At 72.3% G+C, this 113,849-nt stretch carries 105 protein-coding genes, 1 pseudogene and 1 riboswitch (2 of these 107 cut by a window edge); of the genes and pseudogenes, 52 read left to right on the top strand and 54 right to left on the bottom strand.

Going from position 1 to position 113,849, the window contains the following annotated elements:
* Positions 1–1,849, bottom strand: the 5' portion of a protein-coding gene (locus IOD16_RS31670) for a S8 family serine peptidase (protein ID WP_201437451.1). 1,397 nt of this gene lie to the left of the window's left edge; only the first 1,849 of its 3,246 coding nucleotides appear in the window; the start codon lies at positions 1,847–1,849; its stop codon lies off the left edge, out of view.
* Between the two features lie 256 nt (positions 1,850–2,105).
* Here IOD16_RS31670 and IOD16_RS31675 point away from each other — a divergent pair, with 256 nt between their 5' ends.
* Positions 2,106–2,936, top strand: coding sequence for a hypothetical protein (locus IOD16_RS31675; protein WP_201437452.1), 831 nt, complete (start codon positions 2,106–2,108; stop codon positions 2,934–2,936).
* 284 nt (positions 2,937–3,220) lie between these two features.
* On the opposite strand, the gene IOD16_RS31680 is transcribed toward IOD16_RS31675, so the two are convergent.
* A complete protein-coding gene (locus IOD16_RS31680) occupies positions 3,221–3,694 on the bottom strand; it encodes a cupin domain-containing protein (RefSeq protein WP_123748343.1) in 474 nt (157 codons plus the stop codon).
* Positions 3,695–3,764: 70 nt separating this feature from the next.
* Between IOD16_RS31680 and IOD16_RS31685 the strand changes: the two genes are divergently transcribed.
* Complete coding sequence (locus tag IOD16_RS31685; RefSeq protein WP_201437454.1) at positions 3,765–5,420, top strand: FAD-binding dehydrogenase; 1,656 nt, start codon at positions 3,765–3,767, stop codon at positions 5,418–5,420.
* Positions 5,421–5,571: 151 nt separating this feature from the next.
* On the opposite strand, the gene IOD16_RS31690 is transcribed toward IOD16_RS31685, so the two are convergent.
* On the bottom strand, positions 5,572–8,274 hold the full coding sequence (locus IOD16_RS31690) for an AfsR/SARP family transcriptional regulator (protein WP_236594502.1): 2,703 nt from the start codon (positions 8,272–8,274) through the stop codon (positions 5,572–5,574).
* A gap of 180 nt (positions 8,275–8,454) precedes the next feature.
* Between IOD16_RS31690 and IOD16_RS31695 the strand changes: the two genes are divergently transcribed.
* The 5 genes from IOD16_RS31695 to IOD16_RS31715 all read left to right on the top strand — a co-directional run bounded on the left by IOD16_RS31695 (position 8,455) and on the right by IOD16_RS31715 (position 14,863).
* A complete protein-coding gene (locus tag IOD16_RS31695) occupies positions 8,455–8,871 on the top strand; it encodes a hypothetical protein (protein WP_123745631.1) in 417 nt (138 codons plus the stop codon).
* A 13-nt stretch (positions 8,872–8,884) separates the two neighbouring features.
* Entirely contained in the window at positions 8,885–10,525 is a 1,641-nt protein-coding gene (locus tag IOD16_RS31700) for a PPE domain-containing protein (RefSeq protein ID WP_201437456.1), read from the top strand.
* Positions 10,522–11,286 (top strand): ESX secretion-associated protein EspG, encoded by a 765-nt coding sequence (locus IOD16_RS31705; protein ID WP_201437457.1) that lies wholly within the window; start codon positions 10,522–10,524, stop codon positions 11,284–11,286. The genes IOD16_RS31700 and IOD16_RS31705 overlap by 4 nt, the downstream gene beginning before the upstream one ends.
* A gap of 553 nt (positions 11,287–11,839) precedes the next feature.
* A complete protein-coding gene (locus IOD16_RS31710) occupies positions 11,840–13,978 on the top strand; it encodes a putative bifunctional diguanylate cyclase/phosphodiesterase (protein WP_201437458.1) in 2,139 nt (712 codons plus the stop codon).
* A gap of 45 nt (positions 13,979–14,023) precedes the next feature.
* On the top strand, positions 14,024–14,863 hold the full coding sequence (locus IOD16_RS31715) for a S1C family serine protease (protein WP_201437459.1): 840 nt from the start codon (positions 14,024–14,026) through the stop codon (positions 14,861–14,863).
* 172 nt (positions 14,864–15,035) lie between these two features.
* Here the strand turns inward: IOD16_RS31715 and IOD16_RS31720 are convergent, their stop codons facing one another.
* Positions 15,036–16,271, bottom strand: coding sequence for an SAM-dependent methyltransferase (locus tag IOD16_RS31720; RefSeq protein ID WP_123745626.1), 1,236 nt, complete (start codon positions 16,269–16,271; stop codon positions 15,036–15,038).
* Between the two features lie 16 nt (positions 16,272–16,287).
* Positions 16,288–17,658, bottom strand: a complete 1,371-nt coding sequence (locus IOD16_RS31725) for an FAD-binding oxidoreductase (RefSeq protein WP_170185218.1) — start codon at positions 17,656–17,658, stop codon at positions 16,288–16,290.
* A gap of 88 nt (positions 17,659–17,746) precedes the next feature.
* Here IOD16_RS31725 and IOD16_RS31730 point away from each other — a divergent pair, with 88 nt between their 5' ends.
* On the top strand, positions 17,747–19,339 hold the full coding sequence (locus IOD16_RS31730) for an acyl-CoA dehydrogenase family protein (protein ID WP_201437460.1): 1,593 nt from the start codon (positions 17,747–17,749) through the stop codon (positions 19,337–19,339).
* Complete coding sequence (locus IOD16_RS31735; protein WP_201437461.1) at positions 19,336–20,097, top strand: crotonase/enoyl-CoA hydratase family protein; 762 nt, start codon at positions 19,336–19,338, stop codon at positions 20,095–20,097. The genes IOD16_RS31730 and IOD16_RS31735 overlap by 4 nt, the downstream gene beginning before the upstream one ends.
* Before the next feature lie 172 nt (positions 20,098–20,269).
* Here the strand turns inward: IOD16_RS31735 and IOD16_RS31740 are convergent, their stop codons facing one another.
* The 4 genes from IOD16_RS31740 to IOD16_RS31755 all read right to left on the bottom strand — a co-directional run bounded on the left by IOD16_RS31740 (position 20,270) and on the right by IOD16_RS31755 (position 25,878).
* Positions 20,270–21,424 carry an acyl-CoA dehydrogenase family protein gene (locus tag IOD16_RS31740; RefSeq protein WP_123745622.1) on the bottom strand — a complete coding sequence of 385 codons (1,155 nt, stop codon included), beginning with the start codon at positions 21,422–21,424 and terminating at the stop codon, positions 20,270–20,272.
* 3 nt (positions 21,425–21,427) lie between these two features.
* On the bottom strand, positions 21,428–23,347 hold the full coding sequence (locus IOD16_RS31745) for an acetyl-CoA carboxylase biotin carboxylase subunit (protein WP_201437462.1): 1,920 nt from the start codon (positions 23,345–23,347) through the stop codon (positions 21,428–21,430).
* Between the two features lie 20 nt (positions 23,348–23,367).
* Positions 23,368–24,972 (bottom strand): carboxyl transferase domain-containing protein, encoded by a 1,605-nt coding sequence (locus IOD16_RS31750; RefSeq protein ID WP_123745621.1) that lies wholly within the window; start codon positions 24,970–24,972, stop codon positions 23,368–23,370.
* A 117-nt stretch (positions 24,973–25,089) separates the two neighbouring features.
* Positions 25,090–25,878: an SGNH/GDSL hydrolase family protein gene (locus tag IOD16_RS31755; protein WP_201437463.1), complete on the bottom strand. Its 789-nt coding sequence runs from the start codon at positions 25,876–25,878 to the stop codon at positions 25,090–25,092.
* A 191-nt stretch (positions 25,879–26,069) separates the two neighbouring features.
* Here IOD16_RS31755 and IOD16_RS31760 point away from each other — a divergent pair, with 191 nt between their 5' ends.
* Both IOD16_RS31760 and IOD16_RS31765 read left to right on the top strand, forming a co-directional pair.
* Positions 26,070–26,654, top strand: coding sequence for an SACE_7040 family transcriptional regulator (locus tag IOD16_RS31760; RefSeq protein ID WP_236594503.1), 585 nt, complete (start codon positions 26,070–26,072; stop codon positions 26,652–26,654).
* Between the two features lie 151 nt (positions 26,655–26,805).
* A complete protein-coding gene (locus tag IOD16_RS31765; RefSeq protein WP_201437464.1) occupies positions 26,806–28,977 on the top strand; it encodes a phospholipase A2 in 2,172 nt (723 codons plus the stop codon).
* Between the two features lie 3 nt (positions 28,978–28,980).
* On the opposite strand, the pseudogene IOD16_RS41595 reads toward IOD16_RS31765, so the two are convergent.
* The 4 genes and pseudogenes from IOD16_RS41595 to IOD16_RS31785 form a co-directional block, all read right to left on the bottom strand.
* Positions 28,981–29,868: pseudogene (locus tag IOD16_RS41595) on the bottom strand (acyltransferase family protein); the annotation flags it as partial.
* Positions 29,865–30,539: an alpha/beta hydrolase gene (locus IOD16_RS31775; protein WP_123745617.1), complete on the bottom strand. Its 675-nt coding sequence runs from the start codon at positions 30,537–30,539 to the stop codon at positions 29,865–29,867. The pseudogene IOD16_RS41595 and the gene IOD16_RS31775, both read right to left, overlap by 4 nt.
* A gap of 63 nt (positions 30,540–30,602) precedes the next feature.
* A complete protein-coding gene (locus IOD16_RS31780) occupies positions 30,603–31,250 on the bottom strand; it encodes a response regulator (protein WP_201437466.1) in 648 nt (215 codons plus the stop codon).
* A complete protein-coding gene (locus tag IOD16_RS31785; protein WP_201437467.1) occupies positions 31,247–32,362 on the bottom strand; it encodes a sensor histidine kinase in 1,116 nt (371 codons plus the stop codon). The genes IOD16_RS31780 and IOD16_RS31785 overlap by 4 nt, the downstream gene beginning before the upstream one ends.
* 189 nt (positions 32,363–32,551) lie before the next feature.
* Between IOD16_RS31785 and IOD16_RS31790 the strand changes: the two genes are divergently transcribed.
* Together IOD16_RS31790 and IOD16_RS31795 are read left to right on the top strand one after the other, a co-directional pair.
* Complete coding sequence (locus tag IOD16_RS31790; protein ID WP_201437468.1) at positions 32,552–33,052, top strand: hypothetical protein; 501 nt, start codon at positions 32,552–32,554, stop codon at positions 33,050–33,052.
* Positions 33,053–33,184: 132 nt separating this feature from the next.
* Positions 33,185–34,759: a cellulose binding domain-containing protein gene (locus IOD16_RS31795; RefSeq protein WP_201437469.1), complete on the top strand. Its 1,575-nt coding sequence runs from the start codon at positions 33,185–33,187 to the stop codon at positions 34,757–34,759.
* Here the strand turns inward: IOD16_RS31795 and metX are convergent.
* Both metX and IOD16_RS31805 read right to left on the bottom strand, forming a co-directional pair.
* Positions 34,756–35,823 carry a homoserine O-acetyltransferase MetX gene (gene metX, locus IOD16_RS31800; protein ID WP_201437470.1) on the bottom strand — a complete coding sequence of 356 codons (1,068 nt, stop codon included), beginning with the start codon at positions 35,821–35,823 and terminating at the stop codon, positions 34,756–34,758. The genes IOD16_RS31795 and metX overlap by 4 nt on opposite strands.
* Complete coding sequence (locus IOD16_RS31805) at positions 35,820–37,109, bottom strand: bifunctional o-acetylhomoserine/o-acetylserine sulfhydrylase (RefSeq protein WP_123745611.1); 1,290 nt, start codon at positions 37,107–37,109, stop codon at positions 35,820–35,822. Before IOD16_RS31805 ends, metX begins: the two co-directional genes overlap by 4 nt.
* A 219-nt stretch (positions 37,110–37,328) precedes the next feature.
* Between IOD16_RS31805 and IOD16_RS31810 the strand changes: the two genes are divergently transcribed.
* Positions 37,329–38,345, top strand: coding sequence for a Gfo/Idh/MocA family protein (locus tag IOD16_RS31810; RefSeq protein WP_201437471.1), 1,017 nt, complete (start codon positions 37,329–37,331; stop codon positions 38,343–38,345).
* Positions 38,346–38,388: 43 nt separating this feature from the next.
* Positions 38,389–39,927: an aklavinone 12-hydroxylase RdmE gene (gene rdmE, locus IOD16_RS31815; protein WP_201437472.1), complete on the top strand. Its 1,539-nt coding sequence runs from the start codon at positions 38,389–38,391 to the stop codon at positions 39,925–39,927.
* Positions 39,928–40,121: 194 nt separating this feature from the next.
* Here the strand turns inward: rdmE and IOD16_RS31820 are convergent, their stop codons facing one another.
* The gene (locus IOD16_RS31820; protein WP_201437473.1) at positions 40,122–41,390 is read right to left on the bottom strand and encodes an MFS transporter; all 1,269 of its coding nucleotides are present in this window, start codon (positions 41,388–41,390) and stop codon (positions 40,122–40,124) included.
* Between the two features lie 187 nt (positions 41,391–41,577).
* Between IOD16_RS31820 and IOD16_RS31825 the strand changes: the two genes are divergently transcribed.
* The 5 genes from IOD16_RS31825 to IOD16_RS31845 all read left to right on the top strand — a co-directional run bounded on the left by IOD16_RS31825 (position 41,578) and on the right by IOD16_RS31845 (position 45,675).
* Positions 41,578–41,931, top strand: coding sequence for an SSI family serine proteinase inhibitor (locus IOD16_RS31825; protein WP_201437474.1), 354 nt, complete (start codon positions 41,578–41,580; stop codon positions 41,929–41,931).
* 302 nt (positions 41,932–42,233) lie between these two features.
* Positions 42,234–44,147, top strand: coding sequence for an ABC1 kinase family protein (locus IOD16_RS31830; RefSeq protein ID WP_201437475.1), 1,914 nt, complete (start codon positions 42,234–42,236; stop codon positions 44,145–44,147).
* Between the two features lie 31 nt (positions 44,148–44,178).
* The gene (locus tag IOD16_RS31835; protein WP_201437476.1) at positions 44,179–44,886 is read left to right on the top strand and encodes a hypothetical protein; all 708 of its coding nucleotides are present in this window, start codon (positions 44,179–44,181) and stop codon (positions 44,884–44,886) included.
* Positions 44,879–45,193: a transcriptional regulator gene (locus IOD16_RS31840; RefSeq protein ID WP_201437477.1), complete on the top strand. Its 315-nt coding sequence runs from the start codon at positions 44,879–44,881 to the stop codon at positions 45,191–45,193. The genes IOD16_RS31835 and IOD16_RS31840 overlap by 8 nt, the downstream gene beginning before the upstream one ends.
* A complete protein-coding gene (locus IOD16_RS31845) occupies positions 45,190–45,675 on the top strand; it encodes a glutathione peroxidase (RefSeq protein WP_123745603.1) in 486 nt (161 codons plus the stop codon). Before IOD16_RS31840 ends, IOD16_RS31845 begins: the two co-directional genes overlap by 4 nt.
* 47 nt (positions 45,676–45,722) lie before the next feature.
* On the opposite strand, the gene IOD16_RS31850 is transcribed toward IOD16_RS31845, so the two are convergent.
* Entirely contained in the window at positions 45,723–47,087 is a 1,365-nt protein-coding gene (locus IOD16_RS31850) for an L-serine ammonia-lyase (protein WP_201437478.1), read from the bottom strand.
* 4 nt (positions 47,088–47,091) lie between these two features.
* Complete coding sequence (gene gcvH, locus IOD16_RS31855) at positions 47,092–47,472, bottom strand: glycine cleavage system protein GcvH (RefSeq protein ID WP_201437479.1); 381 nt, start codon at positions 47,470–47,472, stop codon at positions 47,092–47,094.
* A gap of 147 nt (positions 47,473–47,619) precedes the next feature.
* Positions 47,620–47,714, bottom strand: a riboswitch (glycine riboswitch).
* A gap of 195 nt (positions 47,715–47,909) precedes the next feature.
* On the opposite strand from gcvH, the gene ald reads away from it, so the two are divergent.
* From ald to IOD16_RS31895, 8 genes are all read left to right on the top strand, one after another.
* Positions 47,910–49,016, top strand: a complete 1,107-nt coding sequence (gene ald / locus IOD16_RS31860) for an alanine dehydrogenase (RefSeq protein ID WP_123745592.1) — start codon at positions 47,910–47,912, stop codon at positions 49,014–49,016.
* Between the two features lie 343 nt (positions 49,017–49,359).
* Positions 49,360–49,542, top strand: coding sequence for a hypothetical protein (locus tag IOD16_RS31865; RefSeq protein ID WP_123745591.1), 183 nt, complete (start codon positions 49,360–49,362; stop codon positions 49,540–49,542).
* 5 nt (positions 49,543–49,547) lie between these two features.
* Positions 49,548–49,922: a hypothetical protein gene (locus IOD16_RS31870; RefSeq protein WP_123748339.1), complete on the top strand. Its 375-nt coding sequence runs from the start codon at positions 49,548–49,550 to the stop codon at positions 49,920–49,922.
* A gap of 48 nt (positions 49,923–49,970) precedes the next feature.
* Positions 49,971–51,155: an ABC transporter ATP-binding protein gene (locus tag IOD16_RS31875; RefSeq protein ID WP_201437480.1), complete on the top strand. Its 1,185-nt coding sequence runs from the start codon at positions 49,971–49,973 to the stop codon at positions 51,153–51,155.
* The gene (locus IOD16_RS31880; protein WP_170185216.1) at positions 51,155–52,027 is read left to right on the top strand and encodes an ABC transporter permease subunit; all 873 of its coding nucleotides are present in this window, start codon (positions 51,155–51,157) and stop codon (positions 52,025–52,027) included. The genes IOD16_RS31875 and IOD16_RS31880 overlap by 1 nt, the downstream gene beginning before the upstream one ends.
* A 94-nt stretch (positions 52,028–52,121) precedes the next feature.
* Positions 52,122–55,874 carry an ABC transporter ATP-binding protein gene (locus tag IOD16_RS31885; protein WP_201437481.1) on the top strand — a complete coding sequence of 1,251 codons (3,753 nt, stop codon included), beginning with the start codon at positions 52,122–52,124 and terminating at the stop codon, positions 55,872–55,874.
* Positions 55,875–56,002: 128 nt separating this feature from the next.
* The gene (locus tag IOD16_RS31890) at positions 56,003–56,638 is read left to right on the top strand and encodes a TetR/AcrR family transcriptional regulator (RefSeq protein WP_123745587.1); all 636 of its coding nucleotides are present in this window, start codon (positions 56,003–56,005) and stop codon (positions 56,636–56,638) included.
* A gap of 116 nt (positions 56,639–56,754) precedes the next feature.
* Complete coding sequence (locus tag IOD16_RS31895; RefSeq protein ID WP_201437482.1) at positions 56,755–58,251, top strand: FAD-dependent monooxygenase; 1,497 nt, start codon at positions 56,755–56,757, stop codon at positions 58,249–58,251.
* Between the two features lie 96 nt (positions 58,252–58,347).
* Here IOD16_RS31895 and IOD16_RS31900 read toward each other — a convergent pair whose 3' ends face one another.
* Both IOD16_RS31900 and IOD16_RS31905 read right to left on the bottom strand, forming a co-directional pair.
* Positions 58,348–58,833 (bottom strand): SRPBCC family protein, encoded by a 486-nt coding sequence (locus IOD16_RS31900; RefSeq protein WP_123745585.1) that lies wholly within the window; start codon positions 58,831–58,833, stop codon positions 58,348–58,350.
* Positions 58,830–59,192 carry an ArsR/SmtB family transcription factor gene (locus IOD16_RS31905; protein WP_123748338.1) on the bottom strand — a complete coding sequence of 121 codons (363 nt, stop codon included), beginning with the start codon at positions 59,190–59,192 and terminating at the stop codon, positions 58,830–58,832. Before IOD16_RS31905 ends, IOD16_RS31900 begins: the two co-directional genes overlap by 4 nt.
* Positions 59,193–59,562: 370 nt before the next feature.
* Here IOD16_RS31905 and IOD16_RS31910 point away from each other — a divergent pair, with 370 nt between their 5' ends.
* Together IOD16_RS31910 and IOD16_RS31915 are read left to right on the top strand one after the other, a co-directional pair.
* On the top strand, positions 59,563–63,294 hold the full coding sequence (locus IOD16_RS31910; protein WP_201437484.1) for a multifunctional oxoglutarate decarboxylase/oxoglutarate dehydrogenase thiamine pyrophosphate-binding subunit/dihydrolipoyllysine-residue succinyltransferase subunit: 3,732 nt from the start codon (positions 59,563–59,565) through the stop codon (positions 63,292–63,294).
* 72 nt (positions 63,295–63,366) lie between these two features.
* Positions 63,367–63,546, top strand: a complete 180-nt coding sequence (locus IOD16_RS31915; RefSeq protein ID WP_123745583.1) for a DUF6104 family protein — start codon at positions 63,367–63,369, stop codon at positions 63,544–63,546.
* 60 nt (positions 63,547–63,606) lie between these two features.
* Here the strand turns inward: IOD16_RS31915 and IOD16_RS31920 are convergent, their stop codons facing one another.
* Genes IOD16_RS31920 through IOD16_RS31930 form a run of 3 tightly spaced genes read right to left on the bottom strand, consistent with a single transcriptional unit; the run spans position 63,607 to position 65,785 of the window.
* Positions 63,607–64,599 (bottom strand): aldo/keto reductase, encoded by a 993-nt coding sequence (locus tag IOD16_RS31920; protein ID WP_201437485.1) that lies wholly within the window; start codon positions 64,597–64,599, stop codon positions 63,607–63,609.
* A 26-nt stretch (positions 64,600–64,625) separates the two neighbouring features.
* Complete coding sequence (locus tag IOD16_RS31925; RefSeq protein WP_201437486.1) at positions 64,626–64,784, bottom strand: hypothetical protein; 159 nt, start codon at positions 64,782–64,784, stop codon at positions 64,626–64,628.
* Positions 64,781–65,785: a LysR family transcriptional regulator gene (locus IOD16_RS31930; protein ID WP_201437487.1), complete on the bottom strand. Its 1,005-nt coding sequence runs from the start codon at positions 65,783–65,785 to the stop codon at positions 64,781–64,783. The genes IOD16_RS31925 and IOD16_RS31930 overlap by 4 nt, the downstream gene beginning before the upstream one ends.
* A gap of 71 nt (positions 65,786–65,856) precedes the next feature.
* Between IOD16_RS31930 and IOD16_RS31935 the strand changes: the two genes are divergently transcribed.
* On the top strand, positions 65,857–66,747 hold the full coding sequence (locus tag IOD16_RS31935) for a dihydrodipicolinate synthase family protein (protein ID WP_201437488.1): 891 nt from the start codon (positions 65,857–65,859) through the stop codon (positions 66,745–66,747).
* Between the two features lie 33 nt (positions 66,748–66,780).
* On the opposite strand, the gene hutI is transcribed toward IOD16_RS31935, so the two are convergent.
* The 5 genes from hutI to hutH are packed head-to-tail and all read right to left on the bottom strand — an operon-like array spanning position 66,781 to position 73,535.
* Entirely contained in the window at positions 66,781–67,926 is a 1,146-nt protein-coding gene (hutI, locus tag IOD16_RS31940) for an imidazolonepropionase (protein ID WP_201437489.1), read from the bottom strand.
* A complete protein-coding gene (locus IOD16_RS31945; RefSeq protein WP_123745578.1) occupies positions 67,923–69,218 on the bottom strand; it encodes a formimidoylglutamate deiminase in 1,296 nt (431 codons plus the stop codon). Before IOD16_RS31945 ends, hutI begins: the two co-directional genes overlap by 4 nt.
* Positions 69,215–70,393: an allantoate amidohydrolase gene (locus IOD16_RS31950; RefSeq protein ID WP_201437490.1), complete on the bottom strand. Its 1,179-nt coding sequence runs from the start codon at positions 70,391–70,393 to the stop codon at positions 69,215–69,217. The genes IOD16_RS31945 and IOD16_RS31950 overlap by 4 nt, the downstream gene beginning before the upstream one ends.
* Positions 70,390–72,030: a urocanate hydratase gene (hutU, locus tag IOD16_RS31955; RefSeq protein ID WP_201437491.1), complete on the bottom strand. Its 1,641-nt coding sequence runs from the start codon at positions 72,028–72,030 to the stop codon at positions 70,390–70,392. The genes IOD16_RS31950 and hutU overlap by 4 nt, the downstream gene beginning before the upstream one ends.
* Complete coding sequence (gene hutH / locus IOD16_RS31960; RefSeq protein WP_201437492.1) at positions 72,030–73,535, bottom strand: histidine ammonia-lyase; 1,506 nt, start codon at positions 73,533–73,535, stop codon at positions 72,030–72,032. The genes hutU and hutH overlap by 1 nt, the downstream gene beginning before the upstream one ends.
* Positions 73,536–73,686: 151 nt before the next feature.
* On the opposite strand from hutH, the gene IOD16_RS31965 reads away from it, so the two are divergent.
* The 3 genes from IOD16_RS31965 to IOD16_RS31975 are packed head-to-tail and all read left to right on the top strand — an operon-like array spanning position 73,687 to position 76,183.
* Complete coding sequence (locus IOD16_RS31965; RefSeq protein WP_201441649.1) at positions 73,687–74,625, top strand: ABC transporter ATP-binding protein; 939 nt, start codon at positions 73,687–73,689, stop codon at positions 74,623–74,625.
* A 3-nt stretch (positions 74,626–74,628) separates the two neighbouring features.
* Positions 74,629–75,396 carry an ABC transporter permease gene (locus IOD16_RS31970; protein WP_123745574.1) on the top strand — a complete coding sequence of 256 codons (768 nt, stop codon included), beginning with the start codon at positions 74,629–74,631 and terminating at the stop codon, positions 75,394–75,396.
* Positions 75,389–76,183 (top strand): ABC transporter permease, encoded by a 795-nt coding sequence (locus tag IOD16_RS31975; protein WP_201437493.1) that lies wholly within the window; start codon positions 75,389–75,391, stop codon positions 76,181–76,183. The genes IOD16_RS31970 and IOD16_RS31975 overlap by 8 nt, the downstream gene beginning before the upstream one ends.
* A gap of 67 nt (positions 76,184–76,250) precedes the next feature.
* Here the strand turns inward: IOD16_RS31975 and IOD16_RS31980 are convergent, their stop codons facing one another.
* Both IOD16_RS31980 and IOD16_RS31985 read right to left on the bottom strand, forming a co-directional pair.
* Positions 76,251–77,294 (bottom strand): hypothetical protein, encoded by a 1,044-nt coding sequence (locus IOD16_RS31980; RefSeq protein ID WP_201437494.1) that lies wholly within the window; start codon positions 77,292–77,294, stop codon positions 76,251–76,253.
* Complete coding sequence (locus IOD16_RS31985; protein ID WP_201437495.1) at positions 77,291–77,770, bottom strand: SigE family RNA polymerase sigma factor; 480 nt, start codon at positions 77,768–77,770, stop codon at positions 77,291–77,293. Before IOD16_RS31985 ends, IOD16_RS31980 begins: the two co-directional genes overlap by 4 nt.
* A gap of 45 nt (positions 77,771–77,815) precedes the next feature.
* Between IOD16_RS31985 and IOD16_RS31990 the strand changes: the two genes are divergently transcribed.
* Positions 77,816–78,586, top strand: a complete 771-nt coding sequence (locus tag IOD16_RS31990) for an IclR family transcriptional regulator (RefSeq protein ID WP_123748336.1) — start codon at positions 77,816–77,818, stop codon at positions 78,584–78,586.
* A gap of 296 nt (positions 78,587–78,882) precedes the next feature.
* On the opposite strand, the gene IOD16_RS31995 is transcribed toward IOD16_RS31990, so the two are convergent.
* Genes IOD16_RS31995 through IOD16_RS32010 form a run of 4 tightly spaced genes read right to left on the bottom strand, consistent with a single transcriptional unit; the run spans position 78,883 to position 82,229 of the window.
* The gene (locus IOD16_RS31995; RefSeq protein ID WP_201437496.1) at positions 78,883–79,767 is read right to left on the bottom strand and encodes an ABC transporter substrate-binding protein; all 885 of its coding nucleotides are present in this window, start codon (positions 79,765–79,767) and stop codon (positions 78,883–78,885) included.
* Positions 79,764–80,525, bottom strand: coding sequence for an ABC transporter permease (locus IOD16_RS32000; protein ID WP_442978137.1), 762 nt, complete (start codon positions 80,523–80,525; stop codon positions 79,764–79,766). The genes IOD16_RS31995 and IOD16_RS32000 overlap by 4 nt, the downstream gene beginning before the upstream one ends.
* Positions 80,525–81,130, bottom strand: coding sequence for an ABC transporter permease (locus IOD16_RS32005; RefSeq protein WP_201441650.1), 606 nt, complete (start codon positions 81,128–81,130; stop codon positions 80,525–80,527). The genes IOD16_RS32000 and IOD16_RS32005 overlap by 1 nt, the downstream gene beginning before the upstream one ends.
* A 49-nt stretch (positions 81,131–81,179) precedes the next feature.
* Positions 81,180–82,229, bottom strand: coding sequence for an ABC transporter ATP-binding protein (locus IOD16_RS32010; RefSeq protein ID WP_123745568.1), 1,050 nt, complete (start codon positions 82,227–82,229; stop codon positions 81,180–81,182).
* Between the two features lie 116 nt (positions 82,230–82,345).
* Here IOD16_RS32010 and IOD16_RS32015 point away from each other — a divergent pair, with 116 nt between their 5' ends.
* Positions 82,346–83,887 carry a bis-aminopropyl spermidine synthase family protein gene (locus IOD16_RS32015; protein WP_201441651.1) on the top strand — a complete coding sequence of 514 codons (1,542 nt, stop codon included), beginning with the start codon at positions 82,346–82,348 and terminating at the stop codon, positions 83,885–83,887.
* A gap of 78 nt (positions 83,888–83,965) precedes the next feature.
* Positions 83,966–84,667, top strand: a complete 702-nt coding sequence (locus IOD16_RS32020; protein ID WP_201437498.1) for a hypothetical protein — start codon at positions 83,966–83,968, stop codon at positions 84,665–84,667.
* Between the two features lie 9 nt (positions 84,668–84,676).
* Here the strand turns inward: IOD16_RS32020 and IOD16_RS32025 are convergent, their stop codons facing one another.
* The 4 genes from IOD16_RS32025 to IOD16_RS32040 all read right to left on the bottom strand — a co-directional run bounded on the left by IOD16_RS32025 (position 84,677) and on the right by IOD16_RS32040 (position 90,344).
* Positions 84,677–85,300, bottom strand: a complete 624-nt coding sequence (locus tag IOD16_RS32025; RefSeq protein ID WP_201437499.1) for a hypothetical protein — start codon at positions 85,298–85,300, stop codon at positions 84,677–84,679.
* Positions 85,297–85,719: a YbaB/EbfC family nucleoid-associated protein gene (locus tag IOD16_RS32030; RefSeq protein ID WP_123745565.1), complete on the bottom strand. Its 423-nt coding sequence runs from the start codon at positions 85,717–85,719 to the stop codon at positions 85,297–85,299. The genes IOD16_RS32025 and IOD16_RS32030 overlap by 4 nt, the downstream gene beginning before the upstream one ends.
* A 49-nt stretch (positions 85,720–85,768) precedes the next feature.
* Positions 85,769–88,933, bottom strand: a complete 3,165-nt coding sequence (locus tag IOD16_RS32035; protein WP_201437500.1) for a bifunctional diguanylate cyclase/phosphodiesterase — start codon at positions 88,931–88,933, stop codon at positions 85,769–85,771.
* Positions 88,934–89,156: 223 nt separating this feature from the next.
* Entirely contained in the window at positions 89,157–90,344 is a 1,188-nt protein-coding gene (locus IOD16_RS32040) for an NAD(P)-dependent malic enzyme (RefSeq protein ID WP_201437501.1), read from the bottom strand.
* A gap of 286 nt (positions 90,345–90,630) precedes the next feature.
* Here IOD16_RS32040 and IOD16_RS32045 point away from each other — a divergent pair, with 286 nt between their 5' ends.
* The gene (locus IOD16_RS32045; RefSeq protein ID WP_123748334.1) at positions 90,631–91,224 is read left to right on the top strand and encodes a dTDP-4-dehydrorhamnose 3,5-epimerase family protein; all 594 of its coding nucleotides are present in this window, start codon (positions 90,631–90,633) and stop codon (positions 91,222–91,224) included.
* 90 nt (positions 91,225–91,314) lie between these two features.
* Here IOD16_RS32045 and IOD16_RS32050 read toward each other — a convergent pair whose 3' ends face one another.
* On the bottom strand, positions 91,315–91,650 hold the full coding sequence (locus IOD16_RS32050; RefSeq protein WP_268957652.1) for a S24/S26 family peptidase: 336 nt from the start codon (positions 91,648–91,650) through the stop codon (positions 91,315–91,317).
* 78 nt (positions 91,651–91,728) lie between these two features.
* Between IOD16_RS32050 and sodN the strand changes: the two genes are divergently transcribed.
* The 3 genes from sodN to IOD16_RS32065 all read left to right on the top strand — a co-directional run bounded on the left by sodN (position 91,729) and on the right by IOD16_RS32065 (position 93,401).
* Positions 91,729–92,148 carry a superoxide dismutase, Ni gene (gene sodN / locus IOD16_RS32055; protein WP_123745562.1) on the top strand — a complete coding sequence of 140 codons (420 nt, stop codon included), beginning with the start codon at positions 91,729–91,731 and terminating at the stop codon, positions 92,146–92,148.
* Positions 92,149–92,317: 169 nt separating this feature from the next.
* Entirely contained in the window at positions 92,318–92,923 is a 606-nt protein-coding gene (locus IOD16_RS32060) for a histidine phosphatase family protein (RefSeq protein ID WP_123745544.1), read from the top strand.
* The gene (locus IOD16_RS32065; RefSeq protein ID WP_123745543.1) at positions 92,916–93,401 is read left to right on the top strand and encodes a GNAT family N-acetyltransferase; all 486 of its coding nucleotides are present in this window, start codon (positions 92,916–92,918) and stop codon (positions 93,399–93,401) included. Before IOD16_RS32060 ends, IOD16_RS32065 begins: the two co-directional genes overlap by 8 nt.
* Here IOD16_RS32065 and IOD16_RS32070 read toward each other — a convergent pair.
* Positions 93,376–93,873: a hypothetical protein gene (locus tag IOD16_RS32070; RefSeq protein ID WP_201437503.1), complete on the bottom strand. Its 498-nt coding sequence runs from the start codon at positions 93,871–93,873 to the stop codon at positions 93,376–93,378. The two genes, IOD16_RS32065 and IOD16_RS32070, sit on opposite strands and share 26 nt — an antisense overlap.
* Before the next feature lie 68 nt (positions 93,874–93,941).
* Here IOD16_RS32070 and IOD16_RS32075 point away from each other — a divergent pair, with 68 nt between their 5' ends.
* The gene (locus tag IOD16_RS32075) at positions 93,942–94,391 is read left to right on the top strand and encodes a MarR family transcriptional regulator (protein WP_123745541.1); all 450 of its coding nucleotides are present in this window, start codon (positions 93,942–93,944) and stop codon (positions 94,389–94,391) included.
* Between the two features lie 187 nt (positions 94,392–94,578).
* Here IOD16_RS32075 and IOD16_RS32080 read toward each other — a convergent pair whose 3' ends face one another.
* The 3 genes from IOD16_RS32080 to IOD16_RS32090 form a co-directional block, all read right to left on the bottom strand.
* Positions 94,579–95,388, bottom strand: a complete 810-nt coding sequence (locus tag IOD16_RS32080; RefSeq protein WP_236594505.1) for an SAM-dependent methyltransferase — start codon at positions 95,386–95,388, stop codon at positions 94,579–94,581.
* A 201-nt stretch (positions 95,389–95,589) separates the two neighbouring features.
* On the bottom strand, positions 95,590–96,339 hold the full coding sequence (locus IOD16_RS32085) for a S1 family peptidase (protein ID WP_201437505.1): 750 nt from the start codon (positions 96,337–96,339) through the stop codon (positions 95,590–95,592).
* 145 nt (positions 96,340–96,484) lie between these two features.
* Positions 96,485–96,889: a hypothetical protein gene (locus IOD16_RS32090; protein ID WP_201437506.1), complete on the bottom strand. Its 405-nt coding sequence runs from the start codon at positions 96,887–96,889 to the stop codon at positions 96,485–96,487.
* A gap of 293 nt (positions 96,890–97,182) precedes the next feature.
* On the opposite strand from IOD16_RS32090, the gene IOD16_RS32095 reads away from it, so the two are divergent.
* Together IOD16_RS32095 and IOD16_RS32100 are read left to right on the top strand one after the other, a co-directional pair.
* Positions 97,183–98,127: a diacylglycerol/lipid kinase family protein gene (locus IOD16_RS32095; RefSeq protein WP_201437507.1), complete on the top strand. Its 945-nt coding sequence runs from the start codon at positions 97,183–97,185 to the stop codon at positions 98,125–98,127.
* A 226-nt stretch (positions 98,128–98,353) separates the two neighbouring features.
* Positions 98,354–98,608, top strand: coding sequence for a WhiB family transcriptional regulator (locus IOD16_RS32100; protein WP_053719541.1), 255 nt, complete (start codon positions 98,354–98,356; stop codon positions 98,606–98,608).
* Positions 98,609–98,739: 131 nt separating this feature from the next.
* On the opposite strand, the gene IOD16_RS32105 is transcribed toward IOD16_RS32100, so the two are convergent.
* Together IOD16_RS32105 and IOD16_RS32110 are read right to left on the bottom strand one after the other, a co-directional pair.
* Positions 98,740–100,218, bottom strand: coding sequence for a sensor histidine kinase (locus IOD16_RS32105; RefSeq protein ID WP_123745536.1), 1,479 nt, complete (start codon positions 100,216–100,218; stop codon positions 98,740–98,742).
* Entirely contained in the window at positions 100,219–100,434 is a 216-nt protein-coding gene (locus IOD16_RS32110; RefSeq protein WP_123745535.1) for a biotin/lipoyl-binding carrier protein, read from the bottom strand.
* A gap of 105 nt (positions 100,435–100,539) precedes the next feature.
* Here IOD16_RS32110 and IOD16_RS41600 point away from each other — a divergent pair, with 105 nt between their 5' ends.
* On the top strand, positions 100,540–100,614 hold the full coding sequence (locus IOD16_RS41600) for a 50S ribosomal protein bL37 (protein ID WP_096498094.1): 75 nt from the start codon (positions 100,540–100,542) through the stop codon (positions 100,612–100,614).
* 103 nt (positions 100,615–100,717) lie between these two features.
* On the opposite strand, the gene rsrA is transcribed toward IOD16_RS41600, so the two are convergent.
* Both rsrA and IOD16_RS32120 read right to left on the bottom strand, forming a co-directional pair.
* On the bottom strand, positions 100,718–101,032 hold the full coding sequence (rsrA, locus tag IOD16_RS32115; RefSeq protein ID WP_123745534.1) for a mycothiol system anti-sigma-R factor: 315 nt from the start codon (positions 101,030–101,032) through the stop codon (positions 100,718–100,720).
* Complete coding sequence (locus IOD16_RS32120) at positions 101,029–101,655, bottom strand: sigma-70 family RNA polymerase sigma factor (protein ID WP_123745533.1); 627 nt, start codon at positions 101,653–101,655, stop codon at positions 101,029–101,031. The genes rsrA and IOD16_RS32120 overlap by 4 nt, the downstream gene beginning before the upstream one ends.
* A 214-nt stretch (positions 101,656–101,869) precedes the next feature.
* On the opposite strand from IOD16_RS32120, the gene ybaK reads away from it, so the two are divergent.
* Positions 101,870–102,346: a Cys-tRNA(Pro) deacylase gene (ybaK, locus tag IOD16_RS32125; protein WP_123745532.1), complete on the top strand. Its 477-nt coding sequence runs from the start codon at positions 101,870–101,872 to the stop codon at positions 102,344–102,346.
* A gap of 19 nt (positions 102,347–102,365) precedes the next feature.
* Here ybaK and IOD16_RS32130 read toward each other — a convergent pair whose 3' ends face one another.
* A complete protein-coding gene (locus IOD16_RS32130) occupies positions 102,366–102,980 on the bottom strand; it encodes an alpha/beta hydrolase family protein (RefSeq protein WP_123745531.1) in 615 nt (204 codons plus the stop codon).
* Positions 102,977–103,738: an SOS response-associated peptidase gene (locus IOD16_RS32135; RefSeq protein WP_123748330.1), complete on the bottom strand. Its 762-nt coding sequence runs from the start codon at positions 103,736–103,738 to the stop codon at positions 102,977–102,979. Before IOD16_RS32135 ends, IOD16_RS32130 begins: the two co-directional genes overlap by 4 nt.
* A gap of 100 nt (positions 103,739–103,838) precedes the next feature.
* On the opposite strand from IOD16_RS32135, the gene aroA reads away from it, so the two are divergent.
* The 4 genes from aroA to IOD16_RS32155 all read left to right on the top strand — a co-directional run bounded on the left by aroA (position 103,839) and on the right by IOD16_RS32155 (position 108,328).
* Complete coding sequence (aroA, locus tag IOD16_RS32140) at positions 103,839–105,128, top strand: 3-phosphoshikimate 1-carboxyvinyltransferase (RefSeq protein ID WP_201437508.1); 1,290 nt, start codon at positions 103,839–103,841, stop codon at positions 105,126–105,128.
* A gap of 1 nt (position 105,129) precedes the next feature.
* Entirely contained in the window at positions 105,130–106,140 is a 1,011-nt protein-coding gene (gene rsgA / locus IOD16_RS32145; protein ID WP_201437509.1) for a ribosome small subunit-dependent GTPase A, read from the top strand.
* A gap of 200 nt (positions 106,141–106,340) precedes the next feature.
* Complete coding sequence (locus IOD16_RS32150; RefSeq protein ID WP_236594506.1) at positions 106,341–107,777, top strand: non-reducing end alpha-L-arabinofuranosidase family hydrolase; 1,437 nt, start codon at positions 106,341–106,343, stop codon at positions 107,775–107,777.
* Between the two features lie 182 nt (positions 107,778–107,959).
* Positions 107,960–108,328: a VOC family protein gene (locus IOD16_RS32155; protein WP_236594507.1), complete on the top strand. Its 369-nt coding sequence runs from the start codon at positions 107,960–107,962 to the stop codon at positions 108,326–108,328.
* Positions 108,329–108,389: 61 nt separating this feature from the next.
* Here IOD16_RS32155 and IOD16_RS32160 read toward each other — a convergent pair whose 3' ends face one another.
* From IOD16_RS32160 to IOD16_RS32170, 3 genes are read right to left on the bottom strand one after another with little or no spacing between them, the layout of a single operon-like run.
* Positions 108,390–108,881, bottom strand: coding sequence for a DUF6912 family protein (locus tag IOD16_RS32160; protein ID WP_123745526.1), 492 nt, complete (start codon positions 108,879–108,881; stop codon positions 108,390–108,392).
* Positions 108,878–110,254: a WS/DGAT/MGAT family O-acyltransferase gene (locus IOD16_RS32165; protein ID WP_201437511.1), complete on the bottom strand. Its 1,377-nt coding sequence runs from the start codon at positions 110,252–110,254 to the stop codon at positions 108,878–108,880. Before IOD16_RS32165 ends, IOD16_RS32160 begins: the two co-directional genes overlap by 4 nt.
* A gap of 10 nt (positions 110,255–110,264) precedes the next feature.
* Positions 110,265–110,933 (bottom strand): phosphotransferase, encoded by a 669-nt coding sequence (locus IOD16_RS32170; protein ID WP_201437512.1) that lies wholly within the window; start codon positions 110,931–110,933, stop codon positions 110,265–110,267.
* A gap of 63 nt (positions 110,934–110,996) precedes the next feature.
* Here IOD16_RS32170 and IOD16_RS32175 point away from each other — a divergent pair, with 63 nt between their 5' ends.
* A complete protein-coding gene (locus tag IOD16_RS32175; protein WP_442978069.1) occupies positions 110,997–111,740 on the top strand; it encodes a TrmH family RNA methyltransferase in 744 nt (247 codons plus the stop codon).
* A 303-nt stretch (positions 111,741–112,043) separates the two neighbouring features.
* Here IOD16_RS32175 and IOD16_RS32180 read toward each other — a convergent pair whose 3' ends face one another.
* On the bottom strand, positions 112,044–112,454 hold the full coding sequence (locus tag IOD16_RS32180; RefSeq protein WP_201437514.1) for an HAD-IA family hydrolase: 411 nt from the start codon (positions 112,452–112,454) through the stop codon (positions 112,044–112,046).
* Positions 112,455–112,619: 165 nt separating this feature from the next.
* On the opposite strand from IOD16_RS32180, the gene IOD16_RS32185 reads away from it, so the two are divergent.
* Positions 112,620–112,904 (top strand): Rv3235 family protein, encoded by a 285-nt coding sequence (locus tag IOD16_RS32185; RefSeq protein ID WP_201437515.1) that lies wholly within the window; start codon positions 112,620–112,622, stop codon positions 112,902–112,904.
* Positions 112,905–113,444: 540 nt separating this feature from the next.
* Here the strand turns inward: IOD16_RS32185 and secA are convergent.
* Positions 113,445–113,849: the final stretch of a preprotein translocase subunit SecA gene (gene secA / locus IOD16_RS32190; RefSeq protein WP_201437516.1), read on the bottom strand. Its footprint extends 2,466 nt past the window's final position; only the last 405 of its 2,871 coding nucleotides appear in the window; its start codon lies beyond the right edge, outside the window; its stop codon occupies positions 113,445–113,447.

The raw sequence follows: 113,849 nt of genomic DNA on the forward strand, positions 1-113,849 counted from the left end.
GCTTGGTGTCGAACAGACCCGCGCCCTGCTCGTACGCCTGGAGGGTGGAGACCCACTTGGCGCCGGACTGGATCGCGTTGCGCAGCGCCGCGACGGGCGGGCGCTCGCCGTTGTGCTCGGCCTTGTACGCGCTGATCAGCAGCGCGGCGGCGCCGGTCGCCTGCGGCGAGGCCATCGACGTGCCGTTGAACATGGCGTAGCCGGCGGGCAGCTCGTAGGTGCCGGCCACCGGGCCGGGCGTCTGCCACTGCGGCACGGTGGAGATCGCCGAGCCGGGCGCGACGATGTTCGGCTTGAAGCCGCCGTCCTCACGCGGACCGCGCGACGAGAAGCCGTGCAGGCTCTCCTTCTGCGAGGTCTTCGAGCCGTAGTTGGACAGCCAGGTGTCCGCCGTGATGTACGAGCCGACGCTCACCGCGTCCGTGGACACCGACGGGTCGCCGACGGTGTTCGCGCCCGCGCCGCTGTTGCCCGCGGAGATGAACACCTGCACGTTGTACTCGGCGATGGTGCGGTTGTAGAGCTCCGCACGCGCGTTGTTGCCGTCGTTGAGCGCCGGCAGGCCGCCGATGGAGATGTTGACGACGTCCGCGCCGTTGCGCGCCGCGTACAGCAGGCCGTCGATCAGACCGCTGTTGGTGCACGACGGGGTGGACAGGCAGACCTTGACGGCCATCAGCTTCGCGCCGGGCGCGGCGCCGGTCATCTTGCCGCCGAACATCTTGTTCGCCGAGGTGATGCCCGCGACGTGCGAGCCGTGCGCGGCGGCGGAGATGCCGAGGTTGACCCACGCCGTGCCGGCCGCGTCGTAGTTCGACTTGTCCGTCTGCACCACGAACGCCACGGTGTCCAGCACCGGCGTGGCCGGGTTGTCCGCGCCGAAGTGGCCGACGTCCTTCTTGTACTTGTAGTCGATCATCGCGGTCTGGTCGGTGAAGTCACCGTCGCCGTCGGTGTCGACCCGGACTTCCTTGGTCGTGATGTCCTGCAGCACGCCGAAGGCGTCCACGCGGTCGCCGTCGCGGTTGATGTCGCCGCCGGTCTCGCTGTTGGCCGCGGCCAGGTCGCCCGCGGTCTCGCGGAACAGGCCGAAGCTGAACGGACCGCCGGTCGCGGGCGCCTTGTAGGACGCCCCGCCCGCGGTGAACGCGCCGTTGTAGCGGCCCGAGACCTGCAACCAGGTGCCGTCGCCGGAGTTCGTGGCGTTGGCGTTGTACCAGTCGACGATCTTGCGCTCACCGGTCGTGGTGGTCGCCAGCGCCGGGTGGTCCAGGTCGATGCCGGAGTCCATGATGGCGATCGTCGTGCCGCGGCCGTCCCACTTGGGGTGCTCGTCGGTGAACTGCGCCGCCTTGGTGTCCTGCGTCGGCATGTACGGGTTCTTCTTGGCCGTCGACTTGCCCGGCGCCGGCTGCGGCAGCGGGGCCGTCGCGCCGTCCGGGCGCGGGTTGTCCAGGACGACCAGGCCGTCGACGTCCACCGAGTTCACGGACGCGAGCTCGGCGGCCTTCTCGGCCTTGTCCCGGGGCACCGAGACCTTGAGGTAGTCGACGTCGCGCTCGGTGGACTCGACCACGCCACCGAGGGCCTTGAGGTCGTTGGCGGCGGTGTCCAGCTTGCCCTCTTCGGCGGCGACCAGGAGCGTGACGTTCGCCTGACCGGCCTGCTCGGCCTCGGCGACGCGCTCCCGGTCCTGCTTGTCGAGCTGCTTGTCGGCGGGCGCGGGCGCGGATGGCGCCTCTTGCGCGACGGCCGACCCGGCGGCGAAGCCGAACCCAGTGGTGCCCAGCACGGCGGCCAGCAAGGCCGCACTGGTGCGGTGTCTCCACCGACTTCCTGAGTTGATCACGGCGCAAACCCTTCGTGGGGAAAGATTGGCGCAAGCACATCTCCCCGACCCCCGGGTAACAATCGGACGTTCAGCCCAATAGAAAAGTCCACATTGGACTGAACGGTCTATTGCGCGAACGCGCGAAGAGTGCCGCAGAACACCGGAACGGGCGCGACCCTTCCAGTCAAGAGCCGACCGGCCGGAATGTCAAACTCTGTCAACGGTGAACCATCCGGAAGCGTGGGAAATCCGTAACAAATCGCACATCAACGCGATGGCGAGCACACTGGTCGGCATCGTGGACACCGCGCCGATCGACCGGATAGCCGACGAGCTCTACGCACTGCCGCCGGCGGAGTTCGTCGCGGCCAGGGACGCCCACGCCCGCCTGGCCGCCGACCGCGGCGACAAGGCGTTGGCCAAGCAGGTCACGGCCCTGCGCAAGCCCACCTCGTCGGCGTGGGCGCTGAACCTGCTGGCCCGCGAGGACGCCGCCGACCTGGCCGAGGCGCTCGCTCTGGGTGACGAGCTGCGTGCCGCGCAGGAGGAGCTGCGCGGAAGCGCGCTGCGGCAGTTGAGCGCGCGCCGGCGGGCCGTGCTGAGCGCGCTCGTGCGCCGGGTGGAGGTGCTGGCCGGCCACGCGGGCCAGCCGCTCGGGCCGGACGCCGTGCAGCAGGTGCGGACCACGTTGACCGCGGCGCTCGCCGACGCCGTGCTCGGCGCGCGGATCCGGGCAGGCCGGCTGGTCAAGCCGGTGGAGCAGTCCGGCTTCGGCCCGTTGAGCGAGACCGCGACCCCGGTGCGCGACGACCTGGCTCCGCGCCGTGAGCAGCGACGGGAACGCGACCTCGCGCGGGCGCGGGACGACATCAGCGCGGCGCAGGCGGACGTGCGCAAGGCCGACGCGGCCGTCACCGAGGCCGAGCAGACCCTGACCGAGCGCGAGGAGCACACCGCCACGCTGCGCGCCGAGCTGCGCCGTGCCCAGCAGGCGGAGCAGGAGGCGGCGAACCGGCTGGCGAAGGCGAAACGCCGGGCCGAGACCGCGCGGGACAAGCTGACGGGCGCGGAGACCCGGATGACCGAGCTGCGCGGCGACGCCTGAGACACCGGCCCGCGACGCCCTCGCCACCCGCTCCGCCGACACTCCCCGTGACCCCCGACACCCCCGGGCCGTCCGGGGAACACCCGCAGGTCACCACCCGTTCTACTGCTGGTCGGCACGTGGACGCCGCACCGGACGTCAGGCCCGCGGGGCCACCTCCCCCAGGCCCGCGCGGCACCTCTCCCCGAGACGTTGCAGGTGCGCCCACGCACGCCCGACCGCCGTCGGCCGAACGGTTCCCCCACCGCACGGCCGACGGCCTTTTACCTCCCGGTAGCCGCAGCTCAGACCATGTACTGGTCGTGCCGGGCGTACAGTTCGGTCCACTCGTCCGGGCTCAACCGCCGCCCCGATTCCGCGATCTCGGCGAGTTCCCGGAAGTACTCCTCGCGCGGTGGCGCCGGGGCGAAGAGGATCAACATGGACGCGGGCTCGTCGGCGTCGTTGCGGAAAGCGTGCACGCCACCCTCGGGCACGTAGAGGAAATCACCCGCGACCGCGTTCACCCACGTCTCGCCGTCGAACAACCGGACCGTTCCGGAGACCACGTAGAACGACTCCGAGAACGTCTTGTGGAAGTGCGCCGCCGGGCCGCCCGCGTGCGGCTGCATCCGCCACTCGAACAGGCCGAACTGCCCGCGCGTGACGTCGCCGGTGCCGACCAGCCTGGCCTGGGTCAGCGGCCGGTCGATGGTCGGCGCCTCGGCCACCGGCCGCCACACCGCGCTGACCTCGCCGACGTCACCCGTGTACGACACCGTCACCACTCCTTAAAGTGAATCTTCTTCAGCTCTCGTCCGCCGTCGAGGTTCGATCTAGACTCGCCCGATGCCCCATGACGCTGATGTCATCGTCGTCGGCGCCGGCCTGGCGGGCCTGGTCGCCACCGCCGAGCTGGTCGACGCCGGCCGCAAGGTCATCCTGCTCGACCAGGAGCCGGAGGCCTCGTTCGGAGGTCAGGCGTTCTGGTCGTTCGGCGGGCTGTTCCTGGTGGACAGCCCGGAGCAGCGGCGGCTGAAGGTCAAGGACTCGGCGGAGCTCGCCCTTCAGGACTGGCTCGGCTCGGCCGCGTTCGACCGGGACGCCGACCACTGGCCGCGCCGGTGGGCCGAGGCGTACGTGGACTTCGCGGCCGGCGAGAAGCGGTCGTGGCTGCACGCGATGGGCGTGCGCTGGTTCCCGCTCGTGCAGTGGGCGGAGCGCGGCGGGTACCTGGCCGACGGGCACGGCAACTCCGTGCCGCGCTTCCACGTGACGTGGGGCACCGGGCCGGGCATCGTGGCGCCGTTCGAGCGGCGGGTGCGCGAGGGCGTGGCGCGCGGGCTCGTGCAGCTGAAGTTCCGGCACCGCGTGACCGGGCTGACCACCACCGGCGGCGCGGTGGACGGCGTGCGCGGCGAGGTGCTGGAGGTCAGCACCGCCGGTCGGGGCGAGCCCAGCTCCCGGGTGGTGTCCGGCGAGTTCGACCTGCGCGCGCAGGCCGTGGTCGTGACGTCCGGCGGGATCGGCGCGAACCACGAGATGGTGCGCCGCAACTGGCCGGCCCGGATGGGCACGCCGCCGGAGCACATGCTGTCGGGCGTGCCGGACCACGTGGACGGCGAGATGCTGCGCGTGGTGCGCGACTCCGGCGGCGAGATCATCAACGAAGACCGGATGTGGCACTACCCCGAGGGGATCGCCAACTACGCCCCGGTGTGGAACAGGCACGGCATCCGCATCCTGCCCGGACCGTCGTCGCTGTGGTTGGACGCGACCGGCTCGCGACTGCCGATCCCGCTGTTCCCGGGGTTCGACGCCCTGGGCGCGTTGGAGCACATCGTCAAGACCGGGCACGGCTACTCGTGGTTCGTGCTCAACCAGAAGATCATCGGCAAGGAGTTCGCGCTGTCCGGGTCGGAGCAGAACCCCGACCTGACCGGCAAGGACGTCAAGGCGGTGCTGAAGCGGGCGATGCCGGGCGCCGTCGCCCCGGTGGAGGAGTTCGCGAAGCGGTCGGAGGAGTTCATCTTCGGCCGCACCCCGGAGGAGCTGGCGGCGGGCATGAACAAGCTGACCGGCACGTCGTTGATCGACGCGGCCGCGCTGCGGCGGACCATCGTGTGGCGCGACCGGCAGGTGATCTCGGGGCTGGGCAAGGACATGCAGATCAACGCCATGCGCGAGGCGCGGAAGTTCATCACGGACAAGCTGATCCGGGTGGTCGAGCCGCACCCGCTGCTGGACCCGAAGGCCGGGCCGCTGATCGCCGTGCGGCTGTCCGTGCTGACCCGCAAGACCCTCGGCGGCCTGCACACCGACCTGTCGGCCCGGGTGCTGAAGGCCGACGGCACCACCCTCGACGGCGTCTACGCGGCCGGCGAGGCGTCCGGCTTCGGCGGGGGCGGCGTCCACGGCTACCGGGCCCTGGAGGGCACGTTCCTGGGCGGCTGCATCTTCTCCGGCCGGGTAGCCGGCCGCGCCGCCGCCGAGGCCACCGCCTGACCCGAACGTTCAACTCGGGGTCCCGGAACGTAGGACTCTCGCGCCCTGAACGTAGGACTCTCGCGAGAGTCCTACGTTCGGAACGCGCGTGTCCTACGTTCGGAACGCGCGTGTCCTACGTTCCGGATGCGCGAGTTGACCGCTCAGGCGGTCAGCGAGTGGTCAGGTCCAGCTTGCGGGCCAGGTCGTCGGCGTCGGCCAGGCGCAGGTCGCGGTACAGGTGCAGGGCGGCCAGCCAGTGCGGGCGGGCGGCGGCGGGACCTTCCGACTGCTCCAGCACGTCCCCGATCGCACGGTGGCACAAGGCCTCCTGGTAGCGGTCGCCCAGGCGGGCCGCCAGCGCCAACCCCGCGCGGTAGGACTCCAGGGCCTCGTCGGCACGGCCCAGCTGCTGGGACGCGGCGCCCACGGTGTGCAGCGTCGCCGTGTGGGCCTTCGACGGCGCCGACGGGAACAGGCCCAACGCCTCCGTCGCGTGCCGCAGCGCCTCCTCCGGCTGGTGCTTGCGCAGCAGCACGTTGGCCAGGTTGTTCTGGATGCTCGCCTGCGACCGGTTGTCGCCGACCTCCCGCGCCACCTCCAGCGCCTCCAGGATCGTCTCCTGCGCCCGGTCCAGCTGGTCGTCCGCCATCAGGCAGTACCCGAGGTTCGCCAGCGCCGCCAGCTCCAGGTGCCGGTCGCCGTCCGCCAACGCCGCCGCACGCGTGCACGCCTGGATCGCCTCGTCGATCCGCTCCAGGTCGGCCAACGTCGAACCCAACCGCAGCAGGAACGTCGCCTCGGCGTGCCGGTCGCCCAACGACCGCGCCGCCGCCAACCCGATCCGGCACAGCGCCAACCGGTCCAGCCGGTTGCCGCGCCGGAAGTGGAACGCGTCCAGGCACAGCGCGAGCTGCCACGTCCGCTCCCGCTGCCCGCCGTTCACCGCGATGTCCAGCGCGAGCCCGAGGTTCGCCTCCTCCAGCGTGAACCAGTCCAGCGCCGCCGCGTGCGACGACAGCTCCGGGAACGACGCCGGCCGGTGCTCGGCCGGTCCGAACGGCCGCACGTGGTCGGACAGGTGCGCCCGCGCCCGGTCGGCCACGTGCAGGTAGTAGTCCAGCAGCCGGCTGGTCGACACCTGGTTGTCCACTTCGGACTCGGTGGCGGCCAGGTGGTGGGTGAACAGCCGCACCAGGTCGTGCCGCGAGTAGCGGTCGGGCGTCGACTCGTGCAGCAGGTTCGCGTACGCCAGCGTCCGCAGGTGGGTGCGCGCGCTGACCACGTTGATGTCCAGCAACGCCGCCGCCGTGTAGCTGTCCAGGTCCGTGCCGGGGTGCAGGCCCAGCCGCCGGAACAGCCGCGCCGCGCCCTCCGGCAGCTCCCGGTAGCTCACCGCCAGCGCCGCGTGCACGCCGCGCCCCGCCTCCGGCAGCGACAACGCCGACAGCCGGCCCTGCTCGTCGCGCAGCTCGTCGACCAGCGACTGGATCGTCCACCGCGGCCGGGACGCCAACCGCGCGCCCGCGATCCGCAGCGCCAGCGGCAGCCGGTCGCACAGCTCGACCAGCTCCGCCACCGCGTCCGGCTCCTGCTCGATGCGCGGCCGGCCCAGCACCGCGGCCAGCAGGTCCTCGGCGCTGGACTCCGGCAACGTCGGCACGTGCAGCGACGACGCGCCCTCCGTCACCACCAGGTCGTCCAGCCGGTGCCTGCTCGTCACCAGCACCAGGCACCGCGCCGAGCCGGGCAGCAGCGGCCGGACCTGCTCGGCGGACCGGGCGTTGTCCAGGAACACCAGCACCCGCCGCCCGGCCAGCAGCGACCGGTACTGCGCGGCCTGGCCCTCCAGGTCCACCGCGATCTGCGAGTCGGTCAACCCCAGCGACCGCAGGAACCCCACCAGCGCCGTGCGCGGGTCCAGCGGCTCGGTCTCGTCGAACCCGCGCAGGTTCACGAACAGCTGCCCGTCCGGGAAGTCGCCCGCCACCCGGTGCGCCCAGCGCAGCGCCAACGCCGTCTTGCCGACCCCCGCCGGACCCACCAGCAGCCCGATGGCCGAGTCCTGCCCGATCAGGGTCGCCCCGAGGTCCGACAGCTCCTCCTCGCGCCCGACGAACCCCCGGTGCTCGCGGGGCAGCTGCGCGGGCGCCCGGTCCACCGGCGCCGACGGCGCGGTGTCGCCCGCCAGCACGGTCTGGTAGGCCTCGCGCAGCTCCGGACCCGGGTCGACGCCGAGCTCGTCGGCCAGCCGCTCCCGCGTCCGGTGGAACAGCGCCAACGCCTCGGCCTGCCGCCCGGTCCAGTGCAGCGCCAGCACCAACCGGGACACCAGCGCCTCGCGCAACGGGTTCGCGTCCACCGCGTCGCGCAGCCCCGACACCGCCTCGGCCGCCCGGTCCAGCCGCGACAGCCGGGTCGCCAGCTCCTGCACGGCCACCAGCCGCAGCTCCTCCAGCCGCGCCGACACCGCCTCCCGCAGCTGGTCGCCCGGCACGTCGGCCAGCACCGGGCCGCGCCACAGCGCCAACGCCTCCCGCAGCAGGCGCACGGCGTCGTCGTCGGCCGCCTCGCGCGCGCTCACCAGCAGGTCCTCGAAGCGGAACACGTCGACGGCCGCGCGGTCGCCGGTCAGCGCGTAGCCGGGCGCGCGGGTGACGAGCGCGACACCCCCGGAGAGGACCTTGCGGAGTTGGGCGATATGTCCTTGAAGGGCGGCTTTCGCCTGCGGCGGGGGTGAGCCGTCCCACACCAGCTCCAGCAGCCGGTCGCCGGACACCACGCGGTTCAGCTCGAGCGCGAGCGCCGCCAAGACCGTCCGCCGCTTGGCCGCACCCAGCCGGACGGCCTCTCCACCTGCGGAAACCAGCTCCACGGGGCCAAGCAGGTTCACCCGCATCCGCAAGCCCTTTCGGCGTTGTCACCGTGTAGTCGAAGAGTTTCCCACAGTCGTCACGGCACTTCGGCGGGCCGCGTTGGGCGCGCGTTGGCCGGGCGTTGGAGGACCGGGGGATGGTGGGTTTCGTCCAGCAGGCTGCCTTCGCGAGGGATACCGATGTACATCGCCGAAAACGGGGATGAAGTGGCCCCGCCCCAGGAGGTCCCGACCGTCAACGGTCAGGTCGTGGCGCTCCAGGAGACCGTGAACTCCGGCCGGGTGTCACTCGATCCCGCCACCGGCGAGGAACTGCGCAAGATGCTCCTGGAGCAGATGGACCAGGTCGACTCGTGGCTGGAGCGCGCCGGCCGGCTGGCCCGTCCCGCGCCGATCGGCCGCAACCCCGTCGGCGACCGGCTGGCGATGAAGTTCGAGGCGCGCGCCGACGGCGACCCGCGGTCGTTCGTGGCCGTCATGACGGCCTACCGCGAGGTGCTCCAGCAGACGCACGACTCGGTGCAGAACGCGATCCGCAACTTCACCGAGGTCGACGACGAGAGCAGCGTCGAGCTGCGCAGGCTGAGCGGGAACTAGGGGGCTGGCGACGATGGCGACGGAGCGCGTGGAACTGCGGGTCGACCAGGCGAAGCGCCTGGCCCGGGAAGAGCGGGAGATCGACCTGGTGCTGACCGACACCCAGAACTGGGCGTCCCGGTCGCACCGCGAGCTGTACGAGTCCGTGCACAACAACAACGACCCCGGTCAGACGGGCGAGATCGGCGCGGAGTGGGGCCAGTTCGGCACCGAGCTGACCGAGGCCGCCCGGCTGATCAACGAGCGGGTCGCGGTCAGCGAGTCCGGCTGGACGGGCGACGCGGCGGACGCGGCGCGGCTCGCGATCAAGGGCCTGGCCGACTGGGTCACGCACACCGCCGAGACCGCGGTCGAGGTCGGCAAGCGGGTGCAGGACGAGAGCCAGATCATGGAGAACGCCCGGGCCAGCATGCCCGAGCCGGTCGAGTTCAACTGGGACCAGGCCACCGGCGTGTTCACCGCGGGCGGCATCCAGGGCCTGGCCAGCTCCGCCGCCGACGTGCAGGCGGCCAACGACCACGCGCGGGCGCTGCACGAGCACGCCGTGACGGTCATGAGCACGATGGAGCGCGAGTCGCAGGCGGTCGACCAGACCACGCCGCAGTTCAGCGCGCCGTTCAACCCGGTCACCGGCCGCACCGAGGAGCCGCAGCTCGCGATGCTGCGGTCCGCGTCGACCGCCACGGTGGCGGGTGCGGGCGCGGACGCCCTGGGCGTCTCGGGCGGCTCCACGGCGCCCTCGGCGTACACCGCGTCGCAGCCGGCCCAGCAGATGCAGGCCCTGCGGCCGGTGGAGCCGGCGCAGACCTACCAGCCGTCGCAGTCGACGCCCGCCACGCAGCCGTCCGGGTACACGCCCGCCGCGGCGTCGTACACGTCGCCCCCCGGGTCCTACGGCAGCGGCACGTACGCCAGCGGCGCGACGGCGCCCTCGGCGCCGCCGCCGATGTACCGGCCCGAGGGCACGACGGCGGCCGCGGCGGCGGCCCAGGTGCCGGTCACGAACCCGTACACCCCGCCGTCCGGTGGCGGCGGCGGTGGCTACAACTACACGCCCCCGTCCAACAGCGGCTACACCCCGCCCGGCGGCAGCGGCTACGTCCCGCCGTACCAGCCGGCCAACCCGAACACGGTGCCCCGCCAGGGCGGCGGCACCCTGCCGCCCGGCGTGAAGCCGCCGAGCTACATCCCGGCCGGCAGCCCCGGCACGCCCCCGCTCCCCGGCACGCCCGGTGGCGGTGGCGGCGCCGGTGGTGGCGGTGGCGCGCCCGGTGGGCGGATGCCCGGCGGCGGCATGCCCCCCGGCGGTTTCGGCGGCGGCGCCGGCGGCTTCGGCCCGACCGGGTCCGGTGGCGCGGGTGGCGGCGGCGGTTCGCTGGCCGCGGGCGGTTCGACCGGCGCGGTCGGCGGTCCGGGCGCGCGCGGCCCGATGCCCGGCGGCGGCTTCGGCCCCGGCGGCGCGGCGGCGGCGTCCCCGATGGCGGGCGGCGCCCCGATGGGTGGCGCGCCGGCCGGCGGCCAGCAGGGCGAGGACAAGGAGCACCGCGCCGCGGCGTACATCCGCGGTGAGGACATCTTCGAGGTGCCGGGCGAGAACCTGCCCCCGTCGGTGATCGGCGGCGCGAAGCCCAAGAAGAAGGGCGACCAGCCGTGATCGAGCCCGAGTTCGTGCTCACACCGCGCGAGCTGGACGTGCTGTGGAGCCACCTCGACCTCGGCCGGCTGCCCTACCCGCTGGACGTCCCGAGCGTCGGCGACTCCGAGGAGGAGCGCAAGCGGTTGCGGGAGGAGGTGCTCGCCGCGTACGGCGAGCCCGACCCCCGCCTGGTGGCGCTGCTCCGGCTGCTCGGCAACCACGAGGTGGCCGTGGACGCGGTCGCCCACGTGGACCGGTCGGTGCGCGCGGTGGCCGTGTCCGACGGCGGCCGGGCCGCGTTGGCGGTGATCGACAGCGGCTCGATCGGCGTGCTGGAGATCCGGCCGACGGCGTTGGCCAGGTCGATCGTCGAGGTGCTGCCGGACGGGTCCGCGGGGCCGGGCAGCGCGTTGTCGCTGCGGCTGGAGACGTTGAACGCGGCCGTCGCGCTGCAGAACGAGCAGCCGGACGACGAGGACGACGACCCGTGGGGCAGCGGCGAGCTGGACGAGCGGGAGGCGTTGCAGAAGGCCGGGCTGTCGCGCGAGGACGCGAGCGTGATCAGCGAACTGGCCACGAGCCGGGTCGCGGGCGGCCAGTTCGGGGTCAGCGTGGGCGGCGGCTACCGCCGGGCCCGGGCCGGCGCCCTGATCACGTGGTTCGACACGCCCCAGGGCCGCTACCTGATGGTCCACGAGGACGGCTGGCTCAGCCTCGCCCCGACCGACAACGACCGCATCGCCACCCGGATCGCTTCCGTCCTGTCTTCCGTCTCCTGACCACTCCCGGCCCGTGAACGTAGGACTCTCGCGAGAGTCCTACGTTCACGCCGCGCGTGTCCTACCTCCAGAACGCGCGTGTCCTACGTTCAGAACACCCGAGTTGAACGCTCAGGACACCGTCCACCCGGCCGTCCCGAACAACGCCGGCACACTCCCGTCGCCATCCGGGAATTTCTCACCACCGCCTACCGAGACAACACTTCGCGGTGTCATCGGAAAGCGCTCTCACCACCGCTGTGGAACGCCGCTGAATCCGGGTGCCGGCACCGCTACAAGATCACCTATGAAACAGCCGTCGCCGTCGCCGCACCTCGTCGAGCCTCGCGACCAGCGCATCCGCCGTCGCCCTTGGGAGCGGTTCCACGCGGCAGAGAACCGATGATCGAGCCACTGTGAAGATCACGGCACGCTGAAGCCGGCACCCATAGTCTTGCCGAATGGCGACCGGTGGTCGGTAAGCTGACCGGGACCAACGGTCCGCATTACCCCATTCGAGTGACAATGGCGAGGAAATGCGCACGTCGGAGCGACGAATGGCACCCAGAGCCACATGAAAACGGCAGGCGCGGCGAGACTCGGTGACGACCCCGGGCAATCCCGGGTCGCCTTCGCACGTGAATGGGCTGCGGCCATCGGGCCGCCGCCGACGCCGTCCGACCCGCCCTCCGACCCACCGCCCGCCACGTCCGGCGACGCCCCCGACGACCGACTGTCGGACCTGCTCACCGGGCTCACCGCCACCCTGCACGCCGCCGTCCGCGACGACGGGTCGACGGCACGGGCGCGCGAGGTCGGCCGCGGCCTGGTCGAGCACGGGCTGGCCGCCTCCGAGACGCTGGAGCGGACGCTCGCGTTCGTCGGCGAGCACCTGGCCGCCGACGTCGAACCCGGCCGCCTGATGGCCGCACTGGGCGCGTTGGCCGCCGGGTTCACCGACGCGCTGTGCCAGCGCTCGCTGGACGAGCAGGAACAGCACCACGAGCTGAGAACCACTCGATCGGCCGAATCCGCGGTGCGGGCGGGTGAAGCGAAGTTCCGCGCCGTGTTCCAGACCTCGGCGTTGGCCATCACGGTCTCCGACGCCAACGGCGTGATCCTCGACTGCAACGACGCCATGCTCGCCCTGCTGGACCGCACCGCCGACGAGCTGATCGGGACGCGCGGCCGCGACCTGCTCCACCCGGACGAGCGCCAAGTGATCTCGCACGCCGCCCAGCGCCTGCACAACGGCCAGGAGCACGTGCGCGCCGAGACCCGGCTGATCCGCGCCGACGGCGAACTCGTCAACGTGCTCATCGCCCTCGCCCTGCTGCGCGACGACGACGGCGCGCCCGCCTTCTACGTCACCATGATGGAGAGCCTGGACGAGGTCCGCGCGCTGCAGACGCAGCTGGTGCGCCAGAGCCTGCACGACATGCAGACCGGCCTGGCCAACCGGTCCCAGTTCGTGGGCTGGCTGGAGAGCGCGGTCGGCTCCCGCGGTCCCGCCACCCTCGCGCTGGTCGTGTTCGACCTCGACGGGTTCCGGGTGGTCAACGACGCGTACGGGCACGAGGTCGGCAACCGGATCCTGACCGCGGTCGCCGGGCACCTGCGGTCGGTGTTCGACGAGGTCGGGAAGCTGGCCCGGATCGGGCCGGACGAGTTCGCCGTGCTGATCCACGACCCGGCGGACGTGGCGACGGTGGTGTCGCTCGCCGAGTCCGCCGTCGAGCAGCTCGCCGAACCCGTGTGGGTGGAGGACGACGGCATCGGCGTGACCGCCAGCGTCGGCATCGTGGTGCGGCCCGCGCGCGGTGCGGACGCGGCCGAGCTGCTGCGCTGCGTCGACCTGACCGTGCGGTGGGCCAAGGACGACGGCAAGGCGCAGTGGGCGCTCTACGACAAGGAGCGCGACCAGCGGGAACGCGCCCGGATGCGGTTGGCCGCGTCCATCGCGGGCGGGTTGGAGCAGGGCGAGTTCCGGGTCGACTACGAGCCGGTGCACTCGCTGGTGGACGGCGCGCTGCTGGCCGTCGAGGCGCGGCTGCGCTGGGACCACCCGACGGAGGGCGTGCTCGACCCGCAGGAGCTGGTGTCGCTGTCGACGTGCACCGGGATGGCCGCACGCCTGGGCAAGTGGTCCATCGCGCAGGCCTGCGCCGACGCGGGCCGCTGGCACGCCGAGTTCGGTGACGCGGCGCCCGTGCTGAGCATGGACCTGACCGCCCGGGAGTGCCAGGAGCCGGAGCTGGTGGCGACCGTGCGGCAGGCGTTGCGCGAGTGCGGGCTGCCGGCGCGGCTGTTGCAGTTCGAGCTGGGCGAGCAGCTGCCCGCGTTGATCAACGAGGACCAGGTGGAGGAGCTGACCTACCTGGCCGGGCACGGCGTGCGGCTGGTGCTCGACCAGGTCGGCGGCGGCAACGTGCCGCTCGACCGGTTACGGCGGTTACCGCTGACCGCGGTGAAGTTCCAGGGCTCCCCGGTGCACGGCCTGGCCGAGGGCGCGGACCCGGTCGAGGAGAGCGCGGCCGTGGCGCTGCTCACGTGGTCGCGGACGTTGGGGCTGCCGCTGTTCGCGGCGGGCGTGCGCACCCGGTTCGAGGCGCGACGGCTGGTGGAGCTGGGGGTGACGGGCGCGCAGGGGCCGCTGTTCGGGTCGGCGCTGCTGACCGCCGAGCAGGTGCGCGGGATTCTTGGCAAGTCCTGACCCGGCGCTCAGGTTGCGCATAGGGTCGGGGACCAACCTGGGTTCATGACGACAGAGGACTTCCCCGCCGTGCGCGGGTCGTTGGAGGAGCGGGCGCCGTTCTGGCAGCGCCGCACCGGTGCGGTCGTGGCCTCGGCGGCGCTGGCCGCCGCGGTGTTCGGCGGCGTCACCGGCGGGGTGGTCGGCGCGATGAACGCCTCACCCGTCGCGCAAACCCCGGTGAGCAGCCAGGTCGCGATGAACGCCTCGTCCACTGTGGACGTTTCGGGGGTCGCGGCCCGCGTGCTGCCGAGCGTGGTGCAGGTGAACGTCGTGTCGGCGCAGGGCCAGGGCCTCGGGTCCGGGGTGGTGCTGAGCGCGGACGGGCGCATCCTGACCAACAACCACGTGGTGGCGGGCGCGCAGCAGGTGACCGTGACGTTGAGCGACGGGCGGACCGTGGACGCCACCGTGGTGGGCGCGGACGCGTCGAGCGACCTGGCGGTCGTGCAGGCGGCGGGGGTGAGCGGGCTGACGCCGGCGAAGTTCGGCGACTCCGACCAGGTGAAGATCGGCGACGAGGTCGTGGCGATCGGCTCGCCCGAAGGGCTCCAGGGCACCGTGACGTCGGGCATCGTCAGCGCGCTCGACCGCACGGTGACCGTGCCGGGCACGTCGACCGGCCGGCGCGGGTCGTCGGCGGTCAGCTACCAGGCGATCCAGACCGACGCGTCGATCAACCCGGGCAACTCGGGCGGGCCGCTGGTCGACGCGGCGGGCGAGGTCGTCGGCATCAACTCGGCGATCTACTCGCCCGCGTCGGACAGCGGTCAGGCGGGCAGCGTGGGCATCGGCTTCGCGATCCCGGCCAACCAGGTGCGGCAGATCATCGACCAGCTGGGGTGACACCGACCCGCCCCACCCCCGGCCACGTGCGTCCATCCCACGTGGTCGGGGCGTTCGTCGCCGCGGCCTGCCCTGAGCGTTCAACTCGGGTGTTCCGAACGTAGGACACGCGCATTCGGAACGTAGGACACGCGCGGCGGCGTGCGGTCGGGACCGCACGCCGCCGGGTGCGTCAGCCGAGCCACTCCGGGCGCAGCGGCATGTGCGACGTGGTGCCGTCCAGCTTCACGCCCAGCACCTGGTGCAGCTGGATGTTGTTGCGCTCGAAGCCCAGCCGGGACGCGGCCAGGTACAGCCGCCACACCCGCGCCCGACCGAGGCCGACCTCGGTCACCGCGTCGTCCCAGTGCTTCTCCAGGTTCTCGCACCACCCCGCCAGCGTCATGGCGTAGTGCTCGCGCAGGTTCTCCTCGTGCCGCACCTCGAACCCGGTGTCGTGCATCAACGACACGAGGTGGCCCGGCCCGACCAGCTCGCCGTCCGGGAACACGTACCGGTTGATGAACCCGCCGGTCCGCGCCGGCTGCTTGTTGTCCGGCCGGGTGATGCAGTGGTTGAGCATCCGCCCGCCCGGCTTGAGCTTGTCGTACAGCGACCGGAAGTACGCGGGCAGCTTCGCCTTCCCGATGTGCTCGGTCAGGCCGATCGAGCTGACCGCGTCGAACCCGGACTCCCGCACGTCCCGGTAGTCGAGGTAGCGCACCTCGGCCAGGTCCGACAGGCCCGCCTCCACGATCGCCTTCTGCGCCCACTCCGCCTGGTTGCGGGACAACGTCACGCCCAGCGCCTGCACGCCGTACTCCCGCGCGGCGTGCATGACCATGCCGCCCCAGCCGCAGCCCACGTCCAGCAGCCGCATGCCCGGCTTCAGCCCGAGCTTGCGCGCCACCAGGTCGTGCTTGGCGAACTGCGCCTCCTCCAAGGTGGACTCCGCGGTCGGGTACACGGCGCACGTGTACGCCATGGACGGACCGAGGACCCACTCGTAGAACGTGTTCGACACGTCGTAGTGGTGCGCGATCGCCTCGCGGTCGCGCGCCTTCGAGTGCCGCAGGCCGCGCAACCGGCGCTCCTGCGGCGGCACCTCGATCTTCGTGCCCAACCTGGTGCGCCCGAGCGTGGCCAGCAGCTCCACCCGCTCGCCCCAGGGCACCTCGCGCAACGAGATCTCGGAGAGCTGCTTCAACGCCCCGTACACGTCACCGATGATCTCCAGGTGCCCGGTCACGTACGCGCGCGCCAACCCCAGCTCACCCGGCGCCGACGCCAGGTAGGACAACGCCTCCGGTGTGCGCACCTCGATGCTCACACCCGCGTCGGCCGGCCCCGCATGGCTTCCGTCGTACGCGCTGAACCGCACGGACGCGCCGCCTCCGACCGCCCGCTGGAACACCTCCGCCAACCGCATCTGGCCCCGGCTCCCTTCACCTACGGAGAACACACTTGGCGTACAAATCGGGCAGCCGGCCCGCCGGGTCGTACCGCTTCTTCAGGTCCTGGTAGGTAGGGCCGTTGTAGTTGTCCCAGAACTCCTCCTCGCCGTAATACGAGTCGGAGTACAGGGACTTGTGCCCGCCCAGTTCCGTGACCTTGTCCTCGATCAGCCGGTTCCGGCTGCCCAGCTCCTCGTCGGGCCGCAGCGACACCGTCGACCAGAAGCCGACGTTGACGTACAGCACCTCGGGGTCCATCGGGTACAGCGGCCAGGCCGCGCGGCTGCCGTCCGCCCGGCGGCGCAGCCTCACCGGGCACAGCCACACCGGGCTGATGCCGATCTCCCGGTGGAAGAAGTCCAGGAACTCGGCGAGCCGGTCCACCGGGATCTCCACGTCCTGGATCACCGGTTCCTGCACCGCCTTGTTCAGCCGGTCGGACAGCTTGTGCCGCCGGTCCCAGGCCACCACCTTGCGGTACACGTCCGACCGCAGGTAGCGCTTCGGCACGAGCCGCCGCACCACCGGGTGCTGCACGCCGAACGCGCGCGAGCACCAGAACCAGTCGGTGTCCCACCGCCACAGGTAGTCGCGCACGGTCAGGTAGTCGACGCTGCGCCGCTGGATGGACCGGTAGTAGATCTGGTTGCCGGTGTAGTCCGACGTGAACGGCGCGGTGTCGGACCAGTTCGCCAGCGTCACGTACTGCTCGGTGCCGGAGAACACCGTCCCGTCGACGAAGTCGACCGGTTCGCCCTGGTAGGAGCCGTCCGCGCAGACCTCGGCGAGCATCCGCGCGCACTCGGCCGCGTCGGCGAACGGCACGTGCCGCAGCCGCACGTACGGCTTCACCGGTTCCAGCTCGATCTCCAGCCGCAGCGTGTAGCCGAGCGTGCCGTACGAGTTCGGGAACCCGCGAAACAGGTCGTCCTCCGGACCGACGACCACGACCTCGCCGTCGCCCGTCATGATCTCCAGCTCGCGCACCGACTCGTGCGGCAGGCCGTTGCGGAAGGAGCTGGACTCGATGCCCAGACCCGCCACGGCGCCGCCCAGCGTGATCGTCTTGAGCTGCGGCACGACCAGCGGCATGAGACCGTGCGGCAGGGTGGCGTCGACCAGGTGCTCGTAGGTCGTCATGCCCTGGACCTGCGCGGTCCGCGCGTCGGCGTCCACCGACAGGACCTGGTCGAACCGGGCGACGTCGAGGCCGCCGGACTGGTCGGCGCGGAACCGGAAGAGGTTCGACGTCGACTTGGCCAGCCGCACCGGCGCACCGGCCGGGATCGCCGCGTACTGACCGCGCAACGCGGCCACGGCCCGCTCGTGGCCGGACTCCTGAACCTGCCGGTGATCCCTCACGGCACCGACGTTAGGCCGCCGGAGCTTGATCAGCACCCCCAAATTTCCGGCCCCCGCAAGTTACCGACGGGTAGTACGCTAGGTGGTTATGACCCACGCCACTCATGAGGTGACCAACCAGGTCCCGCCACTGGAAGGGCACGACGTCTCCGCCGACCCGGCGTTGCTGGACGGACTGCGGCGCGGCGGCGCGGAGTGGGCCGAACCCGAGGTGCGCGCGTTGGGCGCGCTCGCGGGCACACCGCACGTCCAAGACCTGGGACGGTTGGCCAACGCGCACCCGCCCGTGCTGCACACCCACGACCGGTACGGGCGCCGGGTCGACGAGGTCGAGTTCCACCCCGCCTGGCACGAGCTGATGGGCACGGCCGTCGCCAACGGCCTGCACGCGGCGCCGTGGCGGGACGACCGGCCGGGCGCGCACGTCGCCCGCGCGGCCAAGTTCTACGTGTGGAGCCAAGCGGAAGCGGGCCACGGGTGTCCGATTTCGATGACCTACGCCGCCGTGCCCGCTTTGCGCCGCACGCCCGCTTTGGCCGAGAAGTACGAACCGCTGCTGGCGGCACGGGAGTACGACTTCGGGCTGCGCGCGCCGTCGTCGAAGCGCGGGTTGATCGCGGGCATGTCGATGACCGAGAAGCAGGGCGGCTCGGACGTGCGGGCCAACACCACGCGCGCCGTGCCCGTCGCCGACCACCACGTGCTGACCGGGCACAAGTGGTTCACCTCCGCGCCGATGTCGGACCTGTTCCTGACCCTCGCGCAGGCGCCGGGCGGCCTGTCGTGCTTCGTGCTGCCGCGCGTGCTGCCCGACGGCACGCGCAACGCGATGTTCCTCCAGCGGCTCAAGGACAAGCTCGGCAACAAGTCCAACGCGTCCGCGGAGCTGGAGTACGACGGCGCGGTCGGGTGGCTCGTCGGCGAGGAGGGACAGGGCGTGCGGACCATCATCGAGATGGTCAACATGACCCGGCTGGACTGCGTGCTCGGCTCGGCGTCCGGGATGCGGCTGGGGCTGACCCAGGCCACGCACCACGCGGCGCACCGCAAGGCGTTCGGCGCGTACCTGGTCGACCAGCCCGCCATGCGCAACGTGCTGGCCGACCTGGCGGTGGAGTCCGAGGCGGCGACCACGGTGGCGCTGTGGCTCGCGGGCAACCGGAGCCGGCTGGGGCTCGCGGTGAGCAAGTACTGGGTGTGCAAGCGGGCTCCCGCGCACGCCGCCGAAGCGCTGGAGTGCCTGGGCGGCAACGGGTACATCGAAGACTCGGGGATGCCGCGGCTGTTCCGCGAGTCGCCGTTGATGTCCATCTGGGAGGGTTCGGGCAACGTGGCCGCGCTGGACGCGCTGCGCGCCCTCGGGCGGTCACCGGAAGCGGTGGCGGAGTTCTTCGGCGAGCTGGACGCGGCGCGCGGCGCCGATCGGCGGCTGGACGCGGCCGTCCAAGGGCTCAAGGATGAGCTGATCGACACCGACGACCTCGAAGTGAGGGCGCGCCGGGTGGTGGAGCGGATGGCGTTGACGTTGCAGGGTGCGCTGCTGGTGCGGTACGGGCACCCGGCGGTGGCGGACGCGTTCTGCGCGTCACGGCTGTCCGGCGACTGGGGCGTGGCGTTCGGCACGCTGCCGCGCGGCGTGGACTTCGGTGCCATCGTGGAACGAGGGCTGCCGAAGCCGTGAGCGCCGTCCGGGTTGAGCGGTCCGGGCCGGTGTTCACCGTCCTGCTGAACCGGCCCGCCGTGCGCAACGCGGTGGACGGGCCGACCGCGCACACGTTGACCGAGGTGTTCCGCGAGTTCGACGAGGACCCGACCGCGGCGGTGGCCGTGCTGCACGGCGAGGGCGGCACGTTCTGCTCGGGCGCGGACCTGAAGGCGCTGGGCACGCCCCGGGGCAACGACGCCGAGTCGCCGTCCGGCCCGATGGGTCCGACGCGGTTGCGGTTGTCGAAACCGGTGATCGCGGCGGTGTCCGGGCACGCGGTGGCGGGCGGGCTGGAGCTGGCGCTGTGGTGCGACCTGCGGGTGGCCGACGAGGACGCCGTGTTCGGCGTGTACTCGCGGCGGTGGGGCGTGCCGCTGATCGACGGCGGGACCGTGCGGCTGCCCCGGTTGATCGGCGCGTCGCGGGCGATGGACCTGGTGCTGACGGGCCGGCCGGTGCACTCCGGCGAGGCGCTGCGGATCGGCCTGGCGAACCGCGTGGTGCCTTCCGGCACCTCACGTGCCGCGGCGGAGTCCCTGGCGCTCGAACTGTCGGGGTTCCCCCAGGTGGGACTGCGCCGCGACCGCTTGTCGCTGCTGGAGCAGGAGGACCTGCCGGAACCCGACGCCCTGGCCAACGAGCTGTCCCACGGCCTCATCGCGCTGACCGAGGTGGAGAAGGGCCTGCGCCGCTTCCAATCCGGCGAAGGCCGCCACGGCAAGTTCCCCCAGTAACCCTCCGCGCGTGTCCTACGTTGCGAACGCGCGTGTCCTACATTCCGGCACCCCGAGTTGAACGCTCAGAACAAGATCGACTGTTCTGAGCGTTCAACTCGGGTGTTCCCTACGTAGGACACGCGCGTTCCGAACGTAGGACACGCGCGTTCGGAAGGTAGGACACGCGGGGTTAGTGGAGGCCCAGGTCGCGGGCGATCAGCATCTTCTGCACCTCGCTGGTGCCCTCGCCGATCTCCAGGATCTTGGCGTCCCGGTAGAAGCGGCCCACCGGGTACTCGTTCATGAACCCGTACCCGCCGAAGATCTGCGTCGCCTCGCGCGCGTTGTCCATCGCCGCCTCCGACGACACCAACTTCGCGATCGCCGCCTCCCGCTTGAACGGCTCGCCGCGCAGCATCTTCGCCGCCGCCTGGTAGTAGGCGAGCCGCGCGGTGTGCGTGCGCGCCTCCATCTCGGCGATCTTGAACTGGATGGCCTGGTACGCGCCGATCCGGTGGCCGAACGCCTCCCGCTCACCCGCGTACTTCAGCGACTCGTCCACGCACCCCTGCGCCAGGCCGACGCCGACGGCCGCGATCGCCACCCGGCCCTCGTCCAACGTCTGCAGGAACTGCGCGTAGCCCCGCCCGCGCTCGCCGACCAGGTTGGCCAGCGGCACGCGGCAGTCCTGGAAGGACAGCTCACGCGTGTCCGACGCGTTCCACCCGACCTTGGAGTACTTGCGCGACACCGAGAACCCCGGCGTGCCCGACGGCACGATGATCGCCGAGATCTCCGGCTTGCCGTTCTCCCGCCGCCCGGTCACCGCCGCCACCGTGACCAGGCCGGTGATGTCCGTGCCCGAGTTGGTGATGAACGCCTTGGTGCCGTTGATCACCCACTCGTCGCCGTCGACCCGGGCGGTGGTGCGCAGCGCGCCCGCGTCCGACCCGCCGCCGGGCTCGGTGAGCCCGAACGCGCCGAGCACCTCGCCGGCGCACAACCGGGGCAGCCAGGCCGCCTTCTGCTCGGCCGAGCCGAACCGGAACACCGGCATGGACCCGAGCGAGACGCCGGCTTCCAGCGTGATCGCCACGGACGAGTCGACCCGAGCCAGCTCCTCCAGCGCCAGGCACAACGCGAAGTAGTCGCCGCCCATCCCGCCGTGCTCCTCCGGGAACGGCAGCCCGAACAGCCCCATCCGCCCCATCTTGGCGACGATGTCGTAGGGGAACTCCTCGCGCTCGTAGAACCCGCCGATGACCGGCGCGACCTCTTCGCGGGCGAACTCCTCGACGGTCTTGCGCAACGCCTCGTATTCCTCGTCAAGGCGGAAGTCCAACATCGCTCACTCCTCGTGGGGCACGACGACGGCAAGGGGTTGGTCCAGCGCGACCTGTTGGCCCGCCTGGACGTGCACTTCGGTGAGCACGCCGGCCACGGGTGACGTGACGGTGTGCTCCATCTTCATCGCTTCGACCACGAACAGCGCCTGCCCGGCCGTCACGTGCTCGCCCCGGGCGACCCGCACCAGGAGCACCGTGCCGGGCATGGGGCTGGTGACGGGGCCGCCGCCCGCGACGACCCCCGAGGCCGCGACCTCGGACGGCCGGGTCTCGGTGAGCGCCCACGCGTGACCGTCCCGGCCCAGCCACAGCACGTCCCCGTCGCGGTGCATCGCGTACGGCCGGCCGTCCACGGTGAGCCGGCTGCCGTCGACCCGAACGGTGTGCCTGGACGGTTCGCCGTCCGCGACCGACACCTCGTCGCCGCGCACGCGCACCTCGACGCCGTCGATCAGCCACCGGGTCCAGGCGTGCTCGCCCACCCTCCAGCCGTCGGCCCGCGTCCACGGGTCGTCACCGCCGCCCAGCGAGAGCTGCCGTTGCAGCGCGGCGGCGGCCAGCACCTCGTCCGGCCGCCGCACGGCCACCAGGGTGTCGAGCTTGCGCTCCACCAGACCGGTGTCGAGGTCGCCCGACCGGACGTCCGGGTCGCGCAGCAACGCCCGCAGGAACGGGATGTTCGTGGTCACGCCGAGCACCGTGAACCGGCCCAGGGCGGCGTGCAGCCTGCGCAACGCCTCCTCCCGCGTCGCCCCGTGCGCGATCACCTTGGCCAGCATGGGGTCGTAGTCGCTGCCGACGGTCAGCCCGACCCGCAACGCGGAGTCCACCCGCACGTCGGACGGCTCCTCCAGCGCGAGCACCGTCCCGCCGGTCGGCAGGAAGCCCCGCGCCGGGTCTTCCGCGTACACGCGCGCTTCGACCGCGTGCCCGGTCATCTCCACCGACGTGAACCCGAGCGGTTCGCCCGCGGCCACCCGCAACTGCCACTCGACCAGGTCCACGCCGGTCGCGAGCTCGGTCACGGGGTGCTCGACCTGGAGCCGCGTGTTCATCTCCATGAAGAAGTAGTCACCGGACGCGCCGTCGACGATGAACTCGACCGTGCCCGCCCCGACGTACCCGACTGACCGGGCCGCCTCCACCGCCGCCGCGCCCATCGCGGCCCGCATCTCGGGCGTGACCAGCGGCGACGGCGCCTCTTCGATGATCTTCTGGTGCCGCCGCTGCAAGCTGCACTCGCGCTCGCCGAGGTGCGTCACGCCGCCGTGCGCGTCGGCCATCACCTGGATCTCGACGTGCCGCGGGTTGCCGATGAACCGCTCGATCAGCAGGGCGTCGTCGCCGAACGACCCGCGCGCCTCCCGCCGTGCCGACTCGATGGCGTCACGCAGGCCGTCGCCGGACTCCACGAGCCGCATGCCCTTGCCGCCGCCACCGGCGGACGGCTTCAGCAGCACCGGGAACCCGATCTCGTCCGCCGCGAGCACGAGGTCGTCGTCGGTCATCCCGACCTCGGTCCGACCCGGCACCACGGGCACGCCGGCCGCCGCGACGGTCAGCTTGGCGCGGATCTTGTCGCCCATCGCCTCGATCGCCTCGGCGGGCGGCCCGATGAACACCAGCCCGGCCTTCTCGCACGCCCGCGCGAACTCCGCGTTCTCGGCGAGGAACCCGTACCCCGGGTGCACGGCCTGCGCGCCCGTCGAGAGCGCCGCCTCGACGATCCGCTCGACCGACAGGTAGCTCTCCCGCGCCGACGCGGGTCCGATCCGCACCGCGACGTCCGCCATCCGCACGTGCAGCGCGTCGGCGTCCGCGTCGCTGTGGACCGCGACCGAGCGGATGCCGAACCGCCGCAGCGCGCGGATCACGCGCACCGCGATCTCGCCGCGGTTGGCCACCAGAACGCTGTCGAACATCCCTTGGCGCACCATGCCCATCACATCCGGAAGACGCCGTAGGAAACCGGCTCGATCGGGGCGTTCGCCGCCGTGGACAACGCCAGGCCCAGCACCATCCGCGTGTCGAGGGGGTCGATCACGCCGTCGTCCCAGAGCCGGGCCGTGGAGTAGTACGGGTTGCCCTGGTCCTCGTACTGCTGCCGGATCGGCGCCTTGAACGCCTCTTCGTCCTCCGCCGACCACGCGTCGCCGAGCTGGTCGCGCCGCACGGTCGCCAGCACCGAGGCCGCCTGCTCGCCGCCCATCACCGAGATGCGGGCGTTGGGCCACATCCACAGGAACCGGGGCGAGTAGGCCCGGCCGCACATCGAGTAGTTGCCCGCGCCGAACGACCCGCCGATGACCACGGTGAACTTCGGCACCCGCGCGCACGCCACCGCCGTCACCATCTTCGCGCCGTGCTTGGCGATGCCCGCCGCCTCGTACTCGCGGCCGACCATGAACCCGCTGATGTTCTGCAGGAACACCAGCGGCACGCTGCGCTGGTCGCACAGCTGGATGAAGTGCGCGCCCTTCAGCGCCGACTCGCCGAACAGCACGCCGTTGTTGGCCACGATGCCGACCGGGTGGCCGTGGATCCGGGCGAACCCGGTGACCAGCGTCGCGCCGTACTCCTTCTTGAACTCCTGGAACCGGCTGCCGTCGACGATCCGGGCGATCACCTCGCGCACGTCGTAGGGCGTGCGGCTGTCGGTCGGCACGACGCCGTACAGCTCGGCGGGGTCGACGGCGGGCTCGGCGGCCGGTTCGACCTGCCACGGGCGCGGCGCGCGCGGACCCAGCGTGCTGACGATCGAGCGCACGATCCGCAACGCGTGCGCGTCGTCCTCCGCGAGGTGGTCGGTGACGCCGGACGTGCGCGAGTGCAGTTCGCCGCCGCCCAGCTCCTCGGCCGTGACGACCTCGCCGGTCGCGGCCTTCACCAGCGGCGGGCCGCCGAGGAAGATGGTGCCCTGGCCGCGCACGATGACCGCCTCGTCCGACATCGCGGGCACGTACGCGCCGCCGGCGGTGCACGAGCCGAGCACGGCGGCGACCTGCGGGATGCCGCGGGCGGACATGGTGGCCTGGTTGAAGAAGATCCGGCCGAAGTGCTCGCGGTCGGGGAACACCTCGTCCTGCCGGGGCAGGAACGCGCCGCCGGAGTCCACCAGGTAGACGCACGGCAGGTGGTTCTGCAACGCGACCTCTTGGGCGCGCAGGTGCTTCTTCACCGTCAGCGGGTAGTAGGTGCCGCCCTTGACGGTGGCGTCGTTGGCGACGATGACGACCTCGCGGCCGGACACGCGGCCGACGCCCGTGATGACGCCGGCGGCTGGCGCTTCGTCGCCGTACATGCCGTCCGCGGCCAGCGGTGACAGCTCGAGGAACGGCGAGCCGGGGTCGAGCAGCGCGTCGACCCGGTCGCGGGGCAGCAGCTTGCCGCGCTCCACGTGCCGGGTCCGTGACTTCTCCGGACCGCCGAGGGCGGCTCGGCCGAGCTTGGCGCGCAGTTCCGCCACGAGCCGGGCGTGCTCGTCGTGGTAGCGCCGGAAGGCGTCGGCCGACTTGTCGGCCGTGCTGCGCAGCACCGGGGCGTCCATCGAACTCCTCGCGGTTAGCCGTCGTTAACCTGAGGCGATGTTAGCGCTTGTTAACACCAGTTCACAAGCCGGAGGGGGCCGCGGGTGCGGCCCCCTCCGGTGTGACGGCCGACCAGGTCAGCCCGTGACGGCGGTGAGCTGCGGCAGGTAGCCGAGGCGCTGGCCGTTGCGGTTCGGGTGGTAGGACTCCTCCACCGGCCAGGTCAGGCTGTTCATCCACCAGTCGCCGGAGCAGATCTCGTGCCCGGTGAACGGGGTGCGCAGGTCGCGGTAGGAGAACGACTTGGCGCCCGCCTGGCCGGAGATCACCTGGTGCAGGGTGTCGGCGGCGGAGTTGATCGCCGCGCGCTTGGTGTCGCTCAGGCCGACCGAGCAGCTGCCCGGCACCTTGTAGAGCCGCGGGTAGCCGAGCACGACGACCGTGGCGGACGGCGCGCGGGTGCGGATCTGCGTGTACACGTTGTCCAGCAGGGCGGGCAGGGTGCCCGTGGCGTAGGCCTTGGCCTGGTTGACCCGGGTGGTGCAGGTCGAGTCGGAGCCGAAGGTGCAGGCGGTGATCACGTCGGTGAAGCCGGCGTCGTTCCCACCGATCGAGATGCTGACCAGGGAGGTCGTCGCGCTCAGGGCGCTGACCTGGTTGGCCAGCACGTCACCGGTCTTGGCGCCGGAGCAGGCGACGAACTTGAACGACGCGGGCGCGTGCGACGCCGCCCAGAGGGCCGGGTAGCTGTACTGGCTGCGCTTGCAGCTGCCGGAGTCGCTGTAGTACGAGCCGGTGCCCGTTCCGGACGAGTAGGAGTCGCCGAGCGCGACGTAGTTGGCGGCGGCGGCTTCCGCCGGCACGACGAGTGCCAGCGTGGCGACGAGTGCCAGCGCCGCGCTGGACAGGGTTCGGACAAGGCGCATCGGAGCCTCCCGGAGGGAAACAACGCAGGGTGTGATGCGGAGCACAACAAGGGTTACCAGTAAGTAGTCCTATATAAAAAGAGTGGGTCAAGAGTTAACTACGCGTTTCGGCCACCGGTCGGTGATCGCGCGACGACGGCCAGGTTAACGCCCGTTTACGTGGACTGGGCTGGGCGTTTAAGATGGGCCGCGTGTCAGCCGAGCCAGCGAAGCAAACCCGCCGCGACCAGATCCTGGCCGCCGCCGCCGAACTGTTCGCCCGGCACGGCTTCCACGGGGTCGGCATCGACGACATCGGCGCCGCCGTGGGGATTTCCGGGCCGGCGCTGTACCGCCACTTCCGCAGCAAGGACGCGATGCTCGGCGAGATGCTGACGTCCATCAGCGAACGGCTGCTGGACGGCGGGCTGAACCGGGTGGCCGCCTCCGGCGACCCGGCGCACGCGCTGCGGGAATTGATCCGGTGGCACGTCGACTTCGCGTTGGACGACCCCGCGCTGATCACCGTGCAGATCCGCAACCTGGCGAACCTGACCGACCCGGACCGGCGGCGGGTGCGGGCGCTCCAGCGGCGCTACGTCGAGGTGTGGGTGGAGACGATCCGCAAGACGTCGCCGGAAGTGGACGAGCCGACCGCCCGTGCGGCGGCGCACGCCGTGTTCGGTTTGATCAACTCCACGCCGCACAGCGCCCACCTGGACCGCGACCAGATGGCGGCACTGCTGTCGCAGATGGCGCTGGCGTCGTTGTCGGGAGCGCTGCCCGTCCAGCCGTGACGTGCCGGGACGGCGCGGGTCGCGTGTGCCGAGCGTTCAACTCGGGTGTTCCGAACGTAGGACACACGCGTTCCGAACGTAGGACACGGGTGTTCTGAACGTAGGACTCTCGCGGACCGGGGGTAGGACTCTCGCGTACGCTCGGCTACCGATGGGTGACGTGGCGGTGAACACCACCGGGGGGTGGCCGGGGCTCCGGTTGCTCGCCCGTCTGCCCGCCTGGTTCCGGTTCGTGCTCGTGGCGCTCGCCGTGTTCGTGTGCGGCGTGATCGCGTCCAGGCCGGGGGGCGCGACGGACACCTCGCCGCTCAAGGGCGACGTCGCGGTCGCGGCGAAGGCCGTCGAGGCGATGGCCCACCCCGACGCGGTGAACCCGCTCCTTGAGTTCCCGGCCGACTTCGGCGACGTCACCAAGCGCCGACCCGCGGTGGTCGTCGGGGCCGACGGGTCCGCCCGGGCCATCGACCCGAACGGCGGCTGCTCCGGGCCCGCCGGGGACACCGAGTGGGACTTCGGCACCGGCTGCAAGGCCCACGACCTGGGCTACGACCTGCTCCGCTACGCCGAGCACAAGGGCCGCCCGCTCGGCCCGGACGCCCGCAAGTCCCTCGACGCCCGCCTCGCCCACGACATGCACGCCCAGTGCGACGTCAACCCGCGCGGCCACGCGGCCCGGTGCCACGCGACCGCCCAGCTCTACGCGGCGGGACTGGAGTTCAACTCGTGGCGGCAGCGCTGGGGACCTCCCGGCCACGAGCCCGTCCTCGCGTGGGGCTTCGGCAGCGCGGTCGTGGTGTTCCTCCTGCTCGCCCGCCTGCCCGGCCTGGCCGACCGCCGCAGGCACGGCGCGGGTCCCGACGACCCCGTCGACACGCCCCGACCGCGGGCCACCCCCGACCGCTACGCCACGTTCCTGCGGCTCAGCGCGCTGGCCCTGGTGGTGATCGGGCAGTCGCTGATCACCGTCCTGCACTGGGCGGGCGTGAGCGCGACCTGGCTGTGGCTGCTCACCTGGGCGTTGCAGGCCATCCCCGTCTTCTACTTCGCGGGCGGCCACGCCAACCTCGTCGGCTGGCACGCCGTGCAGGCCGAGCAGGGCGGCTACGGCCGCTACCTGGCCGCGCGCATCACCTGGCTGCTCCGGCCCGTGCTGGCGTTCGTGCTGGCCTGGCTGGTCCTCCCGCTGCCGCTCGAACTGCTCGACGTGGACAAGTCGCGGGTGGAGATGTTCGGCCGGCTCATCGCGCACCCGCTGTGGTTCCTGGGCCTGTACCTGGTCGCGGTCGCCGCCACCCCCGTCATGGCCTGGCTGCACCGCCACGCCCGCCTGGTCACGCCGGTCGCGCTGGTCGCCGCCATGATCGTGGTCGACCTGGCCCGCATCGGCTTCCCCTGGCGCCCCGGCGGCCACCTCAACCTGGTGCTGGGCGCGCTGCTGCTGCAACAGCTCGGCTTCCACTACGCCGACGGCAGCCTGCACCGCGTCCCGCGCAAGGTGCTCGGCGTCCTCGCGCTCGCCGCCGTGCCCGTGCTGCTGGCGCTGATCACGTTCGGCGGGTACCCGCGCACGATGATGCCGCTGCCCGGCGAGGGCAGCTCGAACCTCAGCCCGCCCACCGTGTGCCTGCTCGTGCTCGGCCTGGCCCAGATCTGCCTGGTGCTGCTGCTCAAGCCCCGCGTCACGGCCTGGCTCGCGGGCAGCCGGCCGTGGCGGGTGGTGGAGTTCGCCCGGACCGCGCCGATGACGGTCTACCTCGGCTACCTCACCGTGCTGGCCGCCGTGATCGGCGTGCTCGGCCTGCTGGACTCACCGGCCGCGTTCGACTGGGTCGCCACCAAACCGCGTTGGCTGGCCGTGCTGGTGCTGCTGCTCCTGCCCGTCCTGGCGGTGTTCCACCGCTTCGAGCGCAACGCCGCGCTCAGCCCCAGCCGCACCCGCGAGACCCACCGCACCCGGCTCGCGGTCACCCTCGGCGCCGGCTACGGCGTGCTCGGCGTCCTCGGGTTCGTGGTCACCGGCTTCGCGGGCGCGGCGGGCACGCTGGTCGTGTTCAAGGTCGACCCGCTGCAGAACCTGATCCACCTGCTGCTGGGCTGGTACCTGCTGCACACCGCGCACGCCGGCACGTGCCACGGCCGGCGTCCCTGGCTGCTCACCGCGCTGGCCTGCGTGCCGGCGCTGCTGGTGCTCGAGCCGACCGGCGCGATGGTCGTGCTGCACGTCGCGACGATCGCCGCCGCCCTGGCCGCGGCGGTACCGAAGCAGGACCAGGCACACGCAGGCGAACACCGGCAGCCACGTCCCGCGCTCCAGCACCCATAGGGCGTCCGACGGCGGCGTGTGCAGGCCGCGCAACGAGCCGAACGCGGAACCGGCCAACGTCACCACCAGCACCGCGCTCTGGTGCACCAGGAAGATCGGCAACGCCCGCGCGTTCAGCGCCCGCGCGATCGGCCTCCGGGCCAGGGACGCCGGCCGGACCAGCAGCACCAGCCCCACCTGCGCCAGCGCCAGGGCCAGCGCGGCGGCCGACGGCGGCGACAGGTTCGACTCCGCCGCGCCGGGCACGCCGACCGCGCTCACCGGGTACCCGGCGGCCAGCAGCGACGCGAACGCCACCCCGCCGCCCACGGCCAACGCCGCACCCCACGAACGGCGGTGACCCCGCTGGGCCGCGAGCACGCCCACCTGCCACGGCGCCCACCACACCGCGACCGCGGTCACCCAGCCGACGTCCACCCAGCCGACGTCCACGGCTACCAGCACGACCGGGATCACCACGCCCCACCACCCCAGTCGCCGCAGCAACGGCGTGCAGGCCGACAGCACGACGTACACGCCGAGGAACCACAGCGGCGTCATGACGAGGTACCCGACGGTCATCACGGTCTGCTGCGACAACCCGCGCATCGACAGTCCGAACAGGACCGCCACCCACGCGCCGAGCAGCACCGCCACGGGCGGCACGAGCTTGCGCACCCGCGACCACCACGGCGCGCCCGAGCGCACCGCGCCGAACCCGCCGGTGAAGAAGAACAGACCCAACGTCTGGAGCACCCAGGTCGCCGGCGCCAGCTCCGGCATCCACCGCAGCGGGCTGTCGACCACCAGCCCGTCACCCGTCAGCACCACGGCCGTCACCAGCCAGTGCCCCAGCACGACCCCGGCGATGGCGACGGCCCGCGCCGCGTCGACCACCGGATCCCGGCTCACGGCGTCTCCCCCGCCGCGATCCGGGCCAGGGCGCGCAACGACGCCGTGCCCTCCCGGAAGTACTCGTCGTGCCCGATGTCGCCGACGTCGAGCACCCGCGCGCCGAACGCCGGGTCGACCGGGTCGGCGCCGTGCCCCAGGTCGCCCAGCCGCACCGCCGGCACCCAGCGCGTCCAGTCCCGGCCGCCGCGCGCCGCCCAGACCCGCGCGCCGGACGTGACGGCGTCCACCCGCACGCCGGGCGACCCGAGGAGCACCACGTCGTCCACGGTCGGCTGGGCCAGCCCGCACACCACGGACCCGTAGCTGTGGCACAGCAGGTGCACGTGCCCGGGCAACGTCCGCACGTACTCGTCCAGCGCGACCGCGCCCGCCCGCGCCAGCCGGCCGCCCGCCGCGTCCACGCCGAGCCCGGACGGCGTCCGGTACCCCAGCCACGCGACCACCGCGACGTCGTCCCGCCCCACGGCGGCGTGCAGGTCGCGCGCCATCCGCCCGACCGTCGCGCCGAACCGCCGTCCGTCCACATCGGACCCCGGGACCACGACGGCGACGTGCGCGGCCCGGGAGAGGTCGCCGTGCACCTCGATCCGGGGCGTGAACGGCGGCGGGTCGCCACCCGGCACCGCCAGGACCAGCAGCGCGGCCACCAACGCGATCTTCTTCGGCATGGCGTCGACGCTAGGGAGACCACGCCGCGCGGATCGTCACCCCGCGGTGCCGATCCCGAGGCCCTACCCGGGTACCACGAGGCCGGACTCGTAGGCCGCGATCACGGCTTGCGCGCGGTCGCGCAGGCCGAGCTTCATCAGCACCCGGCTCACGTGCGTCTTCACCGTCTGCTCGGCCAGCACCAGGTGCGCGGCGATCTCGCCGTTCGACAGGCCCTGCGCGATCAGCCCCAGCACCTCGGTCTCCCGCTCGGTCAACGCGGACAGCGCGGCGGGCTTGACCACCCGCACCGGCTGCGCCTTCACGAAGTCCTCGATGAGCCGCTTGGTCACCGAGGGCGCCAGCAGGGCCTCGCCGCGCGCCACCACCCGCACCGCGGCCAGCAGCTCGCTCGCGGGCGCGTGCTTGAGCAGGAACCCGCTCGCACCGGCCCGCAACGCCTCGTAGACGTAGTCGTCGAGGTCGAACGTGGTCAGCACGAGCACCTTGACCGGGTCGTCGGCCAGCAGCCTGGTCGCGGTCAGCCCGTCCATCTCCGGCATCCGCACGTCCATCAGCACCACGTCCGGCCGCAGCCGGCGGACCTCGCCGACGGCGGCGACGCCGTCGCCGGCCGACCCGACCACGCTGATGTCCGGCTGGGCGTCCAGCAGCGCGGAGAAGCCCTCGCGCACCATCTCCTGGTCGTCCGCCACCAGCACCCGGATCATCGCCGGCCCACCGGAACCGTCGCCCGCACCGCGAACCCCCCGTCCGAGGTCGGTTCGGCGGTCAGCGAACCGCCGTGCACCGCCACCCGTTCCCGCATGCCCCTGAGCCCGTGCCCGCCGCCACCGCCGAGCGACGGCCCTCCCACCGTGTTCCGCACGACGACCCGCAGCTCGTCGTCGACCAGGTCGACGGCCACCGACGTGGTCGAGCCGGGCGCGTGGCGACCGGCGTTCGTGAGCGCCTCCTGCACGATCCGGTACGCGGTCAGGCCGACCGCCCCCGGCACCTCGGCGTCGGTGACGGCCGCGTCGGCGTGCAGCGACCTGATGTCGGCCAGCCCCGGCTGCGGCGTCCGCTCGGCCTGCCGGCCGGACTCCCGGAGCACACCGAGCAGCTGCTGCATGTCGGTGATCGCGGCCCGGGCCGCCGCACCCAGCTCGGCGAACTCCCGCTCGCCGGCCTCGGGCAGGTCCGCGATCCGGTAGGGCGCGGTCTCGCACCGGACCACCACCAGCGACATGTGGTGCGCGACCACGTCGTGCATCTCGCGGGCGATCCGGGCGCGCTCGACCAGCGCCGCCTTCTCGTCCTGCTCCGCGTGGAACCGCCGCTCGGCCCGGCCGCGCGCGCCCACCGCGTACCCGAGCACGAGCACCACCAGCAGCAGGGCGATGTCCTGCAGGACGTCGGCGCCCTGGTCCATCGCGAGCAGCACGGCGCACGTGATCGACGCCACGAGCAGCACGACCCGGCCGCGGTGCGCGGTCGCGACCGCCAGCAGCACCGGCACGTACCACCACCACTGCCAGCTGCCCAGGACCGACGGCTCGGACGGCATCAGCAGCCGGGTGGCCACCAGGCCGGCCGTGGCCAGCCGCCACGCCACGAGCGTGGAGCGCAGGGTCAGCGCGGTGCTGCCGGCGACGACGGCGAACAGCAGCGGCCACCAGCCGTCCGGGTCCTCCGCCGTGACGTAGTCCGAGCTCACGCCCGTCGCGATGATCAGGCCGTAGAGCAGCACGAGCGCCACCAGCGGGTGGCGGAAGCGGAAGCCGTCGAAGACCCGCGACCGGTCGCGGAACAGCACGACCTGGAGGACAGTGCGGATCACGGCCCCGATGCTAGGCGGCGGGACCGCGTCGGCACATGCCACCAGGGTCTGTCATACCCGGGTACGACGCGCCCGACCGCGCCATACCCGAGAGGCGGCGCGCCGGACAAGCCGTTGCGGTGGGCGAACGCCACCGGGTAGGCAATATGCAGAGCTGTGCGCCCCTACTCCGTGTTGGAAGATGGCTGAATGCACCCGCAGCAAGATCCGGATCGCTGGTCGCGGCTCCAGGCCGTGGCCGGTGAGGCCCTGACCGCAGCCAAGGTCGGGGAGGACGCGGTCGCGGTCGACCTCGTCACCGGGTACCTCAGCGGCTCGCCCGAGGGCAACGAGGAGATCCGGGAGCTGGTGCTCCTGCTGTTCTCCGAGTGCAGCGACATGGTCGCCGCGCTCGGCTCGGGCGGTGCGACCCCGGTCAAGATGCAGGTCTTCGACGAGGACGGGCAGGAGGTGCCGATCGACGACGCCGACCCGCCGGTGCGCACCGCGATCCGCACGCTGCTCGCCGAGGTGCACGGCGACCAGGAGGCCGCGGCCGAGCAGATCGAGATCGCGCTGGCCAACGGGCAGCCGCAGGAGCTGGCCACGGTGGTGCTCCAGGCCCTGCGGTGGACGGTGAAGCTGGCCGTGGAGTGCGGCCTGCGCGACCTGCCCGTGTCGCCGTGGATCGCGACCGCCCTGGACGAATAGTCCCCTTCGCCCGGTTCCGCCGCGCCTCGTCGCCGGCAAAACAGTAAAGAGCCTTGCCTTTTTATTTGGTCTAGACCACTCTCCGAGGTGGGCGCGATTCACCCTGCCGATCCCGCCGAGGAGGACCCCTTCATGTCACGACGAGCGCTGTCACGGCGCACGAGCGCGCTGCTCGCAGCAGGCGCGATAGCCGTAGGTTCACTGATCGTCGGCCCGGCCGCGCAAGCGGCGCCGGGCGTCACCGCCACCTTCGCCAAGACCCAGGACTGGGGCAGCGGCTTCGAGGCCAAGTTCACCGTCGCCAACGGCGGACCGTCCGCCATCAGCTCCTGGCGCGTCGAGTTCGACCTGCCCGCGGGCACCTCCCTCGGGTCGTACTGGGACGCACTTGTCACCCGAACGGGTGATCATTACGTGGCGTCCAACCGCGAGTACAACGGCGCCCTGGGCGTCGGCGCGTCGGCGAGCTTCGGCTTCGTCGGCACCGGTTCCGGCGCGCCGCTCAACTGCACCGTCAACGGGGCTCCCTGCACCGGTGGCGGCGGCGGCGACACGGTCGCGCCCGGAGCGCCCGGCTCCCTGCGCGTCACCGGCACCACCAGCAACTCCGTCTCCCTGTCCTGGACCGCGTCGACCGACAACGTCGGCGTGACCGCGTACGACGTGTACCGGGGCACGTCGGTCGCCACCACCGTCACGGGCACCACGGCCACCGTGACCGGCCTGAACGCCTCCACCGCGTACACCTTCGCGGTGCGTGCGCGCGACGCCGCGTCGAACACCTCCGGCCCGTCGAACCAGGTCTCCGCGACCACCCAGCCGGGCACCAACCCGACCGGCGGGCGCGGCGCGCCCTACCTGTTCCTCGGCTGGGGCAACCCGCCCGCGCCTGCCACGATCATGAGCGCCACCGGCGTCAAGTGGTTCACCATGGCGTTCGTGCTGTCGTCCGGCGGCTGCAACCCCGCGTGGGACGGCAACCGGCCGCTGGCCGGCGGCATCGACGCGCAGGCCATCCAGCAGATCCGCGCGGCCGGCGGGGACGTCGTGCCGTCGTTCGGCGGGTGGAGCGGCAACAAGCTCGGCCCGAACTGCTCGACCCCGCAGGCGCTGGCCGGCGCGTACCAGCAGGTCATCAACGCCTACGGGCTCAAGGCCATCGACATCGACATCGAGAACACCGACGAGTTCGAGAACGCCGCCGTGCAGGACCGGATCCTGGAGGCGCTCAAGATCGTCAAGGCGGCCAACCCGGGCATCCAGACGATCGTCACGTTCGGCACCACGACCACCGGCCCGAACTCGTGGGGCAACCGGCTGATCGAGCGGGCGGCGGCGATCGGCGCGGGCGTCGACGTGTTCACGATCATGCCGTTCGACTTCGGCAGCTCGAACATCGGCACGGACACGATCAACGCCGCCACCGGGCTGAAGAACAAGCTGAAGGCCACGTTCGGGTGGTCGGACGCGCAGGCGTTCGGGCACGTCGGCATCTCGGGCATGAACGGCCTGTCCGACCAGCGCGAGGTGACGACCACCCAGACGTGGACGCAGCTGCGCGACTGGTCGAAGTCCAACGGGCTGGCCCGGTTCGCGTTCTGGGCGGTCAACCGCGACCGCGGCGGGTGCGACGGCCAGGTGTCGTCCACGTGCAGCGGCATCCCGCAGGCCGACTGGGAGTTCACCCGCATCACGGCCGGGTTCTAGCCGGTTCCGAGCAGTTCCGAGACCAGCTTCGACACCTGGTCGACCTCGATGAGGAACGCGTCGTGGCCGTAGGGCGAGGTCACCACGCGCAGGTCGCCGGCGCCGGGCACGGCGTCGGCGACCTCGGCCTGCTGCCGCAGCGGGTACAGGCGGTCGGAGTCGATGCCCGCCACCAGGGTCCTCGCCGTGACCCGGCGCAGCGCGGCCCGCACACCGCCGCGCCCACGCCCCACGTCGTGGCTGTTCATGGCCTCGGTGAGGGTGGCGTAGCTGGCCGGGTCGAACCGGCGGACCAGCTTGTCCGCGTGGTGGTCCAGGTAGGACTCCACCTGGAACCGGCCGTCCGCGCGCTTCTCGCGGCCGAACCGGGCGGTCAGCTCCGCCTCGCCCCGGTAGCCGACGTGCGCGATCCGGCGGGCCACGCCGAGGCCGCCGACCGGGTCGAGCCGGATGGCGTGCAGCTGGGCGGACGCCAGCGCGATGTGCTCGGCCGTGGACGCCGCCGGCGCGGCCAGCACGAGCAGGGCGCGCACCCGGTCGGGCTCGGACACCGCCCACTCCAGCGCCCGCATCCCGCCCATGGAGCCGCCCAGCACGGCGGCCCACGCGTCGACGCCCAGCGCGTCGGCCAGCAGCACCTCGGCGGCCACCTGCGTGCGCACCGTGAGGCGGGGGAACCGCGCGCCCCACGGCCTGCCGTCCGGCGCGGTCGCCCACGGCCCCGTGGTGCCCTGGCAGCCGCCCAGCACGTTCGGCGCGACCACGAACCAGCGCTCGGGGTCCAGCGCCCGCCCCGGCCCGACCAGCCCGTCCCACCAGCCGGGCGTGGGGTGACCCGGTCCGGCCGGGCCCGCGACGTGGCTGTCGCCGGTCAGGGCGTGCAGCACCAGCACCGCGTTCGACCGGTCCGCGTTCAGCGCGCCCCAGGTCTCGTAGGCGATCGACAGGCCGGGCAGACCGGGCAGCGCGCCGCCGCGCAACCACCGGCGTCGCCCGTTCGGGTCCCCCTCCCGCCACCCGCCGGCGGTGGGAGGGGTCTTCCCGGAAGTGGACCCGTGGCTCACCGCACCGACTTGGCGGCGCGGAACCCCGCCTCCAGGTCGGCTTTGAGGTCCTCCACGCCCTCGATGCCCACCGACAGCCGCACCAGGCCGGGCGTGACCCCGGAGACGACCTGCTGCTCGGGCGTGAGCTGGCTGTGCGTGGTGCTGGCCGGGTGGGCGATGAGGCTGCGCACGTCGCCGATGTTCACCAGTTGGCTGAACAGCTCCACGCCGTCCACGAACGCCCGGCCCGCCGCCACGCCGCCGTGCAGCTCGAACGACACCACGCCGCCCGCGCCGGTCGGCAGGTACTTCTGCGCCAACCCGTGCCAGGGGCTCGACGGCAGGCCCGCGTAGTGCACCTTCGCCACCTCGTCGCGCGCCTCCAGCCACCGGGCCAGCTCCAGCGCGTTCGAGGAGTGCTTGTCGATGCGCAGCGACAGCGTCTCGATGCCCTGGATGATCAGGAAGCTGGTCAGCGGCGCGATGGCGGCGCCGGTGTCGCGCAGGCCCTGCACCCGCAGCTTCGCGGCGAACGCGCCGTGCCCGAGCGCGGGCCAGTACCGCAGGCCGTGGTAGCTGGGGTCGGGGTCGTTGAAGTCCGGGAACCTCGCCGCGTCGGAGTACTCGAACGTGCCGCCGTCCACGACCACGCCCGCGACCGCGGTGCCGTGCCCGCCGAGGTACTTCGTGGCCGAGTGGACCACGATGTCCGCGCCGTGCTCGATCGGCCGCACGAGGTAGGGCGTGGGCACGGTGTTGTCCACCACCAGCGGCACGCCCGCCGCGTGCGCCACCTCGGCGACCGCCGCGATGTCCAGCACGGTGCTGCGCGGGTTGGCCAGCGACTCGGCGAAGAACAGCTTGGTGTTCGGCCGCACGGCGGCGCGCCAGGCGTCCAGGTCGTCGGGGTCGTCCACGAAGGACACCTCGATGCCCAGCTTGGGCAGCGTGTAGTGGAACAGGTTGTAGGTGCCGCCGTAGAGGGAGGCGCTGGAGACCAGGTGGTCGCCGGCGCGGGCGAGGTTGAGCACGGTGGCGGTCTCGGCGGCCTGGCCCGACGCGAACGCCACCGCCGCCACGCCGCCCTCCAGCGCGGCGACCCGCTGCTCGAGCACGTCCTGCGTGGGGTTGTTGATGCGGGTGTAGATGTTGCCCGGCTCGGCCAGGCTGAACAGCGCCTCGCCGTGCGCGGAGTCGCGGAACACGAACGACGTGGTCTGGTAGATCGGGGTGGCACGCGCGCCGGTCGTGGGGTCCGGCGCGGCGCCGGAGTGGACCTGCTTGGTGTCGAAGGACCAGGACATGCTTGGTGGCTCCTTGTCTGGCTCTGGTTTTTCCGGCACGCCGAAGACACCGGTCGTGCGGGGTTGTCGGGCTGGATCAGCCGAGGCGACAAGCCGTGCCGCTGACGCGCACGCGGTCCACGTGCCGACGGGCCACCAGCGGGATCATGCGCTGAACGTAGCGCCGGGTCACCGTCCACGACAGGGCGTCCACGACTTGGGACGCTTAGGGTTCGGTGCATGCGCACCGCACTGATCGGCTACGGGCTCGGCGGAGCCGCCTTCCACGCACCGTTCCTGTCCACCACGCCCGGCTTGGCGCTGGCCGCCGTCGTCACCGGCAACCCCGAGCGGCGGGCCGAGGTGGCGTCCCGCTACCCGGAGGCCGAGCTGATCGCGTCCGTGGACGAGGTGTGGCGGCGCGCCGACGAGTTCGACCTGGTCGTGGTGACCACGCCGAACCGGCACCACGCCGCGCACGCGCGGGCCGCGCTGGAGCACGGGCTGAACGTGGTGGTGGACAAGCCGTTCGCGCCGTCGGCCGCGCGGGCGCGGGAGCTGGCGGACCTGGCGGCGACCCGGGGGTTGCTGCTGGCGCCGTTCCACAACCGGCGCTGGGACGGCGACTTCCGCACGGTGGCGCGGCTGGTGCGCGAGGGCGCGTTGGGGCGGGTGCACCGGTTCGAGTCGCGGTTCGAGCGGTGGCGGCCGGAGGTCCGGGAGGGGTGGAAGGAGTCCGGCGACCCGGCCGACCTGGGCAGCATCGTGTTCGACCTGGGCACGCACCTGGTGGACCAGGCGGTGGCGCTGTTCGGGCGCCCGACGCGCGTGTACGCGGAGGTGCGGACGTTGCGCGCCGGCGCTCGCGCGCACGACGACGCGTTCCTGGCGCTGACCCACCCGTCCGGTGAGGTGTCGCACCTGTGGGCGTCGGCGCTGGCGGCGTCGCAGGGGCCGCGGTTCCGGGTCTTGGGCGACCGGTCGGCGTACGTGAAGCACGGGATGGACCCGCAGGAGGAGGCGTTGAAGGCGGGCGCGGTGCCCGGCGGGGAGGGGTGGGGCGAGGACCCGGTGGAGCAGTGGGGCGTGCTCGGGACGGAGCCGGTGCGCACCGAGCCGGGGGCCTACCAGGACTTCTACGCGACCGTCGCCGCTGGTCAGGCGCCGGTGCCGGTGGCCGACGCGGTCGCCGGGCTGGACGTGGTCGAGGCGGCGTTCGAGTCGGCTCGTTCGGGTGAGGTCGTCTCGCTCGCCTGAGCGTCTTGCTTCCTGAATCTCTCAGTGACTAAGATTCTTAGTCATGGGAGACGACAGGCGTGTGCAGGTGCTGGTGGTCGGGGCGGGGCTCAGCGGGTTGACGGCGGCGTTGTTCCTGGCGCAGCAGGGCGTTTCGGTGCTGGGCATCTCCAAGCACCGGGGGACGTCGCCGCACCCGAAGGCGACCGGGCAGACGCACCGGACGATGGAGGTGCTGCGCCGGGCCGGCGTCGCCGACGAGGTGCTGGCCGGCGAGGCGGGCCTGGGCGGCGGGCTGGTGATCAAGGTCGCGGAAAGCCTGCGCGGACGGGTGTTTCACTCGATCGTGCACGAGGACGACGAGTGGGACGCCACGCTCAGCCCCGAGCGCCCGGCGTTGGCGAGCCAGGACCACGTGGAGCCGGTGCTGCTGCGCCGGGCACGCGAGCTGGGTGCGGAGGTGCTGTTCGAGACCGAGTTGGTGTCGTTGGCGCAGGACGACGACGGGGTGACGGCGCGGGTTCGCTCGGCCGGGCACGAGTACACCGTCCGGGCGGACTACGTGATCGGCGCGGACGGGCACCGGGGCGTGGTGCGCGGGTTCGCGGGCATCGGGCGGCAGGGGCCGGGCGAGCTGACGCGCCACGTCGGCGTGGTGTTCGACGCCGACCTGACCGCGCACATCGTGCCCGACAAGCTGACTTTGTTCTACTTGCGGAACCCGGCGTTCACCGGGGCTTTCGTCGCGACGAACACCGCGCGGCGCAACGTGTTCACCATCGAGTACGACCCGGCGCGGGAGTCGGCCGCGGACTACCCGGTCCAGCGGTGCGTCGAGCTGCTGCGGATCGCGACGGACGCGCCCGACCTGGAGCCGGACGTCCTGGAGGTCACCGCGTGGGAGATGGCGGCGTGGGTGAGCGACCGGTTCCGGGCGGGGCGGGTGTTCCTGGTCGGCGACGCGGCGAAGGTGACGCCGCCGACCGGCGGGCTCGGCGGGAACACGGCGATCGGCGACGGGTTCGACCTCGCGTGGAAGCTCGCGGAGGTGCTGAAGGGCGAGGCCGGGGTCGGTCTGCTGGACAGCTACGAGGCCGAGCGGCGGCCGTACGCGAAGCTGGTGGTGGACGGGTCGTACGCGAACTACGTGCAGCGGTTCGCGCCGCACCTGGCGGGCCCGGACGTGCCGGCCGAGGTCGACCCGATGCACCTGACCCTGGGCTACCGCTGCCGTTCGAACGCCGTGCTGATCGAGGACACCGACCCGTCGCCGATGGAGGACCCGGCCAACCCGTCCGCCCGTCCGGGCTTCCGCGCGCCCCACGTCGTGGTGACCCGCAACGGCCGTGAGGTGTCCACTGTGGACCTGTTCGGCGCCTGGACCCTGATCACCCTGAACCCGGCCTGGCGCGCCGTTGCCGCGCCGTCCCTGCACGTCCCCGCCATCACCGACCCGACCGGCGCCCTGTCGGCCCGCTACCGGATCGGCCGGACGGGCGCCGCCCTCATCCGCCCCGACGGCGTCATCGCCCACCACACCACCAATCCCCCCGCCTCCCCCACCGCCCTCACCACCACCCTCCACACCCTGAAATCCCTCTAACCGCGAGAGTCCAACCTCCACACCGCGAGAGTCCTACGTTCACAGCGCGAGAGTCCTACGTTCGCGGCGCGAGAGTCCTACGTTCGGAGCACCTGAATTCAACACTCGGCATACCGCGCGGTCGGTCCGAGCGTTGAATTCAGGGTGCGTGAACGTTGGACTCTCGCGCCCTGAACGTTGGACTCTCGCGGGGGTCAGGGGTGGCGGCGGAGGGTTTCGCCGATGGCGAGGAGGGAGAGGGTGCTGATCACGGCGCCCACGACCAGGTAGAGGGAGATCGGCCACGAGGCGTGGGTCGGCGTGACGCCGAGGAGCCACGTGGCGATCACCGGCGACAGGCCCCCGCCCAGCACGGCGCCAAGCTGGTAGCTCAACGAAACGCCGCTGTACCGCACACGGGTGCCGAACAGCTCGGCGTAGTAAGCGGGCATGGGGCCGAAGACGGCGGCCGAACCGGTGAAGGCCACCACCATCGCCAGCACGACCAGGCCGGTGAAACGGGTCTCCAGCAGCCAGAACAGCGGGAACGCGAACACGCCCAGGAACGCCGCCCCGCCGAGCATCACGGGCAACCGACCCACCCGGTCCGACAGCCGCGCGAACACCAGGATCGCCACCGCCTGCGCGAACGCCCCGATCAGCCCGGCCGTCAGCAGCGTCCCCCGCGCCATCCCGAGCTGGCGCGTCCCGTACGACACCGCGAACGTCGCCACCACGAAGATGAACATGTTGAACCCGAGGTTCACCCCCGCGCCCAGCAGCACCTTCCGCCACGACTCCCGCAGCACCACGGCCACCGGCAGCCGCACCGCGCCCGCCGACTCCCGCGCCTCGCGGAACACCGGGCTCTCCTCCACCGACAACCGCACGTACAGCCCGACGGCCACCAGCACCAGGCTCAGCAGGAACGGCACCCGCCAGCCCCAGCTGAGGAACGCGTCGCCGGACACCGCGGTCGACGCCGCCATCGCGCCGTTGGCCAGCAGCAGCCCGATCGGCGATCCGAGGAACGTCCAGCTGCCGTACCACCCGGTTCGCCCCGCGGGCGCGTGCTCGACCGCCATCAACGTCGCGCCGCCCTGCTCGCCGCCGAGGAAGAACCCCTGCACCACCCGCAGCAGCACGAGCAGCAGCGGCGCGGCCAGCCCGATCGAGGAGTACGTCGGCAGCAGCCCGATGGCCGCCGTGCACAAGCCGGTCATCGTCAACGTCAGCACCAGCATCGACCGCCGTCCGAGGCGGTCGCCGAAGTGGCCGATCACCACCCCGCCCAGGGGCCGGGCGAGGAACCCCGCGCCGAACGTGGCGAACGCCAGCAGCGTGCCGATGCGCGGGTCGAAGGACGGGAAGAACAGCTTGTCGAACACCAGCGCGGACGCGGTGCCGTAGAGCAGGAAGTCGTACAACTCCACCGCGTTCCCGGCGGAACTGGCGAGCGCCACCCTGCGCACCTCGGAAGCCATCCACCCACCCTGGCCCGCGCGGGCGCGCAGCCACCTCGACAGTGAGCCACGTCACATCAGATCACTTCGACAATTACCCACGGGTAGCGCAACCGGGCAGGGCCGACCTGAGTCGATCTTGCCGGAAACCACACGATCCGGTGAGATGCCTGGAGTTCAGCGGTAATCGGCGTCCAGGCTGTGGAGCATGGCACCACTCCCGTTGTTCGCGGCGATCGCCGCGCTGATCCCCGCGTTCTCCGCGCCGGAGTCCTCTTTCGTGCTCAGCGTGCAGCGCGCCGACTCAGTCCTCTTCTCGAACCTGACCTGCGAGCCCGCCGGCGGGCTGCACCCCAGGGCGGACGAGGCGTGCCTCGCGCTGTCCGATGTGGACGGCCAGGTCGACGGCCTGTCGACCGGCCAGGGCCTGTGCACGCTGGAGTACGACCCGGTGCGCGTCACGGCGTCCGGCACGTGGCGCGGCGAGACTCGGTCGTTCGAGGCCGAGTTCGCGAACCCGTGCGTCATGCGCGCGGAGACCGGCCCGGTCTTCGACTTCTGACCCGGCGACCGGCACCGGGGCAGCACACCCGTGGAGGGCCCGCGACACCGCCGCCGAAGTCGTGGCCCTCCACGGGATCGTGCGAAGGTCCTCGGACCTCTCAGGCGACCGTAGGGACTACCGCACCCGAACGTCAACACTCTTCACACTCGTGAAACGGGGACGCCACACGGCACTACCCGAAACCACTACCGGGTGATCGCCTCCCCTGAGCCATCCGTGTGATCGGACCTTTCCGTCAGACACGCACCGTCTCAGGAAGCCCGTTCTATCCTCCGCGCGAACCGCTTGGGGGAAGACGTATGGGTGATTTCCTGCTGTACACGGTCGGTGTTCCGACGACGTTCCTGGCGCTGGTGCTCGGCATGGCCCTGGCCGCGCGCCGCATCCTCGGGCTCCACGTCGGGTTGATCCGCACCACACTCGCGTGCATGGTCGGCCTGTCGATGAGCGAGGCCGCGCTGAACGCCATGCCGGGCCCGGAGACCACGCCCGCGCTGGCCACCGTGCAGGTCGGCATCGCGCTGCTGATGATGATCGCGCTGCTGACCTTCGCCGAGATCGTGGTGCCGACCGGGTCGATCCCGCCGCCCACCGAGTGGTGGCGCGCCCTGCGCGGGCGGATCTCGCGCGCCCGCCGCTACTCCCGGATCACCGCGATCGCGTTCCGCCACGGCCTCGGCCCCTACCTGCGCGGGCGGGAGCGCACCGACACCCGGTTGGCGCGGTCGCTGCGGCTGGCGCTGGAGGAGGGCGGTGTCACGTTCGTCAAGCTCGGCCAGGTGCTGTCCACGCGGCCGGACCTGCTGCCGCCGGACGTGGTCGACGAGCTGGCGCTGTTGCAGGACAAGGTGCCCGCGGCGCCGTGGCCCGCGGTGCGCGAGGTGCTGGTGGCCGAGCTGGGGCAGCCGCCGGAGGACGTGTTCGCCGAGTTCGACGAGCGGCCGATCGCCGCCGCGTCCGTCGCGCAGGTGCACCGGGCACGGCTGAAGTCCGGCGAGGACGTGGTGGTGAAGGTGCAGCGGCCGGGCGTGCGGCGGGTCGCCGAGGCCGACCTGGACATCGTGATCCGGCTCGCGTCGACGATGCACGACAAGACCCGGTGGGGCAAGGCGATCGGGGTGCGCGACCTGGCCGCCGGGTTCTCCGCCGCGTTGCGCGAGGAGCTGGACTTCCGGGTCGAGGCGCGCAACCTGGCGGCCGTGCGGGCGGCGTCCGACGGCACGGACGTGGTGCTGCCCGCCGTGCACGAGGACCTCTGCACGGCACGCGTGCTGGTCATGCAACGGCTGGACGGCGCGCCCGTGCGGTCGGCGTCGCTGGAGTCGGTGGACCGGGACGCGCTGGCCCGCACCCTCCTGGACGCGCTGCTGCGCCAGGTGATGCTCAACGGCGTCTTCCACGCCGACCCGCACCCCGGCAACATCATGCTGCTGGGTGACGGCAGGCTCGGCATGCTGGACTTCGGCTCGGTCGGCCGGATCGACGCGCAGCTGCGGTCCGCGCTGGGCAAGCTGCTGCTCGCCATCGACCACGGCGACCCGGCCGGCCTGCGCGACGCGCTGCTGGAGCTGGTGGCGCGGCCCGACGAGATCGACGAACAGCAGCTGGAACGCGCGCTCGGGCAGTTCATGGCACGGCACCTCAGCACCGGGATGCGGCCGGACGTCGAGATGTTCGGAGACCTGTTCAAGCTGGTCTACCGGTACGGGCTGAGCATCCCGCCGGAGATCGCGGCGGTGTTCCGGGCGCTGGCCACGGTGGAGGGCACGCTGGCCGCGTTGTCGCCGGGCTTCAACATCGTGGTCGAGTCGCGGTCGTTCGCGGACAAGCAGTTCAGCGCGCACCTCACACCCGAGTCGCTGAAGCGCACCGTGACCGAGGAGCTGCACGCGGTGCTGCCCATGCTGCGGCGGCTGCCCCGGCGGGCGGACCGGATCTCCAGCGCGTTGGAGCAGGGCCGGCTGGGGCTGAGCATGCGGCTGTTCGCCGACGAGCGCGACCGGCAGTTCATCGTCTCGCTGCTGCACCAGGTGATGCTGACCGTGCTCGGCGCGACGGCGGGCGTGATGGCGGTGCTGCTGCTGGGCGCGGACGGCGGGCCGCGGGTCGGTCCGGACATCTCGCTGTTCCAGGTGTTCGGCTACAACCTGCTGGTCATCAGCGTGCTGCTCGGGCTGCGGGTGGTGGTGACCATCTTCCGGCCACGCGGTTGACGTGGCCGGTTTGCGGTGCAAACCTGATTGGGTGGCAGACCTGCTGGGTGACCTGGCCGAGCTGCGCCGCCGGGCGCGGGAGGACCGGCACGCCTACTCGTTCCCGCTGCTGTTCTTCGGCGTCGCGTCGTTCCTGGCCGTGCCGCTGCACGCGCCGGGGTCGGCGTCGCGCGGGTTCGACGTGCGGCACCCAGTGGCGCTCGGCGTGTACTGGACGGCCGTCCTGGTGGTGGGCGGGCTCGCGACGGTGTGGTGGTACCGCGGACGTGGCGCGCGGGTGGGCATCGAGACGTCCACCGAGGGCTACCTCGGCGCGCTGGCGATCGGCCTGGGCGGCCCGGTGGTCGGCCTGGCCCTGGACCACCTGCCGTTCAGGTTCTCCTCGGGCACCGCGGTCGGGCTGATCGTGCTCGCCGCGGCGACCGTGCTGTGGCGGTGGAAGGCGCCGCGCGCGGCGACCCTGACGGCGGCCGTGCTGGGCACGGCGGTCCTCCAGCACGACCAGCCGGCGATCGGGCAGTTCATCGCCATCGGCCTCGGCCTGGTGGTGCTGGCGGCGGTGGAGCGCAGCACCCGGTTCACCACCATCACGGCGGCGTACCTGGTCGCGCTGTGCGTGTCCGCCGGCTTCACGCCACTGGAGGGCGTCACGCCCAGCACGTGGTCGTTGGGCAGCGTGGTCGTGCTGCCCGGGTTGGTGCTCGTCGTCGGCGGCTTGGCGGGTTTGCGGCGTGGCTGAGCACCCGACCGCGTCGCTGGACGACGTGGTGCACCAGAAGCACCGGCTGGGCATCCTCACCGTGGCGGCGGAGGCGAAGCGGGTCGAGTTCGGCTACCTGCGGTCGACCCTGGAGCTGACCGCGGGCAACCTGTCGCGGCACATCGCGGTGCTGGAGCAGGCCGGGCTGGTCTCGGTGGAGAAGGGGTACGACGGCAAGCGGCCCCGGACGTGGGTCCGGGTGACGGCGGCGGGCGTGACCGCGCTGGCGGCGGAGATGACGGCCCTGCGTGCGCTCGTCGAACGGCACGTAGCCTCGCGGGCATGAGCATCCACGACATCCCGCTGCGCACGCTGTCCGGTGAGCCGTCGAGCCTGGGCGAGTTGGCCGGCAAGGCGGTGCTGGTGGTGAACGTCGCCTCGAAGTGCGGGCTGACGCCCCAGTACCAGGGCCTGGAGCGGTTGCAGGAGCGGTACGCGGCCCAGGGGTTCTCCGTGGTCGGGTTCCCGTGCAACCAGTTCGCCGGGCAGGAGCCGGGCACGGCGGAGGAGATCGCCACGTTCTGCTCCACCACCTACGGCGTCACGTTCCCGCTGTTCGAGAAGGTCGAGGTGAACGGCCCGTCCCGGCACCCGCTGTACACCGAGCTGACGGCGTTCGCGGACACCGACGGCGCGGCCGGCGACGTGCAGTGGAACTTCGAGAAGTTCCTGCTGGCCCCGTCCGGCGAGGTCGTCGCGAGGTTCCGGCCGCGCACCGAGCCCGAGGACGAGGCCGTCGTCAAGGCGATCGAGGCCGTCCTGCCCTGACCAGGCGGGCGTGCGAGGCGGCCGTCCACCGCCTCCCACGCCCCAGGTCAGCACTCGATGACGTTCACGGCCAGGCCGCCGCGGGCCGTCTCCTTGTACTTGACCTTCATGTCCTTGCCCGTCTCACGCATGGTCTTGATGACCTTGTCCAAGGAGACGAAGTGCGAGCCGTCGCCGCGCAACGCCATCCGCGCCGCGGTGATCGCCTTGATCGACGCCAACGCGTTGCGCTCGATGCACGGGATCTGGACCAGTCCCCCGATCGGGTCGCACGTGAGCCCCAGGTTGTGCTCCATGGCGATCTCGGCCGCGTTCTCCACCTGCTCCGGCGTGCCGCCCATGACCTCGGCCAGCCCGCCCGCCGCCATCGAGCACGCCGAGCCGACCTCGCCCTGGCACCCGACCTCGGCGCCGGAGATCGAGGCGTTCTCCTTGAACAGCACGCCGACCGCGCCCGCCGTCAGCAGGAACCGCACCACGCCGTCGTCGGACGCGCCCGGCACGAAGCGGGTGTAGTAGTGCAGCACGGCGGGCACGATGCCGGCCGCGCCGTTGGTCGGCGCGGTCACCACGCGGCCGCCGGCGGCGTTCTCCTCGTTCACCGCCAACGCGAACAGCGTCACCCAGTCCATCACCCGCAACGGGTCGGTGGCGTAGTGCTCGGCGGTCATCCGCTGCCGCATCTCGGCCGCGCGCCGCCGCACCTTCAGGCCACCGGGCAGCACGCCGGTCTGCGTGCAGCCGCGCTCGACGCACTGCTGCATCACCTCCCAGATCCCCAGCAGCCCCGAGCGCACCGACCGCTCGTCGCGCCACGACAGCTCGTTGGCCAGCATGACCTCGCTGATCGACAGGCCGGTCTCCCGGCACCGCGCCAGCAGCTCGTCACCCGTCCGGAACGGGTGCGCGACCGGTGTCTCGTCGGCCTTGATCCGGTCGGCGCCGGTGGCCGTGTCGTCCACCACGAACCCGCCGCCGACGGAGTAGTACACCGCCGAGTCGACCACGGCGGCACCCGAGTGGGCGGTGAAGCTCATGCCGTTGGGGTGCAGCGGCAACGACTTGCGCCGGTGCATCACCAGGTCGGTGTCCTCGGTGAACGCGATCTCCCGCGCGCCGGCCAGCCGCAGCCGTCCCGTGGCGCGGATCTCCGCCACCCGCCGTTCGGCCTCTTCGGGGTCGACCTCCTCCGGCCGGGAGCCCTCCAGGCCGAGCAGCACCGCTTTGGGGCTGCCGTGCCCGTGCCCGGTCGCGCCGAGCGAGCCGAACAGCTCCACGTGCACCCGGTCGACCGAGGCCGCCGAGGGCCGAAGCCGTTGCGCGAACATCATCGCCGCGCGCATCGGGCCCACCGTGTGCGAGCTCGACGGTCCGATGCCCACGGAGAACAGGTCGAACACGCTGATCGCCATGACGTCAGTCCCCGGTCAGTTCCGCGTACTTCACCGCGGTCAGCAGCCCGGACGCGTCGGTCACGGCCACCTTGAACAGCCAACCGGCCCCGTACGGGTCGTTGTTGATCAACGAGGGGTCGCGCACGGCAGTCGGGTTGACCTCCACCACCTCGCCGCTGACCGGCGCGTACAGGTCGCTGACCGACTTGGTCGACTCCAGCTCGCCGCACACCTGGCCGGACGTCACCACGGCGCCCACCTCGGGCAGCTCCACGAACACGATGTCACCCAACGAGTCCGCCGCGTACGACGTGATGCCGACCGCCACGGGCTCTTGGGTACCCGGCGCCCAGTCCACCCACTCGTGTTCTGGCGTGTACAGCAGGTTGTCCGGATAAGTCACGACAGCGCTCCCTCACGGCAAGGTCCACCAGAGCCCCACTCTGTCCTGGGACCTGAGAGCTTCGCCGGGGTGTCGCGACGGCTGACCGTCGGTCCGACCCGGCTTGCACCGTGGGTGCGCGCGGTTGGGCGCGCTTTCCAGAGTCGCCTCACCCGAGCGGTTCTCGCTGCCTGAGAGTGTGCGGGGTACTTGCTCCTTCGGCGCCCCGGCACGTTCACCGAGGTCTCTCCCGCGCGGGTTCCGGCGCTCCTGGCGCGCCGCGGCCGATGTTCAGTTGGTTGGCCCGCACGCTAGGTGCCGGGCCCGACGGGTGTCAACGCGCCACCGGGCTTGTTCGATCAGCACAACGCCGAACCGGCCCGTTGGTGCCGGCGGCACGATGACACCGAATACCCGTTACCGGACCTTTGGTGTAACAACGGCCGAAGGAGCCCACCGTGCGGATCGCCGTCCCCCGTGAGATCAAGAACCACGAGTACCGCGTCGCGCTGACCCCGGCGGGCGCCCACGAGCTGACCCAGCGCGGCCACGACGTGGTGGTCGAGGCCGGCGCGGGCCTCGGTTCGGCCATCACCGACGAGGAGTACCTGGCCGCGGGCGCGAAGGTGCTGCCCGGCGCGGACGACGTGTGGGCCGAGGGCGACCTGGTGCTCAAGGTCAAGGAGCCGATCGCCGAGGAGTACCCGCGGCTGCGCAAGGGCCAGGTCCTGTTCACGTACCTGCACCTGGCCGCCGACCGGCCGCTGACGCAGGCGTTGCTGGACTCCGGCACCACCGCCGTCGCCTACGAGACCGTGCAGACGCCGAACGGCGCCCTGCCGCTGCTGGCGCCGATGTCCGAGGTGGCGGGCAGGCTCGCGCCGCAGGTGGGCGCGTACTCGCTGATGAAGCCGTCCGGCGGGCGCGGCGTGCTGCCCGGCGGCGTGCCGGGCGTGCACCCGGCGCGGGTGGTCGTGATCGGCGGCGGCGTGGCGGGCCTCAACGCGGCGGCGATCGCCGTCGGCATGGGCGCGGACGTGCAGGTCCTGGACACCAGCGTGGACCGGCTGCGCCACATCGACGCGCTCTACCAGGGCCGCCTGCGCACCGTGACGTCCAACCGGTACGCGGTCGAGGAGGCCGTCCGCGAGGCGGACCTGGTCATCGGCGCGGTGCTGGTGCCCGGCGCGAAGGCGCCGAAGCTCGTCGGCAACGACCTGGTGGCCGACATGAAGCCCGGCTCGGTCCTCGTGGACATCGCGATCGACCAGGGCGGCTGCTTCGCCGACTCGCGGCCGACCACGCACGCCGACCCGACCTACCAGGTGCACGACACCGTCTTCTACTGCGTGGCGAACATGCCCGGCGCCGTGCCGCGCACGTCGACCTACGCGCTGACCAACGTGACGCTGCCGTACGCCGTGGCGCTGGCCGACCTGGGCTGGGAGGCCGCGCTGCGGGCGGACGCGTCGCTGGCGCTCGGCCTGAACGCGCACGAGGGCCTGCTGACGAACCTGCCGGTCGCGCAGGCGCACGGGATGACCCACACGCCGGTCGACCTCTGACACCCCGCTACCGCGAAGGGCCCCGCTCACGTGCTGTGAGCGGGGCCCTTCGGTGAGAAAGACGGCCCGCTCAACCAGCCTGGGGGTCACTGGGAGCGGGCCGCGTGACCAATCTTAGCCGGGAACAGGGGTCCCTGCCCAGCGACCCCACCGATCCGGCGCACATTTCGCCCGGCGGTGGCGACACGCTGTGTGCGCGCTCAAGCAATCGAGTGAACTTGGGTGATAACGGGTAAGTCACGACGCCCTCGCGACCGATGCACAGGGCGGGAACCCCGCAGCTACGGAGCGGGGTCGTCCGCTCGCGCGGCGCTCCGCCGCGCCACCTCCGATCGGAGCGCAGATGGCTGAACCCGAGGGCTGGATCGACTGCCACGACCCGTTCGGGCGGGACCGGTCGATGACCGTGCTCGTCGAGGACGACCGAGTTCTGCTGGTCGCACCGCCCGGCGAGTCCGCTGTGATGTCGGTCACGCAGACGCGCAGGCTGCACCGCTTGCTCGACCAAGTCGCCGACAGGATGTGACCGGCGTGGACGAAGTGCTGCGGGCCGCCGTGCTGCGCCGGCTGGCGCTGCTGGACCAGGTCGCCGAGAGCGGCGCGGCGGACGCCCTGGTGCCGCTCGCGCGGTCCGAGATCCACCGCCTGGCCGACGGCTGGCGGCTGCTGTTGACCGTGCACCAACCCGATCCCGACGGCCGCTGCGGCGCGTGCCCCGGCATCCTGCGGCACAAGAAGTGGCCGTGCCAGGTGTGGACGATGGCCCACCAGCACCTCATCGGCGACGGTCTGCCGCACCGCGAACGCCGCCGCCCGTTGCGCACGTTGCGCCATTCGAAGGACGTCGAGACGACGACCGAGATACCGAGGGTCGCCTCGAAACCACGCCACGCCCTCCCCGAGTGACCCTCCTAGGGCAGGATGACGCCCGGTAGGAGTACTCGGGAGGGACGCGTGCACGACGGCACTGGCCGCATCGTGGTGCAGAACTTGACCAAGCAGTTCGGTCCGGTCGCAGCGGTGCAGAACCTCAGCTTCACAGTGGAACCCGGTTCGGTGACCGGCTTCCTCGGTCCCAACGGGGCCGGCAAGACGACGACGTTGCGCATGCTGCTCGGCCTGGTGACCCCGACCGCGGGCACCGGGCTGATCAACGGCAGGCCGTTCGCCCAGCTCGGCAACCCGGCCCGGGTGGTCGGCGCGGTGCTGGAGGCGCAGGGCTTCCACCCCAAGCGCACCGCGCGCAACCACCTGCGCGTCTACGCGGCCGCGATCGGGGTGCCCGACTCGCGCGCCGACCAGGTGCTCCAGCTGGTCGGGCTCGGCGCGGCGGCCGACCGCAACGCGGGCGGGTTCTCGCTCGGCATGAAGCAGCGGCTGGCCCTGGCCACCGCCCTGCTCGGCGACCCGCAGATCCTGGTGCTCGACGAGCCGGCCAACGGGCTGGACCCGGAGGGCATCGCGTGGCTGCGGACGTTCCTCCAGTCCTACGCGCGCAGCGGGCGGACCGTGCTGATCTCCAGCCACCTGCTGGCGGAGGTCGAGCAGACCGTCGACCAAGTGGTGATCGTCAGCCGCGGCCAGACCATGTACCAGGGGTCGCTCGACCAGCTGCGCGGCCGGCAGCAGGGTCGCGTGCTCGTGCAGCCGTCGGACACCGGCGCGCTGGTCGCGGCGCTGCGCGAGGACGGGGTCGCCGCGATCGAGCAGCTGCCGGACGGCCGCATCGCGGTCACCGGCGTGGCGGCCAAGCAGGTCGCCGACACGGCGTTGAAGGCGGGTGTGTCGGTGTACGGCATCCAGGAGGAGAAGGCCGACCTGGAACGGCTGTTCTTCCAGCTCACCAGCGGCCAGTACGCGGCGCCGGGCCAGTACGCCCAGCCCGTCGCCTACCAGCAGCAGCCGCCGCCCGGCTACCAGCAGCAGTACCAGGCGCCACCCCAGGGCTACCAGCAGCAGCCGGGCTACCAGCAGCCGTACCAGCAGCAACCCGGCTACCAGCAGCCCCCGCAGGACTACCAGCACTACCAACCGCCCGCACCGGGCCACGAGACGCCACCGCCGGGCTCCCAGCAGCCGGCGCAGGACAACCCCTACGGTCGGCAGTCCGGCCAGGACGGCCTCGGGGGCGGTGCGTGATGGGCAACCTGATCAAGTCCGAGTTCCGCAAGACCACCACCACGGGCCTGTGGTGGGGCCTGATGATCCCGACCGTGCTGCTCGCGTTCGGCTGGGCGCTCGGCACCGGGGCCATCTTCAAGACCGTGTCGGACTACATGGGCAGCTCCGACGCCGAGCAACTGGCCACGCTGCTCAACGTGGACCCGTCGCAGTGGCAGATGTCGGTGTTCGGGATCGCCCGCAGCATCAACGTGGCCACGATCTTCCCGATGATCTTCGGCGGCCTGGCGATCGCGAACGAGATCAACCGCAAGACGATCACCACCACGTTCCTGACCGCGCCCAACCGGGTCTCCGCGCTGGCCGCGAAGATGGTCGTCTACATCCTGTGGGGCGCGATCTACGGCATCGCGATCGTGGCGTCGGTGAGCATCGGCATCGCCCTGACCTCGAACGCGAGCTCGCTGCCGGACGCCGGCGGGTGGCTGGCGCTGGCCGGCGTCGGCGTCCTGTCGTCGATCCTGATGACGATGTTCGGCGTGGGCGTCGGCGCGCTGATGACCAGCGTCGTCGGCACCACCGTGGTGCTGCTGCTCTACATGCTGATCGTGGAGAACGGCATCCAGCTCGTGCTGGCGTCGCAGGGCCTGCCGGAGATCATCGGCTTCCTGCCCAACGGGGCGGTCAACGGCCTGACCGGCTCGGTGGCGTCCTCGCTGTTCCTGGCGAACGCCGGGGTCGTGCCGGAGGACCTGGTGGAGGGGCTGCGCGCGTTCGCCGGCGCGCTCGGCGCGTTCGACTGGTGGTTGAGCGGTTTGATCTTCCTCGTCTGGACGGCGTTGTTCTTCCTCGGCGGCTGGGCAGCTACTCAGCGCAAGGACATCACCTGATCGCGTGATCTTGATCGGCTGATGGAGGCCGCCCCGAAGGTTCGGGGCGGCCTTCGTCACATCCTGAAGGCCGACAGTGTCGGTGGTCCGACCTATGTTGGAAGTCGTGACTTCTCCCGACGGCTGGATCCGCAGACTCGCCAGGGCGTGCTGGCAGCACCGTGCGCTCGTGGTGCTGTCGGTGCTCGCCGCCGTCGTCGGCGTCGGGTTGCAGGCCGTCGGCCCGTTGCTGATCAAGGTCGCGGTCGACGACGCGATGGCAGGCCGCACGGACCGCCTGACCTGGCTCGCGATCGTCCTGGCCGGTCTGGAGCTGCTGACCTTCGGCACCGCGTTCGTGCGCCGGTACCTCGGCGGCCGGCTGGCCGTCGACGTGCAGCACGACCTGCGCCAGGCGGTGTTCGGCGCGGTGCAGCGGCTGGACGGGCCGAAGCAGGACGCGTTGCGCACGGGCCAGGTGGTGTCCCGCTCGATCACCGATCTCCAGCTGGTCAACAGCCTGCTGTCGATGACGCCGCTGGCGCTGGGCACGGTGGTGTTCGCGGTGGCGGCCGTCGTGGCGATGGTCTGGCTGTCGCCGCTGCTCACCGTGATCGCGCTGGTGATCATCCCCGCGGTCGGGGTGGTCGCGGCGCGCAGCAGGCTCACCCTCTTCCCGGCCACCTGGTCGGCGCAGCAGCGCGCGGCCGACGTGGCGCAGCACGTCGAGGAGACCGTCACCGGCGTGCGCGTGGTGAAGGGGTTCGGCCAGGAGGCCCGCGAGGTCTCCCGGCTGGAGTCCCGCGCCGGGCTCCTGTTCGCCGAGCGGATGCGCGCGGCCCGCCTGACCGCCCGCCCGTCCGCGACGTTGAACTCCCTGCCCTACCTCGGCCAGGTGGCGGTGCTGGCGCTCGGCGGCTGGATGGCGCTGCGCGGCGAGGTCACCCTCGGCACGTTCCTGGCGTTCGCGACGTACGTGGCCACCCTCGTCGGCCCGACCCGCCTGCTGGCGAGCCTGATGGTGACGGCCCAGCTGGCGCGGGCCGGCGTGGAGCGCGTGTACGAGCTGGTCGACTCCCAGCCGACGGTCGTGGACGGCGACCACGACGTGCCCGCCGGCCCGGTGGCCGTCGAGCTGCGGGACGTGACGTTCGGCTACACGCGCAGCGAGCCGGTGCTCTCGGGCGTGTCCCTGCGCGTGGAGCCGGGCGAGACCCTCGCGATCGTCGGCACGGCGGGCTCGGGCAAGTCGACGGTCTCGCTCCTGCTGCCCCGGTTCTACGACGTGCACGAGGGCGCGGTGTCCGTGGGCGGCGTGGACGTCCGAGACCTGCGCCTGACCTCGCTGCGCCGGACCGTGGGCACGGTGTTCGAGGAGGCGTTCCTCTTCTCCGACACCGTCCGCACCAACATCGCCTACGGGCTGCCGGACGCCTCCGACGAGCAGGTGGAGGCGGCGGCGCGGGCGGCCGAGGCGCACGAGTTCATCGCCGCCCTGCCGAACGGCTACGACACCGTCGTCGGCGAGCGCGGCCTGACCCTGTCCGGCGGTCAGCGCCAGCGCGTCGCCCTGGCCCGCGCCCTGCTCTCCGACCCGCGCGTGCTGGTGCTGGACGACGCGACCTCCGCCGTGGACAACGCCACCGAGGCGGCCATCCACCGCACGCTGGCCGCCGTGACCGCGGAGCGCACGACGCTGCTGATCGCGCACCGGCGGTCGTCGCTCACGCTGGCCGACCGCATCGCCGTGCTGGACGCGGGCCGGGTGGTCGACATCGGCACCCACGCCGAGCTTCAGGAGCGGTGCCGCCTCTACCGCGAGCTCCTCGCGGGTCCGGGCGAGGCGATCGAACAGGTCGACCCCCGTGCCGACGCCAGGCTCGAACCGGGCCCGGACGGCACGACCCCGGACCTCTGGCCCGAACCCGAGGGCGACGAGCTGGCCGTGCGCGCGGCGAACCGGGCCGTCGGCGCGGACACCTCCCGGGGCGGTGGCGGCTCGTCGGCGCTGGTGGGCGGCACCCCGCCGACCCCGGAGCTGATGGAGCGCGTGCACGCCCTGCCACCCGCCGAGGACGTGCCGACCCTGAACGGCGAGGACCCGCGCGCACCCGACCCGGGGTTCCGGCTGCGCACCCTGCTCCGCCCCGTGCGGTGGGCGATGCTGGGCGTGGCCGGCCTGCTCCTGATCGACACGGCGCTGGCCGTCGCCTCGCCGAACCTGGTGCGCCTGGGCATCGACCGGGGTGTCGTCGGCGGCCAGGCGGGTTGGCTCTGGGCAGCCGCCGGGATCAGCTTCGCCCTGGTGGTGATGGGCTGGGTGTCGGCCGCGGCGGGGACCGTCGTGACCTCCCGGCTCGGTGAGCGCCTGCTGTACCTGTTGCGCGTGCGCAGCTACGCCCACCTGCAACGACTGGGCCTGGACTACTACGAGCGCGAGATGGCCGGCCGGATCATGACCCGGATGACCACCGACGTGGACGCCCTGTCCAGCTTCCTGCAGACCGGTTTGACCACGTTCGCGATCAGCGTGCTGACCGTCGTGGGCATCGCCGTGGCCCTGGTCGTCACCGATCCGGGTCTCGCCCTGGTGGCCCTGGCCGTCCTGCCGATCCTGCTGGTCGCGACGGTGATCTTCCAACGGCTCTCGTCGGCGGCTTACGCGGAGGCGCGGGAACGCGTCAGCGCGGTCAACGCCGATCTCCAGGAGAACGTCTCGGGCCTGCGCGTCTCCCAGGCCTACACGCGGGAGGCGCGTTCGGCCGAGGCCTTCGCCGAGCGCAGCGACGCCTACCGCCGCTCGCGCATCCGGGCGCAGCGGTACATCGCCACCTACTTCCCGTTCCTGTCGCTGCTCTCGGGGGTGGCGCAGGCCGGGATCCTCGTGGTCGGCGCGTACCGGGTGGCGGAGGGCACCCTGTCCCCCGGCGTGCTGCTGGCGTTCGTGCTCTACCTGGGCTTGTTCTTCTCGCCGCTGTACCAGCTGTCGGGCGTGTTCGACGGCTACCAGCAGGCCAGGGTGGGCTTGAGCCGCATCGGCGAGCTGCTGCGCACCCCGACGACCGTCCCCCCGGCCGCCGACCCCGTGCCCGTGGCGCACCTGCGCGGCGAGGTGGAGCTGCGCGACGTCACGTTCGCCTACCAGGGCACCACCAGTCCCGCCGTCGAGGACATCTCGCTGCACGTCGCGCCCGGCGAGACCGTCGCCTTCGTCGGCGCGACCGGCGCGGGCAAGTCGACCCTGGTGAAGCTCGTGGCGAGGTTCTACGACGTCACCGAGGGCACCGTGCTGATCGACGGCGTGGACCTGCGCGCCTACGACTTGTCGGCGCTGCGCCAACGCCTCGGCATCGTCCCCCAGGAGGCGCACCTGTTCGGCGGCGACATCGCGGAGAACGTCGCCTACGGCAAGCCGGACGCCACCCGGGCCGAGATCGAGGCGGCGGTCCGGGCGGTCGGCGCCCTGCCCGTGGTCGCCGCCCTGCCCCACGCCTTCCACCAGCAAGTGGGCGAACGCGGCCAGGGCCTGTCCGCCGGCCAACGCCAACTGGTCGCCCTGGCCCGCGCCGAACTGGTGCAACCGACGATCCTGCTCCTCGACGAAGCCACGGCCGCCCTGGATCCCGCCACCGAGTCCGCGGTCCTGGCCGCCAACGACCACCTGTCCGGCGCGAGGACCACCTTCGTCGTCGCCCACCGCCTGGCCACCGCCGCCCGCGCCGACCGGATCGTGGTCCTGTCCGAGGGCCGGATCGTGGAACAAGGCACCCACACCGAGCTGCTTGCCGCCAAGAACCACTACGCCCGCCTCTGGTCGCACGGCGCCAACACCGAACCAGACCCGAGCGAACTGACCCCAAGCCACTGACCCGGCAGAGGACGCAAGGCGGCCACCGGGAGGGCCGGCCACGCTCGCCCCCACCTCAACCGACAACCCCGCCAAACTTTCCAACTCGGCAACTTTGCCAACTCGGCAAGTTTCGCTACTCTGGCCGCATGGCGACCGACCAAGGCGGACTGCGCGAACGCAAGAAGCGGCAGACGCGGTTCGCGTTGAGCCAGGCCGCCATCCGCCTCACGCTGGAACGCGGCTGGGACGACGTCTCGGTGGAGGACATCGCCGCCGCCGCGAACGTGTCGGAGCGGACCTTCCGCAACTACTTCGCCGGCAAGGCCGAAGCGATCGTCGCCACCCACGTCGAGCGCGGCCGGCGCACGGCCGAGGCCCTCGGCGACCGCCCGGCCGACGAACCGCTCTGGGACGCGCTCGTCAACGCCATCGTCGCCCAGTTCGAACCACCGCCGGGAAGCGACGGCACGGTGCCCGGCCCGCATCCCGCCGAACTCCCCGCCGGGTACCCCGCCGCACTCCAGAAGCTCCTCGCCGAACCAGCCGTCCAGTACGAGGTCTTCCGCGCCCACGCCACCGCCCAGGACGAGCTGACCGCCGCGATCGCCGACCGCACCGGCACCAGCGCCGACGACCTGTACCCGCAGCTCGTCTCCGCCGTGGTCAGCGCAGGCCTCGGCACCGCGCTCACCCGGTGGACCCAAGATCCCACGGGCTCCATCGCAGCCGTCCTGCGCGACGCCTTCGACCAGATCCGCACCGGCCTGCCCGACCCGCGCTGACCGAGCGCCTCGGACACCTCGGACCACGCCCGCCCGACGGGCTCCCAGTCATCCCCGAAACACCTGGCACACCCCCGAACCACTTGGCACATCTGCCAAGACAAGGAACGCGACCCATGGACGTGGTCATCGTCGGCGGCGGGCCGAACGGGCTCATGCTCGCCTGCGAGCTCGCCCTGGGAGGTGTCCGGCCGATCGTGCTGGAACGCCTCCTCGCCCCCAGCGCCGAACCCCGGTCGAACGGCCTGGTCGGTCAGGTCGTCCGCATGGTCGACCGCCGCGGCCTGCACGAACGGCTCAGCGGCCGGGCCGGTCCGCCCGTCCCCAACACCAGCTACTTCATGTTCGCCGCGATGCCGCTCGACCTCGGACTCCTCGCCGACAGCCCGATCTACAACCTCCCCGTGCCGGAACTGGACACCGTCCGGGTCCTCGAAGGACGCGCGACCGAGCTGGGTGTCGAGATCCGCCGCGGCCACGAGTTCACCGGTCTCGACCAGGATGCCGACGGCGTCACCCTCACCGTCGACGGCCCGGACGGGCCCTACGAGCTGCGCACCCGGTACGTCGTCGGCGCCGACAGCGCGCACAGCCCGGTCCGCAAGGCGGCCGGCATCGGCTTCCCGGGTGTCACCCACGACCGGTCGACCACGCGTGCCGCGCACGTCTCCGTGCCGTCGGAGTGGCTCGACCCCGCGACCGGCGCGCTGATCGTGCCGGGCCACGGCCCTGTCCTGCCGTTCCTGTCGGTGCGGACCGCGCGCGGCGGCTTCTCGTACGCACCCCTGCCGGGCCGGCCACCGCTGGTCGCCACGACGGAGTGGGACGAGCCGGCGGCGACCACTCCGATGAGCTTGGACGAGCTGCGCGCCAGCGTCGCCCGAGTGCTGGGCGCCGACGTCCCGCTCGACCCGCCACCCGGCCCCGGCCCGCACGTGCTGCGCAGGCTCGACGGCGGCAACACCAGGGTCGCCGAGCGGTACCGGGACGGGCGGGTGTTCCTCGTCGGGGACGCCGCGCACGTCTTCGCCGCCGGCGGCACCGGGCTCAACCTCGGCCTCCAGGACTCGATCAACCTGGGTTGGAAGCTCGCGGCGGCGGTCAACGGCGGCGTCGACGTCCTCGACACCTACGAGGCCGAACGCCGCCCGGTGGCCGACCGGACCATCACCTACTCGCGGGCCCAGGCCGCGCTGCTGTCGCCGGGCGAGGACGTCACCGGGCTGCGCGACCTGTTCGGCGAGCTGCTCACCCAACCGGGTGTCGTGCGGGTGGTGGCCGCCCTGGTCGCCGGCGCGGACGTCCGCTACCCGGTCGGTGACGACGCCCACCCGCTGGCGGGCCTGCCCGCCCCCGACCTCGACCTGCGCACGCCGGACGGCACGGTCCGCCTCGCCGAGCTGGTCAGGTCGGCCCGACCGCTGCTGATCGACCTGACCGGGACCGGCGCCCTGCGCGTCGACGGCGTCGAAGTCGTCCGCGCCGAGGCCGACACCGACGTCACCGCGCTGCTGCTGCGCCCGGACTCCTACGTGGCGTGGGCGTCGAGCGACGAGCGCCCGGACCAGGCCGGACTCCGCTCCGCCGCCACCCGCTGGTTCGGCAACCCCTGACCAGCCCTCCACACCGTCCCACCCGACGAGGCAACCCCGCAGGCTTCCACACCTGCGGGGCCGTGGAGCCGATCGCCCGGACCCGAGGCCTGCCGATCAGCCCTCGACGAGCAGTTCGTCCAGCTGCTCGTACCCCTCGACGACCCCGGTCTCCATGCCGCTGGCCATCGCCGCGTCCCGCCCTTCGGTCGTCTCGAACACGCTGATCGCGTGCAGCCGCGTCCGCCCGCCCCCGAGGTCCTCGAACGTCACCGTCTCCAGGCACACGCCGTCCGGGAAGCCCTCGAACGTGAACGTCTGCACGATCCGCTCGCCGGGCCGCACCTCGTGGAACGAGCCGTAGAACCGGTACTCCTCGTCACCGCGGGTGTGCGCGTACCGGTACGCACCGCCGGTCGTCGCGTCCCACCGGTCCACCCGCATGGTCACCGAGCGCGGCCCCAGCCACCTGACCACCAGCTCGGGGTCGACGTGCGCGCGGAACACGGCGTCCACCGGGGCGTCGAACTCCCGGGTGATGTGGATGGTGGGCAACGCCGGGTCGGCGCTGATCGCGGTCTCGGGGTGCTTGGTCGTGATCATGATGCTTCTCCTTCGGCTCGGGTCTGCTCGGTGTCGTCCTCGGCCGCCAGCTCGGCGAGCACGGCGTCCAGTCGCTGGTAGCGCCGCTCCGCCTCCTGCCGGTAGCGCTCGATCCACTTCGTCATCAGGTCGAACACCTCCGCCTCGAGGTGGACGGGCCGCCGTTGCGCCTGCTTGCTGCGACTGACGAGCCCGGCGTCCTCGAGCACCTTGAGGTGCTTCGACACGGCTTGCACGGTCACGGAGTACGGCCCGGCCAACTCGTTCACCGTCGCGTCGCCCACCGCCAGCCGCGCCACCATGTCGCGCCGGATCGGGTCGGCCAGGGCCGAGAAGACCCGCGACAACTGGTCGTCCACCGCCATCTCCTTACTCAACCTCTCGGTTGAACAAACCATACGAGCCCCGCCGCACGAAGTCAACCAGATGGTTGAAAGCACAGGTCAGGACCACCCAGGACACCACGTTTCAGCCCTCTGAACACCTCACACCCCGCCGGCTCCCACCGTGCGCACAACTACTCCGAGTCGACGCACCACCGCGGGTGTGACGGGCTTAACCTCAAGTCATGCTCAAGCACCCATAACACGGACCGATCACCTGACCGATTCTGTGAGAGAACACTCGGTGCGCTGCCCCTCCTGTGTGTGAACTGCACCAGACGGGGGACTAGCCTGACCATGAGTGAGTCATTACCAAGAGCGAGATGGATAGAGGCGAGCGCCAGCCGTGTCCAGCAGCAGTCCTGCTTCTCAGTTCGGCCCCAATGAGTGGCTGGTCGAGGAGATGTACGAGCAGTTCCTCGCCGATCCGTCGTCCGTGGACCCGGCCTGGCACGACTTCTTCGCCGACTACAAGTCGACGCAGCGGTCGGGCAACGGGGCGACGGGGGCCGCGGAGAACGGCACCACGACCGCCACCAAGACCGCTCCGGCCCAGGCCGCGCCGCCCGCCGCGACCACCGCCGCGGCGTCGACCGCGCAACCGCCGCAGCAGCAGCCGAAGAGCCAGGCAGCCCAGCCCGGGACGACGGCTCAGCCGGCCCAGAAGCCCGCGGCCAAGCCCGCCGCCAAGCCCGCACCCGCCCAGGCCGCCAAGGCCGCGCCGGTGCAGCCGGTCAAGGGCGAGGAGCAGAAGCAGCTGCGCGGCGCCGCCGCCGCCATCGCGAAGAACATGGAGCTCTCGCTCACCGTTCCGACCGCGACGAGCGTGCGCGCCGTGCCCGCCAAGCTGCTGGCCGACAACCGCATCGTGATCAACAACCACCTCAAGCGCACCCGCGGTGGGAAGGTCTCCTTCACCCACCTCATCGGGTACGCGGTGGTGCGGGCGCTCAAGGCGTACCCGAACATGAACCGGCACTTCGGCGAGGTCGACGGCAAGCCGTTCGTGATCACGCCGGAGCACGTGAACTTCGGCCTGGCGATCGACCTGCCCGGCAAGGACGGCGCGCGCACGCTGGTCGTCGCCTCGATCAAGGGCTGCGAGAACATGACGTTCACGCAGTTCTGGCAGGCCTACGAGGACCTGATCCGCAAGGCGCGGACCGGCTCGCTGACCACCGAGGACTTCTCCGGCACCACCATCTCGCTGACCAACCCCGGCACCATCGGCACCAACCACTCGGTGCCGCGCCTGCAGGCCGGTCAGGGCACGATCATCGGCGTCGGCGCGATGGAGTACCCGGCGCACTTCCAGGGCACCAGCGAGCAGGCCCTGACCGACATGGGCGTCAGCAAGGTCATCACGCTGACCTCCACGTACGACCACCGCGTCATCCAGGGCGCGGAGTCCGGCGAGTTCCTGCGCCGCATCCACCAGCTCCTGCTGGGCGAGGACGGCTTCTACGACGACGTCTTCACGTCGCTGCGGCTGCCGTACGAGCCGATCCGCTGGGTCGCCGACATCCCCGAGGGCGCGGTCGACAAGACGGCCCGCGTGATCGAGCTGATCGACGCGTTCCGCACCCGCGGCCACCTGATGGCCGACACGGACCCGCTGAACTACCGCCAGCGCAGCCACCAGGACCTCGACGTCCTGTCGCACGGCCTGACCCTGTGGGACCTGGACCGGGAGTTCCCGGTCGGCGGGTTCGCGGGCCAGGAGCGGATGCGGCTGCGCGACATCCTCGGCGTGCTGCGCAACTCGTACTGCCGCACGGTCGGCGTCGAGTACATGCACATCCTCGACCCGGAGGAGCGCCTCTGGATCCAGGAGCGCGTCGAGGTCCCGCACGAGAAGCCGCCGGCCACCGTGCAGAAGTACATCCTGTCGAAGCTCAACGCCGCCGAGGCGTTCGAGACCTTCCTGCAGACCAAGTACGTCGGCCAGAAGCGGTTCTCGCTCGAAGGCGGCGAGACGGTCATCCCGCTGCTCGACGCGGTGCTCGACAAGGCCGCCGAGCACGAGATCGACGAGGTCGTCATCGGCATGCCGCACCGCGGCCGGCTGAACGTGCTGGCGAACATCGTCGGCAAGCCGATCTCGCAGATCTTCCGCGAGTTCGAGGGCAACCTCGACCCCGGCCAGGCGCACGGCTCCGGCGACGTCAAGTACCACCTGGGCGCCGAGGGCAAGTACTTCCGGATGTTCGGCGACGGCGAGACGAAGGTGTCGCTCACCGCGAACCCGTCGCACCTGGAAGCCGTGGACCCGGTCCTCGAAGGCATCGTCCGGGCCAAGCAGGACATGCTGGACAAGGGCGGCGAGGGCTTCACCGTGCTGCCCGTCGCGCTGCACGGCGACGCCGCGTTCGCGGGCCAGGGCGTGGTCGCCGAGACGCTGAACCTGGCGCTGGTGCGCGGCTACCGCACCGGCGGCACGGTGCACGTGGTCGTGAACAACCAGGTCGGCTTCACCACCGCGCCCGAGCACTCGCGCTCGTCGAAGTACTCGACCGACGTGGCGAAGATGATCGGCGCGCCGGTGTTCCACGTCAACGGCGACGACCCCGAGGCGTGCTACTGGGTCGCCAAGCTCGCGGTGGAGTACCGGCAGGCGTTCAACAAGGACGTCGTGATCGACATGGTCTGCTACCGCCGCCGCGGCCACAACGAGGGCGACGACCCCTCGATGACGCAGCCGGCGATGTACGACGTGATCGACACCAAGCGCTCGGTGCGCAAGACCTACACCGAGTCCCTGATCGGCCGCGGCGACATCTCCGTCGAAGAGGCCGAGAAGGCGCTGCAGGACTTCTCCTCGCAGCTGGAGCACGTCTTCAACGAGGTCCGGGAGCTGGAGAAGCACCCGATCAAGACCTCGCCGTCGATCGAGGAGGAGCAGCAGGTCCCGACCAAGCTGCCCACCGGCGTCGACCGGTCGATCATCGAGCGGATCGCCGACGCGCACGTGAACCTGCCCGAGGGCTTCACCCCGCACCCGCGGGTCAAGCCGGTGCTGGAGCGGCGCGCCAAGATGGCCCGCGAAGGCGGCATCGACTGGGCGTTCGCCGAGCTGCTCGCGTTCGGGTCGCTGGTGCTGGAGGGCCGCACGGTCCGACTGGCCGGTCAGGACTCGCGGCGCGGCACGTTCGTGCAGCGGCACGCCACCCTGGTGGACCGCAAGCGGTCCGAGGAGTACACCCCGCTGCAGAACCTGGCCGAGAGCCAGGGCAAGTTCATGGTGTACGACTCGGTGCTGTCGGAGTTCGCGGCGCTCGGCTTCGAGTACGGCTACTCGGTGGCCAACCCCGACGCGCTGGTGCTGTGGGAGGCGCAGTTCGGCGACTTCGTCAACGGCGCGCAGCCGATCATCGACGAGTTCATCTCGTCCGGTGAGGCGAAGTGGGGCCAGGTGTCCGACGTGGTGCTGCTGCTGCCTCACGGTCACGAGGGCCAGGGCCCGGACCACACATCCGGCCGGATCGAGCGGTTCCTCCAGCTGTGCGCGGAGGGCTCGATGACGATCGCGGTGCCGTCCACCCCGGCGAACTACTTCCACCTGCTGCGGCGGCACGCGCTGGACGGCGTGAACCGCCCGCTGGTGGTGTTCACGCCGAAGTCGATGCTGCGCCTGAAGGCCGCGATCAGCCCGGTCGAGGCGTTCGTGGAGGACAAGTTCCAGTCGGTGATCGACGACCCGACCGGCATCGACCCGAGCGCGGTGCGCAAGGTCCTGCTGTGCAGCGGCAAGATCTACTACGAGCTGCTGGCCGAGCAGGAGAAGCGGGGCGCCAAGGACGTCGCCGTGGTGCGCGTCGAGCAGCTGTACCCGGTGCCGGCGCGCAAGCTGACCGCCGCCCTGGACCGCTACCCGAACGCCACCGAGGTCCGCTGGGTCCAGGAGGAGCCGGCGAACCAGGGCGCGTGGCCGTTCTTCGGGCTGGCGCTGCCCGAGCTGCTGCCGTCGCGGTTCGTGGTGAAGCGCGTGTCGCGCCGCCCGATGGCCGCGCCGTCGGCGGGTTCGTCCAAGGTGCACGAGGTCGAGCAGCGCGAGCTGATCGCGAAGGCGTTCGAGTAGGGATCGATCGTTCGCGCCGAGCCGTCGAGACTCCCGGGTCTCGGCGGCTCGGCCTGTTGGCGGAGGAAAACCGTGTACTTCACCGATCGCGGCATCGAGGAACTGGAGTCCCGCCGGGGCGAGGAGGAGGTCACGTTCGCGTGGCTGGCCGACAAGCTCCGGGCGTTCGTCGACCTGAACCCGGACTTCGAGACGGCCGTCGAACGCCTGGCCACCTACCTGGCGCGGGACGACGAGGACGTCGAGGACTGACCGTCCACGCCGCACCGGGCGGCGGACCGCGGCCCGCCGCCTCGCGTTCGCCGGTCACCGCTACCAGGCGTACGCCTCCGGTGCGGGGTTGGGGCCGTTCGGGCCCGGGGCCGGGAAGAGGTCGTCCAGGGTGGCGAGGACTTCCGCGTCGAGCTTGAGCTCGGTGGACCGCAGGGAGCCGTCCAGCTGCTCCCGGGTGCGGGGGCCGATGATCGGTGCGGTGACGCCTTCCTGGTGCAGGAGCCAGGCCACGCCGAGGTGGGCCGGGTCCTCGCCGAGGTCCGCCGACAGCTTCTCGTAGGCCTCGATCGCGTCCCGGCGCTTCTCCAGCACCTCCAGGCTGCGGCCCGTCGTGCCGCGCGACCCGCCGCCCTCGCGCTGCTTGCGCAGGACGCCGCCGAGCAGCCCGCCGCCCAGCGGCGACCACGGGATCACGCCGACGCCGTAGTGGCGTGCCGCCGGCAGCACTTCCAGCTCCACGAACCGGTTGACCAGGTTGTAGATCGACTGCTCGCTGACCAGCCCCAGGAAGTGCCGCTCGCGCGCCGCCTCCTGCGCCTGCGCGATGTGCCACCCGGCGAAGTTGGACGACCCGAAGTAGATCACCTTCCCCTGCTGCCGCAGCACGGAGAAGGCCTCCCAGATCTCGTCCCACGGCGTGGCCCGGTCCACGTGGTGCATCTGGAACAGGTCGATGTAGTCGGTCTGCAACCGCCGCAGCGACGCGTCCGCGGCCCGCCGGATGTGCAGGGCGGACAGCCGCTTCTCGTTCGGCCAGTCACCCATGTCGCCGTACAGCTTGGTGGCGAGCACGGTCTTCTCCCGCCGACCACCGCCCTGCGCGAACCACCGGCCGATGATCTTCTCGGTCACGCCCTCGCCCCGCTGCCACCCGTAGACGTCGGCGGTGTCGAAGAAGTTGATGCCGTGCTCGTGGGCCCGGTCCATGATCGTGTGGCTGTCGGCCTCGGACGTCTCCGGGCCGAAGTTCATCGTGCCCAGGCACAGTCGGGACACGGACAGGCCGGAACGGCCGAGCTGGGTGTACTCCATGCGACCAGCCTGCACCAGAACGATCCTCACGACCACCCGGCGACCACGTCCACCGCGAACTGGCCGATCGGCAGGGCCGGGCCGGGTCCGCGGTCACCGTCGACCCCGTCGACGATCCGGCAGACGCCGTAGACCAGGACGAGCAGCGGCGCGGCGACGGACTCGGGGCGTTCGATCGTTGTCATGCCGTGGACCCTGCGGAACTCGCGGTCGGAGCTGGTCGCTCGCGCGAGCGGCCTCCCGCAGCGGGAGGGGCGAGGTAGGCGCGGGTCGAGGACTCCAGCGCGGCCACGCACGCGGCGACCACCGGATGCCCGCCCGCGCCGCGGCGGTAGGCGATGCGGGTGCGGCGGTGGACGTCCAGCGGCACCAGGCGGACGTCGGCCGGCGGGCGGGTCGCGCCCAGCTCGGGCACGAGCGCGACGCCCTGCCCGGCGGCGACGAGGGCGAGCACGGCGGTGAAGTCGTCGGCGTGGTGGCGCACCCCGGCGGTGAAACCGGCCGCCTGGCAGACCCTCATCGCCACGGTGTGGCACAGCGTGCCGGGGCTGCCCACGATCCACGCCGCGTCACGCGTGCTCGCGATCGCGTCTTCGGGCCGACCACCGGGCCGACCACCCGGCCGGTCGTCGGGCGGGCCGTCGGGTGGGCCGTCGGCGGGCACCGCGAGGAACACCTTCTCGTCCAGCAGCCGCACCGAGTCCACGCCGGGGTCGGACTCGACCGGCGCGATGTCGTAGTCGTGCCACAGCGCCACGTCCAACCGCCCGTCGCGCAACGCGTCCGGCATGTCGACCGGGTCCAGCTCGGTGACCATCAGGTCGAGCGCCGGGTGGTCGCGGCCCAGCGCGACCAGCGCGGCCGGCAGCAGGGTCGGCACGGCGCTGGGGAACGCGCCGATCCGCACCGCGCCGGACAGGCCGGTGCGCGCGGCGGCCAGCGTGGCGGTCGCCGCTTCGAGGGCGGCCAGGATCGTCTCGGCGTGCCGGACGAGCGCGGTGGCGGCGGGCGTGAGGGTCACGCCGCGGCCGGTGTGCTCCAGCAGCGGCACGCCCGCTTCGCGTTGCAGGGCGGCGAGCTGCTGCGACACGGCGGAGGCCGTGTAGGCGTGGGCGCGGGCGACGGCGGCGATCGTGCCCAGTCGGGCCAGGTCGCGCAGGAGCCGCAGGCGGCGGACGTCGAGCATCAGTTCAGCTTACGGTTGCCGTGAGGAACACGAACTGGTGCTTCACGGTTCGGCCGGGCACCGTGGGCGGTATGACGCTCACCGGCCTGCACGTCCCGCTGATCACGCCGTTCGACCGGTCGGGGGCCGTGGCCCTCGACGCCCTGGAAGCCCTCGCCCACCAGGCGTTGGACGACGGCGCGCGTGGCCTGGTGGCGTTGGGCACCACGGCGGAGCCCTCGTCGCTCAGCCCGGTGGAGCAGCAGGCGGTGCTCGGGGTGGTCACCCGGGTCTGCCGTGAGCGCCACGCGCCGCTGATCGTCGGCGCGAACACCGCGCAGGCCCTCCAGGCGTTGGCCGACCACCCGGAGGTGGTGGCGTCGCTGACCGTGGTGCCGTCGTTCGTCCGGCCGGGCGAGGACGGCGCGCTGGCCCACCTGACCCGGCTGGCCGCCGACAGCCCGGTGCCGCTGGTCGTGTACGACATCCCGTACCGGACGGGTCAGTACCTGTCCGCGGCGGCGCTGCGACGCCTCGGCGACGTGCCCGGCGTGGTGGGTCTGAAGTACGCGGCGGGCGGGATCAACGCCGACACCGTCGAGCTGTTCGCCGACCTGCCGTCCGACCTGGCCGTCCTGGGCGGTGACGACACGTTCATCTCGCCGCTGCTGGCGCTCGGCGCGCACGGCGGCATCCTGGCGTCGGCGCACGTCGCCACCGCCGGGTTCGTCCGGCTGATCGACGCCTGGCACGCCGGTGACGTGGCCGCGGCGCGGGCCCTGGGCGGGCGGCTGGGCCGGCTGTCGGCGACGCTGTTCGCCGAGCCGAACCCGACCGTCGTCAAGGCCGTGCTGCACGCCCAGGGCCGGATCCCGACCCCGGACGTCCGCCTCCCGCTGCTGCCGGCGCACCCCGACAGCACCTCCGCGGCCCTCGCCGCCCTCGACTCGACGGCCCCGGTCGCGGTCGGTCCGAACGGGTGACGGCCGGGGCCGGCCGTGCTCGCCGGGCGCCCGTCACCTCAGCCGCACGCCTGCCCGCCACACGGCGTGCGTGAGCGGGACGCCCGGCCGGTAGGCCAGGTGCGTGGTCGAAGGCGCGTCCAGCACGTGGACGTCGGCGCGGGCGCCCGGTGACAGGTGGCCCACGTCGTCGCGGCGCAACGCCTTGGCGCCGTTGAGGGTGGCGGCGGTGATGGCCTCTTCGACGGTGAGCCGCAGTTGGAGCACCGCCGTCGTGATGCAGTAGGCCATCGAGGTCGTGTACGAGCTGCCGGGGTTGCAGTTGCTCGCGAGGGCGACCGTCGCGCCCGCGTCGAGCAGCCGGCGCGCCGGCGGCAGCGCCTGCCGGGTCGACAGGTCGCACGCCGGCAGCAGGGTGGCGACGGTGGCGGAGTTCGCGAGCGCGTCGACGTCGGCGTCGGACAGGTAGGTGCAGTGGTCGACGCTCGCCGCGCCGAACTCCACCGCCAGCCCCACCCCGGGCCCTTCGCCCAGCTGGTTCCCGTGCACCCGCAGCCCGAGGCCCTTGGCCCGGGCCGCCGCCAGCACCGCCCGCGACTGGTCGGCGTCGAACGCGCCCCGCTCGCAGAACACGTCCGCCCACCGCACGTGCGGCGCGACGGCGTCGAGCATGTCGCCGATGACCACCGCGACGTACTCGTCCGCGTCCACGCCCGGCGGCACCAGGTGCGCGCCCAGGAAGGTGACCTCGTCGGCCACCCGCGCGGCGATCCGCGCCGACCGCACCTCGTCCTCGACGGTCAGCCCGTACCCGGTCTTCGTCTCGACCGTGGTCGTCCCCTGCGCCGCGGCCTCGGCGACCAGCCGCCGCAGGTTCGCCGCCAGCTCGTCGTCGGACGCCGCCCGCGTGGCCTCGACCGTGACCGCGATCCCGCCGGCCGCGTACGCCTCACCGGCCATCCGGGCCTCGAACTCGGCCGTCCGGTCACCGGCGAACACCAGGTGCGTGTGGCTGTCGACCCAACCCGGGAGGACCGCCCGGCCCTCCACGTCGACCCGTTCGTCGGCGGCCGGCGCGGCCGAGGCGGACCCCACCCACGCCACTCGGCCGTCGGCGAGGACGAGCGCGGCGTCGGTCAGGCGGCCCAGCTCGGGGTCGTTGGTGGTCAACTCGCCGATCCCGGTCACGAGGGTGCTCATCCGGCTCCGATCCGCTCGCCCAGCGACCGGGTGACGTCGCTCAACAACCGCGCGACGTCGCCCAGCCGCTCGTGCACGCCGTCGCGCGCCACGACCTTCCCGCCCACCACGACGGCCGCCACGTCGGACGCGGTGGCGGCCAGGACCACCTGCGAGGGCTCGACACCGGCGGTCCGGACCGAGTCCAGCCGGACGGCGACGAGGTCGGCCGGCGCGCCGACCTCCAGCCGACCGGCTTCCGGCCGGCCGATCGAGGCGTGGTTCGTCATCGCCGCGACGAGCTCCGCGGGCGTGAACCGGCCACGCTGCCCCGTCCGCAGGCGCTCGTGGTGCTCCAAGGCGCGCGCCTCCAGCAACGGGTCGATCACGGCGTGCTGGTCGCTGCCCAACGACAGCGGCGAGCCCGCCTCCGCCAACTCCCGCGCCGGCCCGATGCCGTCCGCCAGGTCCGCCTCTGTGGTCGGGCAGAAGCAGACGCCGGTGCGGGTCGAGCCGAGCAGCCCGATGTCCTTCGCGGACAGGTGCGTCCCGTGCACGGCCGTCGTGCGCGGTGTGAGGGCGCCGGCCTCGGCCAGCAGCTCGGTCGGCGTGAGGCCGTACGCCTGCAGGCACGCCTCGTTCTCGGCGGGCTGCTCCGACAGGTGCACGTGCAGCGGCCGGTCCGGGAACGCGCCCGCCACCAGCGACAACACCTCGCGCGGCACCGCGCGGACCGAGTGGATCGCCGCGCCGACCTTGGTGTTGTCGTCACCGCGCAGCTCGGCGACCCGGTCCAGCCACCGGTCCCCCGTGCCGTCGGAGAACCGCTCCTGCACCCCGCGCACGGGCTGCCCGATCCCGCCCGCCAGGTAGCAGGCGTCCAGCAGGGTGAGCCTGATCCCGGCGTCCAGGGCGGCCTGCCGGAGGGCCTCGGCCATCTCGTTGCCGCCGTGGTGCAGGTAGTGGAACTCGCCCACCGCCGTCACCCCGGCCACGGCCATCTCCGCGTACACCGCCCTGGCCAGCTCCAGGTACGAGTCCGGCGTCAACCGCTCCGCCACCGCGTACATCCGGTCGCGCCACGTCCAGAACGTGCCGCCGTCGGCGTTCGTGCGCCCGCGCAACGCCCGGTGGAACGCGTGCGAGTGCGCGTTGGCGAAACCGGGGAGCACGAGGCCGTGGAGGCGTTCCACGCCCAGCGGAATCGTGTCCACAGTGGACACGGAGGTGATGGTCCCCCGGTCCACGCGCACCAGCACCCGTGCCGCGATGCCGTCCGGCAACCACGCCCGCTCGCACCAGAAGCTCTTCATCGCGCCAGGTGCTCCAAGGTCGTCGCCAGCGCCGCCACGCCCGCCGCGCAGTCGTCCGCCTCGGCGAACTCCTCCGGCGCGTGGCTGATCCCGGTCGGGTTGCGCACGAACAGCATGGCGGTGGGCACGTGCGCCGCCAGGATGCCGGCGTCGTGACCGGCCCCGGTCGGCAACGCGGGCGTGCCGCCGCCGAGCGCGTCCCGCACGCGGGACATGAGGCCGGGGTCGAAGTGCACCGTCCCGCCCCAGCTCTCCTCGGTCACGCGCACCTCGCAACCTTCCTCCTCCGCCGCCGCGCGCGCCGCCTCGGTGATCAGCCCGACCACCTCGCGGGTGCGCGGCTCGTCACCGGCCCGCGCGTCCAGCCACACGTCCACCGACGACGCGATCACGTTGGTGCCGCCCGGGTTCGGCACGATCCGGCCGACCGTGGCCCGCGCGCCGGAGGTGGCCGCCCGGCGCGCGGCGAGCACCACCCGCGCGGCGGGCAGCATCGGGTCGCGCCGGTCCTCGATCACCGTCGCGCCCGCGTGGTTGCCCTCGCCGCGGAACGTGTACCGCCACCTCCCGTGCGCCAGGATCGAGCTCGCCAGCCCGACCGGCACGTCCAACCCGCGCCCCTGCTCCACGTGCAGCTCGACGAAGGCGCCCACGGACGACAGCGCGCGGTCGTCGCGCCCCATGCGCAGCGGGTCGAACCCGGCGGCGTGGGCGGCCTCGCCGAACGTGACGCCGTCCGCGTCCACCAGCTTGCACGCGGCCTCCGCCGTGATCGCGCCCGTCATCAGCCGCGACCCGAGGCAGGCGACGCCGAAGCGCCCGCCCTCCTCCTCCACGAACACGACGATCGCCAGCGGCTTCGACGGCGTGAACCCGCGCGCCCGCAGCACGTCGAAGGCCTGCAACGCCGACACGACGCCCAGCGGCCCGTCGAACGCGCCGCCGCCGGGCACCGAGTCGAGGTGGCTGCCGGTGATCACCGCGTCCGACCCCGGCCTGCCCCACCACGCCCAGAGGTTGCCGTTGCGGTCGGGCCGCACGTCCAGCCCCCGCCGCTCGGCCTCCTGCGTGAACCACTCCCGCAGCTCCAGCTCGACCCGGTCGAAGCCGTGCCGCGAGTAGCCCCCGCGCCGAGCGTCACGTCCGACGTCGGCGATGTCCGCGAGGTCGGTCATCCGGCGCTCATCGGGATCGGCACCCGCTTCTCCTCGGCCACGTCGACCGCCCGCTGGTACCCGGCGTCCACGTGCCGGATCACCCCCATGGCGGGGTCGTTGGTCAGCACCCGCTCGATCTTCTGCGCGGCGAGCGGCGTGCCGTCGGCGACGGTCACCTGACCGGCGTGGATGGAGCGGCCGATGCCGACGCCGCCACCGTGGTGCAGCGACACCCAGGTCGCGCCCGACGCGGTGTTGACCAGGGCGTTGAGCAGCGGCCAGTCGGCGATGGCGTCCGAGCCGTCGGCCATCGCCTCGGTCTCCCGGTACGGCGACGCGACCGAGCCGCAGTCCAGGTGGTCGCGGCCGATCACGATCGGCGCGGACAGCTCGCCCGACGCCACCATCTCGTTGAACTTCAGGCCCGCGAGGTGCCGCTCGCCGTAGCCGAGCCAGCAGATGCGGGCGGGCAGGCCCTGGAACTCGACCCGCTCGCCGGCCATCTTGATCCACCGCGCGAGCTGCTCGTTCTCCGGGAACAGCTCCAGGATCGCCCGGTCGGTCTTCGCGATGTCGGCCGGGTCGCCGGACAGCGCCGCCCAGCGGAACGGGCCCTTGCCCTCGCAGAACAGCGGCCGGATGTAGGCGGGCACGAAGCCGGGGAAGTCGAACGCCCGCTCGCAGCCGCCCGCCTTGGCCTCGCCGCGGATCGAGTTGCCGTAGTCGAACACCTCCGCGCCGCGGTCCAGGAAGCCCACCATCGCCTCGACGTGGTCGGCCATCGACTCGCGGGCCCGGTCGGTGAACTCGTCGGGCTTGGCGGCGGCGTAGTCGGCCCAGTCCTCGACCGGGACGCCCTTCGGGCAGTACGCCAGCGGGTCGTGCGCGGAGGTCTGGTCGGTGACGACGTCCACCGGCACGTCGCGGCGCAGCAGCTCCGGCAGCACCTCGGCGGCGTTGCCGATCAGGCCGACCGACAACGCCCGGCCCTCGGACTTGGCGCGCAGCACGCGGGCGACGGCGTCGTCGAGGTCGTCGGCGATCTCGTCCAGGTAGCGGGTCTCCACGCGGCGGCGGGCGCGCTGCGGGTCGACCTCGACGCAGAGCGCCACGCCCTCGTTCATGGTGACCGCAAGCGGTTGCGCGCCGCCCATGCCGCCGAGACCGGCGGTCACGGTGAGCGTGCCGCGCAGGGTGCCGTTGAAGCGCTTTTCGGCCACGGCGGCGAACGTCTCGAAGGTGCCCTGGAGGATGCCCTGCGTGCCGATGTAGATCCACGAGCCGGCCGTCATCTGGCCGTACATGGTGAGGCCCTCGGCTTCGAGGCGGCGGAACTCGGGCCAGTTCGCCCAGTCCGGCACGAGGTTGGAGTTCGCGATGAGCACGCGCGGCGCCCACTCGTGCGTGCGCATGACCCCGACCGGGCGGCCGGACTGCACGAGCAGCGTCTCGTCGTCCTTGAGGTTCGTCAGCTCGCGGCTGATGGCGTGGAAGCTCGGCCAGTCGCGCGCGGCCTTGCCGGTGCCGCCGTAGACGACCAGGTCCTCGGGGCGCTCGGCCACGTCCGGGTCGAGGTTGTTGTGGAACATCCGCAGCGCGGCCTCGGTCGGCCAGCTGCGGGCGGTCAGTTCGGTCCCGCGGGCGGCACGCACCATCACAGCACTCCCTTTCGGATCAGGTCTTCGGCGGCGGCGATCTCCGGCGCGAGGTGGCGGTCCGGGCCGGGGCCCTCGACGTGCTCGCGGAGCTTCGCGACGGCCGCCGCGGTGGCGGGGGCGGGGTTGAGCGGTTTGCGCAGGTCCAGGGCACGGGCCGCGGTCAGGAACTCGATCGCGAGGACCCGGCGCAGGCCGTCGACGGCCTGGCGGAGCTTGCGCGCGGCCGACCAGCCCATGGAGACGTGGTCCTCCTGCATCGCGCTGCTCGGGATCGAGTCGACGGACGCGGGCACGGCCAGCCGCTTGAGCTCGCTGACGATCGCGGCCTGCGTGTACTGGGCGATCATGTGGCCGGAGTCGACGCCCGGGTCGTGCGCCAGGAACGGCGGCAGGCCGTGCGACCGGTTCACGTCCAGCATCCGGTCGGTGCGGCGCTCGGCGATGCTCGCCACGTCCGCGGTGGGGATGGCGAGGAAGTCCAGCACGTAGGCGATCGGCGCGCCGTGGAAGTTGCCGTTGGACTCGACCCGGCCGTCGGCCAGCACCACCGGGTTGTCGATGGACGACGCCAGCTCGCGGTCGGCGACGGTCTCGGCGTAGGCGACGGTGTCCCGCGCCGCGCCGTGCACCTGCGGCGAGCAGCGCAGCGAGTAGGCGTCCTGGACGCGGGTGCAGTCCGGGCCGCGGTGGCTGTCCATGATCTCGGAGCCGCGCAGGATCTCCGCCATGCGCCGCGCCGACCGGCCCTGGCCGGGGTGCGGGCGCAGGGCCTGGAGGTCGGCGGCGAACACGCGGTCCGTGCCGAGGAGGGCTTCCACGCTCATCGCGGCGGTCAGGTCGGCGACGTCGAGCAGGTAGCCCAGGTCGCGGACCGCCAGCACCAGCATCCCGAGCATGCCGTCGGTGCCGTTGATCAGCGCCAGGCCCTCCTTCTCGGCCAGCCGGACGGGTTCGATGCCCGCTTGGGCGAGGGCCCGCGCGGCGGGGACCAGGCGCCCGCCGGCGTCGCGGACGTCGCCCTCGCCGGTGAGGGCGAGGGCGGCGGCGGACAGCGGCGCGAGGTCGCCCGAGCAGCCGAGCGAGCCGAACTCGTGCACGACCGGGGTGATGCCGGCGTTGAGCATCGCGGCCATCGCCTCGGCGGTCTCCAGCCGGACGCCCGTGTGGCCGCTCGCCAACGTCTTGAGGCGCAGCAGCACGAGGGCGCGCACGACCTCGCGCTCGACCTCGGGGCCCGAGCCCGCCGCGTGCGAGCGGACCAGGGACTGCTGGAGGGCGGCGCGGCGGTCCGGCGGGATGTGCCGGACGGCCAGCGCGCCGAAGCCCGTGGACACGCCGTAGGTCGGCTGCTCGGCCGTGGCCAGGCGTTCGATGTGCGCCCGGGCGGTGGTGACCGCCTCGCGGGCCGCCTCCGTGATCTCCACGCGCGCGTCGCCGCGGGCGACGGCGTGGACGTCGTCGCGGGTCAGGGGTTTCGGACCCAGCTGCACGGGTTGCTGCATGTGCCCATCTCAACCCGGCGGACCGATCCGCACGACCCGACATCCGCCGATCGTGTCTGGTATCCGAGACGGCTCGGCGAACCGAAATCGGCGTCCGCGCGGCCGGCTCCACCGGTAGCTTCACCTGGACCACCAGGGGTGAGGGGTGAGCATGGGTGTCCGGGTGCGCGACCTGACCAGGACGTTCCGCAAGGGCAAGGGCTGGCGGCCCAAGGGCGCGGAGGTGACCGCGCTCGACGGGCTCACGCTGGACGTGCCGACCAACGAGGTGCACGGCCTGCTCGGTCCGAACGGCGCGGGCAAGACCACGCTGTGCAAGGTCCTGTCCACGGTCCTGCTGCCGACCTCGGGGACCGCCGAGGTGCTCGGCCACGACGTGGTGACCGGCGCGGCCGAGGTCAGGCGCCTCGTCGGCATCGTGTTCGGCGGCGAGCGCGGCCTGTACGGGAAGCTGACCGCGCGGCAGACGATGCGCTACTGGGCCGCGCTCCACAAGATCCCGGACGCGCGCGCCAAGGCCCGCGCCGACGAGCTGCTGACCCGCCTCGGCCTCGCGGACAAGGCCGACGACCTCGTGGAGACGTTCTCGCGGGGCATGAAGCAGCGGGTGCACCTGGCCCGCGGCCTGATCGGCGACCCGAAGCTGATCCTGCTCGACGAGCCGACCACCGGCATGGACCCGGTCGCCGCGCGCGACTTCCGCGAGCTCATCCGCGAACTGCGCGACGAAGGCCGCACGATCCTCATCACCACCCACGACATGGACGAGGCCGAGGACGTCTGCGACCGGGTCACCCTGATCGACAGGGGCCGGGTGCTGGCCACCGAGTCGCCGCGCGGCCTGGCCGAGATGTCCGGCCTGCACCGCTGGGTCGAGGCCGAGACCTCGCTGGACGTCACCGGCGTCCCCGGCGTGGTCGCCACCGAGACCCGCAACGGCGTGCTGCGGGTCGAGACCGCCGACGACCGGGCGGCGCGCGCGGTGCTGGACTTCCTGCTGGACCGCGGCGTGCGCTCGGTGCACGCCGTGCCGCCCCGGTTGGAGGACGTCTACCTCGACCTCATCGGCCGCCGCGGCATGGAGGTCTGAGCCGTGCGCCTGTTCCTCTCCGGCGTCCGCACGCAGTTCTGGCTGCTCCGCAGGCAGCCCGACGAGCTGCTGACGCTGTGCACGATCCCGTTCACCGTGGTCATGATGCTGTCGATCGTGATGCACGCGGCCCGGCCCGACCTGGTCGCCAACGCGTTCCTCGCGCCCACCCTGATCGGGTTGTGGGGCTTCGCCACGGGACTGGCCACGACCGTGCTCGTCGGCGAGCGCTGGACCGCCACCCTGGAGCTGGGCATGGCCGCGCCGGGTGCCGTGCACTCCGTCTACCTGGGGCGGATCTCGGCGGTGATGGTGCTGGGCGTCGTCCCGCTCGGTGAGACGTGGCTGCTGGGCCGGCTGCTGTTCGGCGTGACCCCGGAGGTGCACCACCCGTGGGTGTTCTGGGCGGCGATGGCGGCGTCGGTGTTCGCCATGATCGGCACGAGCCTGCTGCTGGCGGCGTCGATGCTGCTGTCCAAGAACAGCAACAACTACCTGAACTTCCTCAGCTTCCCCGTCTACCTGCTGTCCGGGGTGATGGTGCCGGTGCAGTACCTGCCGGAGTTCCTGCGACCGCTGTCCCACGCGATCTTCCTGTCGTGGTCGGCGGACCTGATGCGGGACGCCATGGCCGTCGAGGCCGTCACGGGCGCCGGCTGGCGGCTGCTGGCGATCGTCGGCCTCGGGGCGGCCGCCCTCGTCGGCGGGCGGGCGCTGCTGGCGGCGGCCCTGCGGCGGGCGCGCGAGCTGGGGGCGGTGACGTATGCGTGACCAGCTGCGGGTGCTCAAGCACGGCCTGATCGCCTCGTGGACCATGTTCTCGGCGTTCCAGACGTGGAAGACCTGGACCTTCACCTGGCTGTCGCGGCTGCTGATCCAGGCCTGCTTCTTCGCCTTGATCGGCCGGATGCTCGGGTCGCAGCAGCAGGTCGACTACCTGCTCGTCGGCAACGTGGTCGCGATCATGGCCATCGACGCGACCGTCGTGATCCTGCTGGCCGTCGGCGAGCGGCAGGCGGGCACGCTGGCGCTGATGGTCGCCGCGCCGTCCACGCACCTCACCGTGTACCTGGCGAAAGGGCTGGTGAACCTCGGGTCGGGCGTCGCCGCGTCGACCACGGCGTTCCTGGTGCTGCCGCCGCTGTTCGGGGTGCGGCTGCCGTGGCCCTCGGCGGCGCTCGTGCCGTTGATGATCTTCGTGGTCGGGTTGTCGTGCTACTGCTACGGGACGTGCGTGGCGTCGTTCGTGCTCGGGTTCCCGTCGGCGCGGTGGCTGGCGCTGAACCTCAGCTACCTGGTGCTGATGACGTTCTGCGGGGTGAACGTGCCGACGTCGTTCTGGCCGGGGTGGCTGCGCGCGGTCACGTCCGTGCTGCCGATGACGCACGGGCTGGCCGCGATCCGGGCGTTCGTGGCGGAAGCGCCGGGGGCGGTGGTGCTCGGGCAGCTCGGGTTGGAGCTGTGCGTGGGCGGGGCGTGGTTCGCCGTGGCGGCGGTGAGCTTCAACCGGATGGTCCGCCGGGGCCGGCGGGACGGGACGATCGAGTTCGGCGGCTGAGCGCGCGGCAGGCGCTCCCCGCCGGGGAACGCCTGCCGCGGTCATCGTGCCCGGTTCGCGGGACGGACTACGGCGTGCCGATCCAGGCCACGTCCGGGTCGGTGTCCACCGCCAGCGCCTGCGCCACCCGCGCCAGCACCTCGACCGAGGCGTGCTCGGTGTGCAGACCGGGCGGCACGGACCCGCCCTGGAAGTGCTTGAACTCGTTCGGCTTCACGCGCACCTGGAAGCCCGGCGCGAGCTGCACGGCGAGCAGGCCGAACCCGTCGGCGGAGTAGTGCGCGGGCCGGCCGGCCACGGTGGTGGGGGTGGAACCGGCCGGCGCCTCGGCGGTCCGCAGCAGCTCCACGTCGTAGCCGACGTCGTCGAGGTTGCTCGTGCCGGCGATCGTCCAGTCGGCCGCGCTCGGACCCTTCACCACGACGTGCGGGTAGTCGTTCAGCGAGAACGGGATGCGCATCGACGTGGGGTCGGCCACGACGGAGTCGGCGATCCGCCGCACCTGCGCCCGGACGTCGACGCCCGTCACGTTCTCCAAGCTGACGCTGAGCACGCGATCGGGGGTGGCGTTCCAGTACAGGTTGTCACCGAACCAGGCCGCCGGCACGCCGCCCACCGTCGTGCGGTCGCCGACCGGCGCGTCCTCGACCTTCGGACCCACGTCACCGGCGATGGAGGTGAGGACGCCGAAGCGGACCAGCGGCGAGCCGGGGTCCGTCGAACCGGGCGCGTAGAGGCGGGCCGTGCCCCACGCGCCGATGATGCGCTCCCGCTCGGCGTACCCGTCGAGCATCACCCCCGGCCGGTAGTCCAAGGCCCGGGTGGGCACGTCGGCGACCGGGACGGGAGCGGGCGCGGACGTGGTGGTGAGCCGCTGGGCGGGCGCGACCTGGTCGACGGCCGTCCCGTTCACGGTGGTCACGACCAGCGCCGCCGCGGTGGCCGTCGTGCCGGCGGCGGCGAGCACCAGCAGCAGCGGCTTGCGCGCCCGCCGCGGCCGGCGCAGGGCGGCGAGCACCGCCCCCGGCGGCGGCGTGCGCTCAGCCCGGTGGCTCAGGGCGTCGGTGATCAGGGTTTCGGTGATGTCGTTCGTGTCGGTGGTGTCGTTCACAGTGACTGCCTCACGCGATCGTCGGCGCGCAGGACGGCCAGCGCGCGAGAGATGTGGCTGCGGACCGTGACCTGGGCGCACCCCAGGACGGCGGCGATCTCGGCGTCGTCGCAGCCCTCGTAGTAGCGGAGGACGACGGCGGCCTTCTGCTTGCGCGGGAGCCGGTCGATGCGCTGGAGCATCGCCTCCCGCTCGTCGTAGCGGTCGGCGGGGTCGGGTTGGGGCGGGTCCACGCCAGTCAGCGGCAGGTGCGCCTTCAAGCGGCGGCGCCAACCGAGGTACTCGTTGGTCACCATCCGCTTGAGGTACGCGGCCGGCAGCTCGACCGAGCCGATGCGCGCCCACTTCTGCTGCGCCCGGATCAGGACCTCCTGGACCACGTCCTGAGCCAGGTGCGGATCTCCGGTCAGCACGGTGGCGTAGCGCAGCAGCGGGGTCACCTGTGCCGCGGCGAACTCCTCGAAGCCGGTGCTCATACCCCTCCAATGCGCCCCGACGCGGTTTTGTTGAGAATGGGTTCCGTGGGAGGCAGCAGCGACGTGCCGGCGTTGCGCCGAGGGCTCGCGGTGCTGCGCCTGCTCGCCGGCAGGCCGGGGCCGCTGTCCGCGGCGGCGGTCGCGCGGGAGCTGGGTCTGCCCAGGTCGACGACCTACCACCTGCTGGCGGAGCTGACCGCGGCCGGGTTCGCGACCCACTTCCCCGAAGAGCGGCGGTACGGGCTGGGCGTGGCGGCGTTCGAGCTCGGCTCGGCCTACCTGCGGCACGACCCGCTGGAGCGGTTGGCGCGGCCCGTGCTGCGGCGGTTGGTGGACGAGGTCGGGCGGACCGCGCACCTGGGCGTGCTGCACGGCGCGGAGGCGCTGTACCTGGTGCGCGAGCAACCCCGCCGGCCGACCACGATCGTGTCCGACGTCGGCGTGCGGCTACCGGCCCACCTGACCGCGTCGGGACGGGCGATGCTGGGACGGCTGCCCCCGGCGCAGGTCAGAGCCCTGTTCCCGGGCCCGTTCGTGGACCGCACCGGGCGTGGGCCGCACGACCTGCCCGCGTTGCGCCGGCTGCTGGCCGTCGAGCGCAGGCGCGGGTGGGCGGTGGAGGACGGGTACGTGACAGCCGGCTTCGCATCGGTCGCGGCGGCCGTCTTCGACCACGGGGAGCGGCCGATCGCGGCGATCACGGTGACGTTCCGGCACCTGTGCGACACCGAGTGCGGTGAGACGTGGCCGGAGTTGGCGGTGGAGGCGAGGCGGGCGGCGGAGGAGCTGACAGGGAGGATCGGGGGGCGGGGGTGAGGGGGTGGGGTGAGGGGGTGGGGTGAGGGGGTGGGGTGAGGGGGTGGGGTGAGGGGGTGGGGTGAGGGGGTGGGGTGAGGGGGTGGGGGCGGTTAGGGCAGGTGGGGGTGAGGGGGTGAGGGGTGAGGCCGGCTCGATTTGACATGGGGCCCTTACGGGTACCCCAGGCAGGCCAAAGCCGGCAGGCCCGGCGGGGAAGAGCGTCCCGCCAGGCCTGCCGGCTTCGACCAGCCTAAGGCACCCGAACCCATGTCAAATCGGGCCTAGGTGGGAGGTTCCGGGTCCGTTGTGGTGGCTCAGAGGGTGACGGACTTGAGGAAGTCGGCGGCGACGTTGGCGATGGTCTCCTTGTCCACGTCGACGCGCTTGACCAGGTCGGCCAGCTTCTCCGTGGTCAGGGCGGCGGACACCTTGTTCAGCGCGTCCTTGCCCTTCGCGTCGATCGCGTCGGACCGCAGCAGCGGCACGATGTTCTGCGCCGGGTACATCACCTTCGGGTCTTCCAGCTCCACGAAGTCGTTCGCCTTGATGTCCGCCGACGTGGTGTAGAGGTTCGCGACCTGCACGGTGCCGGCCTTCAGCGCGTCCACGGTGATCGGGCCGCCCGCGTCGGTGGTCTTGATCTCGGTGAACTTGACCCCGTACAGCTCGCCGATCTTGGCCTCCCAGCGCTGCGCCCACTCGCCCGCCGCGCCCAGCGCGTACTTGCCGGAGCCGAGGTCGGCGATCGACTTCACGCCGCCGTCCGCGGTGGCCTTGGTGACCACCAGGACGTCCTTGTCCTCCGCCTCCGACTTCTCCAGCACCTCGAGGCCCGACGGCGTCTTGCCCTTCAGCGCCGTGAAGACCTCCTCGGCCTCGGTGGTGGTGTTGGTCTTGTCGAAGTAGTTGAGCAGGTTGCCCGTGTACTCCGGCACCACGCCGAGCGACTTGTCCTGCAACGCCTTCACGACCAGCTCGCGCGCTCCGATGCCGGACTTCACCGTCACCGTCGCGCCGGTCGTCTTCAGCGCACCGGCGTAGATCTCGGCCAGGATCTTGTTCTCGGTGAAGTCGGCCGAACCGACCACGACCTCACCCGACGCGGCCTGCTGGCCGCTCCCGCCCAGGTCCTCTTTGGACCCGCACGCGGAGACGACCAGGGCGGTCGCCGCGACGACAACGGCCAACGTGCGCTTCATGCCGTGCTTCCTCCAGACTCGACCGGCGCCGGCTCTCCCCGACGCCTCGACTGCGACCCGCCCGACCGCGCCTTCGCACTTCCCGCGCGACGAGCCTTGGCCGACAGCCTCAAACCCGCGGGCACGACCAACCTGCCCAGGCCCGCGAGCACCACGTCCAGCACGACCGCGAGCAGCGCGATCAGGATCGCCCCGCCGACGAACTGGCCGTAGTCCAACACCCGCAGGCCGTCCAGCAGTGGACGTCCCAACGTCTCGATACCCACGTACGCCGCCACCGAAGCGGTCGCGACGACCTGCAACATGGCGTTGCGCAGACCACCCACGAGCAGCGGCAGGGCGTTGGGCACCTCGACCCGCCACAGCCGCTGCGCGCCGGTCATGCCCATGCCGCTCGCCGCGTCGACCACACCGCGGTCCACGTCCTGGATGCCGGCGTAGGCGCCGGCCAGGATGGGCGGCACGGCCAGCACGACCAAACCGATGAGGACACCGGTCGTGCCGCCGCCCGCGACCAGGTACAGGAACGTCACCAGGCCGAGCGTCGGCAACGCCCGCAGCGCGTTGCTGCCGCCGACGAGCACCACCCCGCCACGCCCGGTGTGCCCGACGTACAGGCCGAGCGGCACGGCGATCAGCGCGGCGCCGAGCACCGCGCCCAGGCAGTACAGCAGGTGGATGCCGACCCGCACCGGGATCGACTTGCCACCCGACCAGTTGGCCGGGTCGACCAGCCAGCCGAACGCGTCCGCGAAGATCACGGCGCACCACCCGCCCGCACCCACGGCGTCAACCGGTTGCGCAGCAGCACCAGCAGCAGGTCGACCACCAGCGCCAGCACCAGCGTGAGCACGATGCCGATGATGATCGGCGCCAGGTACCGCTGCCGGAAACCGTCGGTGAACAACGTGCCGAGGCCGCCCGTGCCGATCAACGCGCCGACGCTGACCAGGCTGATGTTGCTCACCGACCCGACCCGCACGCCGGCGGCCAGCACCGGCACGGCCAGCGGCAGCTCCACGGTCAGGAACCGGCGCAGCGGCCGGAAGCCCATCGCGGTCGCCGCGGCGGTCACGTGGGCGGGCACCGCGGCCAGCGCCTCGGCGACCGGCCGGACCAGCAGCGCGGTCGTGTACACGGTCAACGCGAGGATCACGTTGGCCGGGTCGAGCACCTGCGTGCCGATGACCGCCGGGATGATCGCGAACAGCGCCAGGGACGGGATGGTGTAGACGATGTTCGAGATCCCGATCAGCGCCGCGTTGACCTGCCGGAACCGGTGGCACAGCAGCCCGAGCACGATCGCCAGCGCGACCGACACGACCAGCGGCACCAGCGACAGGTAGACGTGGTCGAGCAGCATGTCCAGCAGCGCCGCCCTGGTGCCCGCGTCGCTGAGGTACTTCGGGATGTCACCCACGGCGGCTCTCGATCACGTCCAGCACCTGGCGCGCGGTCACCACGCCGGCCAGCCGCCCGTCACCGCGCACGGCGACGCCCAGCCCGGACGGCGAGGACAGCGCGGCGTCCAGCGCGCCCCGGATCGACGCGCCCACCTCGTACAGCGAGCCGCCCGGCACGACCGACGAGTCCGGCGCGACCCAGCCCTGGGGGCGCTCCTCGGCGTCCACCACGAGCCGCCAGTCCGAAGAGGACCCGGCGTCGGCGCCCTCGACGACCGTGGGCACCTCGGCCACCTCGACCCCCGAGGAGTCCACAAAGGACAGACTGCGGTAGCCGCGGTCCTTGCCGACGAAGCTCGCCACGAAGTCGTCCGCGGGCCGGGTCAGCAGCTCGGCGGGCGGCGCGTACTGGGCGAGGAAACCTCCGGTGCGCATCACCGCGACCTTGTCGCCGATCCGGATGGCCTCGTCGATGTCGTGCGTCACGAACACGATGGTCTTGTCCAACTCGGCCTGAAGCCGCAGCAGCTCGTCCTGCAACCCCTCGCGCACCACCGGGTCGACCGCGCTGAACGGCTCGTCCATCAGCAGCACCGGCGGGTCCGCGGCCAACGCCCGCGCCACGCCCACGCGCTGCTGCTGGCCGCCCGACAGCTGCACCGGGTAGCGGTGGCCCAGCTCGGCGGGCAGGCCGACCAGCTCCAGCAGCTCGGCGGCGCGCGCCCTGGCCTTGCGGCGCGTCCAGCCGATGAGCAACGGCACCGTGGCCACGTTGTCCAGCACGGTCCGGTGCGGGAACAGGCCCGCCTGCTGGATCACGTACCCGATGCCGCGCCGCAGCGTGGGCGGGTCCACCTCCAGCACGTCCTTGCCGTCCACCAGGACGGTGCCCGACGTGGGGTCGATCATCCGGTTCACCATGCGCAGGGACGTGGTCTTGCCGCACCCGGACGGTCCGACGAAGACGGTGATCGTGCCCGCCTCGACCACGAGGTCCAGGCCGTTCACCGCGGTGGTCCCGTCGTCGAACCGCTTGGTCACGTCGCGGAACTCGATCACCCGTGGATCCTCCTGCCGATGGGTATCAAGCGTCGAACGACCCTAGCCCTTCAGTCGGACCGCGGCACGGCGTTTCACCATCCGGTCAGTAGGGTGCACCGGTTGTGGCAACCGAAATGGTGCGAGCGCTCCTCGCTGAACGCGGCCCGCACGCCCGCAAGCTGCGGCGCGTGGTCGACCTGCTGGCCGGTGACTGGCACACGCTCGCCGAATTGGTTCGGCTTCCCGCCGTGCCCCGGCGCACCGTGCAGGAGCTGCTGACCGCGGTCGGCGACGACCTCGAGTCCAGTCGCGACCGGTTCCGGCTCGCGCCGGCCAAGGCCGCCGACTACGCGGAGTTCGCCGCCGGTGACGATCCGGTGGACCCGGTGGACGCGCTGGTGTCCCGGCACGGCGAGCACCTGCGGTCGGTCCTGGCCGACATCGCGGACGTGCCGCCGCCCCTGGCCGCGCTGGACCACGTGCAGGCGACCGCGGAGACGGCGCTGAAGCGCGCGTTGTGGTTGGACACGACCTACGACCTGGCCGGGCGCACGCTGCTGTGCCTCGGCGACCACGACCTGACGTCGCTCGCGGTGTGCGCGGTGAACCCGGACGTCGAGGTCGTCGTGGTGGACGTGGACGACCGGCTGCTGGAGTTCGTCTCCACCCGTGCCGCCGCACGCGGGTGGTCGGTGCGGACGGTGCACGCGGACTTCCGGTTCGGCCTGCCGCCCGCCGTGCTGGAGTCGGCGGACCTGGTGTTCAGCGACCCGCCGTACACGCCGGAGGGCATGGCGCTGTTCGCCGCGCGGGCGGTCGAGTGCCTCGCCGACCTCGGCCGGGGACGGGTGCTGCTCGCGTACGGGTTCAGCGACCGGACGCCCGCGCTGGGGCTGAAGGTGCAGCAGGAGCTCCAGCGGCTGGGCCTGGTGTTCGAGGCGATCCTGCCCGCCTTCCACCGGTTCGACGGCGCGCAGGCCATCGGCAGCGCGGCCGACCTGTACGTGTGCCGGCCCACGTCACGCCGTTCGGTGTCGCCCGCGTCGGCGAAGACCGCCATCTACACGCACGGTCCGCAGTCGGTGGAGGCGACCGGGCCAGGTTCGACGGCGCTGGCCGCCCTGGTCGACCTCGCGCCGCGGCCGGAGTCCTCGCCGCCGCCGAAGCCGCGCGCGCCGGGGTGGGCCGACCCGATCGGCAAGGGCGCGGCGTCGTTGGCGGTGGACCTGTCCGGCGACCCGGGTCCGTGGCTGCTGCGGACCCTGCTGGCGTGCTCGCCCGGCCGGATGGCGGCCCTCGTCCCCAACAACCACCCGAACGTGTCGTCCGCGGCGGGTCAGCAGGAGCTGAGGTCGTTGGTGGACACCAGGTTCGCGCTCCGGTTCCTGCGGTCCACACCGGACGGCAAGCACTGCGTGGTGGTGGCGGACCAGGTGCTCGCGGGCACGCTGGACGTCGGCGGGCTGACCGTGCGGGAGGTGCTCACGCGCGCGCACGGCAAGCTCGGCAACGTGTGGCGCGAGGCGTTGGTCACGGCCACGCGCGGCGCGCTGACCAAGCGGGAGGCGCGGGAGCGGATCGGCGAGCACGAAGACCTGGAGCTGCGGCTGATCGACCTGCCCCGGCACCGGATCGCCGAGCTGCTGCCGCTGATCCGCGCCTCGGCGGCCCGGTGACCCCGCCGGAATGCGGCGAACCGCGCCGGGCGGGCCGGGTTCGGCGGTAACTTCCCCCTCGAACCTGGAGGCGCGCGCATGACTCACCCCTACCCCGGTCCGCAGCCGGGTCCGCGGCAGTACCCCGGCCAACCGCCGTTCCCGGGTCAGCCGCAGCCCGGCCGGCAGTACCAGGGTCAGCCGCCCTTCCCGGGCCAACCGCCCTTCCCGGGCGCGCAGCCGTACCCCGGTCAGAACTACCCCGGTCCGCCACGTCCGCCGGGCAAGGCGATGCCCGTGGTCGCGGCGCTGCTGTACCTGCCGGCCGTGCTGCTCGCCCTCGTCGCCTCGATCGGGCTCGCGAGCCGCTCCGGGTTCGCGTTCGACCTCTGGGGCGCGATCCTCATGCCGCCGTTCCCCCGCGGCTACAGCAGCTTCGGGGTCGCGAGCACCGTCTCGTTCGTCCTGCCGGTCCTGGCGCTCGTCCTCGCCGTGCTGCTCCTGTGCCGGATCCCCGGTGTGCGCTGGGGGCTGGTCGCGATCTCGTTGCTGGCCGTCGTGCACTTCGGGCTGGTGCTCGCCCAGGTCGACTCGGGCCTGCCGCCCTCGGTCGGCATCACGACGCTGGTCGCCTTGGTCCTGTGGCTCGTCCCGGCCGTGATCGCCGTCCTGCCGCCGGTGGGCCGGGCGATGCGGGGCGCGCGGCCGAGGACGCCGAACCAGCCGGTCGGGCAGCCGATGGGTGGTCCGCCGCCCGGTGCTCCCGGCCCGCCGCCGCCCGCCCAGGGGCAGTGGGGCTGACCGGGGGACTCACCCGCCGAGGCGCGTGATGGCCTCGAGCATGTCGCGCGCCTTGCCGAACAACGCCTTCAGCGCGGCCAGGATCCGCGCCACCACGCGCACGAGGTCCGCCGACCGCCGGTTGATCCGGTCCAGCACGACCGCGCCGCGCCCGACCGCCCACGCGGCGAACTCGGGCAGCGAGCCGCCCGACGTGACCTCCGACGCCGCGAGCGCCACCGCGGCGTTGCCGAAGACCTCTTGGACGAACAACGCGACCACGTCGCGGAACACGCCGCGGATGGCGGCGGTGATCGCGCCGACCTCGGCCACGTGCGCCGCGACGTCCGCGCACAGCCCGCTCATCCCGGCGATCTCCGCGGTGAGCCGACCGCCGCCCGACCGCCGCCGCGCGATGCCGTCCAACGTGGTGGCGACCTGCCTCCAGGTGGCGACCGCGTCCTCGAACCGGTCGCCGTGGCCCGCCAGCCAGTCCAGCGGCTCGCGCAGGAAGTCGACGTGCTCAACCAGCCACCCGAGCCCGGCCGCGACCAGCAGGCCCAGCGGGTCGGCGTCCGCGCCCGGCACGGCGAGGTCGGCCTCGAGCGTGTCCGGCGCCGACCCGGTCAGCTCCAGCACGGGGAACCCGGTCACCGGTGCGCCGACCCCGGCTCGTCCTCGGGCGCCCACAGGCTCCGCGGCAGGGGCAGGTCGTCGTCAGCGGCGTCCGCGGCCGGCGCCGGCGGGACCGCGGCGGTCAGGAAGTCCATCGCCGCCGTACCGCCGAACTGCGGTTCGACGACCGCCGCCGCCTGCCGCGCGGCCTGCTCCTGCGCGCGCCGCACGGTGTCCATCACGACCTCGCCGAGCCGGGCGTGCGAGAGCCGCCCGGCGTCCGGCGAGAACTCGATGTGCCGCAACGACCCGTTCGGCGCGACGGTCGCCGTCACCGCGCCGTCCGGGGACCGCTGCGTGGCCTGCGCGCGCCGGATGCGGTCCCGCAGCTCGCGGGACCGCTCGGCCAGGTGCCGTGCCCTGGTCTCGAGGTCGGCGATCATCCGTTCCGGGTTCACCGGTCAGCCCTTGACGTCGTGTCGTCCATCGCGACGGGAGTACCGCCGATCAACCGGCGCGGGGGATGTGCAGCGGACCGAGGGCGAGCACCGCGCGGAACTCCTTGGGCGGCACGGGACGCGAGAACAGCCAGCCCTGGTAGGTGTCCACCCCGATGCCGCGCAGCACCTGGAACTGCGTCGCGGTCTCCACGCCCTCCGCCACGCACCTGCGGTCCATCGCGCGGGCCATGTCGACCACCGCCTTGGCGACGGCGAAGTCCGACGGGTCCTTGCCCAGGCCGGAGACGAACCGGCGGTCGACCTTGATGATCTGCGCGGGCAGGTCCTTGAGCCGGGCCAGCGACGAGTAGCCGGTGCCGAAGTCGTCCACGGCGAACCGGATGCCCCGCTCCACCAGCTCGTCCATCGTCTGGCGCACCCGGGACGGCAGGTCGACCAGCGCCGTCTCCACCAGCTCCAGCACCACCCGGTCCCACGGGATGCCCGCCTCGGCGATGGCGTCGGCCACGATGTCGGCGAACTCCGGGTCGCCCGGCACCAGCCCGGCCAGGTTCACCGCCACGGACACCGGCTTGCCGCCCGGCTCGGGCCAGGTCGAGGCCTCCTTCAGCGCGGTCCGCAGCACCCACCGGTCCAGCTCGCGCATCAGGTCGCCCTGCTCGGCCACCGGCAGGAAGACGTCCGGCGGCAGCAGCCCGCGGTCCGGGTGCGGCCAGCGCACCAGCGCCTCCGCGGTCTGCACCACGCCGTCCACGCCCACCACCGGCTGGAAGTGCAGCGCCAACCCGTCGTGCTGCAACGCCTCCCGCAGCTGGCCCTCCAGGTGCACCTGCCGGTCGGCCGAGGCGATCAGCGCCGCGCTGGCCAGCGACACCCGGCCGGCGCCCGCCCGCTTGGCCTCGAACATCGCCGCGTCGGCGAAGCGCAGCAGGTCGTTGCCGGTGGCGCGGGAGCCGTTCGGCACGGCCGCGCCGATCGACGCCGACACGCGGACCAGCTGCCCGTGCACCGGCACCGCGGTGCGCAGCAGCCCGGCGACCCGCGTGGCCAGCGCGTCCACGCCGCCGACCGCGTCCAGGTTCTCGCAGATGATCACGTACTCGTCGCCGGACAGGCGTGCCGCCGTGCAACCGTCCGGGAGGCCTCCCTCCAGCCGCCGGGCCAGCGCCACCAGCAGCTCGTCGCCCGCGTCGTGGCCGAGCGAGTCGTTGACCCGCTTGAAGTTGTCGATGTCGCAGAACAGCACGGCGACCTTCGACCGGTCCGGCGAGGCCAGCAGCTCGCCCAGCATCTCCTTGACCAGCGCCCGGTTCGGCAGGCCGGTCAGCTCGTCGTGCGTGGCCTGGTGCCGCAACGCCTCGGCCGTGCGGCGGCGCTCGGTGATGTCCTGGAACACGATCAGCCAGAACCGGCGGCCGTCGTCCTGCACGGACAACGCGATGTGCAGCTCGCAGTACACCTGCACGCCGTCGCGGCGGACCATGATGCGCTGCGGGATCTTGTGGGTGCGCTCGGCGTCCGGCGCGGACATCTCGTCGATCGACGGCAGCCGGGTGTCGTCGTCCGGGTGGGTGAGCATGCTCGCGGTCATCCCGCGCAGCTGCTCCAGGTCCATGCCGAGCAGGTCGCACAGCGCGTCGTTGGCGTCGACCAGCCGCTCGCCCTCGTCGAACAGGCCGATGCCGACCGGCGTCAGGGACACCAGGTCCGCGAAGCGCTGGCTGGACCGCTTCATCCTGGTCTCGGCGGCGCGCTGCTCGGTGATGTCCTGCGCCGTGCCGACCGCGAGCGGCAAGCCGTCCGTGCCCTTCACGACCACGCCGTAGCAGCGGAACACGCGCTGCCGGCCGTCGCGGCGCACGATCCGGTGCTCCAGCTGGATCGGCACCTCCTCGGTGGCCAGCTGCTGCCACAGGTCGTCCACCCAGGCGCGGTCGTCGGGGTGCACGAGGTCGAGGTAGGTCTGGTAGCGGGTGTGCTCCTCGCGCGGCACGTCGAACAGCTCGGCCAGCATGTCCGACCACACCACGTCGCCGGTCTGCAGGTTCCACTCCCAGACGCCGAGCTGCGCGGCCTTCTGCGCGTCGGCGAGCCGGCGGCGGTCGTCGCGGAGCTGGCGCTCCAGCGCGCGGGCCTCGGTGACGTCCTGGACGGTGCCGTGCAGCCTGCCGACCTTGTCGCCGTCGAACTCGGCCCGCGCCCGGCACACGTAGACGCGGTCGCCGTCCTCGCTGCGCACCTCGACCTCGACCGTGCTGCCGTCCTGCGCCCGCTGCATCAGGCTCTCCAGGGCGGGCCGGTCGTCCGGGTGCACGGCGAGCAACCGGGCGTTGGGCTCGACGCCCAGCTCGGCGTACATCTCCAGCAGCACCTCGCTGCGGTGCAGGGCGCCGGACTCGACGTCGAAGCTCCAGCTGCCCATGCGCGCGATGCGCTGCGCCTCCAGCAGCCGGGCGCGCTCGGTCTCCAGGGCGCGGTCGGACCGCCACTGGTCGGTGATGTCGCGGATGTAGCCGGTGATGAACTGGGTCCGGCCGTCCGATCTCAGCTTCGCCTCGGCCACGCCCCGGATCCAGCGCTGCTCGCCGTCGGGCAGGATGATCCGGTAGACGATGTCGATCGGGCTGCCGTCGAGCGCCCGGTTGGCCCAGTAGCTGGCGACCATCTCGTAGTCGTCGGGGTGCACGACGTCCAGCACGGCCTGCGCGCCGGGCACCACCTCGCCGGGCCGCACGCCCATCATCTCGTAGTGCGACTCGGACCAGACCGTGACGCCGGTGTCCGGGTCGTACTCCCACGAGCCGATCTGCGCGACCCGTTGCACGGTGCGCAGCCTGCGCTGCTCGTCGCGCAGGTCCTCGGCGGCCTGCGCCAGGTCGGAGACGTCGACCAGCAGCACGGCGTGCAGGCCGGTGCCGGGCACGTGCGTGCGCACCACCCGGACCGGCACGAGCGCGCCGTCGGCCTGGTGCAGGCGCAGGTCGTCGGGTCCGCCCAGCAGCAGCTCGCCGAGGGACCGGCCGACGAGGTCGTCGGCGGAGCGGACCTTCGTCAGCTCCACCGCGGCGGGGCTGGCCCGCATGACGACGCCCTTGGGGTCGCACAGGAGCGTGGGCGCCTCGGGCAGCGCGATGCCGTCCAGCGTCATGTCGCCGTTCTGCGGACGCGCTGGGTCGAGCACCACCGGAGCGCGTCCAACCCGCTTGGGCACGGTCCCACCTTCCCGTGTCTACGGCAGGGATGACCGGCCCGACCGCACCCAAAGACGGCGTCCCTCTCCACGGGCAATATTCACCCGAGGAGAGGGACGGTAGCGCTTCGGAGCGTCATCGCCCACCCCTCAACGGGCTAACGAAACAACACGTTAGCGGTTTCGTTGCCTGTCGACGGGTACGGACGGATGCGGCCGGAGCTCTCCCAACTCCGACTTGGAGTCAGGCTACTCCGTCTTCGCGGGCTGCCAAGGCCACGGCGGCGGCCACTTCCGGGCCGACCCGCGGGTCCAGGGCGCTGGGCACGATCCGGTCGACCGAGAGGTCGTCGGCGGCGACCGCCGCGATGGCGTCCGCGGCGGCGAGCTTCATGCCCTCGGTGATCCTCTTCGCGCCCGCGTCCAGCGCGCCGCGGAAGATGCCGGGGAACGCGAGGACGTTGTTGATCTGGTTCGGGAAGTCGCTGCGCCCGGTGGCGACCACGGCGGCGTGCCGCCGTGCCACGTCCGGGTGCACCTCGGGATCGGGGTTGGACAGCGCGAACACGATCGAGCCGTCGGCCATGCTCGCGATCAGCTCCTCGGGCACCTTGGACGACGAGACGCCGACGAACACGTCCGCGCCCCGCAACGCCTCGGCGATGCCGCCGCGCAGGCCACTGGCGTTGGTGACCTCGGCCAGCTGCGCCTTCACCGGGTTGAGCGCGTCCCGGCCGACGTGCACGATGCCGCGCGAGTCGACCACGGTGACCTCGCCGACGCCCGCGGCCAGCAGGATCTTCGCGCACGCCACACCGGCCGCGCCCGCGCCGGAGATGACCACGCGCTGGTTCGCCACGTCCTTGCCGAGCACGGTGTTGGCCCCGCGCAGGGCGGCCAGCACCACGACCGCGGTGCCGTGCTGGTCGTCGTGCATGACCGGCACGTCCAGCGCCTCGATGAGCCGGGCCTCCAGCTCGAAGCAGCGCGGCGCGGAGACGTCCTCCAGGTTGACCGCGCCGAAGGACGGGCGCAGCCGGACCAGGGTCTCGACGATCTCGTCCACGTCCGTGGTGTCCAGCACCAGCGGGATGGAGTCGAGGCCGCCGAAGGTCTTGAACAGCGCGGCCTTGCCCTCCATGACGGGCAGCGACGCGCTCGGGCCGATGTCGCCGAGGCCGAGCACGGCGGTGCCGTCGCTGACCACGGCGACCAGGCGGTGCGCCCAGGTGTACTTGGCGGCCAGGGCCGGGTCGTCCGCGATGGCCCGGCTGACCCTGGCCACGCCCGGCGTGTAGGCGATGGAGAGCGCGCGCGGGTCGGCCAACGACGCCGTCGCGCCAACGGCCAGCTTTCCGCCTTCGTGCGCGCGGAAGATTTCCTCGTCGCTCAATTCGGTGGTCGTGGGCGGCTGGTCGTTCAATGCGGTCACGGAAGTCCTCCTGCGGTGCGCGATACCTGCGGCGCACCGGGACCGGCGTTGTCACGCGGGTCGACGGGGCCTGTCTGGGAGTGGTCCACGCGGTCTGCGGGACCGCTCTCGGGGGCGGTGTGCGGGCAAGCATGGCAGCGTCGCCGACGGCTGTCTGCGGCGGGGATCACACTTTTTCCGCAGGTCAGAGGTAGTGCCACAGAACGTACGTCCGGTTTTCTGGACCGACCGGTCAGTTTCCGCAGGCAGGATCGGTCAAGAACCGGCGGGTCCTAGGGTGTTCGCCATGCAGGCACGTGAGTTGAAAATTTCCGGCGCTTTCGAGTTCACCCCTTCGGTGTTCCCCGATGACCGCGGTTTGTTCGTCGCGCCATACCAGGAAGCGGTGTTCGCGGAAGCCGTCGGGCACCCGTTGAAGGTCGCCCAGACGAACCACAGCGTGTCCAAGCGCGGCGTCGTGCGCGGCATCCACTACGCCGACACGCCGCCGGGGCAGGCCAAGTACGTGCACTGCCCCCGCGGCCGGCTGCTCGACGTCGTGGTGGACCTGCGGGTCGGCTCGCCCACGTTCGGCGAGTGGGACGCGGTGGAGCTGGCGGAAGGGGTGTTCAACTCCGCGTACCTGCCCGAGGGGGTCGGGCACGCGCTGATGGCGCTGGAGGACGGCACGGTCGCGTCGTACCTGTGCTCGGAGGGCTTCAACCCGAAGGCCGAGCGCGGCATCCACCCGCTGTCGATGGACCTGCCCTTCCCGACCGACCTGACCCCGCTGCTGTCGCCGAAGGACGCCGCCGCGCCGACGTTCGAGGAGGCGCGCGACACCGGCCTGCTGCCGTCCTACGACGACTGCGTGGCCTGGTACGCGAAGCTGCGCGCCTGACCGCCGCCGCGGCGTTGGCCCGCCCGGGCAGCCGGCGGCTGGGCCTTTCGGGGTAGCCGGCGCGTCCAGCGCCGCTCGCGGTCCCGGCGGTCAGCCCCCCGGGGCGGGCCGCCGGCGCAGCAGCCGCGGCCGGGGCCAGAGGCGGAGGCGGACCACACCCACCACCTCCGCCGCGCCCAGCGTCCGCGAGTCGGTGGAGGCGAACGGGTTGTCGCCCTCCACGTGCCAGCCGCCGCCGTCGGGCCGCACCGCCCGCTTGACCGACAGCTGCCCGGGCCGCGCCGCCCACCTGACCAGCACGAGATCACGCGGACGTGGCGGCTTTCCGAAGTGGACCAGCACCACGTCCCCCATCCGCAGGGTCGGGACCATCGAGGGTCCGACCACCCGAACCAGCGGCAACGGGTTGGCATCCGGCCGTGCCAACGATCACCTCCACCTGCTCGCGCCGAGGCCCCGGAGTAGGGTTCGTCACGTCGGAGCATCCACTGTCAGGGAGGAAAGATGCGACTTCTGTCGCGCATCCGTTCACTCCGCCGCCCGCTCCTGGAGGCCACCGCGCACTGCGACCTCCCGTGCGGTGTTTACGACCCGGCCCAGGCCCGGATCGAGGCCGAGTCGGTCAAGGCGATTCAGGAGAAGTACCAGGCGAACGAGGACCCCGAGTTCCGCACCCGCGCCCTCCTGATCAAGGAGCAGCGGAGCGAGCTCGTCAAGCACCACCTGTGGGTGCTGTGGACCGACTACTTCAAGCCGCCGCACTTCGAGAAGTACCCGGAGCTGCACGACTTGTTCAACCGGGCCACCAAGGCCGCCGGCGCGTCCGGCGCGAAGGGCTCCATGGACCCCGCCAAGGGCCAGGAGCTGCTCGACCTGATCGCCCAGATCGACAAGATCTTCTGGGAGACCAAGGCCGCGGCCTGATCACCTGCTCCAGCGCGGCGCCGACCGGATGACGATCGTCCGGTCGGCGCCGTTCCGCGTCCCGGGGCGAGGTGGGCGCGCTGCCCACGCCCGTCGGATCGCCCCGGGCGCCGGTCCGCAACCGGTGCCCCGACCCGGTGACGGGGTGCGGCGTCCGTAAGCTCGGGCCGTGACCTCACACGTCTACCTGCTCCGGCACGGTCAAACCGAGTGGTCCGAGAGCGGTCGGCACACCGGGCTGACCGACGTTCCCCTGACCGACGCCGGGGTGCAGCAGGCGCGACGCGCCGGCGCCGTGCTGGCCCGGCTGCGCGCCACCGACCTGCCGCCCGCGCTGGTGCTGACGAGCCCGCGCCAGCGGGCGTGGCGGACCGCCGAGCTGGCCGGGCTGCACGACATCGAGCGCACCGAGGAGCTCGCCGAGTGGAACTACGGCGACTACGAGGGCCTCACCACGCCCCGGATCCGGGAGACCGACCCGGGGTGGACGGTCTGGACCCACGCCGTCCCCGGCGGCGAGACGCACGACGAGGTGCACGCGCGTGCCGTCAAGGTGCTCGACCGGGCACGTCAGGCGCTGCTCAGCGGTGACGTGGTGCTGGTCGGCCACGGCCACTTCAGCCGCGTGCTCATCGCCACCTGGCTGAACCTCCCGCCGAGCGAGGGCGTCCACTTCGGACTGGACCCGGCCGGCACGACGGTGCTCGGCGACGAGCGCGGCGACCCGCAGGTCCGGCGGCTGAACGTGCCCGCCTGGGAAGTCGACGTTGACTGATCCTCGCGTCCGCCGCGTCCGCGAGGAGGACGTGCCCGCTGTCGTCGCCCTGGTCGAGGAGCTGGCCGAGTACGAACGCGCGCGGCACGAGTGCCACCTGACCGTCGAGCAGCTGCGCGACGCGCTGTTCCGCCCCTCGCCCGCCCTCTTCGGCCACGTGGCCGAAGTGGACGGTCAGGTCGTCGGGATGGCCTTGTGGTTCCTCAACTTCTCCACTTGGCGCGGCACGCACGGCGTCTACCTGGAGGACCTCTACGTGCGGCCGGACCAGCGCCAGAGCGGGCTCGGCCGGGCGCTGCTGCGAGCGCTCGCCGAGGAGTGCGTCGCCCGCGGCTACGCGCGCCTGGAGTGGTGGGTGCTCGACTGGAACGCGCCCGCGATCGGCTTCTACAAGTCGCTCGGCGCGCTCCCGATGGACGAGTGGACCGTCTTCCGCCTCACCGACGACGCCCTCACCCGACTGGGACGGGACGGCTGACGCCGACCTGCCGGATCAGCCCCACCCACCACACGAACGTGAACGCGATGACGGTCGGGTTCTTCACGAACAGCAGCACGGCCAGGTAGGTCTGGCGCGCCGACTCGGGCAGCAGCCCGCCGACCACCTGCTCGGCGACGACGTCGAACACCAGCACCGCCGCCGCGAGCAGCACGCCCTGCCACACCAGGCTCGGCCAGTGCCGCGCCGCGAACGACCGCGCGTTCGCCCACCTCAGCCGCTCCCCCTTGGTCGCCAACCGCCAGATCGCGACGACCAGCAGCACCCGCGCGGCCACCACGACGACCTCCGACGCGAACGCCACCCCGCTCGGCACCAGGTCGCCCCAGTTCACCACCACGAGCCGTTGCACGGACGCCACCAGCGACAACCCGACGACCAGCGCCCAGTGCCGCAGGTAGAACCGCCCGGCCCAGCGCGGCACCTCGGCCGCCAACAGCAACTCCGCCATAAGCACCTCTCACCAGCCGAATATTTTAGTTCAGTGTACTGAAATATCAGCCAAGGTAAAGTAGCCGCATGGACGGGCGGGACTTCGGACGTGAGCTGAGCACGGCGGTGGTCGCGTTCCACGAGGCCGTCGGCGCGCGGTTGGGCGTGACCGCGGTCGACCAGCGCGCGCTCGCGCTCATCGCGGGCAAGGGCCCGCTGACGGCGGGCGAGCTGGCCAAGGAGATCAACCTGACGCCCGGCGCGGTCACCGGCGTCGCCGACCGGCTCGAACGCGCGGGCCTGGTGCGGCGCGAACCCGATCCCGGCGACCGCAGGCGGGTGGTGATCAGCGCCGTCCCCGGCGCGTTCGGGCAGGTCTTCGCCGGGCTCAGCGCGGCTATGGACGAGCTGAGCGCGCGCTACGCCCCCGAGGAGCAGAAGGTCATCGCGGACTGGGTCGTCCGCGCGGTCGCCGTGCTGAAGGAGCAGACCCGGCTGCTCGGCGAGGCCGGAAAGCCCTCTCCTGGTCGGCCGTGATCCGACCGTCCGCCGCCGGCACGACAGCGGACGCGGCCAGGCCCACGGCGCTGACCCACGATCCAGCACGCGATGGCCCGCGGCAGACCGAACCGGCGCTCACCGCCCGCAGGGCACCGCCTCGATCCCGGGCAGTGCGATCAGCGGAGGGCGCAGGCGGTCCCCTCGCCCCAGCCGTCGGCGCACGTCAGCCGGCGGTCGGCCGCTTCACGCCCACCGCGCCGTAGGTGACGGCCTCGGCGCCGGACTCCGGCTCGCCCTCGCCACGCCACTTCGTCGCCAGCACCAGCCCGGGGTCGAGCAGGTCGAAGCCCTCGAGCATCGCCTCGACGTCCGACTTCGACCGCGCCACGATCGGCGAGTCCGTCTCGGCGGCCACGCCCACCACCTTGCGCACCAGCTCGGGCTGCTCGTCCGCGGTCAGGTGGCTGATCACCAGGTAGCTGCCGTCGGCGAGCACGTCGCGGTAGCGGCGGACCAGCTCGACCGGGCGGTCCTCGTCGGCGAGGTACGGCAGGATCGCCACCATCAGCACGGCGACCGGCCGCGTCAGGTCGAGCAGCTCGCGGACCTCGGGCGCGTCGAGCACCGCGCCCACGTCCCGGATGTCGGCCTCGGCGATGGCCGCGCCCGCGTTGTCGCGCAGCATGGTGCGGCTGTGGGCCACGGTGGCGGGCTCGTTGTCCACGTACACCACGCGGCACGCCGGGTCGGCCCGCTGGGCGACCTCGTGCACGTTGCCCGCGGTGGGGATGCCGGAGCCGAGGTCGAGGAACTGCCGGATGCCCTGGGCCACGCACAGCCGGACGGCCCGGCGCAGGAACGAGCGGGTGTGCTGGACCATGGCGGCGGTCGGGATCTCGTTCATGGACCGGTCGGCGAACTCGCGATCGACCGCGAAGTTGTGCGCGCCACCGAGGTAGTAGTCGTAGAGCCGGGCCACGTTGGGGCGCTCGACGTCACCGTTGGTCGACACCCACCTCGGGGGGTTCTGCACTGCGCACCTCACCCTGCCTGCACCAGGAGCGGCGCGAACGCCTGCCAGACCGTATCTGGCTACTCCGTTCGTGTCCATCCACCAAATGTGAACACGCACGGTGATTGTGACTGGTGAGTGGCGCCGGATCAAACCGTGGTGCCCCGGCCGAGGGGGCGGCGCAGGGGGAGAGGTACCTGCCCCCTCGGCCGGGGAGTCTGCTCACACGCCGGCGTAGGAGCGGATCCAGTCGCGGTAGCGGGTGACGGCGGTGTAGTTCGACCGGCTGGAGCGGTCGCTGGTGGAGGCGACGCCGACCTGGTAGCGACGGCCGTCGACCGGGCTGGTGGCGAACATCGGGCCGCCCGAGTCGCCGCCGGCCGCGATGCCGTCGATGCGGGACACCGAGATCGCGACGCCGCCGCGGTAGTCACGCCCGTTGACCGAGGTCACGCGGGTGTTGGCGTACTTGAGGTAGCGGGCCTGGCAGTTGATCTCCGGCTGGTTGGTGCAGGTCGCACCCCAGCCGTAGAGCTGCACGGTCTGGCCGACGGCCACCGCGGTGGTCGTGCCCAGCGGCGCGTAGGTGCCCGAGACCGACCGGTCCAGCCGCGCCAGGGCCAGGTCGACCGAGGGGTGCTGGATGATCTGGGTGGCGGTGGCCATGGTGCCGCCGGTGGTCTGGTCGAGGCTGCCGATGCGGAACGTGTAGGTGCCCGAGCTCGCCACGCAGTGCTGCGCGGTCAGGACCCACTGCGGGGCGATGATCGTGGCCGAGCAGTTCTGCTGGCCGTTGCGGAACAGGCGGGCCGCCCACGGGGCGTCGCTCGCCGTGCCGCCGCCGATGATGTACGGCTCGATGCCGCCGGCCTCCTGGGCCGACGCCGTCGGGGCGAGCGCGGTCAGGGCGAACGCGGACAGCAGTGCGGTAGTGGCTCCGACCACCGCGGACAGGGCGCGAGTGAATCGCATGGAGTTGTCACCTCAACGAACGCAGGGAGTGGTGAATTCACCACCCACAGCGTCACCTGTTGGAGTGACGACGACCACCCGCCGTTAGTCGGCGATCACCCAGACGATGGTCGGCGGCCGAATGGCCCTGAACGACCGGATTGCCCTACGCGTCCGCTTCGTCCTCGTCCACGCCGAGCGCCCACCGGCGCACCGGGTTGGTGAACAGCAGCACGAGCGTGCCGACGACGTACGCGCCCAGCAACGCGCCCCACAGCTGCCGGTCGGACGGCCCGTACATGTACCAGGCGACACCCAGCAGGAGGAGCTGCACGACGACCGCGGGCGTGCGCCCCCAGTGCTTGCCCAGCACCAGGCCGGCGCCGGCCGCGAGCACACCGGCCGACAGCACCGCGAAGTAGGCGGCCTCGCCCAGCACCTCGCCGGACTTCTCCGCGCCGAACGACCGCACCACCAGCGCGACCGCGAACGCCAGCCCCGTCAGGCCCTGCACCGCGGTCAGCACGCCGGCCACCCGGACCGCCGGTGGGACCTTGCCTTCGGTCGACACGCCGCGCCCCTTCAGCCGTGCGCCCTCAACTGGGCCTTTCCTCACCGTGCGTACTCGTCACGCATCGTAGGCCACCCGGTTGGCGTGTCCCGTTCGACCGCCCCAGGGGCGATGATCACAGGAGTCTCTTCGGCGAGCCGGCGGTCGGGCCGGGGTGCACTTGTCGCGAGACGCGGGACGCAGCTCAGAGGTACACACGGAAAGGAGACGTCGGCCACTTTCGTGCGCTCTCCAGCCTCCTACCGGGTGACGCGCAACCTGTCTCAGGTGACGCGCTGTCCTACCCTGCAAGGGTGCGCGCACTTCTGGTGGTCAACCCGCAGGCAACGGCAACCACGCCTGCCGGTCGGGACGTGCTCGCGCACGCACTGGCCAGTGACGTGAAGCTCGACATCGTCGAGACGGACTACCGCGGCCACGCGGCCGACGCCGCCGCGCAAGCCGTCGTGGACGGGTACGACCTGGTCGTGGCCCACGGCGGCGACGGCACGGTGAACGAGGTGGTCAACGGCGTGCTGCGCGAGGGCGCGCAGCCGGGCCTGCCCATGCTCGGCGTGGTGCCCGGCGGCTCGGCGAACGTCTTCGCGGGCGCCCTGGGCCTGCCGCGCGACCCGGTCGAGGCCACCTACCGCCTGCTGCAGGCCATCGAGCACGGCACCAGCCGCAAGGTCAGCGTCGGGCGCGTCTCGGCCACCGGCGCGGGCGCCGACCACGACCGCTGGTTCACCTTCAACGCGGGCGTCGGCTGGGACGCCGACGTGGTCGCGGCCGTCGAGCACCAGCGCGCCAGAGGCCGCCAGGCGTCACCGACCCTCTACGCCCGCACCGCGCTGACCAGCTATTTCTCCCAGCGCAGGCAGCCGCCGACGCTCACCGTGCGCATCCCGGAGGAACCGCCGTTCGAGGACGTGCGGCTGGCGTTCGTCTCGAACACCGACCCGTGGACCTACCTCGGTGACAAGGCGATCCGGCTCAACCCCAGCACGTCGTTCGACGGCGGTCTCGGCTTGTTCGCGCTGCACGGGATGGGATTGCCGACAGTTCTTCGCTATGTCGCGCATCTCTTGGCCACGGATGGGAACCCCAAAGGCGGGAACCTGCTCCGGCGCGACGACGTCGAGTTCGTCCGGGTGACGAGTCCGGAACCCGTCAACCTGCAGGTTGACGGCGACCTGCTCGGCGCGTGCACCGAGGTGGAGTTCACCGGTGTGCCAGGCACGCTCACGGTCGCCGTGTGACCGTGGTGTGACCGGCTCGGTACCCATCCGCGATGTTGTGACCTGGCCTGATACCGCTCCGTGAAACCCCGGGTGAACTGAGTCGATCTTTCGGGTGAGTTCACTCACCGGGTTGGGGCTAAACCCTTGACATCCCCGCCGTTCGTGAAAGCATTCACAAGCACCCCAAAACCGACCGCTGACGAGTGGCGCGCCTTCGCGCGCGCCTAGCTGAGGAGTAGTTCCAATGGACTGGCGCCACCGCGCGATCTGCCGCGACGAGGACCCCGAGCTGTTCTTCCCCGTGGGGAACAGTGGTCCTGCGCTCCTGCAGATCGCCGAGGCGAAGACCGTCTGCCGCCGCTGCCCCGTCGTCTCCGACTGCCTCTCGTGGGCGCTCGAGAGCGGCCAGGACGCCGGCGTGTGGGGCGGGATGAGCGAAGACGAGCGTCGCGCCCTCAAGCGCCGCAACGCTCGCACCCGGGCTCGCAGCAACGCCTGAGCCGCCTCGACCGAGCACACGAAAGGCCCGACACCGTGCCAGGTGTCGGGCCTTTCGCTTGTGTTGCACACCCTCCCGCATGACCACGTGACCCCGCTGAGGCAGGTCGTCACGTGTGCACGAGGAGCAGTCTAACGCCGGGCCCTGAGCGGTACGCGCAGGACCGCCTCTGTACCGCCTCGGGGCCGCCGCCGCAAGCTCAACGAGCCCCTGAGTTCGGACTCCACCAGCGTCCGGACGATCTGCAGGCCGAGCCGGTCGGTGCGCTCCAGCGAGAAGCCCTGGGGCAGGCCGCGGCCGTCGTCCGAGATCACCACGTCCAACCACTTCGCCGAGCGCTCCGAGTGCACGACCACCTCGCCGCGCTGGCCGGCCGCGTAGGCGTGCTCGAACGCGTTCTGCACGAGTTCGGTCAGCACCATCACCAGCGGGGTGGCGAGCTCGGCCTGGACGATGCCGAACTTGCCGTCCCGGCGCACCACGACCTGCGACTCGGTGGCGGCCACGTCCGACATCATCGGGATGACCTTGTCCACCACGTCGTCGAGGTCCACCCGCTCGTCCACCGACATGGACAGCGTCTCGTGCACCAGCGCGATCGACGTGACGCGGCGCACCGACTCGGCCAGCGCCTCGCGCGCCTCCTCGCTGCTGGTCCGCCTGCTCTGCAGGCGCAGCAGCGCGGCCACCGTCTGGAGGTTGTTCTTCACCCGGTGGTGGATCTCGCGGATCGTCGCGTCCTTCGACATCAGGGCGCGGTCGCGGCGGCGGACCTCCGTGACGTCGCGGCACAGCACCAGCGCGCCGGCCGCGCTGCCGCGCGGTCGCAGCGGCAGGGCGCGGAACAGCACCGCCGCGCCGCGCCGCGACTCGGCCTCGATGCGCATGCTCGGCTGGCCGTCCAGGGCGGAGCGGATGCGCTGCGCGACCTCGGTGGCGTCGAACGGGTCGCCGATCAGGGACCGCGTCAACGGCGCCAGGTGCACGCCGACCAGGTCGGACGCGTGCCCCATGCGGTGGTAGGCGCTCAGCGCGTTCGGGCTGGCGAACACGACCGCGCCCGAGGCGTCCAGCCGGATCAGGCCGTCACCGACGCGGGGGCTGGTGTGCACGTCCGGCGACGGCTCGGTGGTCGGGAACGTGCCGTCCGAGATCATCTGGCACAGGTCGGCGGCGCTGCCCAGGTAGGAGATCTCCAACGGGCTCGGCACGCGCGGCACGGCCAGGTTCGTGTTGCGGCTGAGGACCGCGATGACCACGCCGTTGAGCTTGACCGGGATCGCTTCGCGGCGGACCGGCACGCCGAGGTGCCAGCGCGGGTCCTCCTCGCGGCAGATCCGCGACTCGCTCATCGCGCGGCGCAGCTGGGGGTGTTCCTCGACGTCCACCGTGCTGCCGACGACGTCCTCGGGGTGCGCGGTCGGCGCGGTCGTCGGCCGGGCCTGCGCGACGCACAGGAACGTCGTCTCGTCCAGCGGCACCCACATCAGGAAGTCGGCGAAGCTGAGGTCGGACAGCAACTGCCACTCCGCCACCACCAGCTGCAGGTGGTCGACGGCTCCGCCGGAGAACTTGGTGTGCTCGGCGAGGAGGTCGGTGAGCGTGGACAGCTACTCCACCACCGCGATGAGGTCGCCCTCTTGCACCACGTCGCCGGTGGACACGGCGATGCGGGTGATCCGGCCCGCGCCCTCGGGGAGGACGGGGATCTCCATCTTCATGCTCTCGAGCACCACGACCGTGGTCTCGTGCGTGACCTCGTCGCCCTCTTCGACGGCGATCTGGGCCACGTTCGCCACGATCTCGGCCCGGATTTCCTCGGCCATGGTCCTCCTTCGTCGCTTCATCCAACCACGATTCAGACCCGGTGCCGTGCCCGAGCGACCGCGTGACACACTGGGGTGAGGCAGTTCGAGCACTAGGAGAACCCCATGTCGAAGCGTGCCCGCAAGCGCCGCGACCGCAAGAAGGGTGGCGCCAACCACGGGAAGCGCCCCAACGCCTGATTCGACGTCACGGCGTGCGAAGGGCCCCGGAGCACCGCTCCGGGGCCCTTCGGCTGTCAGCACACGTCCGAGGTCGCACGATCGGGTGACCTCGGGCGGCGGGTCAGCCGGCGGACGTCTCCGTCCGCGTCACCGTGGTCGTGACCTCGACCTCCAGCGTCGTCTGGTCCGCCGTCTGGTAGAGCCGGGCGCGCAGGCGCCGCTTCAGCTCCTCCGGCGCGAGCTCGCCGCCGCACTTGCGGGCCAGCAGCGCCTTCAGGTGCTCCTCGACGCCGTACTGCTCCAGGCACTGGTCGCACTCCTCCAGGTGGGTCTGGAGGAGGGCTTTGCGCCGCTCGTCACACTCCTGGTCGAGGAACAGGTAGACCTCGGACAGGACCTCCGAGCAGTCCGTCTCGTGCGGTTCGCCGCAGCTCATCGGCCCGCCACCTCCTGCCGGCCGTCGCGGATGATGCCGCGCTCGCGCGCGGTGTCCGCCAACTGGTCGCGAAGCTGCCTGCGGCCCCGGTGCAACCGGGACATCACGGTGCCGATCGGGGTGCCCATGATGTCTGCGATCTCCTTGTAGGCGAAGCCCTCGACGTCCGCGAGGTACACCGCGATCCGGAACTCCTCCGGCAGTCGCTGCAAGGCTTCCTTGACGTCCGAGTCCGGCAGCCGGTCCATCGCCTCGACCTCCGCCGACCGCAGCCCGGTCGACGTGTGGCTCTCCGCCTGCGCCAGCTGCCAGTCGGTGATCTCGTCCGTCGGCTGCTGGATCGGCTGGCGCTGCTTCTTGCGGTAGCCGTTGATGTAGGTGTTGGTGAGGATGCGGTACAGCCAGGCCTTGAGGTTCGTGCCCTCCGAGAAGGACGCGAAGGCGGCGTACGCCTTGAGGTAGGTCTCCTGGACCAGGTCCTCGGCGTCGGCCGGGTTGCGGGTCATCCGCAGGGCCGCCGAGTACAACTGGTCGAGCATCGGCATCGCGTCGCGCTCGAACCTGGCTGCGCGCTCGGCCGTTGTCTCGTCAGTCGGCGTGTCCTGCGTTCGCGTGGCTGGCACCGCGCTCCCTTCCCACCGGCTGGTCAGCGCGGCGGATGGAACTGTCTGGGACGCAGTCGAGGATACGCGGCGGTCCCCGGGTCGGCAGTGAGCCGAGCCACGCGGTGGGCGCGCCTTGACCTGCCTGCCGACCTGCTGCTCCATCACCTCGGTAGCCACGCTCGCACCAACGCGGCGACGCCGCCGGGCATTCCCTCGGCTATCGTGCGCGATCATGGCCGGACGTGGGACGCCCGCCACCGCGTTGCTGGACAAGCAGAAGGTGGCCTACGCGCTGCACTCCTACGAGCACGACCCCCGGCACGAGTCGTACGGGCTGGAGGCCGCGGAGGCGCTGGGGATCGCTCCCGGACGCGTGTTCAAGACGCTGGTCGCGGACGTGGACGGCAGGTTGGCCGTCGGTGTGGTTCCGGTCACGGGCCAGCTGGACCTGAAGGCGCTGGCCGCGGCCGTCGGCGGGAAGAAGGCGAAGATGGCCGACGTCGCGGCGGCCGAGCGCGCCACCGGGTACGTGGCGGGCGGCATCTCGCCGCTGGGGCAGCGCAAGCGGCTGCCGGTGGCGCTGGACGCCTCGGCGCAGGCCTTCGAGACCATCTACTGCTCGGCGGGCCGGCGCGGGCTCGAGGTCGAGATCGCCCCGGCGGACCTGGTCCGGCTCACGCAGGCGGTCGTCGCGCCCATCTCGGCCTGACCGGGGGACGTCCCGGGCGTCACACCTCGAGCGGGCGCAGCACGCGGTCGAGCCACTCCCCGACGGCACGGCCCACCGCGCCGACGTCGGCCTTGAGGTTGTGGTCGCCCGGCAGCAGCACGACGTCGCGGTGGTGCGCCGCCTCCGGCCTGCCGAACGGGTCGTTCTCGCCCTGCACCACCAGGGTGGCGACCTCGACGCCGTCCAGCTCGGCCATCCGGGACTTCTCCGGCTTGCCCGGCGGGTGCACGGGGAACGCCAGGCACAGCACGGCCACCGCCTGGCCCTCCGCCGACGTCCGGCAGGCCACCCGCGCGCCGGAGGACCGGCCGCCGAACAGCAGCGGCAGGTCGCCGAACCAGGTCTCGCCGAGCGCGTCCGCCACCGCGAGCCACGCCGCGTCGAGCTGGTTGGCGGGCGCGGGCGCGCGGCGCCCGGCCACCCGGTAGGGCTGCTCGACCAGCGCCACGTGCACGCCCACGTCCACCGCCGCGCGGGTCGCCGCCACCAGGTCCGGCGCGTCGATCCCGCCGCCCGCGCCGTGCCCGAGCAGCAGCGCGGCACGGCTGTCGGAGGCGCAGTGCAGCTCGGCCCGCGCGGGGCCGTGCGGGGTGTCGACCACCCGCGAGGTCATGTCAGCTCGAACAAGGTGGGCTCCGGCTTCTCGGACTCCCCCAGCGCGACGGCCGCCATGAGCGACGGGTCGTTGTTCTTGATGCTGTTGACCTTCATCGACACCGGGCGCAGCTCCAGCGCGTCGACCAGGTCGAGGTCGGGCGCGAGCAGGTCCTTCGGGTCGGCGTTGTCCGGGTCGAGCCACGCCGCCCAGCGGTCCTTCGGCAGCACCAGCGGCATCCGGTGGTGCACGGAGGTCATCTCGCCGATCGCGTCCGTGGTGAGCACGGCGCACGTGATGATCGGCTTGCGCTCGTCGCCGTCCTGCTGCCACCACACCGACCAGATGCCGGCCATGGCGATGCTGGAGTCGTCGCCGGGGTTGATGAAGTACGGCTGCTTGCGGCCCTCGCCGGGCTGCCACTCGTACCAGCCCGCGGCCGGCACGATGCACCGGCGCTTGGCCGCCGAGTCGCGGTAGGCGGGCTTCTCCAGCACGCTCTCCGCCCGCGCGTTGATCATCTTCGCGGCGCCGGACAGGTCCTTGGCCCAGTGCGGCACCAGGCCCCAGCGCATCACCCGGACGCTGCGCTCGGTGGTGTCGGGATCCGGGTTGCCGTCGTCGTCGCGAGGGTGCCGCTCGACCACCGCGAGCACCTGCTTGGTCGGCGCGACGTTGTAGTCGGCGCCGGGCGCGTCGCCCTCGGTGCCGTCGACCGCGTCGAACTCCGCCGCGAGCAGCGCGGGGTTCTTGGTGGACGCGTACCTGCCGCACACACCGATCACCTCTCCACAGATCACCCTCGGGCGCTGCCATCGTCGCACGTCGGAAAGCCCGGTGCGAGCTGTCGACCACCCGATGCGGAATCATCAGGCCATGACTCAGCAGTGGTCCGCTCCCACCGCCGACGGCCCCGTCGACGCGACGGTACCCGTGCCAGGCTCCAAGTCGATCACGAACCGCGCCCTCGTGCTCGCCGCCCTGGCCGACCGCGCGTCCACCCTGCACGCGCCGCTGCGCAGCCGCGACACCACCCTGATGGTCGACGCGCTGCGCTCGCTCGGGGTGGGCGTCGTCGACGGCTCGGACGGGTCCTGGCTGGTCACGCCGCACGAGCTGCGCGGCCCGGCACAGGTCGACTGCGGTCTGGCGGGCACCGTGATGCGGTTCCTGCCGCCCGCCGCCGCGCTCGCCGTCGGCGAGATCACCTTCGACGGCGACCCGCACGCGCGGACCCGGCCGATGTCCACGATCCTGCACGCGCTGCGGGCGCTGGGCGCGGACGTGGCGGGCGACGCGCTGCCGTTCACCCTGCACGGCAAGGGCGGCGTGCCCGGCGGCGAGGTCACCGTCGACGCGTCGGCGTCGTCGCAGTTCGTGTCCGGGCTGCTGCTGTCGGGCGCGCGGTACGAGAGCGGCGTGACGATCCGGCACAGCGCCGCCCTCTCCGGGGGCAGGCCCGTGCCCTCGGTGCCGCACATCGAGATGACCGTGGCGATGCTGCGCGAGGCGGGTGTCGTGGTGGACGACTCGACGCCGGACCGGTGGCGCGTCGAGCCGGGCGCGGTCGAGGGCCGCGACTGGCACGTCGAGCCGGACCTGTCCAACGCCACCCCGTTCCTGGCGGCGGCGGCCGTGACCGGCGGCCGGGTGACCATCCCCGGCTGGCCGGCCGCGACCACCCAGCCCGGCGGCGCGGCGCGCGAGCTGTTCGAGCGCATGGGCTGCGAGGTCGCGCTGACCGACGCGGGCCTCACGCTGCGCGGTCCCGACCGGTTGACCGGGATCGACGTGGACCTGCGCGACGAGAGCGAGCTGACGCCGACCGTGGCGGCGCTGGCGGCGCTCGCCGAGGGCCCGACGCGGATCCGCGGCGTGGCCCACATCCGCGGCCACGAGACGGACCGGCTCGCCGCGCTCGCCGCCGAGGTCAACCGGCTGGGCGGCGACGCGGAGGAGACCGAGGACGGGCTGGTCATCACGCCGCGCCCGCTGCGCGGCGGCGTGTGGCGGGCTTACGCCGACCACCGGATGGCCACCGCGGGCGCGATCATCGGCCTGGTGGTGGAGGGCGTGTCGGTGGACGACATCGGCTCGACCACCAAGACGATCCCGGACTTCCCGGGCATGTGGGCGGCCATGCTGTCGCTGCCGCGGGCGCGCTGACGTGGCGCGCGGCGACTGGCACCGGTTGGACGAGTCCGACGTGCGGGTGCGGCCGGGCAAGGGCACCCGGCCGCGCAGCAAGCGCCGGCCCGAGCACGCGGACGCCGTGCCCGCCATGGTCGTCGGGGTCGACCGCGGCCGGTGGACGTGCGCGATGGACGGCGACCCGGCGCGGATGGTCGTCGCCATGCGGGCGCGCGAGCTCGGCCGCACCCCGGTCGTGGTCGGCGACCAGGTGGGGCTGGTGGGCGACACGTCCGGCCAGCCGGACACGTTGGCGCGGATCGTGCGGGTGGAGGAGCGGCGCAGCGTGCTGCGGCGCACGGCGGACGACACGGACCCGTTCGAGCGGGTCGTGGTGGCCAACGCCGAGCAGCTGGTGATCGTGTCGGCGCTGGCCGACCCGCAGCCGCGCCGGGGCTTCATCGACCGGTGCCTGGTGGCCGCGTACGCGGGCGGGCTGGAGCCGCTGCTGTGCCTGACGAAGTCGGACCTCGCGTCGCCGGACGAGCTGGTCGCCGCGTACGCCGAGCTGGACCTGCCGGTGGTCGTGACGCGGTCCGACGAGGACCCGGAGGCGTTGCGCGGGCGGCTGGTGAGCCGGTTGTCGGCGCTGATCGGGCACTCGGGCGTCGGCAAGTCGACGCTGGTGAACAGGCTGGTGCCCGACGCGCACCGGGCGGTGGGCGTGGTGAGCGGCGTCGGCAAGGGCCGGCACACGTCCACGCAGACCGTCGCGCTGCCGCTGCCCGAGGGAGGGTGGGCGGTGGACACGCCGGGCATCCGCTCGTTCGGCCTGGCGCACATCACACCGGACGACATCGTGGGCGCGTTCCCGGACATGAAGGCGATGGCCGAGGAGTGCCCGTCGGGCTGCGGTCACCAGGGCGCGCCGGACGACCCCGACTGCATGCTGGACGAACTGGTGCGCACGGGCGAGGCCTCCCCCGGCCGCTTGGCCTCCCTGCGCCGCCTCCTGCAGTCCCGCTCGAAACTGGAGGAATACGACTGACTTCCCGCCGCCCATTGAGACGGGCGGCCCGGACTATTGACCTCGAGACCGTGCGCACACCACTCTGAGGTGAGATCAACCGCATAAGCACCGGTTGTTCCGCCATGTCCGGAAGGTGTTCGGGAGAACGCGCTAAATGTTTAGCGAAGTGCTCAACATTTAGCAATTCCAATTCGCGCCAAGTCGACCGAGGAGAAGTCATGTCACTGCGACGACGCAGCTTCACGACCAGATTTCGAGCGGCGAACGTCGGCGTCGCCGCGGCGAGCGCCGCGATGCTGGCCTCGGCCGCGGTCCTCGTCGCGCTGCCGGCCGGGGCCGCGACCGCGGGCTGTTCGGTGAACTACGCGGTGGCTTCGCAGTGGGAGGGCGGGTTCAGCGCCAACGTGTCGGTCACCAACCTGGGCGACCCGCTGACCGGTTGGACGCTGACCTGGTCGTTCGGCGCCGGGCAGGCGGTGACGCAGTCGTGGAGCACGACGTTGGCGCAGAGCGGTTCGGCGGTGACCGCGAAGAACGTGAGCTACAACGGCTCGGTCGCCACCGGCGGCTCGGTGTCGTTCGGTTTCAACGGGTCGTGGACGGGCAGCAACCCCATTCCGACGAGTTTCGCCCTGAACGGCGTGGCCTGCACGGGTGGCACCACCACGACGTCCACCAGCACCACCACTTCCACCACCAGCACCACCACTTCCACGACGACGACCACGACGACGCCGGGCGGCGGGTGTTCCCTCCCGTCGACCTACCGGTGGTCGTCGACCGGGTCGTTGGCGAACCCGAGGTCCGGGTGGGTCTCGCTCAAGGACTTCACCCACGTCATGCACAACGGCAAGCACCTGGTCTACGGCACCACGCACGACATGGGCTCGTCGTGGGGGTCGATGAACTTCGGGCTGTTCACCAACTGGTCGGACATGGCCTCGGCGCCGCAGCAGGCCATGAACTCCGGCACCGTCGCGCCCACGCTGATCTACTTCGCCCCGAAGAACATCTGGGTGCTCGCCTACCAGTGGGGCGGGACCGCGTTCACCTACCGCACCTCCAGCGACCCCACCAACCCCAACGGCTGGTCCTCGCCGCAGGTGCTGTCGACGGCGAGCATCTCCGGCTCCGGCACGGGGCCGATCGACCAGACGCTCATCGGCGACGGCCAGAACATGTACCTGTTCTTCGCCGGTGACAACGGCAAGATCTACCGCCAGGTCATGCCCCTGGGCAACTTCCCGGGCAGCTTCGGCTCGTCCTACACGACCATCATGAGCGACACCACGAACAACCTGTTCGAGGCGCCCGAGGTCTACAAGGTCCAGGGCCAGAACCAGTACCTGATGATCGTCGAGGCCATCGGCTCCAACGGCCGCTACTTCCGGTCCTTCACCTCCAGCAGCCTCAGCGGCTCCTGGACCCCGCAGGCCGCCACCGAGTCCAACCCCTTCGCCGGCAAGGCCAACAGCGGCGCTAGCTGGACCAACGACATCAGCCACGGCGACCTCATCCGCACCAACGCCGACCAGACCAAGACCATCGACCCCTGCAACCTGCAACTGCTCTACCAGGGCCGCGACCCCCGCTCCAACGGCGTGGACTACGGCCTGCTGCCGTACCGCCCGGGCGTCCTCACCCTGCAACGCTGACCCTCGAGAGCCCACCCTCCACGTCGCGCGAGTCCTACGTTCAGAACGCGTGTGTCCTACGTTCGGAACACCCGAGTTGAACGCTCGGCACACGTGAACGACGCCGTTCCATGACCGGATCGGGTGGAGACGCGACCTCGTCCATGGGCTGGGCACCGCACGCGGTAGTACGGTGCCCAGCCGTGGCGAGGGTGACTGGTATCGGCGGCGTGTTCCTGCGCGCACGAGATCCCGAGCGGCTGGCCGAGTGGTACCGCGAGCACCTCGGCGTGCCGATGAGCGACGGCGGGGCCATCACGTTCCACTGGACCGAGGCGGAGACGACGACGTTCGCGCTGTTCGCGGACGACACCGACTACTTCGGCGAGCCGGGCCAGCGGGCGATGATCAACCTGCGGGTGGACGACCTCGCCGGGCTGCTGGCGCGGCTGCGCGGGCACGGGGTCGAGGTGCTGCCGCAGACCGAGGACTCGGAGTTCGGCCGGTTCGGGTGGTGCGTCGACCCCGAGGGCAACCGCATCGAGCTGTGGCAGCCCGCGGCGGGCATGTAGGGCGGTGACCCGGGTGCGGACCGCGGCCGGTGTGGCCACGCGGTCCGCACCCGGGTCCCGGTCACATCAGCTCCAGCAGGAAAGGCAGCTCCTGGGGCGCGTACCAGGCCAGCTCGTGGTCCTCCGCCCCTCCCAGCGCGAACTCCGCGTCCGGGTCGCCGAGGTCCGCGGCGTCGATCACGTCCGCCGCCGCGCGCACGTCCTCCTCCGCCTCCAGCGTGTCCAGGTGGATCGCGGCGACCAGCTTCACCGGCACCGGCCCCGACAGCTTCACCACCGAGAAGTCCAGGTCGGGCCGCAGCTTCACGTCCGGCACGTCCGCCGACACCACCGCACGCCTCGGCACGGCCTTCTCGTCACCCGCGATCAGCCGCAGCGAGCCGCGGGCGGCGTCGAGCATCGCCGAGTACTCCAGCTCTTCCGTGTCACCGGTCGCGTACGACTCGCGCAACGCGGGCGTCAAGGCGAACGCCGTCCCGCCCACGGCGACGAACTCGCCGTTCTCCACGAGGTCGCGCAGCATCGCGACGGTCGCCGGGAGGTACACCCTCATGTGGACACCGTTCCCATCAGTTCCTCCACCGACTCCTCGACCATCGCCGCCAGCACGTCCACATCGGACATCGCGTCGCGATCGGCGTTCAGGCCGAAGTACACGCCACCGTCATAAGACGTCACGCCGATCGACAGCGCCTGGTTTTTCGCCAAGGGCACAACCGGGAACATCTCGATCATCTTCGCCCCCGCCGCGTACAGCGGCACCTGGGGACCGGGCACGTTCGTCACGACCACGTTGAACAACCGCCGCGAGAACGACGACGCCGCCCGCGCGCCCAGCGCGTGCAACGTCGGCGGTGCGAAGCCCGAGAACCGCACCAGCGTCTGGGCCGCCACCGACTGCCCCGACTCCTGGTGCGCCCGCATCGCGTGCGACACGTGGTGCAGCCGCACGACCGGGTTCGGCTCCCCCACCGGCAGGTCGACCAGGTACGCCGACACCTGCGCCTCGTCGTCGCGCACCGACATCGGCGCCATGGCCCGGATCGTGGTCCCCGCCGTCACGACCTCGCCGCGCGACAGCAGCCAGTTCCGCAGCGCGCCGGACAGCACGGCGAGCACGCCGTCGTTGACCGTGCCGCCGTGCGACCGCCGGATGGCGCGGAACACGTCCAGCCCGGTGCGGGCCACCGCGAACCGCCGCTGCGGCGAGATCCGCACGTTCAACGGGCTGCCGGGCGCGGGCGTCGCGGCGGTCCGCACGGCCGACGCCAACCCGCCGAACACCCCGGCGACCTTGCGCACGGTCGCCACCGTGTCCACCGCCGCCGAGCGGACGTTCTCCACCACCTCGCCGGGCCGCTGCACGGCCTCCGCGACCGCGTCCGCGACCAGCTGCAACCCGCTGGGCTCCGGCGACGGCATCCACAGCGACTCGACCGGCGGGCGCGGCGTGGCGGACACGTCCAGCATCACCTGCCCGATCTCCGGCGCGCCGATGCCGTCCACCATCGCCTGGTGCGTCTTGGTGATCACCGCGGTCCGGTTCCGGGCCAGGCCCTCGACCAGGTAGACCTCCCACAACGGCCGGGTCTGGTCCAGCGGGCGGGACATCAGCCGCGCCACCAGGTCGTGCAGCTGCTGGTCGCTGCCCGGTTTCGGCAACGCCGAGCGCCGCACGTGGTAGGTGACGTCGAAGTCCGCGTCGTCCACCCACACCGGCCGCGCGAGCCGTCCGGGCACGTGCACGACCTTCTGCCGGTACCGGGGCACCAGCGACAGCCGCTGCTCGATCAGGTCGACCAGCCGGTCGTAGTCGAAGCCCGTGCGCGGTCGCCGGAACACCGCCACCCCACCGACGTGCATCGGCGTCGTGGAGTCCTCCAGGTACAGGAACGAGGCGTCCAGCGCGGACAGGCGGTCGGGCATGCCGCCCAGGCTAGTCGGTGCAGTCGCGCACCAGCCTGCGAACGGCGCTGACCTCGGCTTCGTCGCGTTCGTGCCGGGCCAGCCTGATCGCCGCGGCGGCCGGCATGGCGCGCCTCGCCTCGACCCGCACCGAGCCGTCGACCCCGGACAGGAACCCGCGCACCATCCGCGACCGGGCGAGCCGCTTGAACGGCCGCAGCGGCGCCACCGCCATCGCCAGCCAGCTCAACGCGACGTCGACCTTCCGGTCGCCCTTGCGCGCGCTGCCCCAGTCGACCACCACCGCGCCCTCCGGGCCCATCACCACGTTGCCGGGGTGCAGGTCGAGGTGCAGCAGGTCGCCGTCGCCGGGCAGGAACGCGGGCGCGGGCACCCGGTCCAGCTTCTCGTGCAGCCCGGCCAGCTCACGGCCCAACGCGCCCGCGCGCCACGGCTTGGCGTCCAGCTCCTGCGACATGCGCGGACCGGGGACGTACTCCATGACCAGGTCCGTCTCCGAGGCGTCCGCCACCCTCGGCACCGGTATGCCGTGCCGGCGCAGGTAGCGCATCAGCTCGGCCTCGGGCCGCAGGTCGAGGCCCGCACGGCTGCGCTTGACCAGCAGACCGTCCGGACGCAGGTAGACGTCCGCCTCCCGGCCGCTGGCCAGCAGACGGTGCGCCTCGTCGCGCGATGTCATGTGACGATCATCATGATTGACAGCGCAGAAGCAAGCCCCAAATGGGTAGTGGACACTTGCTCCGTGGATGTGTCACCCAAGGACAAGTTCGTCACCGTGTACGGCCGCAAGCCCGTGCTGGAGGCGTTGGACGACCCGCGGCTCGAGGTCGACAAGGTCGTGCTCGCCGACACGGCCCGCGGTCCGGCCGCCCGGGAGATCCTGGACGCCGCCGGTCGACGGGGCGTCGAGGTGCAGCGGGCCACCGCGCAGCGGGTCAAGGTGCTGGCCGGGAACGGCAAGCAGGACCAGGGCGTGCTGGCGGACGTCGTCGCGCCCCGGATGCGCCCGCTGGAGCTGGGGCTGCGCGAGGGGCCGCGGTTCGTGCTGGTCCTGGACGGGATCACCACGCCGGCGAACGTCGGCATGATCCTGCGCACGGCGACCGCGGCCGGTGTGGACGGCATCGTCGTGCCGCGGCGGGGTGTCGCGTCGATCGACCCGATGGTGGTCAAGGCGTCGGCGGGGGTCGCGTTCCGGGCGCCGGTGCTGCGGTGCGCGACGGCGGCGGAGGCGGTGGCCGCGCTGCGGGGCGCCGGGTACCCGATCTTCGCGCTGGACGCGCAGGCCGGGTCGTCGGTGTACGCGGCGGACCTGCCGGCGCGGGCGGCGTTCGTGCTGGGCAGTGAGAGCGCGGGCATCTCGGAGGACGTGCGGCCGCACGTGACCGGGTGGTTGTCGATCCCGATGGCGGCGGGGGTGGAGTCGTTGAACGTGGCGAGCGCGGCGGCCGTGCTGTGCTTCGAGGTCGTCCGCCGACGCGCCTGATCGTCCCGGTCGATGGCCGCGGCGGGCGCAGCGCGGGTGCCGGAGGGCCGCTCAGACACCCGCGCTGCCTAACCCGGCTGGTCGGCGGCTCACCACAGCCACCCGACGCGGTACCCGTCGGGCCGTCCCGACCAGCCCTCGGCGTCCCGCACCCACGCCCCTCGTATGGCATCGGGTGCGGAACCGGAGCACTCGACTGTGCTATTCGTCGTCGTCCGTGGTTGCCATTCGAAACGTACGAGGGAAGCGGAGTGAACGGCAATTCACCGGCCAGGTGGATTGTGCGTGGCCGGTGGTGACCGGTTAACCCTGAAGGGGGACTTGGAGCAGTATTTCGAGTTCCTCGAGGGTGGCACGCACGGACTGGTGGTGCACGCCGACCATCCCGGCCGCCGCCGCGCCCCGCACGTTGACCGCGAGGTCGTCGACGAAGACGCACTCGGCGGCGGGCAGGCCGAGCCGTTCGGCGGCGAGCAGGTAGATGCGGCGGTCGGGTTTGGCCAGGCCGACGTCGCCGGAGGTGATCACGACGTCGAACAGGTCCTCCCAGCCGGCCGGCGGACGCCAGAGGAAGTCGGCGTTGGAGAGCATCGCGGTGAGGATGCCCTGGTGGCGGGCCTGGCGGGTGGCGGCGAGGAGGGGCGGTTCGGTGGCCGCGTGGTCGTCACCGAGGTCCGTGAGGACACCGCCGAAGTCGAGAACCAGTGCCCGCACCGTGCCTCCATCGGGTGATCTTGGTACGAAACCCCGGTCGTCCGCCCTCGGTTCAGCATGCCACCTCGCCTGCGCACCCTGTCGTCACCGAAGCCCATCGCCGCCGCGGACACCTCCAACGCGCCCGCAAACGCCCCCACGGCCCCTTCCGAGGCTCCCGCGCCCTTGGACGCCCGCCACTTCCTGTTCCCCTTGGTGGAGGCCCTGAGCGGCCGGCGGCCGCCGCGGCAGCTCTCGGGCACCTTCGCCCCACGCGCCCTGACCACCGTCGCCGCAGCCGCCACCCCCACCCGAACCCGCCTGGGCCGCTACCGCCTGTGCCACGTGACGCCGGACGCGGCGGAACTGGCGGGAACCCTGCACATGCCGACCAAAGTCCGCGCCTTCGCCGCCCGCGTCGAACGCCAGGGCTCCCGCTGGCACTGCACCGAATTCCACCTGCTCCCCTGACCGCTCCGATTTGCGCGGGGCCGAGCCCTCCCTCGGCCCCGGTTCCCACTCCCCCGCCCGACCATCGCTAACACGATCGAGTGACATTTGATCGAAAATGTACGGAAACGCCGTTACCGCACCTCGGTTGAAAACCAGCGGAACGCCTCGACCACCCACCGACCGCCCAGCCTCGATGCCGGCCCTCCGCTCTCGACGGGGGACGGCGGCGTGCGAGAAGAGAGCGCGCCGGCTCCGGCAGGCCGTTGGGGACATGACGATGAGGGGGTGGCGGACCGCGGCGCGACGGCAGGGTGTGGGCGCGGCGGCGTTGGGCGGGGCAGGCCCGGGGCAGGCGGCGCGGCGCGGCGTTGAGCGGGGCAGGGCCCGGGGCGGGCAACGCGGCGCGGCGTTGGGCGGGGGCAGGGCCCGGGGCGGGCAGCGCGGCGCGGCGTTGGGGCGTGGTGCGGCGGCAGGTGGCGGCGAGCGGTGGGTGTGGGGTGGAAAGCGGAAAGCGGGCCGCCGGTGGTGGTCGGTGGCCCGCTTTCCGCAGTGGGTCGGTTACTCGCGGGGGGTTTTGCGCTGGCCCTTCGCCTGGGCGCGGGCGGCGGCGCGGCGTTCCTTGCGGGTGCCGCCCGCCTGGTTGCCGCCCTGCTGGGCGGTGTTGCCGCTGGTTTCGGCGTCACCGCTCTCCGACGGGCCCGTGTAGGTCAGGCCCTGCTGGGCGCGGCCGTCCAGGCCCTTGCCGCGGAGGGCGGGCGGGATGGCGTTGCCGCTCTGGAGTTGGGCCAGGGCGGGACCGGCGGGGGCCTGATTGGCGTCCGCCTGCTGCTGGGCGGCGGCCGCGGCGGCGGCTCGGGCCCTCGCCCGGCTGCCGGTCAGCGGGCCGCCGTTGGCGATGGAGACCTGGACCGGCGGCTCGGCGGCCGGCTCGGGCTCGGCGGCTTCCACCTGCAGGTTGAACAG

The organism is Saccharothrix sp. 6-C (assembly GCF_016695385.1).
Taxonomy (GTDB): domain Bacteria; phylum Actinomycetota; class Actinomycetes; order Mycobacteriales; family Pseudonocardiaceae; genus Actinosynnema; species Actinosynnema texasense.

Bases quoted from the DNA above. Each gene is read 5' to 3' on its own strand.
- IOD16_RS31675 (WP_201437452.1), top strand. From the start codon at position 2,106: ATGGCGAGCACACTGGTCGGCATCGTGGACACCGCGCCGATCGACCGG.
- IOD16_RS31685 (WP_201437454.1), top strand. From the start codon at position 3,765: ATGCCCCATGACGCTGATGTCATCGTCGTCGGCGCCGGCCTGGCGGGC.
- IOD16_RS31695 (WP_123745631.1), top strand. From the start codon at position 8,455: ATGTACATCGCCGAAAACGGGGATGAAGTGGCCCCGCCCCAGGAGGTC.
- IOD16_RS31700 (WP_201437456.1), top strand. From the start codon at position 8,885: ATGGCGACGGAGCGCGTGGAACTGCGGGTCGACCAGGCGAAGCGCCTG.
- IOD16_RS31710 (WP_201437458.1), top strand. From the start codon at position 11,840: ATGAAAACGGCAGGCGCGGCGAGACTCGGTGACGACCCCGGGCAATCC.
- IOD16_RS31715 (WP_201437459.1), top strand. From the start codon at position 14,024: ATGACGACAGAGGACTTCCCCGCCGTGCGCGGGTCGTTGGAGGAGCGG.
- IOD16_RS31720 (WP_123745626.1), bottom strand. From the start codon at position 16,271: ATGCGGTTGGCGGAGGTGTTCCAGCGGGCGGTCGGAGGCGGCGCGTCC.
- IOD16_RS31730 (WP_201437460.1), top strand. From the start codon at position 17,747: ATGACCCACGCCACTCATGAGGTGACCAACCAGGTCCCGCCACTGGAA.
- IOD16_RS31740 (WP_123745622.1), bottom strand. From the start codon at position 21,424: ATGTTGGACTTCCGCCTTGACGAGGAATACGAGGCGTTGCGCAAGACC.
- IOD16_RS31745 (WP_201437462.1), bottom strand. From the start codon at position 23,347: ATGTTCGACAGCGTTCTGGTGGCCAACCGCGGCGAGATCGCGGTGCGC.
- IOD16_RS31750 (WP_123745621.1), bottom strand. From the start codon at position 24,972: ATGGACGCCCCGGTGCTGCGCAGCACGGCCGACAAGTCGGCCGACGCC.
- IOD16_RS31755 (WP_201437463.1), bottom strand. From the start codon at position 25,878: ATGCGCCTTGTCCGAACCCTGTCCAGCGCGGCGCTGGCACTCGTCGCC.
- IOD16_RS31765 (WP_201437464.1), top strand. From the start codon at position 26,806: ATGGGTGACGTGGCGGTGAACACCACCGGGGGGTGGCCGGGGCTCCGG.
- IOD16_RS31775 (WP_123745617.1), bottom strand. From the start codon at position 30,539: ATGCCGAAGAAGATCGCGTTGGTGGCCGCGCTGCTGGTCCTGGCGGTG.
- IOD16_RS31780 (WP_201437466.1), bottom strand. From the start codon at position 31,250: ATGATCCGGGTGCTGGTGGCGGACGACCAGGAGATGGTGCGCGAGGGC.
- IOD16_RS31790 (WP_201437468.1), top strand. From the start codon at position 32,552: ATGCACCCGCAGCAAGATCCGGATCGCTGGTCGCGGCTCCAGGCCGTG.
- IOD16_RS31795 (WP_201437469.1), top strand. From the start codon at position 33,185: ATGTCACGACGAGCGCTGTCACGGCGCACGAGCGCGCTGCTCGCAGCA.
- IOD16_RS31805 (WP_123745611.1), bottom strand. From the start codon at position 37,109: ATGTCCTGGTCCTTCGACACCAAGCAGGTCCACTCCGGCGCCGCGCCG.
- IOD16_RS31810 (WP_201437471.1), top strand. From the start codon at position 37,329: ATGCGCACCGCACTGATCGGCTACGGGCTCGGCGGAGCCGCCTTCCAC.
- rdmE (WP_201437472.1), top strand. From the start codon at position 38,389: ATGGGAGACGACAGGCGTGTGCAGGTGCTGGTGGTCGGGGCGGGGCTC.
- IOD16_RS31820 (WP_201437473.1), bottom strand. From the start codon at position 41,390: ATGGCTTCCGAGGTGCGCAGGGTGGCGCTCGCCAGTTCCGCCGGGAAC.
- IOD16_RS31825 (WP_201437474.1), top strand. From the start codon at position 41,578: ATGGCACCACTCCCGTTGTTCGCGGCGATCGCCGCGCTGATCCCCGCG.
- IOD16_RS31830 (WP_201437475.1), top strand. From the start codon at position 42,234: ATGGGTGATTTCCTGCTGTACACGGTCGGTGTTCCGACGACGTTCCTG.
- IOD16_RS31845 (WP_123745603.1), top strand. From the start codon at position 45,190: ATGAGCATCCACGACATCCCGCTGCGCACGCTGTCCGGTGAGCCGTCG.
- IOD16_RS31850 (WP_201437478.1), bottom strand. From the start codon at position 47,087: ATGGCGATCAGCGTGTTCGACCTGTTCTCCGTGGGCATCGGACCGTCG.
- IOD16_RS31865 (WP_123745591.1), top strand. From the start codon at position 49,360: ATGGCTGAACCCGAGGGCTGGATCGACTGCCACGACCCGTTCGGGCGG.
- IOD16_RS31880 (WP_170185216.1), top strand. From the start codon at position 51,155: ATGGGCAACCTGATCAAGTCCGAGTTCCGCAAGACCACCACCACGGGC.
- IOD16_RS31885 (WP_201437481.1), top strand. From the start codon at position 52,122: ATGTTGGAAGTCGTGACTTCTCCCGACGGCTGGATCCGCAGACTCGCC.
- IOD16_RS31890 (WP_123745587.1), top strand. From the start codon at position 56,003: ATGGCGACCGACCAAGGCGGACTGCGCGAACGCAAGAAGCGGCAGACG.
- IOD16_RS31895 (WP_201437482.1), top strand. From the start codon at position 56,755: ATGGACGTGGTCATCGTCGGCGGCGGGCCGAACGGGCTCATGCTCGCC.
- IOD16_RS31900 (WP_123745585.1), bottom strand. From the start codon at position 58,833: ATGATCACGACCAAGCACCCCGAGACCGCGATCAGCGCCGACCCGGCG.
- IOD16_RS31920 (WP_201437485.1), bottom strand. From the start codon at position 64,599: ATGGAGTACACCCAGCTCGGCCGTTCCGGCCTGTCCGTGTCCCGACTG.
- IOD16_RS31925 (WP_201437486.1), bottom strand. From the start codon at position 64,784: ATGACAACGATCGAACGCCCCGAGTCCGTCGCCGCGCCGCTGCTCGTC.
- IOD16_RS31930 (WP_201437487.1), bottom strand. From the start codon at position 65,785: ATGCTCGACGTCCGCCGCCTGCGGCTCCTGCGCGACCTGGCCCGACTG.
- IOD16_RS31935 (WP_201437488.1), top strand. From the start codon at position 65,857: ATGACGCTCACCGGCCTGCACGTCCCGCTGATCACGCCGTTCGACCGG.
- hutI (WP_201437489.1), bottom strand. From the start codon at position 67,926: ATGAGCACCCTCGTGACCGGGATCGGCGAGTTGACCACCAACGACCCC.
- IOD16_RS31945 (WP_123745578.1), bottom strand. From the start codon at position 69,218: ATGAAGAGCTTCTGGTGCGAGCGGGCGTGGTTGCCGGACGGCATCGCG.
- IOD16_RS31950 (WP_201437490.1), bottom strand. From the start codon at position 70,393: ATGACCGACCTCGCGGACATCGCCGACGTCGGACGTGACGCTCGGCGC.
- hutU (WP_201437491.1), bottom strand. From the start codon at position 72,030: ATGGTGCGTGCCGCCCGCGGGACCGAACTGACCGCCCGCAGCTGGCCG.
- hutH (WP_201437492.1), bottom strand. From the start codon at position 73,535: ATGCAGCAACCCGTGCAGCTGGGTCCGAAACCCCTGACCCGCGACGAC.
- IOD16_RS31965 (WP_201441649.1), top strand. From the start codon at position 73,687: ATGGGTGTCCGGGTGCGCGACCTGACCAGGACGTTCCGCAAGGGCAAG.
- IOD16_RS31975 (WP_201437493.1), top strand. From the start codon at position 75,389: ATGCGTGACCAGCTGCGGGTGCTCAAGCACGGCCTGATCGCCTCGTGG.
- IOD16_RS31985 (WP_201437495.1), bottom strand. From the start codon at position 77,770: ATGAGCACCGGCTTCGAGGAGTTCGCCGCGGCACAGGTGACCCCGCTG.
- IOD16_RS31995 (WP_201437496.1), bottom strand. From the start codon at position 79,767: ATGAAGCGCACGTTGGCCGTTGTCGTCGCGGCGACCGCCCTGGTCGTC.
- IOD16_RS32005 (WP_201441650.1), bottom strand. From the start codon at position 81,130: ATGCTGCTCGACCACGTCTACCTGTCGCTGGTGCCGCTGGTCGTGTCG.
- IOD16_RS32015 (WP_201441651.1), top strand. From the start codon at position 82,346: ATGGTGCGAGCGCTCCTCGCTGAACGCGGCCCGCACGCCCGCAAGCTG.
- IOD16_RS32020 (WP_201437498.1), top strand. From the start codon at position 83,966: ATGACTCACCCCTACCCCGGTCCGCAGCCGGGTCCGCGGCAGTACCCC.
- IOD16_RS32045 (WP_123748334.1), top strand. From the start codon at position 90,631: ATGCAGGCACGTGAGTTGAAAATTTCCGGCGCTTTCGAGTTCACCCCT.
- sodN (WP_123745562.1), top strand. From the start codon at position 91,729: ATGCGACTTCTGTCGCGCATCCGTTCACTCCGCCGCCCGCTCCTGGAG.
- IOD16_RS32070 (WP_201437503.1), bottom strand. From the start codon at position 93,873: ATGGCGGAGTTGCTGTTGGCGGCCGAGGTGCCGCGCTGGGCCGGGCGG.
- IOD16_RS32075 (WP_123745541.1), top strand. From the start codon at position 93,942: ATGGACGGGCGGGACTTCGGACGTGAGCTGAGCACGGCGGTGGTCGCG.
- IOD16_RS32085 (WP_201437505.1), bottom strand. From the start codon at position 96,339: ATGCGATTCACTCGCGCCCTGTCCGCGGTGGTCGGAGCCACTACCGCA.
- IOD16_RS32100 (WP_053719541.1), top strand. From the start codon at position 98,354: ATGGACTGGCGCCACCGCGCGATCTGCCGCGACGAGGACCCCGAGCTG.
- IOD16_RS32110 (WP_123745535.1), bottom strand. From the start codon at position 100,434: ATGGCCGAGGAAATCCGGGCCGAGATCGTGGCGAACGTGGCCCAGATC.
- rsrA (WP_123745534.1), bottom strand. From the start codon at position 101,032: ATGAGCTGCGGCGAACCGCACGAGACGGACTGCTCGGAGGTCCTGTCC.
- ybaK (WP_123745532.1), top strand. From the start codon at position 101,870: ATGGCCGGACGTGGGACGCCCGCCACCGCGTTGCTGGACAAGCAGAAG.
- IOD16_RS32130 (WP_123745531.1), bottom strand. From the start codon at position 102,980: ATGACCTCGCGGGTGGTCGACACCCCGCACGGCCCCGCGCGGGCCGAG.
- aroA (WP_201437508.1), top strand. From the start codon at position 103,839: ATGACTCAGCAGTGGTCCGCTCCCACCGCCGACGGCCCCGTCGACGCG.
- IOD16_RS32150 (WP_236594506.1), top strand. From the start codon at position 106,341: ATGTCACTGCGACGACGCAGCTTCACGACCAGATTTCGAGCGGCGAAC.
- IOD16_RS32160 (WP_123745526.1), bottom strand. From the start codon at position 108,881: ATGAGGGTGTACCTCCCGGCGACCGTCGCGATGCTGCGCGACCTCGTG.
- IOD16_RS32165 (WP_201437511.1), bottom strand. From the start codon at position 110,254: ATGCCCGACCGCCTGTCCGCGCTGGACGCCTCGTTCCTGTACCTGGAG.
- IOD16_RS32170 (WP_201437512.1), bottom strand. From the start codon at position 110,933: ATGACATCGCGCGACGAGGCGCACCGTCTGCTGGCCAGCGGCCGGGAG.